The organism is Azotobacter armeniacus, from assembly GCF_054779355.1.
The window spans coordinates 1-89556 of record NZ_BAAGYK010000021.1; the positions used below are offsets into that span (position 1 = coordinate 1).

Annotated in this window: 69 protein-coding genes and 3 pseudogenes; 45 read left to right on the forward strand and 27 right to left on the reverse strand. The window is 62.3% G+C overall.

Going from position 1 to position 89556, the window contains the following annotated elements; genetic code table 11:
• The 13 genes and pseudogenes from ACYVD0_RS05105 to ACYVD0_RS05165 form a co-directional block, all read right to left on the reverse strand.
• A pseudogene (locus ACYVD0_RS05105) lies at positions 1–782 on the reverse strand (glycosyltransferase family 1 protein); the annotation flags it as partial.
• Positions 783–857: 75 nt separating this feature from the next.
• Entirely contained in the window at positions 858–2084 is a 1227-nt protein-coding gene (locus ACYVD0_RS05110; RefSeq protein ID WP_460425801.1) for a hypothetical protein, read from the reverse strand.
• A 172-nt stretch (positions 2085–2256) separates the two neighbouring features.
• A complete protein-coding gene (locus tag ACYVD0_RS05115) occupies positions 2257–3255 on the reverse strand; it encodes an outer membrane lipoprotein-sorting protein (protein ID WP_460425802.1) in 999 nt (332 codons plus the stop codon).
• Positions 3256–3295: 40 nt separating this feature from the next.
• Entirely contained in the window at positions 3296–4546 is a 1251-nt protein-coding gene (locus ACYVD0_RS05120; protein ID WP_460425803.1) for an ABC transporter permease, read from the reverse strand.
• Positions 4543–5295, reverse strand: coding sequence for an ABC transporter ATP-binding protein (locus ACYVD0_RS05125; RefSeq protein WP_460425804.1), 753 nt, complete (start codon positions 5293–5295; stop codon positions 4543–4545). Before ACYVD0_RS05125 ends, ACYVD0_RS05120 begins: the two co-directional genes overlap by 4 nt.
• A gap of 110 nt (positions 5296–5405) precedes the next feature.
• A complete protein-coding gene (locus tag ACYVD0_RS05130) occupies positions 5406–7064 on the reverse strand; it encodes a polyketide synthase dehydratase domain-containing protein (RefSeq protein WP_460425805.1) in 1659 nt (552 codons plus the stop codon).
• Between the two features lie 221 nt (positions 7065–7285).
• Positions 7286–8515, reverse strand: coding sequence for a beta-ketoacyl-[acyl-carrier-protein] synthase family protein (locus ACYVD0_RS05135; protein ID WP_460425806.1), 1230 nt, complete (start codon positions 8513–8515; stop codon positions 7286–7288).
• Positions 8512–9726, reverse strand: coding sequence for a beta-ketoacyl-[acyl-carrier-protein] synthase family protein (locus tag ACYVD0_RS05140; protein WP_460425807.1), 1215 nt, complete (start codon positions 9724–9726; stop codon positions 8512–8514). The genes ACYVD0_RS05135 and ACYVD0_RS05140 overlap by 4 nt, the downstream gene beginning before the upstream one ends.
• A 75-nt stretch (positions 9727–9801) precedes the next feature.
• Positions 9802–17388: an SDR family NAD(P)-dependent oxidoreductase gene (locus ACYVD0_RS05145; RefSeq protein ID WP_460425808.1), complete on the reverse strand. Its 7587-nt coding sequence runs from the start codon at positions 17386–17388 to the stop codon at positions 9802–9804.
• A gap of 1285 nt (positions 17389–18673) precedes the next feature.
• Positions 18674–20926 (reverse strand): Orn/Lys/Arg family decarboxylase, encoded by a 2253-nt coding sequence (locus tag ACYVD0_RS05150; protein WP_460425809.1) that lies wholly within the window; start codon positions 20924–20926, stop codon positions 18674–18676.
• A gap of 83 nt (positions 20927–21009) precedes the next feature.
• On the reverse strand, positions 21010–21744 hold the full coding sequence (gene dnaQ, locus ACYVD0_RS05155) for a DNA polymerase III subunit epsilon (RefSeq protein ID WP_460425810.1): 735 nt from the start codon (positions 21742–21744) through the stop codon (positions 21010–21012).
• Between the two features lie 27 nt (positions 21745–21771).
• Positions 21772–22230, reverse strand: coding sequence for a ribonuclease H family protein (rnhA, locus tag ACYVD0_RS05160; protein ID WP_460425811.1), 459 nt, complete (start codon positions 22228–22230; stop codon positions 21772–21774).
• On the reverse strand, positions 22231–22992 hold the full coding sequence (locus ACYVD0_RS05165; protein WP_460425812.1) for a class I SAM-dependent methyltransferase: 762 nt from the start codon (positions 22990–22992) through the stop codon (positions 22231–22233).
• 211 nt (positions 22993–23203) lie between these two features.
• On the opposite strand from ACYVD0_RS05165, the gene gloB reads away from it, so the two are divergent.
• The 9 genes from gloB (at position 23204) to ACYVD0_RS05210 (ending at position 35245) form a co-directional block, all read left to right on the forward strand.
• Positions 23204–23980, forward strand: a complete 777-nt coding sequence (gloB, locus tag ACYVD0_RS05170; RefSeq protein WP_460425813.1) for a hydroxyacylglutathione hydrolase — start codon at positions 23204–23206, stop codon at positions 23978–23980.
• A gap of 97 nt (positions 23981–24077) precedes the next feature.
• Positions 24078–25403 (forward strand): transglycosylase SLT domain-containing protein, encoded by a 1326-nt coding sequence (locus ACYVD0_RS05175; protein ID WP_460425814.1) that lies wholly within the window; start codon positions 24078–24080, stop codon positions 25401–25403.
• Between the two features lie 156 nt (positions 25404–25559).
• Positions 25560–27389 (forward strand): extracellular solute-binding protein, encoded by a 1830-nt coding sequence (locus ACYVD0_RS05180; RefSeq protein WP_460425815.1) that lies wholly within the window; start codon positions 25560–25562, stop codon positions 27387–27389.
• Entirely contained in the window at positions 27386–29221 is a 1836-nt protein-coding gene (locus tag ACYVD0_RS05185) for an extracellular solute-binding protein (protein WP_460425816.1), read from the forward strand. The genes ACYVD0_RS05180 and ACYVD0_RS05185 overlap by 4 nt, the downstream gene beginning before the upstream one ends.
• Before the next feature lie 2 nt (positions 29222–29223).
• Positions 29224–30309 (forward strand): microcin C ABC transporter permease YejB, encoded by a 1086-nt coding sequence (locus ACYVD0_RS05190; protein ID WP_460425817.1) that lies wholly within the window; start codon positions 29224–29226, stop codon positions 30307–30309.
• Positions 30310–30311: 2 nt separating this feature from the next.
• Positions 30312–31331, forward strand: a complete 1020-nt coding sequence (locus tag ACYVD0_RS05195) for an ABC transporter permease (RefSeq protein WP_460425818.1) — start codon at positions 30312–30314, stop codon at positions 31329–31331.
• Position 31332: 1 nt separating this feature from the next.
• Positions 31333–32946: an ABC transporter ATP-binding protein gene (locus ACYVD0_RS05200; protein ID WP_460425819.1), complete on the forward strand. Its 1614-nt coding sequence runs from the start codon at positions 31333–31335 to the stop codon at positions 32944–32946.
• A gap of 19 nt (positions 32947–32965) precedes the next feature.
• Entirely contained in the window at positions 32966–33760 is a 795-nt protein-coding gene (gene fabI / locus ACYVD0_RS05205; protein ID WP_460425820.1) for an enoyl-ACP reductase FabI, read from the forward strand.
• Between the two features lie 126 nt (positions 33761–33886).
• A complete protein-coding gene (locus ACYVD0_RS05210) occupies positions 33887–35245 on the forward strand; it encodes a uracil-xanthine permease family protein (protein ID WP_460425821.1) in 1359 nt (452 codons plus the stop codon).
• Between the two features lie 14 nt (positions 35246–35259).
• Here the strand turns inward: ACYVD0_RS05210 and ACYVD0_RS05215 are convergent, their stop codons facing one another.
• From ACYVD0_RS05215 to sdhC, 11 genes are all read right to left on the reverse strand, one after another.
• Positions 35260–36192 carry a DMT family transporter gene (locus ACYVD0_RS05215; RefSeq protein ID WP_460425822.1) on the reverse strand — a complete coding sequence of 311 codons (933 nt, stop codon included), beginning with the start codon at positions 36190–36192 and terminating at the stop codon, positions 35260–35262.
• 24 nt (positions 36193–36216) lie between these two features.
• Positions 36217–36948: a DUF599 domain-containing protein gene (locus ACYVD0_RS05220; RefSeq protein WP_460425823.1), complete on the reverse strand. Its 732-nt coding sequence runs from the start codon at positions 36946–36948 to the stop codon at positions 36217–36219.
• 113 nt (positions 36949–37061) lie between these two features.
• Positions 37062–37949 (reverse strand): succinate--CoA ligase subunit alpha, encoded by an 888-nt coding sequence (gene sucD, locus ACYVD0_RS05225; protein WP_460425824.1) that lies wholly within the window; start codon positions 37947–37949, stop codon positions 37062–37064.
• Positions 37946–39115, reverse strand: coding sequence for a succinate--CoA ligase subunit beta (sucC, locus tag ACYVD0_RS05230; RefSeq protein ID WP_460425825.1), 1170 nt, complete (start codon positions 39113–39115; stop codon positions 37946–37948). The genes sucD and sucC overlap by 4 nt, the downstream gene beginning before the upstream one ends.
• 174 nt (positions 39116–39289) lie before the next feature.
• Positions 39290–40723, reverse strand: coding sequence for a dihydrolipoyl dehydrogenase (gene lpdA / locus ACYVD0_RS05235; protein WP_460425826.1), 1434 nt, complete (start codon positions 40721–40723; stop codon positions 39290–39292).
• 85 nt (positions 40724–40808) lie between these two features.
• Positions 40809–42017 carry a 2-oxoglutarate dehydrogenase complex dihydrolipoyllysine-residue succinyltransferase gene (gene sucB / locus ACYVD0_RS05240; RefSeq protein ID WP_460425827.1) on the reverse strand — a complete coding sequence of 403 codons (1209 nt, stop codon included), beginning with the start codon at positions 42015–42017 and terminating at the stop codon, positions 40809–40811.
• A 42-nt stretch (positions 42018–42059) separates the two neighbouring features.
• Positions 42060–44900 carry a 2-oxoglutarate dehydrogenase E1 component gene (locus tag ACYVD0_RS05245; RefSeq protein ID WP_460425828.1) on the reverse strand — a complete coding sequence of 947 codons (2841 nt, stop codon included), beginning with the start codon at positions 44898–44900 and terminating at the stop codon, positions 42060–42062.
• A gap of 242 nt (positions 44901–45142) precedes the next feature.
• Positions 45143–45862: a succinate dehydrogenase iron-sulfur subunit gene (locus tag ACYVD0_RS05250; protein WP_460425829.1), complete on the reverse strand. Its 720-nt coding sequence runs from the start codon at positions 45860–45862 to the stop codon at positions 45143–45145.
• Between the two features lie 11 nt (positions 45863–45873).
• Positions 45874–47646: a succinate dehydrogenase flavoprotein subunit gene (gene sdhA, locus ACYVD0_RS05255; RefSeq protein WP_460425830.1), complete on the reverse strand. Its 1773-nt coding sequence runs from the start codon at positions 47644–47646 to the stop codon at positions 45874–45876.
• 3 nt (positions 47647–47649) lie between these two features.
• Positions 47650–48018: a succinate dehydrogenase, hydrophobic membrane anchor protein gene (gene sdhD, locus ACYVD0_RS05260; RefSeq protein WP_460425831.1), complete on the reverse strand. Its 369-nt coding sequence runs from the start codon at positions 48016–48018 to the stop codon at positions 47650–47652.
• Complete coding sequence (sdhC, locus tag ACYVD0_RS05265; RefSeq protein ID WP_460425832.1) at positions 48012–48395, reverse strand: succinate dehydrogenase, cytochrome b556 subunit; 384 nt, start codon at positions 48393–48395, stop codon at positions 48012–48014. Before sdhC ends, sdhD begins: the two co-directional genes overlap by 7 nt.
• Positions 48396–48756: 361 nt before the next feature.
• On the opposite strand from sdhC, the gene gltA reads away from it, so the two are divergent.
• A complete protein-coding gene (gene gltA, locus ACYVD0_RS05270; protein ID WP_460425833.1) occupies positions 48757–50040 on the forward strand; it encodes a type II citrate synthase in 1284 nt (427 codons plus the stop codon).
• 101 nt (positions 50041–50141) lie between these two features.
• Here gltA and ACYVD0_RS05275 read toward each other — a convergent pair whose 3' ends face one another.
• Positions 50142–50393 carry a CxxCxxCC domain-containing protein gene (locus tag ACYVD0_RS05275; protein ID WP_460425868.1) on the reverse strand — a complete coding sequence of 84 codons (252 nt, stop codon included), beginning with the start codon at positions 50391–50393 and terminating at the stop codon, positions 50142–50144.
• A 148-nt stretch (positions 50394–50541) separates the two neighbouring features.
• Between ACYVD0_RS05275 and ACYVD0_RS05280 the strand changes: the two are divergent.
• From ACYVD0_RS05280 to ACYVD0_RS05295, 4 genes and pseudogenes are all read left to right on the forward strand, one after another.
• Positions 50542–50883, forward strand: a pseudogene (locus ACYVD0_RS05280) (DMT family protein).
• Positions 50884–51021: 138 nt separating this feature from the next.
• Positions 51022–51579 (forward strand): 3'-5' exonuclease, encoded by a 558-nt coding sequence (locus tag ACYVD0_RS05285; protein WP_460425834.1) that lies wholly within the window; start codon positions 51022–51024, stop codon positions 51577–51579.
• A 60-nt stretch (positions 51580–51639) separates the two neighbouring features.
• Positions 51640–51921, forward strand: coding sequence for a pyrimidine/purine nucleoside phosphorylase (gene ppnP, locus ACYVD0_RS05290; RefSeq protein WP_460425835.1), 282 nt, complete (start codon positions 51640–51642; stop codon positions 51919–51921).
• A gap of 228 nt (positions 51922–52149) precedes the next feature.
• Positions 52150–52353, forward strand: coding sequence for a PA1571 family protein (locus ACYVD0_RS05295; RefSeq protein WP_460425836.1), 204 nt, complete (start codon positions 52150–52152; stop codon positions 52351–52353).
• 3 nt (positions 52354–52356) lie between these two features.
• Here the strand turns inward: ACYVD0_RS05295 and pdxB are convergent, their stop codons facing one another.
• Complete coding sequence (gene pdxB / locus ACYVD0_RS05300) at positions 52357–53499, reverse strand: 4-phosphoerythronate dehydrogenase (RefSeq protein ID WP_460425837.1); 1143 nt, start codon at positions 53497–53499, stop codon at positions 52357–52359.
• 147 nt (positions 53500–53646) lie between these two features.
• Between pdxB and ACYVD0_RS05305 the strand changes: the two are divergent.
• A pseudogene (locus tag ACYVD0_RS05305) lies at positions 53647–55080 on the forward strand (MATE family efflux transporter).
• A 502-nt stretch (positions 55081–55582) separates the two neighbouring features.
• Here the strand turns inward: ACYVD0_RS05305 and ACYVD0_RS05310 are convergent.
• Positions 55583–55882 (reverse strand): hypothetical protein, encoded by a 300-nt coding sequence (locus tag ACYVD0_RS05310; RefSeq protein ID WP_460425838.1) that lies wholly within the window; start codon positions 55880–55882, stop codon positions 55583–55585.
• 125 nt (positions 55883–56007) lie between these two features.
• Here ACYVD0_RS05310 and ACYVD0_RS05315 point away from each other — a divergent pair, with 125 nt between their 5' ends.
• From ACYVD0_RS05315 to ACYVD0_RS05460, 30 genes are all read left to right on the forward strand, one after another.
• Positions 56008–56454: a low molecular weight protein-tyrosine-phosphatase gene (locus ACYVD0_RS05315; RefSeq protein WP_460425869.1), complete on the forward strand. Its 447-nt coding sequence runs from the start codon at positions 56008–56010 to the stop codon at positions 56452–56454.
• Between the two features lie 29 nt (positions 56455–56483).
• Positions 56484–58688, forward strand: coding sequence for a P-loop NTPase family protein (locus tag ACYVD0_RS05320; RefSeq protein WP_460425839.1), 2205 nt, complete (start codon positions 56484–56486; stop codon positions 58686–58688).
• A 70-nt stretch (positions 58689–58758) separates the two neighbouring features.
• On the forward strand, positions 58759–60036 hold the full coding sequence (tviB, locus tag ACYVD0_RS05325) for a nucleotide sugar dehydrogenase (RefSeq protein ID WP_460425840.1): 1278 nt from the start codon (positions 58759–58761) through the stop codon (positions 60034–60036).
• Positions 60033–61136, forward strand: a complete 1104-nt coding sequence (locus ACYVD0_RS05330; RefSeq protein ID WP_460425841.1) for an SDR family oxidoreductase — start codon at positions 60033–60035, stop codon at positions 61134–61136. Before tviB ends, ACYVD0_RS05330 begins: the two co-directional genes overlap by 4 nt.
• Before the next feature lie 55 nt (positions 61137–61191).
• Positions 61192–62976 carry an ABC transporter ATP-binding protein gene (locus tag ACYVD0_RS05335; protein WP_460425842.1) on the forward strand — a complete coding sequence of 595 codons (1785 nt, stop codon included), beginning with the start codon at positions 61192–61194 and terminating at the stop codon, positions 62974–62976.
• A 144-nt stretch (positions 62977–63120) separates the two neighbouring features.
• On the forward strand, positions 63121–64101 hold the full coding sequence (locus ACYVD0_RS05340; protein WP_460425843.1) for a phosphoribosyltransferase family protein: 981 nt from the start codon (positions 63121–63123) through the stop codon (positions 64099–64101).
• A 110-nt stretch (positions 64102–64211) separates the two neighbouring features.
• Entirely contained in the window at positions 64212–65180 is a 969-nt protein-coding gene (locus ACYVD0_RS05345) for an ATP-grasp fold amidoligase family protein (RefSeq protein WP_460425844.1), read from the forward strand.
• Between the two features lie 32 nt (positions 65181–65212).
• Entirely contained in the window at positions 65213–66535 is a 1323-nt protein-coding gene (locus tag ACYVD0_RS05350) for a UDP-glucose dehydrogenase family protein (protein WP_460425845.1), read from the forward strand.
• Positions 66536–67480, forward strand: coding sequence for a glycosyltransferase family 2 protein (locus ACYVD0_RS05355; protein WP_460425846.1), 945 nt, complete (start codon positions 66536–66538; stop codon positions 67478–67480).
• An 82-nt stretch (positions 67481–67562) separates the two neighbouring features.
• On the forward strand, positions 67563–68540 hold the full coding sequence (locus ACYVD0_RS05360; protein WP_460425847.1) for a glycosyltransferase family 2 protein: 978 nt from the start codon (positions 67563–67565) through the stop codon (positions 68538–68540).
• The gene (locus ACYVD0_RS05365; RefSeq protein ID WP_460425848.1) at positions 68537–69679 is read left to right on the forward strand and encodes a glycosyltransferase family protein; all 1143 of its coding nucleotides are present in this window, start codon (positions 68537–68539) and stop codon (positions 69677–69679) included. Before ACYVD0_RS05360 ends, ACYVD0_RS05365 begins: the two co-directional genes overlap by 4 nt.
• Positions 69648–70778 (forward strand): glycosyltransferase family protein, encoded by a 1131-nt coding sequence (locus ACYVD0_RS05370; protein WP_460425849.1) that lies wholly within the window; start codon positions 69648–69650, stop codon positions 70776–70778. The genes ACYVD0_RS05365 and ACYVD0_RS05370 overlap by 32 nt, the downstream gene beginning before the upstream one ends.
• A complete protein-coding gene (locus tag ACYVD0_RS05375) occupies positions 70775–72004 on the forward strand; it encodes a glycosyltransferase (RefSeq protein WP_460425850.1) in 1230 nt (409 codons plus the stop codon). Before ACYVD0_RS05370 ends, ACYVD0_RS05375 begins: the two co-directional genes overlap by 4 nt.
• Positions 72001–73086, forward strand: a complete 1086-nt coding sequence (locus ACYVD0_RS05380) for a glycosyltransferase family 4 protein (RefSeq protein ID WP_460425851.1) — start codon at positions 72001–72003, stop codon at positions 73084–73086. Before ACYVD0_RS05375 ends, ACYVD0_RS05380 begins: the two co-directional genes overlap by 4 nt.
• Before the next feature lie 17 nt (positions 73087–73103).
• Positions 73104–74330 carry a hypothetical protein gene (locus ACYVD0_RS05385; RefSeq protein WP_460425852.1) on the forward strand — a complete coding sequence of 409 codons (1227 nt, stop codon included), beginning with the start codon at positions 73104–73106 and terminating at the stop codon, positions 74328–74330.
• Positions 74327–75451, forward strand: coding sequence for a glycosyltransferase family 4 protein (locus tag ACYVD0_RS05390; RefSeq protein ID WP_460425853.1), 1125 nt, complete (start codon positions 74327–74329; stop codon positions 75449–75451). Before ACYVD0_RS05385 ends, ACYVD0_RS05390 begins: the two co-directional genes overlap by 4 nt.
• Positions 75451–76047, forward strand: a complete 597-nt coding sequence (locus ACYVD0_RS05395; RefSeq protein ID WP_460425854.1) for a sugar transferase — start codon at positions 75451–75453, stop codon at positions 76045–76047. Before ACYVD0_RS05390 ends, ACYVD0_RS05395 begins: the two co-directional genes overlap by 1 nt.
• Positions 76044–76661 carry an acetyltransferase gene (locus tag ACYVD0_RS05400; protein WP_460425855.1) on the forward strand — a complete coding sequence of 206 codons (618 nt, stop codon included), beginning with the start codon at positions 76044–76046 and terminating at the stop codon, positions 76659–76661. Before ACYVD0_RS05395 ends, ACYVD0_RS05400 begins: the two co-directional genes overlap by 4 nt.
• 201 nt (positions 76662–76862) lie before the next feature.
• Positions 76863–78038, forward strand: coding sequence for a DegT/DnrJ/EryC1/StrS family aminotransferase (locus ACYVD0_RS05405; protein WP_460425856.1), 1176 nt, complete (start codon positions 76863–76865; stop codon positions 78036–78038).
• Positions 78039–78109: 71 nt separating this feature from the next.
• The gene (locus tag ACYVD0_RS05410) at positions 78110–79090 is read left to right on the forward strand and encodes a glycosyltransferase family protein (RefSeq protein ID WP_460425857.1); all 981 of its coding nucleotides are present in this window, start codon (positions 78110–78112) and stop codon (positions 79088–79090) included.
• Between the two features lie 45 nt (positions 79091–79135).
• A complete protein-coding gene (locus ACYVD0_RS05415; RefSeq protein WP_460425858.1) occupies positions 79136–80263 on the forward strand; it encodes an FAD-dependent oxidoreductase in 1128 nt (375 codons plus the stop codon).
• 231 nt (positions 80264–80494) lie between these two features.
• Positions 80495–81289 carry an NAD-dependent epimerase/dehydratase family protein gene (locus tag ACYVD0_RS05420; protein WP_460425859.1) on the forward strand — a complete coding sequence of 265 codons (795 nt, stop codon included), beginning with the start codon at positions 80495–80497 and terminating at the stop codon, positions 81287–81289.
• On the forward strand, positions 81286–82122 hold the full coding sequence (locus tag ACYVD0_RS05425; protein ID WP_460425860.1) for a sugar phosphate isomerase/epimerase family protein: 837 nt from the start codon (positions 81286–81288) through the stop codon (positions 82120–82122). Before ACYVD0_RS05420 ends, ACYVD0_RS05425 begins: the two co-directional genes overlap by 4 nt.
• Positions 82119–82475 carry a DMT family transporter gene (locus ACYVD0_RS05430; RefSeq protein WP_460425861.1) on the forward strand — a complete coding sequence of 119 codons (357 nt, stop codon included), beginning with the start codon at positions 82119–82121 and terminating at the stop codon, positions 82473–82475. The genes ACYVD0_RS05425 and ACYVD0_RS05430 overlap by 4 nt, the downstream gene beginning before the upstream one ends.
• A 154-nt stretch (positions 82476–82629) precedes the next feature.
• Positions 82630–84639, forward strand: coding sequence for a hypothetical protein (locus ACYVD0_RS05435; protein WP_460425862.1), 2010 nt, complete (start codon positions 82630–82632; stop codon positions 84637–84639).
• Positions 84640–84697: 58 nt separating this feature from the next.
• On the forward strand, positions 84698–84925 hold the full coding sequence (locus ACYVD0_RS05440) for a hypothetical protein (RefSeq protein ID WP_460425863.1): 228 nt from the start codon (positions 84698–84700) through the stop codon (positions 84923–84925).
• A 56-nt stretch (positions 84926–84981) separates the two neighbouring features.
• Positions 84982–85800, forward strand: coding sequence for a glycosyltransferase family 2 protein (locus tag ACYVD0_RS05445; RefSeq protein WP_460425864.1), 819 nt, complete (start codon positions 84982–84984; stop codon positions 85798–85800).
• 224 nt (positions 85801–86024) lie between these two features.
• Positions 86025–88106, forward strand: coding sequence for a polysaccharide biosynthesis protein (locus tag ACYVD0_RS05450; protein WP_460425865.1), 2082 nt, complete (start codon positions 86025–86027; stop codon positions 88104–88106).
• Positions 88107–88298: 192 nt separating this feature from the next.
• A complete protein-coding gene (locus ACYVD0_RS05455) occupies positions 88299–89189 on the forward strand; it encodes a glycosyltransferase family protein (RefSeq protein ID WP_460425866.1) in 891 nt (296 codons plus the stop codon).
• Between the two features lie 87 nt (positions 89190–89276).
• Positions 89277–89556: glycosyltransferase family 2 protein (locus ACYVD0_RS05460; protein ID WP_460425867.1), on the forward strand; the 280-nt coding region annotated here is incomplete at its 3' end.

Sequence of the window (89556 nt, forward strand, 5' to 3'; positions counted from 1 at the left end):
AGGAAGGTGACGATGGGGATGTCCTTCCGCAGCCCGGGGAAGAGGCCCTCGAGCAGCGCCCGCGGCGGTCTGCCGGACGGGGCGGGAAGTTCGATACCGGGGTAAACCACGCTCATGCGCTCCCGCGGAACGTCCAGCTCGTCGGCGATTCGCTCGAGGTAGTCGTGGCTGGTCTGCAGAGCCGGCCAGCGCGACCCGGCAACGGCCTCGTTGAGGCGTCTGCGGTAAGTCTCGAACAGGCCGCCCCGCCGCGCATAGCCGGCGAACTCCTCGTCCCCCTGGAAGGTCAGCGAGTAGTCGAACTCGAGCCCTCCCTGACGCTTCGCCGCCAGGGCGAGCATGCCGATGGAGGCGAAGCTCATCATCAGGTGGGTAACCCCGTCCCTGGCGATGAAGCCGCGCAGCCGCCGGACCAGGCCGGCATCGGCATCCGGCGTCGCATGCAGCGAACAGATGAGGTGGGTGAGCATGCGGTCGACGAAGCCGTTGAAGAGGGTCTGGGTCATGCGCACTCGCAGCGGCAAGGGCTGCAGGAAGGCGGCCGAGCCGACCACCCGGTCCATGAACTCCGAGGGCCGGCGGAACTGGTAGCGCGTGCCGTGGCACAACAGTCGCTGCTCGATGCCGGGATCGGCGAACGAGGGACTCCACTCCATCATCCAGTAGACCACCACCCTGTAACCGCGTCGGTGGAGGGTGTTGGCGAGGGTCAGGTCGCGAATCGTGGAGCCCAGGTAGGAACCACTGCCAATGGTGACGAATGCAAAAGTCGGCTTGCTCATGTTGCCTCCGGTCCTTGGAGATGGCTGGGGCGTCCCCTGCTGGGTCACGCCCCACTTCTCTTGCTTAGTGAACGCTCAGAAGGTATAGCTAACGCCGGTAAACACCGAGTAGCGCAACAACGTCCCGAACTCGTCGTCGTCGCCGCCGGTGAATATATTTCCAGTGAAATAGGCTTGGACGTGGTCGGTCACGTCGTACTCGAGAATACCGGTGAAACGCTGGGACTCGTCGTCGAGGTTCCTCAGGTAACGCACGTTGTACTCGAGATCCCGGATCGACGTGGTGTCGGTGAACTGAATCATCGCGTAGCTCTGCCGGTAGAGAACGCTCCGGCTGTTCACCTGACCGGTCTGGAAGCACTCGATCATGGCCTCGTCGTCGCAGCGATTGTTGTCGCGCAGGTACTCGATGTTGACCGTCGGGCCGATCTCGAGGGTGTAGGACGCGCCGACCTGGTAGCCGCTCTTGCCCTCGTGCTCGACGTTGCCTTCGGTATAGAGCAGCAGCGCATCCGAGGCGTTCCAGCCGGCGAAGAAGCCGGTCTGGTGCTGGTCGCTCTCGCGGTAGGAGTGAATGATCGAGGCATAGCCGGAGGAGCCGGTGTAGTCGAGCTTGAGCGCGTAGATCTTCTCGAACTCGTCTTCATCCGACAGCCGACCATCGCTGAACCTGGGCTGCCCCGAGGTCAGGCTGTCGATGTCGTCCGAGCGGCCCGGGCCGTAATTGGCGATCGCCGAGACCGTCCAGGCTTCGCTGGGGATCCAGATCGCCCGGTAGTAGTCCAGGCCTGGCACCTCGACCCGCGGGTTGTTGCGTCCGTTGTCGCGGGTGAAGGGGTTGGACAGCGAGAGGATGACCGACGGCCCCCACTGCAGGTTCTCCCGCCCAAAGGACAGGGTCAGCTCGTCGATGGGCCGGTAACGCACCCAGCCCTCGGTGAGGAACAGCTCCGAGCTGTCGTGGTCGTCGCCATCGCGCGGGCCGTCCTCCCATTTCTCCCAGATCGCCTCGAAACGCGGCTTGAGGGCGAACTCCCAGTTGCGGAAGTTCAGGTTCAGGTCCGCCCGCGGGTTGAGCACCCACTGATAGCGCGGTATCTCGGCGGCGTTGTCGGGATTGAGGGTCGATTCCTCCGTCTCCTGGAAGAGGGTGTAGGCCATGAGGTTGATGCGTGAGTAGAAGCCGCTTGCCAGCTCATCGGCCAGACTCATCTGCTCCTCGCCCAGCTCGGGAAGCTCGGCCGCCCCCGCCTGGATTGCCATGCCTGCCAGAGGAAATACCAGTCCCAAACGATGCGCCATCCTTGTCATCTCTTTCATCCGTGTCATATCTGAAGTTGTCCATACTGCGCTGACTACCATGAACGGGTTGTTGAGCCCCAAAAAACCAGTATGGAACGCTCCGCCTTGCAGAGGCAATGCCGAGCTTGCCATCCGTGACGTGCCTGTCATGCCGGAGTGCTCCATACCAGGCTCACTTCATGAACAGATTGAGATTGAAGACGAAGTCCGGCAGCGGCGCGAGTTTTGGCTTGCTCATGCTCAGGGTGGTGATGTCGCCGCTCATCAGCTCCTCGTAGATCGCTATCTCGGAGATGAAGGGCCGTGCCTCCCCATCGATCGTCACCGTGCTGCCGTACGACATGTTGGCCGACTTGAAGCGCTTGCCGGACAGCGTGTAGTAGTCCGCTTTCACCCCCACCAGGCGCTGCTTGTCCACCCAGTAGATGATCCGGTCGTAGGTGGTCTTCGAATTGCGTGCCTTCAGGTCGAAGACATAGCAGTCCGTACCCTCCACAGTTTCGTCAGGCAGACGGGTCGCGTCGTAGTCTTCGGCGTAGTTGGTCGAGGCGACGTCACCGTAGGAAGCCTGGCCCATCAGTTTCTGGCGCAGTGAGATGGGGATCGGTTTGCTCAGGCCCGGCTTGTGGAACCACATATTGTTGTCGAGCATGAGCAGCTTCTGCCCCTTGGATTTCGGCGGCGCTATGTTGAGCCCCGAGATGTTGAAACCGCGCGCTTTGATGTCGTAGAGCGTGCTGTCGGTACGGCCCTTCTCATTGGCTTCGATCTCCACGTTCCAGGAGATGCCCTGCAGGTTGCCGCGCGACTCGTCCGCCCGCTTGAGAATCTGGTAGGAATCCTCGTCAGAGCTGGCGACCGGCCTCTGCTCGGTAACCTTGGCCACCTGCGGCAGCGCCTTGGCCTCGGGCTCGGTGCGCATCGGCGCGCTCGCCGCGGGGGGCGGGCTCGCGGCCTGGGGGGCCGCCTTCGACTCCACCGGCGCCGACCGGGAAGCGCTCGCCCGCTCGGCCGGCTTGTGGTCATCGTCGCGGCCGAACAGCCAGCTGAAGAACGAGCCCCCGCGGCCTTCGTCGCTAGCCCTCGCGGACGGCTCGGTGTTCTCCGCGACGGCCAAGGTACTGACCAACAGCGCCAGACCGAATGCAGAAATGCAGGAAAGTCCTTTCATCGCTCAAATCTCCGTCGGTTCAAAAACCCTGTCCCAGCGGTTACACATGTCCCAGGGCACTGACGATCTCCATCCGCGCCGCCTTGCGTGCCGGAAGGCTCGCCGCCAGCAGGGAAAGCACCATCAGGGCCAGCAGGCTCCAGAGCATTTCCTGGGGCACCAGGTAGACCTCCAGCGGAACGCGCAGGCTGATCTGCGGCGGAATCCAGGTCGGTTTCAGAATGGCAACGCCCACCCATATGGAGAGGGTGAGAGCCACGCCGACCAGCGAGCCGATCAAGCCGAGCAGCATGCTTTCTAGGGCGAACAGGCCGACGATGCCGCGGCGTTTCACACCCAGGGCACGCAGCGTGCCGATCTCCCGGGTGCGCTCCATGATCGCCATGCCCACGGTATTGACCACGCTCATCACTACGATGGTGAAGACGATCAAGAAGGCGAACAGGAAGATCACATCGAACATGCTCTTGACCTTGGTATAGAAGGTCGACAGCTCGCTCCAGGTCTTGATCTCCACATCCAGGCCGCGGGCGACCAGCTCGTTCTGCAGGGTCGTGCGCATCGGTCCCGTGATCAGGCCGTCATTGAGCAGGACGTTGACCCGGTCGACGCTGGTGGTGTCGTAGAGGCTCTGGGCGAACTCCAGGCTGACCAGCATCAGCTTGTCCTCCAGCGCCTCGACCGGCGAGTTGAAGGTCTGCAGCATCTGGCCATCGAGGGCGTTGATCTGCCCGCTCACGGTCGGCGCCATCACCACCACGGTGTCGCCCTGCTTGAACCTGAGCTGGTCGGCCAGCCCCTGGCTCATGCCCAGGCCGTTGGGGTTGTCGTCGGTCATGGGCTCGCCGTCGAACAACTGCATATTGCCCACTCTGGTCCGCGAGCGTTCGCGGATGACATCGACCTCGGAGGACACCCGTCCGCTGGCGAGGAAGATGGTCGACACCTCGCCGTTGCTGACCAAGCCGGAAATATTCAGCTCGGGGGTGGAAACGCGGATCTCCGGATGGGCCTGCAAGACCTCGTCGATCACCCGGACATCCTCCTCGTTGAGCAGGTAGCGCGTCGGGTCGAGCTTGCCCTCGTCGAGGAAGCCCTTCTTGAAGATCGACATGTGGCCGTTGCCCTGGATGTAGATGTAGGACTCCTCCAGGCTGGTGAAGATATAGGCGGTGAAACCGCCCAAGGCGTTGACCGCGGCGAAACCGAGCCCGATCGCAATTACGGTGAACAGCGAGCGGCGGCCGTTGCGGAATAAGTTGCGCGTGGCGAGCTTGAACCAGGTGATCATGAGCGGCCCCTTGCAATGTGGGTCTGTGCGGCCACGCACGCCGGCTGGGTGTCGCTGTCGATCTCGCCGTCCTGCATCAGGACGCGGCGCTTGACGCTTTCCAGCAGGCGCTGGTCGTGGGTGGAGAAGACGAAGGCGGTGCCGTAGCTGGCGTTGATGTTCAGCATCAGCTCGATGATCCGCCGAGCGTTGCCCGAGTCGAGGTTGGCGGTAGGCTCGTCGGCGATTACCAGAGCCGGGTCGGTGACCAGCGCCCGGGCGATGGCGACCCGCTGCTGCTGGCCGCCGGAGAGCTTGGCCGGGCGATGGGTGACGAGCTTCTCGAGGCCCACCTCGGTCAGTTGCTCCAGCGCTCGCTGCCGGGCGACCGAGGACGAGGCGCCGGCGATCTGCAGCGGCAGCATGACGTTCTCCAATGCCGAGAGTACCGGCACCAGGTTGAAGTTCTGGAAGACAAAGCCGATGTTTCGGTTGCGTAACTCGCTGCGGGCGTTGTCCGACAGAGCGTTGGCCTCTTGGCCGTTGATCAGCACGGTACCGGAGGTGGGCGAGTCGAGCATTCCGATGAGGTTGCACAGGGTCGACTTGCCGGACCCCGACGGCCCCCAGATCGCGACGAACTCGCGCGCCTGGATGATGATGTCGATGCCCTTGAGAGCGATCACCGGGTTCTCGCCGATCTCGTAGTGCTTGGTAGCCCGTCGCAGCTCGACGAGCGGGGCCGTTCCGATCGAGGTAATGGTATTCATGGTCGGATGTTTCCTATGCGTCCCATGCTTGAAATCTCCAGCAATCCGCGAAACCTGGCCGCAGCCGGGCCGCGGCGCCTGCCGCAGCAGCCCGGACGCTGCGTCGGTTATCAGCCGGATGCCCCCACTCTATCGACAGCTGCGTAGGCGATGACGAAATCCCCGTCGCGAACGCTGTACACACCGATCAGCCAATCACTGTCCTGGACCTGGATGATGAAGCTCCCGCCGTCGTCGATGGCGATCGCCTCGAAGCGTTGTAGGGCGCCGTCCACGCCGGTGCCCATCAACTTGCCGGCGGCTTCCTTGGCAGACCACAGGCGGGTGATCCACTCGTCCCGCGCTGTGTCGTCCGCAGCCAGATCGTTCAGCAGCTCGCGCTCGCCGGCCGTGCTGAAACTCCCGAGGAAGCCGGCATCGCGCGGGCGGATCTGCTCGATGTCGATGCCCACCGGCTGCTCGCCGGCGAGTGCCACCGCCCTGTCCTCGCAATGCGCAATGCTGATCTTCGGCAGCCGCGCATAGCCATCCAGCGCCACCACCAGAGGCTGACCAGCCGCGTCGCTGTCGATGGCGAAGGCCGCAGGGTGCAGCATGCCCGGCAGCTCGCTGCGCGCGGCAAGCCAGGCGCGAACCGCGTCCTTCGCCGCCACCCGGCCGAGTTGCCACTGCTGCTGACGCGGCGGAACGCCGGCCTTGGCTTCGAAAGCTGGCATCTCGTCCATGTGCAGGTAGTGGCGCGCCAAAAGCAGAGCGTCGAAACCGCTGATATCCGCTTTCGTGACCATGCAGCACAGTGCTCCCGGCGCCAGCGAGGGTAGCTCGAGGGTATGGCTCAGCAGGTGCTGCGTCGGCTGGCGACGGAAATCGACCAGATGCTGGGGATAGTGAAACTTCCACTTGCCCCAGCCCTTGATCCGCATCCAGACGGCACCGGCATCATCCTGAACCTCAACGTCGGCATAGAGTGTCTTGGCCTCATTGCGAGTGATCTCGATACGGCATAGTGCTCGCGTACCCACCGGCGGGGTCGGCCGGTAAAGCTCGAGCTTGCTGAAACCAATGGGAAAAACGAAGCGATCGTTCTGCATCGCCCAGACGCCAATCACTTGCCCAACGCAATCGAGCAGAGCCGGATCGATCAGTAGTTGAGGCTGACGCACCGACTGGAACAGATCGGCGGGAGATCTCACCAACAGATTCGCCAGCGCGCCCTGATCCGCTACCACTATGTCGCCAGTCAAACACTGGAAACGCGGCCCGTGGAACATGAAGCGCTCCCGGTAGAAGTCCTCGCCAGTCATTGGCAGGCGGTAAGGATTGCTGAACTCCGTAAAATCAACGTCGAGATCGACCTGGTAGGTCGGTGCAAACAACACAGTCGCGGTGATCGACGGCATATTCTGCCCGGCGGGCTGAATCCCCACTGCGATGCGCCAGATCTGGCGTTCAACATCTCTATCCTGCACATGCGCGTTGATGGTCAGGACGAGGCTCGCGCTATCCGCCAGCTCGATCCAGCGCGTCGCCCTGACGGCCTCGAAGCCGGTCAGCCCCAATCCAGGCGCCAGGCATGCCGCCACCTCGGCCATCACTTCCAAGCTCATGGTCATCGGTAGTACCGGCATGCAGGCGGACATCGGCTTTATGCCGGCTGCATTGACGAAAGCGTGGTCGGCAAGATAGAGATCCTCCGCCAAGCTCAGCGTGCGCTGTACGATGATCGACTCGTTAGGCGCGTAGGCCAGCACCTGACCGATGAAGGGCATGCTGCCCTCCTCCAGAGGCTCGCAGGCAGGTTCCTGCTCGACCGCCAGTGCTACGGCAGAGCGCTGTGACGGTGAGGGCTCCGGTGCGGCGACGAGCGCCGTATCTTCCTCTGCACACTCCTGAGTCCTGAGCTCCTCGCGGGACTCCGCCTCGTAGACTCGGGGAATCAGAGGCACCTCGCTGTCGACATCAAGGACCAAAGGGGAAAGTATATTGCTGCTCATATCTTCTCCAGTACCAGTCCGGTTAGGGTCAACCCCGGCCCGAAGCCGAGGCATACGATACGAGTGCCGACAATGACCTCTTCCAGATGCTGCATGAGAATGTACGGAATCGTGGAAGAAGACATGTTGCCGTGCTCGAGGAAAACACTCTGGCTGATCGCCACCTGGTCGTCGGACAGGCCAAGCTCGTCCTGGACATGCTCGACGATCTTCGGCCCGCCCGGATGGACGGCGAAACTCAGGGCCTCCTTGTCCCGCTCGAAGTCCATGCCGGCACGCCGAAGCAGGTCTACCGTGAAGGTTTTGACATACCGTTTGATGATCGCCGGCACCAAGGGCGACAGACTGATCTTGATCTGATACGGGCCCGGCACTCCCTGCATGCCGTCGAACGAATTCGGCAGCAGGTGCTCGTTCATCGCCAGGATCCGCAGGCCGCGCAGTCCTTGCCGAAACAGCTCCTCCTCGGAATAGACCGAATACTTGATCAGCCCGTCGGAGAACAGGGTCGCCGAGATGATGTTGTCCGCCCGCCATTCGGTGATGTTGTGGTGCGCGGACATCAGCTCGGTATGCACGATGTCCACCCGATCCTTGGTCGGAGTGACGCCACAGCGCGAGGAGGCGAGAAAGCCGTGGGCCATCTTGATGGCCGGGAAGGCTCCGTAGCAGCCCATGTTGTAGCTGTGGGTCACCGTGGTCTCGAACCATTTCCGCTTCGCCACCACGTGCTCGACGGGACTCGGCGACAGATAGCCCGTGCAGGTCACATGGATGAGATCGTCGGGCGCCGGGGCGTCGGCCGCATACATCTGCTCGACCCCCTGCTCGACGACCTTGGCATAGCTCTCATGGCGCATCCGGAGGTCCGCTCCACGCGGATCATTCTTGACATCGAACAGCCGCAGGTGAGCCTGGTCGGGCTCCGGATCGACGACATCGAAGTTGCCATCGCCGAAACGGATGTCGGTCAGCTTCGGAAAGTAGACCAGCTGCCGCTGCTTGATCTGCGAAGGCGACAGGGCGTACTTGTCGAACTTCTCCTTTACCGTCTTGTAGACCTCGAGAAAGCCTTCCTCGTCGCTGATGTTGTTGCTCAGGCAGTGGGCCTTGGCGAAGCCATAGGCGGTCAGTTCGAGGGCGATCCGCTGAGGGATCGGCTGGGCCAGCTGGACCGGCGTGAAGCCGGTCAAGACTGCACCATTGGGATAGACTGTATCGTTCATATCTTCTCCAGCACCATTCCGGTGACAGTCAGTCCGGGACCGAAACCCAGGCACACGACGCGCGTGCCGACATCCACCTCTTCGAGGATCTGCTTGAGGATGTGGGGAACCGTGGCGGAGGACATATTGCCGTTCTCCAGGAACACGCTCTTGCTGATCACCACCTGCTCGTCGGCAAGCCCCAGATCTTCCTGGATGTGCTCGACGATCTTCGGCCCGCCCGGATGGATGGCGAAGGTCAGTTCTTTCTTCTCCCGCTCGAAATCGATGCCAGCCCGTTCCAGCAGCGATATTACGAAGGACCGAACATGACGCTTGATGACCACCGGCACCATGGGCGTCAAAGTCATATGGAACTGGTGCGAGCCCGGCACCCAGGTCATGTCGTCGGCAGAGTCGGGCAGCAGGTGCTCGTTAATCGCCAGGACCCTCAGGCCGTGCCGGCCCCGCCGGCGCAGTTCCTCTTCGGTATAGACCGAATACTTGATCAGCCCATCCGCAAACAGTGTCATGGTGATGATGTTTTCCGCCCGCGTATCGGCGATGTTGTTGTGCGCCGACAGCAGCTCGGTATGCACGATGTCTACCCGCCCCTTGGGCGGGGTAAGGCCGCAATGCGACGAGGCGAGAAAGCCGTGGGCCATCTTGATTGCGGGGAAGGCGCCATAGCAGCCCATGTGGTAGCTGTGGGTCACCGTGGTCTCGAACCATTCCCGCTTCGCCGCCATGCGCTCGACCGGACTCGGCGCCAGATAACCCGAACAGGTGACGTGGATGAGATCGTCGGGCGCCGTGGCGGTGTCCTCGAACATCCGCTCGAGTGCCTGGTCGACGACCTTGGCGAAACTCTCATGACGGGTCTGGAGACCCGCCCCCCGCGGGTCGCTCGCGGTGTCATGCAGCCGCAGGTAAGCCTGCTCGGGTTCGGCGATTTTGAACTCGCCGTCGAAGACGGTGATATCGCTGACCTTCGGGAAGAAGATCAGCTGGCGGCGCTTGATCTGCTGGGCCGACAGGGCGTACTTGTTGAACTTCTCCTTCATCGTCATGTAGACCTGGCGGAAACCGTCCTTGTCGGTGATCTTGTTGTTGAGGCAATAGGCCTGGGCAAATCCGTAGGCGGACAACTCGAGCGTGAAGCTCTGGGGCACGGGCTTGACAAGCTGTACGGGGGTGAAGTCACTTAGAACTGCATTATTAGGATTGCTCATGATATTTCCTCCTTGATTGAGCAGTGCCTCGACTACGATCCCGCGCGCAAACGCGCGGGAAAGATCAAGCCATGGCTATCCTGCCTCGGCTTGGAACTGCCGAACCGGATCATGCCGCTTGCGCGGCTGCATTTGCTCTGCGAGCTGCTCTAGGCTCGCAGTGATTACCAGCTCCGTTTCGCCAGTATTGCCCCGCCGAATCTGCTCCAGGCAGTGACGGGTACCGATCGCCAACGGGATGGGGTAGATGTCTCGCTCGGCATAGAACTTGAGGAGCTGGTCGTTCACCATGCCGGACTTCCAGGGGCCCCAATCGATCGCCAGTGCATGCACGCCAGGCCAGGCGTGGCTCAGACTGTCGGCAAGCTTGTTCAGCACCTCGTTGGCCGCGCTGTAGTCGCTCTGCCCCGCATTGCCGAAGCGGCCCGCGATGGAGGAGAAGAACAGCACGAACCTGAGCGTTTCAGGGCGCAGCTTGCGCGCCAGGACCTGGGCGCCGATGACCTTGGTGTCGTAGACGGCGGCGAACGACTCCGGCGTCTTGTCGCGGATCAGCTTGTCGTCGATGACCCCGGCGCCGTGCAGAACGCCATCGATGCGCCCCCACTTCGCGTAGATCTCATCGATCAAGCGGCCGAAGGCATCACCGTCGCGCACATCCACGGCGTGGTATTCGACCTCGGCTCCCGTCGCCCGCAGTCTGTCGAGATTGTCGCGGATCTCGCGATCCTTGAGCAGGCGCTTGAACACCCGGTCTACCTCGGCCGGCTTCAGCTTGGCACCTCTTTCGCCGCGCAACTTGCCGATCAGCACTTGCTTCAACTTCGCCGGATCGGTGATGTCACGGGTCTCCCCGGCCTCCTCGCCCGGCAATGGACTGCGCCCTACCAGCACCAGCCGCGGGCGATACTCCGCGCCCAGGACGCTGCCGATCTCGGCGGTGATCCCGCCGGCACCACCGGTGATCAGCACCACGGCGCCGTCGTCCAGAGCCGGCAGACCTGCCGCGGGCGAAGCCGCCTGCAACTCGAGCGCCAGCTGCCAGCGACCTTCGCCGCTGTAGCCGACCTCCAGCACCGGTGTCTGCCCGGCCCACTCGCTCAGCACCCGCTCGACCACCTCGTCTGCCTTCAGATCGGGGGATACGTCGATGCACTTGACGTGCGCATCGTCACCCCACTCCCGCGCCGCTGACTTGGCGACGCCGAGGGTACCGGCACACTCGACGGGCAGTTCGCGGGACTTCACCAGTCCAAAGCGGCCGTCTAAGGCAGTGACGTTGATCAGCCACCCCGCCCCCCCATGGGCAGCGGCCTTGAGGTCCTGGTCTAAGACCTTGCACAGCAGAAACAGCACCTTGGCCGGGGCGACTGGCTCGCCCTCCCCGGCCGAAGCGCAGGGCACGCCGAGCAGGCTGATGACCGTCCCGACCGGCGCCCCCGCCTCCCCGAGCAGGCCATGCAGCGCCTTCGCCGACTCCAGGGAGCTTGGATCGAACTCGAAACGTCCATCGCCCAGAACACGGCTTTCCTTGCCCGGAATGACCTGCCTCACTTGGTGCCCGCCCTGGCCGAGGGTGGTGCGGAAGGCCGCGGCCAGTTCCGAGTCCGGCCCGACCAGCAGCACCGGCAGGCCGGCTGCGGGTTGCTGTCCGCCCGTCGCGCCCAGCGGCGCGGCGACTGCCTTGACGGTGTAGCAATGCACGACTTCTTCCGGCGCTACTTCAATTGCAGACTCCGCTGTCTCAGCCGGCGATGCCGACAGCGGAGTCACTGCTTTTTTTGAGCTCAGGACTCCTGCCGGAACAGCGACGGCGTCATGCAGCTTGTCGTACCAGGCGATCAGCTCGTTGAGCGTCTTCAGCCCGGTGAGCTCCTCGAACACCGTCTCCTCGTCGCGCCCATCCATAAGGTTGTGGCGCTCCTTGAGTTGGCTCAGGACCTCGATGCGCTTGATCGAATCGATGCCGAGGTCAGCCTCCATGTGAACATCCAGGTCGAGCATGTCCTCGGGATAACCGGTGCGCTCCGACACGGCACGCAGCAGATCGGCCTTGAAGACCTCGGTGGGTGCCAGACCTGCAGCGCCATTATTGGCCTTGGCTGCCGGAGCCGCAGCCGGCGCCGCTACAGCCGCTACCGGCTTGGCCACCTCGACTGGATTGTGCCCGTTATGCTCGACTGCGGGAGCGGCCTGCGGCGCGCGCCCGACCGGCAGGCCTGCGGTATGCAGCGACAGCACTTGGGCCGGCAGCACCGGAGCCTGTGGCGACGGCGCCTGCGGCAGCGGCACTTGCGCTACCGCCTGTAACGGGGCGAGCGGCTCGGCAAGGCTTGACAGATCGGCTCCCGCAAGGCCGCTCTGGAAATCGAGGAAACGGCGCAGCGTTTCCTGCTGGTCGCGTTGCAGCGCGATGAACTGAGTGATGACTTCCTGGACTTGAGTCACGTGCAACAGTGATGGAGCCTCCATCCCTGCCGGGACCCCCCCTGCGTACAGCGTGTTGTCGTTTGCCATGCTGAACCTCCGTTGTGGTGCGTGGCGATTGATAGTGACCGGCGTTACCGCTGGTCGGGGAGAGCTGAGATGTAAAACGGTCGAGGCGGTTGTAGCCGCTTGTACGTTGGGCCCCAGGATCTCCACGGATGCGACGCTGGCCGCGATCGCCGGCACTGTCGGCTCGGTCGTCCCCTTGGCCGGAGCCGCAGGGCGGCTTTCGGCCGGTGCGTTCCATGGCTTGGCGCGACCGCCATTGACGCGCCAGATCAGCGGACCCGGCAGTGCTTTGGCGCGAGCACGGGCGAGCACCTCCGCCACTGCCAATGCTTCATAGCCACGCCCCTTGAACCAGTGGCCGAAGTTCACCGGCACGCCAATGGTGAACAGTTGGGTGAACAGATGGGCGAGTTGCACCCAGCCGCCGCGCCCCGGTGCCTCGATGGCGAGCGCCGTATGTGGTCGGCCAGCCAGGATCCGGTCGACCAGCCCAGTCAGCACCAGGCCCGGGCCGGCTTCGATGAAGATGCGCGCGCCGGCTTCATACAACTGGTTGATCTCCTTGACGAAGCGCACCGGCTCGGTCATGTGCTCGACCAGCAGGGCGCGCATGGCCTCGGGCTCCTCCGGATAGGCGCCGCCGGTAGTGTTGCTGAACACCGGCACCTGGCCGGGCTTGAGCTCTATTTTCGCCAGTTCGGCAGCCAGTCCATCGCGCGCACTGGCCATCGCCGGCGAGTGGAAGGCGGCACTGACCGGCAGCACCTTGACTCTCAGCGACTCGTTGCCCAGCACCTTGGCCGCTGCCTCGATGGCCTCCACCGAGCCGGCGACGATGGTCTGATCGGCGGCATTGAGGTTGGCCAGGGTGACGTTCAGGCCATGCTGCTCGATCAGGGCGCGGACGCGGGCTTCGTCGGCGTCGATCGCCGCCATAGCCCCGGGATTGCGCTGGCCGGCCTCGCCGGCGAGCCGGCCGCGGATTTCCGACAGGCGGATGAAATCGTCCAGCCCAATCACCCCGGCCGCATGCAGGGCGACGTACTCGCCATAGCTGTGCCCGGCGACGAAGTCCGGCTTGAGACCGTAGTCGCCCAGCACTCTGAACGCGGCGAGATCGACCACACCCAGCGCCGGCTGAGCGACCCGGGTCGCGTTCAGCGCGCTCTGCTGGGCCGCGCGGGCTTCATCGCTGAATACCGGCACCGGGTAGATGTAGCGGGACAGGGGTTGCTCCATCTTGTCGGCGAGCAGCGCGTCGGCATGTTCGAACAGCCCATGCAGTTCAGGCCGGGAGGACGCCAGATCGGCCAGCATGTTGATCCGCTGCGAACCCTGGCCGGGGAAGAGGAAACAGACGCCATCCGGGCTTGCCGCTCCCTCGCGAAAGAACACCCCCTGCGGGTACTTCACTTCGGTCTCGCGGCCCTGCAGCACCCTCAATGCGAGCTCCAGCTTGGCCTTGAGATCTTCTGCCGAACTCGCGACAAGAGCCAGGCGGCAGTTGCATGCGCCATTGTCGAGCCGCGCTGCGCCTTGCTCCAGGTGCAGTGCATAGGCCAGTTGGGCGACATCGACATGCTTGGGATGCTCCAGCGCGCTCAGCAGGCGTTGCACTTCCTCCGCGATCTTTGCCCGGTCGTGCCCCCAGAAGCTGAACGGTTCGGCATCGCGTGGACATAGGTCGACGGCATCGCTGTCACGATAGGCTCCAGCATATTCCTCCAGCACCACATGGAAGTTGGTACCGCCGAAGCCGAAGGCGCTGACCCCGGCGCGCCGTGGGTGGCTCTTGCCGGTATTCAGCCAGGGGCGGACCTCGGTGTTGATGAAAAATGGCGAGCGGGCGAAGTCGACACGCGAGTTCGGCACCTCGACGCCGATGGTCGGCGGCAACACATGGTGCCTGAGCGCCAGCGCCGTCTTCATCATCGCCGCCAGCCCGGCAGTAACCTTGGTATGGCCGATCATCGACTTCACCGAGCCCACCGCGCAGGACTGGGTGGCCATGGCGGTCTTGCCGAAAGCAAGATTGAGCGATTCGATTTCTGATTTGTCGCCCACGGCGGTGCCGGTGCCGTGCGCCTCGATCAGCCCCACGCTGGCCGGATCGACCTCGGCATCCTCGTAGGCGCGCTGCAGCGCGGTGACTTGTCCTTGGGGATGGGGCGCGGTGAGGCTGCGGTTGCGGCCGTCGCTGGACGAGCCTATCCCCTTGATCACCGCGTAGATGCGATCACCATCGCGCTCGGCATCGCCCAGACGTTTGAGCACCAGCGCCGCCACGCCTTCACCTAGGGCGATGCCGTCGGCACTATCGTCGAACGGCCGACAACGGCCGCGTGGCGATAGGGCGTGAGTCTGGGAGAAACACAAGAAACCGATGGCATTGTTGGAGACGTCAATGGAGCCGATCAGCGCGACGTCGGCGTCCTGGCTGCGCAATTGGCGGATACCCACATCGAGTGCCGCCAGCGATGAAGCACAAGCCGCATCCACGGTAAAATTGGTTCCGCGCAGATCGAAGCGATTGGCTACCCGGCCGGCGGTAACGTTGTCGAGGACACCGGGAAAGGAGTCCTCGGTCCATTTGGGCAGTTCGTGCTCGTAGAGCGCGTCCATGACCTGCTTATAGGCCGACTCCGGCAGCCCCGGCACCTTGGGCAGGTAGTGGTTGAGCAGACCACGGAAGATGTAGTCGCAGCCGAGGTCGTTCATGCCGCCCGATGCGAAAATGGTTGCAGTGCGTTCGCGCGGAAATGGATGCCGATCAAAGCCGGCATCGGCCAGCGCCTGGCGTACCACGTCCAGGGCAATCAATTGCACCGGCTCGATCGATCTCAGACTGGCCGGCGGAATGCCATAGAGCGACGGATCGAACTGGATGTCGTCGACGAAGCCGCCCCACTTTGAATACGACTTGTCAGGAGTGCCGCGACGTGGGTCGAAGAAATCCTCCGGGCGCCAGCGCTCCTCACTCACTTCGCGGATCGCATCGACCCGGTGGAGGATATTCTGCCAATAGGTGCGCAGATCACCGGCGCCGGGCAGCAGGCTGGCCATGCCGACGATGGCGATGTCGCTTTCCGCAGCCACGCGCTTGGCCACGCGCTTGCGCGGCAGGCGCTTGTCGACCCGGGCCAGCACCCCGCCGCAGCCCACCGACACCGCACTGTGCAGCTCTGCGATGCTCAGCGTCCGGGAACGCAGGCGGGCGACCTCGCCGAGCATGTACATGCCCTCACGGCGCTGGGCGTCGAGGGAAATATGCATGTAGCGGGAGGTGCCTGACGAACGGTCGGGGTTCTGGGTGACTCCCTTGGAGGCCATGCGCAGACGGCCGATATTGAACAGCTCCAACACCTTGAGCACCTTCTCCGGCGCCTCCAGGGCGAGCAGCATGTCGCGGCGGGTTCGGTTGAACTCCTCGCAGAAGGGCGTCACCGCGCAGCGGGTGTACATGCCCTTGCCGGATTGCAGCAGGGTGGTTTCCTTGCAGGCGATGGCCTGGGACTGGAACTCCGGCATGATCGCGCCGCTGCTGACGATCTCGTTGGTGAAGAGGTAGGCGGTGCCCATGATCACGCCGATCTTCATGCCGCGGGCGACCAGCGGCGCCGCCAGAGCGGAGACCATCGCCGCCGACAGCTCGTCGTGGATGCCGCCGGCGAACAGGACCTGGATCGACTCGGGATCGGCGATCTCGACCGAGCTCAGGGTCTCGATGGCCGACTCCCAGAGGATGAAGCTGCTCAAGGGTCCGGTATGGCCGCCGCACTCGCCGCCCTCGAAGATGAACTTGCGCGCGCCGTCCTTGATGAAGCCCTTGAGCAGCCCGGGCGACGGCACGTGCAGGTAGGTGCTGATGCCGATGGCCTCCAGCTCGCGGGCCTGGCCGGGACGCCCACCGGCGATCAGCGCGAACGGCGGCTTGACCTCGCGGATCACCTCGAGCTGGGCCTGGCGCAGTTCCAGCGGCATGAAGCCGAGGATGCCGACCCCCCAGGGCTGGTCGCCGAGCCGTTCCTTGGTCTTGGTCAGCAGGGTCTGCACCTGATCCTGGCGCATCACCGACAGGGCGATGAACGGCAGACCACCGCCATCGGCCACGGCCTTGGCGAAGCCGTCCACGTCGCTGACCCGGGTCATCGGGCCCTGGACGATCGGATAGCGGGTGCCGTGCTGCTGCGCCAGCGGGGACTCCGGGCCCAGCGCCTTCTGCGAGCGGGCCTCGCGCAGGGCCTGTTCGGTGCATTCCGAAACCGCAGCGAGGATGCGCCCGACGGTGCCGTGGCGGCGCGCCAGGGCGGCGGCCAGGGCGATGTCCTCGCCCATCGGCAGCAGTGGGGAATCCGCCTGCGCGAGGGACTGGAGCAGCAGCGCCTCCCAGGGCTCGCCCTTGATCACCGCCTGTTCAAGTTCGTCGAGCCGTTCGCGGGCACCGCGGCCGAACAGGCGGAACGCGCGCTGCTCCGGGCCGATCAGCATGGTTTCGCTGCCATCCAGCGCGGCCCAGGCGCGGGCCTGCGGAGTGCCGATGAAGGGGCTTTCGTCGGCCAGCCAGAGCTGCTCGCAGAGCACCACGCCGGAGGCTCCGGCGAGCACCGCGGCTGCCGCGGTGTGGGTGCCCATGCCGCCCTGCACCCAGTAGGGGATGTTGATCCGACCGTGCAATTCCTGAAGGAGGATGAAACTCGAATGGCGGCTGACCCAGCCGCCGGACTCATGCCCCTTGAGGATCAGTCCGTCGCAGCCAGAAGCCTCGGCAGCCAGCGCCGAGGGCAGATCCCAGACCTCGACGAAAATCTTGCGGGCCAGGCGTTTGATCTTCTTCTTCAGCGCGGCCAGCTCCTTGGGCTGCATCCCGGTAAACACCAGATCGTCCGGCTTGAGTCCGGTGAGCACCAGGATCGGCACGCGCTGTGGGATGAATTCGGCAAGTTGCTCGAGAGCGCGCTGGGCGGAGCCGAGCGTATCCCAGCGTATGCCCCACTGGGCGTGCGGGCCGGCGCTGGCGGCCAGGCCCTCGATGGCCGCCCTGGTGGTTTCCGGATTATTGTTGTAGAAGCCCAGGTCGAGGATTCCAATGTCCCCTGCACGACAGGCAGCGATCGCAATTCTGGAGTCGAGATACCCTGCGGGTGTTATTGCAATATGACTAGCCATTTGATCATCCTGCTCTCAAAAAGCTGCACTTTCGGCGCAAGCTTTTGTTCCTTTTCGAGCTGCATCACAAACAGAGCTCACGTTCGACTGGCATGGCCCCACCCAACTACTACGGAAAGCCGGAAATGCCATTCAATTGGCATCGCCCTGAAGACCTGCTGAGCGATCACTGAAGGGTGACATTTACGTCTCTCTCCTGCAGGAAGCCGCTCATGGCCATCGGGCCTGCCCCATCAACATGCTTGCTTTTCACACTACCGACGAAACAAAGCGTAATCTGAATCGCCGGTAATTCATTCGGACAGAATGGGAAAGTGAATCCTGAATCCAAATCAAATTTACACAAACCCGCAGAATCATTACGCCACTACTGCATATCGGACAACGCAAAACTGAATACACTCATTTTTGCAGGACAGCAAATTACAGAGGAGAAATTGGATTACTGGAAAGCCTGTCAAATACATCATGACGCAGATCGCAAGCTCTGGCGAATGAGTATTGAAGCTGGACAAGGCCGATACTGATATTGACATCAATGCAAACCATGTAATCAATGGCCCAGTTTTAAAAAATTATCTTATTGATTTTTATTGTGTTTTTTAAAAGCAACACAATCAACAAAAATAGCCAACAAAAATTGTACGAACATATGAAATCAGCACATAAAAAAACATGAACATATGCATTCCCAACAAGCGTCACCAAAGCTATCGCTTTCAGCAGAATAACCAGCATTTTCAGTAAATCTTATTGTGCAACGCAACACCACGCAGAAAACTAATGGAATGATCCACGCCATGACAATGACGCCAACAAACCGTCACCAACATGCCAAACAGCCATCACTCAAAATTACCAGCAACTCATATATCAATTAACAGAACAACTCCAACGAGCTTCCTCGAGCAGTCAAAAAGCACCAATAAACTTCCTTCCAGCATCCAGACAGAAACTTTCAACCACTCCGCCACAAAACAAATCAAAATGCCATTAGCTTGTTTTTCAAGCATTTTTCAGTTCACTCGGGAAACAGTTGTGCGGTCGACTCCACAGATCTCGCTCAGCGTTTCTGCGGGGACATAGCCGAAACGACAGCGGGCACATTGATGGCGCTTCAGCTATATCCGATGATTCGGACAAGTCCTGATAATGGATATGTATAGGGCCGGGCAAATATCGAAGAGCATTGCCGGAGCACATAGCGCAATCCCGTCACAAAGGCTCGCGCCAGCCGCTTCGAAGCTGTCTGCGGCAGCGCGGCCGCGGACGCTGGAGGGATGACTCAGCGCAGGCAGTCGACCGTGTAGACCCGCCCTTGCGGGCCATCCTCGCGCTGCAGGCCATGCACGTCCAGGTCGAACCCCGGGAAGCGCGCATCGAAGGAGCGCGTGGAGTGCAGGTAATCGACGATCGCCCGGGTGGTCGGGGTGAAGCGCTCGCCTGGCATGATCAAGGGGATGCCCGGCGGATAAGGCACCAGCATCACCGCCGCGATGCGCCCTTCAAGGCGCTCGATGGGCACCGCCTCGACCTCACCGCGCACCAGCTTGTCGTAGGCGTCTGCGGGCTTGAGGGCAACCTCCGGCAGCAGGCTGTACATGTGCTTGAGCGCCTTGGCCCGGGCACTTTCCCGGTTGAAGCAGTGCAGTTGGTCGCACAAATCACGCAGCCCCATGCCGGCATAGCGGGTGCCGCCAGCCTGGGCGATGGACGGCAGGGACTGGCCCAGGGGCTGATTGGCGTCGTAGCAGCGCTTGAACTCCAGCAGCTCGGTCAGCAGGGTGCTCCACTTGCCCTTGGTGATGCCCATGGAGAACAGCACCAGGAAGGAATACAGGCCGGTCTTTTCCACCACCAGGCCTCGCTCCCAGAGGAACCGACCGACCACCGCCGCCGGGATGCCCTGCCGGGCAGGCTGGCCGGCGGCATTCAGCCCCGGCGTCACCAGGGTGACCTTGATCGGATCGAGCAGCACATAATCCTCGGGCAGGGCGCCGAAGCCATGCCAGTCGGCCGCCGGGGTCAGCAGCCAGTCGGCAGCAGCGCCCTGCTCACCGGCCGCGCCGAGCGGCGGCTGCCAGATGTCGAACCACCAGTCGTCCGCCGCCAGGCTCTGACGCAGGTTGGCCAGGGCGCGGCGGAAGCTGAGCGCCTCGTCGAAGGTTTCCTGGATCAGCGAGCGCCCGGCCGGCCCCTCCATCATCGCCGAGGCCACGTCCAGCGAGGCGAGGATGCCGTACTGCGGCGAGGTGGATGTGTGCATCATGAAGGCTTCGTTGAAGCGGTCGCGGTCCAGCGGACGGCGGCCGCCGTCCTGCACGTGGATCATCGAAGCCTGGCTGAAGGCCGCCAGCAGCTTGTGGGTGGAGTGGGTGCTGAACACCAGCGGACTGTCCGCCAAGCGCGTGGTGCCCATGCCATAGCGTCCGGCATAGAACTCATGGAAGGCGGCGTAGGCGAACCAGGCCTCGTCGAAGTGCAGCACCTCGACGGCATCGCCCAGGGTCTGCTTGATCAGCTCGGCGTTGTAGCAGAGGCCGTCGTAGGTGGAGTTGGTTACTACCGCAAGCTTCACCCTGGGTTCGCGACCGCGGGCCAGGGGATTGGCGGCGATCTTCGCGGCGATCGACTCGCGGCTGAATTCGCCAAGCGGAATCGGCCCGATGATGCCCAGCTCGTTGCGTTCCGGCACCAGATAGAGGGGAATGGCCCCGGTCATGACGATCGCATGGACGATCGACTTGTGGCAGTTACGATCGACCAGCACCAGGTCGTCGCGGGCAACCATGGAGTGCCAGACGATCTTGTTGGCGGTCGAGGTGCCATTGATCACGAAAAAAGTATGATCGGCGCCGAAATTACGCGCCGCCCTCGCCTCTGCGGCAGCCAGTGGACCGGTGTGGTCGAGCAGCGAGCCGAGCTCCGGCACCGATACCGAGAGGTCTGAACGCAGGGTGTTCTCGCCGAAGAACTGGTGGAAGGCCTGGCCCACCGGACTCTTGCGGTAGGCCACACCGCCGCCGTGGCCGGGGGTATGCCAGGAGTAGTTGGACTGCAGGGTGTGTTCGACCAGCGCGCTGAAGAAGGGCGGCAGCAGCCCGGCCAGGTAGTTGCGGGCGGCGCGGGCGACCTGGCGGGCGAGGAAGGGCACGGTGTCCTCGAACAGATAGAGGATGCCGCGCAGTTGGTTGAGGTCGGCCATCGCCTCGGCCGGTGCGTTCTCGATGGTGACCTGCTCGCCGAGGGCGAAGATCGGCAGCTGCGGCGCGCGCGAGCGGGCGATGCGGATCAGCTCGAGCATGTCCTGCAGCAGGCGCTGGTTCTCCCCCGCCCCCTCGGCGGCGACCAGGATGCAGGCCAGGCCGTGGTGGGTCGAGGCGACGATGCGCCCCTCGCTGGAAGTGGCGGTGGAGAGGATGCTGAAGCCGCCCTGCTCCAGCTCCCCGGCAATCGCCCGCACGCGCTCGCCGGCGATGCTGTCGGCCTTGATGTCGCGATGAACGATGAGAATCGGGAAGTTGAGGTCTTTGTACACGATTCGTATCCTGAGGGAGTTTGCCCTCAGGATAAGCCAGAGCGCCGGCCCAAGCTGCCGGCTCCGCACGCCGGAAGCCTCGGCTATTGCTGTTGCGCCTGCTCCACCTGGATCCACAGCGCCGGGCCGCCGGCGGCCTTCTCGATCGCCGCCAGCCGCTCGCCATGGGCAGCCAGCTCCTGCTCGTTGGCACGGATCACCCGGGTGCGCGGGCGGTCCTGCGGCAACCGGCGGATCGCCGAAGCCTGGGCCCGCCCACCGTCCTCGCTGCCCTCGCCAGCCAGCGACAGGTGCGTCTGCCCGCCAGTCATGGCCAGCCAGACGTCGGCGAGGATCTCGGCGTCGAGCAGGGCGCCGTGCAGGTCGCGGTTGGAGTTGTCGACGTCGTAGCGCTTGCACAGGGCGTCGAGGCTGTTGCGCTGGCCAGGGTGGCGCTCGCGGGCCATCAGCAGGGTGTCGAGCACCGAGCAGTGAGCGCTGATGTCGGCACGCTCCGCCAGCCCCAGCAGGGCGAATTCGTTGTCGATGAAGCCGATGTCGAACGCCGCGTTGTGAATGATCAGCTGGGCGCCCTTGATGAACTCGAAGAACTCCTCGGCGACGTCGGCGAAGCGCGGCTTGTCGGTGAGGAATTCGTTGGTGATGCCGTGCACCGCGATGGCGCCTTCGTCCACCTCGCGGTCCGGCTGCAGATAGACGTGAAAATGCCGCCCCGTGAGACGGCGGCCGAGCAGTTCGACACAACCGATCTCGATGATCCGGTGGCCGTCGGTCACCGGCATGCCGGTGGTTTCGGTATCCAGTACGACGCTGCGCATGTTCTGTCGGTGCCTTTACAGGGGGGTCTAGACGCTGTGTTTTCTCTGCGCACGGGCGGCGGCGGCGCCGCGGTTGGCCAACTGGTCGGCACGCTCGTTGCCGGGATGCCCGGTATGCCCGCGCACCCAGCTCCAGCTGACCTGGTGGCGGCCGACCTGCTCGTCGAGCTGCTGCCAGAGATCAGCGTTCTTCACCGGCTGGCGTGCGGCGGTCTTCCAGCCACGCTTCTTCCAGTTCGGCAACCACTCCTGAATGCCGCGCATCACGTACTCGGAGTCGGTGGTCAGCAGCACCTCGCAGGGCCGCTTGAGCTCGGCCAGCGCGCGGATGGCCGCGGTCAGCTCCATGCGGTTGTTGGTGGTTTCCGCCTCGCCGCCCCAGAGCTCGCGCTCGACGCCCCGGCAGACCAGCAGCGCGCCCCAGCCCCCGGGACCGGGGTTACCCTTGCAGGCACCATCGGTATAGATTTCGACCTTGTCGCTCACTCAAGCCCCATGTTTCGACGCGCGCCGGCTGACCTTCACCACCGGCAGCGGCAGCAGCTTGCCGATGGGCTCCCGGCGACTCTGCGGCAGCGGCCGCAGGCCGACCACCAGCTTGCGCACCACCAGCAGGTAGAAGCCGCCGCCCGGCATCTGCCAGGACTCGCCCCAGGATTCCAGGCGCGCGGTGCGGGATTGCCAGACGCTGGATGAAAGCGGCGGACGATAGCATCCAAAGCGGCGTTTCTCCAGTGCGAAGCCGAGCAGCGCCAGCCAGTCCCCCACCCGGCTGGAGCCAATGCAGCGGGCCTGGCGCAGGACATCGCTGGCGAAATGGCGGCGCAGTCCCCAGAGGCTGCGCGGATTGATGCCGACCACCAGCAGGTGACCGCCGGGGCGTACGCTGCGTGCCGCCTCGCGCAGCAGCGCATGGGGCGACAGGCTGAAGTCCAGGGCATGCTGCAGCACCACCACATCGGCGGCGTGCTCGGCCAGCGGCCAGGCCTGTTCCTCGCAGATGATCTGCACCCCCGGCAAGGGCGCCCCCAGGCGCACGCAGCAACGGATCTGCCCCGCCCCCTCGAATTCGCCTGGCGGACCGTAGTGCACCAGATAGCCACCGAAGAAGCGCGCCAGCTCCTCCCTGAGCAGACGCCGCTCCTCCTGCAGCATCTGCTGTCCCAAGGGCGTGGCGAACCAGTCGCGGGCGTCGCTCATCAGCGACAGCCACCGGGAATCGACGTGGGCAAAGGCTTGGTCGGTCATGAGGGCTCCCTGCGTGCAGACGCTCGGTCTAAGATAAAACAAACCCTTTTAAGTTTAGCGGCCGCCAGCGTCAACACGCTCTCGGCGAACGGCAACGCCGGAGCCTGGAAGGCAGCCGAGATCCCTTCGGCCCATTAATGGACAGATTCAACAGGAGAATGCGGGAACCGCTCGGCAACGCCACTGCGCCGGGACCTCTCGCGAACACAGCATGGTACGAATCGACGCACTCCCCGCCTTCCAGGACAACTACATCTGGCTGCTGCAGAATCCTGCCACCCGGCGCATTGCCGTGGTCGACCCCGGCGATGCCGCCCCGGTGCTCGCCTGGCTGGGCGCGAACCCTGGCTGGCAGCTCGCCGACATCCTGATCACCCATCACCACGCCGACCACATCGGCGGCGTGGAACCTCTCAAGCAGGCCAGCGGGGCCCGGGTGCTCGGCCCCGACGACGAACGCATCCCGGCACGGGATCTTACATTGCGCGACGGCGAAGAGGTCGAGGTCCTCGGCTGCGCCTTCAGGATTCTCGAGGTACCGGGTCACACCCGCAGCCACATCGCTTACTTCCACGATGCCGCGCAGCCCTGGCTGTTCTGCGGCGATACCCTGTTCGCCGCCGGCTGCGGGCGCCTCTTCGAGGGCACACCGAGCCAGATGCACCAATCGCTGCGCCGCCTGGCCGGGCTGCCCGAGGCGACGCTGGTGTTCTGCGCCCATGAATACACCCTGGGCAACCTGCGTTTCGCCCAGGCCGTGGAGCCGGACAACCCCGCCATCGCCCGGCGCCTGGCCGAGGTGAGCGCCTGGCGCGCCGCAGGGCGCAGCAGCCTGCCGTCGAACATGGCCTTGGAACAGGAAACCAACCCCTTCCTGCGCACCGGGAAAACATCCATTAAAGAAACTATTGCCCGCCGCAGCGCCCAGGCAGAATTTGACCCAGATCAAGTTTTCGCCGAATTGCGGGCATGGAAGGACAATTTCTAGATAGCAGCCTACAGTTTGAATGTCCCCGATGGGTTGACCCCCCTTTGGGGGGCTTCCTAGAATCGGCCCAATTTTTTGCCCGGACCTCCACCCGCCCATGTCAAAGTCACTTTCTGAGAGTGTTGCCCTAGGCGTGTTGCCGAGGCACAGCCAGCTCCTCATCATCTTCCTGGCTACAGCCTTGGCCGGCTGTCAAAGCACCAACCAGCGCAACGATGCCGACTATGCGCCCACGGCTACAAAGCCCAAGCGCGAAACCCAGTGGCTGGACCAGGCTGTCACCCCGCAGCCCGCGGACATCTGGACACGCATGCGCGAAGGCTTCGCGCTGCAGAGCGAGATCGGCGTCAACCCGCGTATCGAGCGCCAGCGCCTGTGGTTCGTCAGCAACCCGGCGCATATCGACAAGGTCAGCGAGCGCGGCGCACTCTACATCCACTACATCGTCGAGCGTCTGGAAGAGCGCGGGATGCCGCTGGAGCTGGCCCTGCTGCCGGTCATCGAGAGCGCCTACAACCCCCTCGCCTATTCCCGCGCTCACGCGGTGGGTCTGTGGCAGTTCATCCCCTCCACCGGTCGCGACTACAACCTGCACCAGACCCACTGGTACGACGGCCGACGCGACATCACCGCCTCGACCGAGGCGGCGATCGAATACCTCTCCCGGCTCCACAAGATGTTCGACGGCGACTGGCTGCTCGCCCTGGCCTCCTACAATGCCGGCGAGGGCACGGTCAGCCGGGCCATGGCGCGCAACCGCCGGCTCGGCCTGCCCACCGACTACTGGAACCTGCGCCTGCCCAGGGAAACCCAGGACTACGTGCCCAGGCTGCTGGCCCTGTCCCAGGTGATCGGGACACCCGAAGCCTACAGCATCACCCTGAGCCCGATCGCCAACGAACCCTATTTCGAGCGGGTGGAGATCAGCCGGAGCATGAAGCTGTCGCGCCTCGCCGAAATGGCCGGCATCGACAAGGGGGAATTGATCCAGCTGAACCCGGCCTACAAGCGCGGCATCACCCTGGATGGCCCTCAGTACCTGCTGGTGCCGACCGAAAATGCCGAGCGGCTGCAGCTCAATCTGGGACGCACCCCCGAGCAATTGGCCGAATGGCGGAAACAGCGCCTGACCGCAAGCCTGGGCACTGCCCGCCCGAGAAGGCCGGAGCTGCACCGGACCTTCACCCTGCAACAGGCCACCACGCCGCCAAGCGCACGGATGCTGGCCCTGGAGGAAGAGCCGCGCCGAACGCCGGCCAAGAAGCGCAAGTCGGTGACCTACTACAAGGTGCGCAAGGGCGATTCACTCCATCGCATCGCCCAGCGCTTCCAGATCGACGCCAAGACGCTGCAGCGCTGGAACGCCCTGAACAGTCGGACCATCCGCCCGGGGCAGACGCTGACCCTCTTCCTGGCGAACTAACAGCATTCAGCAACGTCAGGCCGCGAAGGTCGATGGGCTTAGCGGCCCCGCGAATGCGCGGAAGCCTCGGGATACGAGCTTTTTCCAAGACTGACAAGCTGTTACTGTAAGCGACCTGAATCTCCAGAAGTCGCCATAGATCGGACCCTCCCACCGATGCGTCCCCTCTGCCTGCTATTGCTCAGTCTGCTCGCGAGTGCACCGGCGTGTGCGCGCATCACCGAAAGCCATGGCTACGCCCAGTTCGGTGCGCTCAAGTATCCCGCCCATTTCAGCCACTTCGACTGGGTCAACCCCGAGGCCCCCAAGGGCGGCTCGCTGCGCCTGATGGCACTCGGTACCTTCGACACCCTGAATCCCTACAGCTTCAAGGGCACCAGCCCATCGGCGACGGCCAACTTCCTCCAGCACGGCATCACCGAGCTGAACGCGCCGCTGATGGCTGGCTCGGGAGTGTATGACCCCTCCGGAGACGAACCCGCCTCCAGCTACGGCCTGATCGCCAGGACCATCGAGTACAATGAAAGCCACAGCTGGGTGGTATTCAATCTGCGCAAATCGGCCCGCTTCCATGATGGCAAGCCGATCACCGCCCAAGATGTGGCCTTCTCCTATCGCCTGCTCAGCCAGGAGGGGCATCCCCAGTACCGCACCGAGTTGCGCGAGGTGCAGCGGGTCGACATCCTCGGGCGCCACCGCATCCGCTTCGTCCTAAAACATTCGGGCAATCCGCTGCTGATCCTGCGCCTCGGCGAGCTGCCGGTGCTCCCCCGCCACTACTGGAAAGGCCGCAACTTCAAGGCCACCACCTTCGAGCCGCCGCTGGGCAGCGGCCCCTATCGCATCGTCCAGGTGCAGCCCGGTCGCCGCCTGGTGTTCGAGCGGGTGAAGAACTGGTGGGGCGCAAAGCTGCCGATCAACCGCGGCAAGTACAACTTCGACCGAGTCGAGGTGGACTTCTACCGCGACAGCGGGGTCGCCTTCGAGGCGTTCAAGGCCGGGCAGTTCGACTTTTACATCGAGCACCAAGCGAAGAACTGGGCCAGCGGCTATCGCTTTCCCGCCGTGATGGCAGGCCAAGTGATCCGCGCCGAGATCCCGCACCGGATTCCGACCCAGACCCAGGCGTTGTTCATGAACACCCGGCGCAGTGCGTTCGCCGACCTCAGGGTGCGCGAGGCCCTGGGGCTGATGTTCGATTTCGAATGGACCAATCGCACCCTGTTCTACGGCGCCTATCGGCGTGCCGAGAGCTACTACCCGAACAGCGAGTTTTCCGCCACCGGCAAGCCCGAAGGCGAGGAATGGCTGCTGCTTTCCAGGCACCGCCAGCAACTGCCCGAGCGCCTGTTCCGCGAGCCCTTCCCGATGCCGCGGACCGACGGCCGCGGCATCCCGCGCGACACCCTGCGCCGCGCTCTCGCCCTGCTCGCTGGTGCCGGCTGGAAACTCTCCGGCCAGCATCTGGTCGACGCCCGGGGCCAGCCGCTGCGCTTCGAGATCCTGCTGGTCAACCCCAGCCTCGAGCGCATCCTCCAGCCCTACAGCGAAAACCTCGCCAGCCTCGGTATCGAGGTACAGCTGCGCACCGTGGATCGCGCCCAGTACAAGCAGCGGCTGGACCACTTCGACTATGACATGATCCTGCTGACCCTACCGCAGACCCACAGCCCCGGCCTGGAGCAGTGGCTGTACTTCCACTCCAGCCAGGCCGGCGTGAAGGGCGGCAAGAACTACGCGGGCATCGCCAACCCGGTGATCGACAGCCTGCTGGAAAGCCTGCTGGCGGCGCGGACCCGGGAACAGCAGGTCGCCGCCACCCGCGCGCTGGATCGCGTCCTGCTCTGGCAGCACTACAGCATCCCGAACTGGTACATCAATCATCACCGCCTGGCGTACCGCAACCGGTTCGCCTTCGTCACCACGCCCCCCTACACCCTGGGCCTGCGTGCCTGGTGGCTGAAGTCCACGGAGAACGACCGATGATGCGCCCACTGCGCTCCCTTCTGCTCGCGGCCAGCGGCAGCCTGCTGCTCGGCCTGACCGGCCTGACCCAGGCCGCGTCGCAACACGCCCTGACCCTCTACGACGAGGCGCCGAAATACCCCGACGGCTTCTCGCACTTCGACTACGTCAACCCGGCCGCACCCAAGGGCAGCACCTTGCGCCAGGCCGGCTTCGGCAGTTTCGACAGCCTCAACCCCTTCATCAACAAGGGTGTCGCCGCCGACGAGATCGGCCTGCTCTACGACACCCTGACTCGCCACAGCCTGGACGAGCCCTTCACCGAATACGGCCTGCTCGCCGAGAAGATCGAGAAGGCCCCGGACAACAGCTGGGTGCGCTTCTATCTGCGCCCCGAGGCACGCTTCCATGACGGCCATCCGGTGACCGCCGAGGACGTGGTGTTCAGCTTCGACACCTTGATGAAGGACGGCGCCCCGCTGTATCGCGCCTACTACGCCGACGTCAGCCAGGCGGTCGCCGAGGACGAGCGCCGGGTGCGCTTCGACTTCCTCCATGCCGGCAACCGCGAACTGCCGCTGATCCTCGGCCAGTTGGCGGTGCTGCCCAAGCACTGGTGGGCCGGCCGCGACTTTACCAAGTCCGGCCTGGAGCCGCCGCTGGGCAGCGGCCCCTACCGGGTGGCCGACGTCCAGCCCGGACGCAGCATCCGCTACGAGCGGGTCAAGGACTGGTGGGGCAAGGACCTGCCGGTCAACCGCGGCTTCTACAATTTCGACGCGATACAGGTCGACTACTACCGCGACAATACTGTCGCCCTGGAAGCCCTCAAGGCCGGGCAGTTCGACTACTGGCTGGAAACCAGCGCGAAGAACTGGGCGACCGCCTACGACACCCCGGCAGTCAAAAACGGCCAACTGATCAAGGAAGAGATCACCAACAACAACCCGGCCGGCATGCAGGGCTTCATCTTCAACATCCGCAGGCCGCTGTTCCAGGACCGCCGGGTACGCGAGGCCCTGGGCCTGCTGTTCGACTTCGAGTGGACCAACCGCCAGCTGTTCAACGGCGCCTATACCCGCACCCGCAGCTACTTCGACAACTCCGAGCTGGCCTCCCGCAGCCTGCCCGATGCGGCCGAGCTGAAGATCCTCGAACCGCTGCGCGAACAGATTCCGCCGGAGGTCTTCGCCAGCGAGTTTCAGCTGCCGGTCAGCGACGCCAGCGGCATCGTCCGCGACCAGCAGCGGCGCGCCTACCAGCTGCTGCAGGAGGCCGGCTGGCGGGTCGAGGGCGACCGCATGCTGGATGCCAAGGGTCAGCCAGTGCGCATCGAGTTCCTCCTCGCCCAGGCCGAGTTCGAGCGCATCCTGCTGCCCTACAAGCGCAACCTGGCCGATCTCGGCATCGACCTGGAAATCCGCCGGGTGGACATCTCCCAGTACATCAACCGCCTGCGCTCGCGCGATTTCGACATGATGGTCGGCGGCTTCGGCCAGTCCAACTCGCCCGGCAACGAACAGCGCGAATACTGGCACTCGGTCAGTGCCGACAACCCGGGCAGCCGCAACTTCATCGGCCTCAAGGACCCGGCCATCGACCGCCTGGTCGACGCCCTGATCCAGGCCGACACCCGCGACAGCCTGATCAGCCACACCCGGGCGCTGGATCGGGTCCTGCTGTGGGGCCACTACGTGGTCCCCAACTGGCACATCAAGACCTGGCGGGTGGCCTACTGGAATCGCCTCGGCCACCCGACGGTGACCCCGCTCTACGACATCGGCCTGTATACCTGGTGGAGCAAACCCGAGGCTGTCGCCACTCCGGGCGCCCCGACGGGCACGGAGCACTGAGGATGTTCGCCTATATCCTGCGCCGCCTGCTGCTGATCGTGCCGACCCTGTTCGGCATCCTGCTGCTCAACTTCGTCATCATCCAGGCCGCCCCCGGCGGCCCGGTGGAACAGGCCATCGCCAAGCTGGAAGGCTTCGAGGCCGCCGCCGGCGGCGCCACCGGACGCATCGCCGGCGGCGGCGGCGAGGTCTCCGCGGCAGGCTCCAGCTATCGCGGCGCCCAGGGCCTGGACCCGGATCTGATCGCCGAGATCGAGCGCATGTACGGCTTCGACAAGCCGGCCCACGAGCGCTTCTGGCTGATGCTGAACAACTACCTGCACTTCGACTTCGGCGAGAGCTTCTTCCGCGACGCCACGGTCGTCGACCTGATCCTCGAGAAGATGCCGGTGTCGATCTCCCTCGGGCTGTGGAGCACCCTGATCATGTATTTGGTGTCCATTCCCTTAGGGATAGCCAAGGCGGTCCGCCACGGCAGCATCTTCGACGTCTGGACCAGCTCGGCGATCATCGTCGGCTACGCAATTCCTGCCTTCCTGTTCGCCATCCTGCTGATCGTGCTGTTCGCCGGTGGAAGCTACTTCGACTGGTTCCCGCTGCGTGGGTTGACCTCGAACAATTTCGACGAGCTCAGTCTGGGTGGCAAGATCCTCGACTACTTCTGGCACCTGGCCCTGCCGGTGACCGCGCTGGTGATCGGCAACTTCGCCACCCTCACCCTGCTGACCAAGAACAGCTTCCTCGACGAGATCAACAAGCAGTACGTGGTCACCGCCCGCGCCAAGGGCCTGTCGAAGAGCCGCGTGCTCTACGGACACGTCTTCCGCAATGCCATGCTGATCGTCATCGCCGGCTTCCCGTCGGCCTTCATCGGCCTGTTCTTCACCGGTTCGCTCTTGATCGAGGTGATCTTCTCCCTCGACGGCCTCGGCCTGCTGAGCTTCGAGGCAGCGATCAACCGCGACTATCCGGTGGTGTTCGGCACTCTTTTCATCTTTACCTTGCTGGGACTGGTCGTGAAACTGATCGGCGATCTCACCTATACCCTGGTCGATCCGCGCATCGACTTCGAAAGCCGGGAGAGCTGAAAATGCAGCTGACTCCCCTCAACCGCCGCCGGCTGGAACTCTTCAAAGCGCACCGGCGTGGCTGGTGGTCGCTCTGGCTGTTCCTCGTGCTATTCGTCGCGAGCCTCGGCGCCGAGCTGGTCTCCAACGACAAACCGCTGGTGGTGCGCTACGACGGCGGCTGGTACTTCCCGGTGTTCAAGCGCTACCCGGAAACCACCTTCGGCGGCGAATTCCCCCTGAGCACCAACTACAAGAGCCCCTACATCCAGAGTCTGATCACGGAAAAGGATGGCTGGATGCTCTGGCCGCCGATCCCCTTCAGCTATTCGAGCATCAACTATGACCTGACCGTCCCGGCGCCGGCGCCGCCGTCGCGGGTCAACTGGCTGGGCACCGACGATCAGGGCCGCGACGTGCTCGCCCGGGTGATCTACGGTTTCCGCATCTCAGTGCTGTTCGCCATCACCCTGACCCTGCTCAGCTCGCTCATCGGGGTCGTCGTCGGCGCCCTGCAGGGCTTCCACGGCGGCTGGGTCGACCTGCTCGGCCAGCGCTTCCTGGAAGTCTGGTCCGGCCTGCCGGTGCTCTACCTGCTGATCATCCTGGCCAGTTTCGTCCAGCCGAACTTCTGGTGGCTCCTGGGCATCATGCTGCTGTTCTCCTGGATGAGCCTGGTCGATGTGGTGCGCGCCGAGTTCCTGCGCGGCCGCAACCTGGAGTACGTGCGTGCCGCCCGCGCCCTGGGCATGGGCAACGGCGCCATCATGTACCGCCACATCCTGCCCAACGCCATGGTCTCGACCATGACCTTCATGCCCTTCATCCTCACCGGCGCCATCGGCACCCTCACCGCCCTGGATTTCCTCGGCTTCGGCCTGCCACCCGGTGCGCCGTCCCTCGGCGAACTGGTCGCCCAGGGCAAGGCCAACCTGCAGGCGCCCTGGCTGGGAATCACCGCCTTCGTGGTGCTGGCGCTGATGCTCAGCCTGCTGGTGTTCATCGGTGAGGCGGCGCGCGATGCCTTCGACCCGAGGAAGTGAAATGAACGATTCGCAGAACCTCATCGAGATACGCGACCTGGCGGTCGAGTTCGTCGGCGGCGATCGGACACAGCGCGTGGTGGAAGGCGTCAGCTTCGACATCCGCCGGGGCGAGACCCTGGCCCTGGTCGGCGAGAGCGGCTCCGGCAAGTCGGTCACCGCCCACTCCATCCTGCGCCTTTTGCCCTACCCGCTGGCCCGCCACCCGGCCGGCAGCATCCGCTACGCCGGGCAGGATCTGCTGCAGCTCGACGAACGCAAGCTGCGCGGCATCCGTGGCAATCGCATCGCCATGGTCTTCCAGGAGCCGATGACCTCGTTGAACCCACTGCACAACATCGAGAAGCAGATCAACGAAGTCCTTGCCCTGCACAAGGGCCTGCGCGGCGCGGCCGCCACCGCCCGCACCCTGGAACTGCTCGAGCTGGTCGGCATTCCCGAACCGCACAAGCGCCTCAAGGCCTACCCCCACGAACTCTCCGGCGGCCAGCGACAGAGGGTGATGATCGCCATGGCCCTGGCCAACGAGCCGGAACTCTTGATTGCCGATGAGCCGACCACGGCGCTGGACGTCACCGTGCAGCTGAAGATCCTCGAACTGCTCAAGGACCTGCAGGCACGGCTGGGGATGGCGCTGCTGCTGATCACCCACGACCTCAACCTGGTGCGGCGCACCGCCCAACGGGTCTGTGTCATGCGCGGCGGCAGCATCGTCGAACAGGCCAGCTGCGAGGAAATCTTCCATGCGCCCAGGCACCCCTATACTCAGGAACTGCTCGGCGCGGAACCCAGCGGCGAACCGGTGGACAATCCGGTCGGCGAGCCACTGCTGGAGGTCGAGGATCTGCGTGTCTGGTTCCCGATCAAGAAGGGCCTGCTGCGCCGTACCGTCGACCATGTGAAGGCGGTGGACGGCATCGGCTTCACCCTGCGCCAGGGACAGACTCTGGGCATCGTCGGCGAAAGCGGATCCGGCAAATCCACCCTCGGCCTGGCGATCCTGCGTCTGCTCGGCAGCCAGGGCTCGATCCGCTTCCGCGGCCAGACACTGAACGGCCTGTCGCAGCGCGAGATCCGCCCCCTGCGGCGGGAGATGCAGGTGGTTTTCCAGGACCCATTCGGCAGTCTCAGCCCGCGCATGTCGGTGGGCCAGATCGTCGGCGAGGGCTTGCGGATCCATGGCCCGGGAACGCCGGCCGAGCAGGAGCAGGCGATCATCGAGGCGCTCCGCGAGGTCGGCCTGGACCCGGAAACCCGTCACCGCTATCCCCACGAGTTTTCTGGCGGGCAACGGCAACGAATCGCCATCGCCCGGGCGCTGGTACTGAAGCCGGCGCTGATCCTGCTGGACGAGCCCACCTCGGCGCTCGACCGCACGGTACAGCGCCAGGTGGTGGAGCTGTTGCGCTCGCTGCAGCGCAAGTACGACCTGACCTACCTGTTCATCAGCCATGATCTGGCGGTGGTCAAGGCGCTCAGCCACCAGCTGATGGTGGTCAGGCAGGGGCAGGTGGTCGAACAGGGGCCGGCGCGGGACATCTTCGCTGACCCGCAACATATTTATACTCGGCAGTTGCTGGAAGCCGCCTTTCTGGCTCCAGGCAGCGCCGATTAACTAGAAGAGGAACTGATCCATGGGATTTCTCGCCGGTAAGCGCGTACTGATCGTCGGCGTCGCCAGCAAATTGTCCATCGCCTCAGGCATCGCCGCCGCGATGCATCGTGAAGGCGCCGAATTGGCCTTTACCTATCAGAACGACAAGCTCAAGGGCCGCGTCGAGGAGTTCGCCGCCGGCTGGGGCTCCGGCCCCGAGCTGTGCTTTCCCTGCGACGTGGTCAACGACGAGGATATCGCCAAGGTCTTCGCGGAACTGGGCAAGAAGTGGGACGGCCTGGACTGCATCGTCCACTCGGTCGGCTTCGCCCCGGGCGATCAGTTGAACGGCGATTTCACCGAAGTCACCACCCGCGAGGGCTTCAAGATCGCCCACGACATCAGCGCCTACAGCTTCGTCGCCCTGGCCAAGGCCGGCCGCGAGATGATGCAGGGCCGCAACGGCAGCCTGCTGACCCTGTCCTACCTGGGCGCCGAGCGCACCATGCCCAACTACAACGTAATGGGCATGGCCAAGGCCAGCCTGGAGGCCGGCGTGCGCTACCTGGCCGCCAGCCTCGGCCCGGAAGGCACCCGCGTCAACTGCATCTCCGCCGGCCCGATCCGCACCCTCGCCGCCTCCGGCATCGCCAGCTTCCGCAAGATGCTTGCCGCCAACGAGCGCCAGACCCCCCTGCGCCGCAACGTGACCATCGAAGAGGTCGGTAATGCCGGTGCCTTCCTCTGCTCCGACCTGGCCTCGGGCATCAGCGGCGAAATCCTCTATGTCGACGGCGGCTTCAACACCACCGCCATGGGACCTCTGGAAGACTGAGTCGCCCGCCCGGGAGACTGGCGGTCCAGTTGGCCGCTGAAGACAATGCCCGTATCTTCCGATGCGGGCATTGTCGTTTCTGCGCCCGTCTCAACGCATCCCCTTTCGCCCGAGGTCGATACCGCCATGCAGGAACAATCCCCCGCCGAACTGATCTACGGTCTGGATGACCGTCCTGCTCCTCTCCCGGCTCTCTTCGCCGCCCTGCAGCACATCCTCGCCAGCTTCGTCGGGGTGATCACCCCGCCGCTGGTGATCGGCGCGGTGCTTGGTCTGGGCGAACAGCTGCCCTACCTGATCAGCATGGCGCTGCTGGTTTCCGGCATCGGCACCTTCCTCCAGGCCTGGCGGCCGCTGGGCATCGGCGCCGGGATGATCTGCCTGCAGGGCACCAGCTTCACCTTTCTCGGTGCGGTACTTGCCGCCGGCCTGCTGGCCAAGAACCGCGGCGGCGGTCCGCAGGAGATTCTCGCGCTGATCTTCGGTGTATGCTTCCTCGGTGCCTTCGTGCAGATCGTCCTCAGCCGCTTCATCGGCCAGCTGCGCCGGGTGATCAGCCCGCTGACCACCGGCATCGTCATCACCCTGATCGGCGTCAGCCTGATCAAGGTCGGTATCACCGATATCGGTGGCGGCTTCGGCGCCGCGGACTTCGGCGCGCCGGGCAATCTCGCGCTGGGCGGGCTGGTAATGCTGGCGATCGTCCTGCTCAACCGCTCGCGGCGGCCCTGGGTGCGCCTGTCGGCGATTATCGTCGCCCTCGCCCTCGGCAGCCTGACAGCCTGGCTCTCCGGCCTGCTCGTGCCGCAGCCACTGCCCGAGCTGCCGCCGTTCAGCCTGCCGCAGCCCTTCCGCTATGGTTTCGATTTCGCCTGGGCGGCCTTCGTGCCGGTGGCGCTGGTCTACCTGATCAGCACCATCGAGACAGTCGGCGACCTCACCGCCAACTGCCTGCTGTCGCGCCAGCCGATCTCCGGCCCGGCCTACCTGGGCCGGCTCAAGGGCGGCGTACTCGGCGACGGCGTCAGCTGCCTGATCGCCGCCAGCCTCGGCGCCTTTCCCAATACCACCTTCGCGCAGAACAATGGGGTGATCCAGATGACCGGCGTGGCCAGCCGCCATGTCGGCCTGTACATCGGCGCCCTCCTCTTCGCCCTCGGTCTGGTCCCGGCGCTCGGCGCGCTGCTGCAGCAGATTCCCAAGCCGGTGCTGGGCGGCGCCACCCTGATCATGTTCGGCAGCGTCGCCGCCGCCGGCATCCGCATCCTCGCCCGAAGCGCCCTGGGCCGCCGCGACATGCTGATCATCGCCGCCGCCCTCGGCGTCGGCCTGGGCATCGCCGCGCAACCGCAGCTGCTGCAGCAGTTGCCCGAGACCGTGCGCAACCTGTTCGACTCGGCGATCACCGCCGGTGGCCTGACGGCAGTCCTCCTCGACCTGCTGCTGCCGCGCGAAGCACCGCTCGAGGAGATCGCGCAACCCTGAGCGTGACAGCCCGGTCAGGAGCGGGATTCGCCCGCGGGCAGTGCCGCCCCCTTGGCCACCGCTGGGCGGCGCATGGTCAGCGCGATACCCGCGAATACCAAGGTGATGCCGGCGAGGTGATAGAGCTGCGGGCGCTCGCCCAGCAGCAGCGCCGAGAGGATGGTGCCGAACACCGGCATGAGGTGGATGAACAGCGAGCCCCGCGCCGGCCCGATGGCCGCGATGCCCGCGTTGTAGCAGAGAAAGCCCAGGAAGGCCGCTACCACGCCCGCGTAGAGAATGCCGCCGACGGACTGCGCATTGAGCACGATCGAGCGCCCCGCCACGATCTCCCAGGCGTAGGCCGGCGCCTGGGCCAGCAGACCGATGGCGATGCATGCCGCGAGCAGCAGCATCGGGTGCACGCCCTGCGGCCGCCATTGCAGCCCCACGGTGTATAGCCCCCAGGACAGTACCGCCGCGAGCATCCACAGATCGCCAATGTTCAGGCTGAGCGCCAGCAGGGTGTCGAGACTGCCCTGGGCCACCAGAATCAGCACCCCAGCCAGCGAGATGGCCATGCCAAGGGCTTCCTGGCGGCTGAGGCGCTTGCCGAAGAGCAGGAAGGCCAGGGTGATGGTCGCCACGGGGATGAAGGAGTTGAGCAGGATGGCGCTGGTCGCCGTCGTGTACTGCAGGGCGATATAGGAGAAGGTGTTGTAGCAGCCGACACCCAGCACCCCGAGCAGGAGTACCGCCCGCCAGCCTGCACGCACTGCCGGCCACTGGCTCCTCAGATGTGGCAGGGCGAGCGGCAGGACCAGCAGGAAGGCGGTGGACCAGCGCCAGAACGCCAGCCCCACCGGTGGCAGGTCGGCACGCAGCCCGCGCCCCATGACCAGGTTCCCCGACCAGAACAGCGACGCCAGGGTGAGCAGCAGATAGGGGTTGGCCAGCAGTCGTTTCATCGGGGCATCCGCTTGGAGGGGGGATTACTTCTCTTCCTTCAGGGGCACCATCGGCGGAGTCGGCGTGTAGACCATCACTTCCAGCACCTCGGAATGGAACTCCCGGTGATAGAGCACCATGACCACGCCTGCCGTGACCAACATGAACACCCAGGGGTTGATGAACCAGGCCAGCATGGCCAGGCCGAAATAGTAGGCGCGCAGGCCCAGATTGAACTGGTTGGCCGCCAGCGAGATGACTCGCGCGACACGCTCGGCGAAGGCCTTGCGCTCCTGCTCGGTGACATGCCGCTCCCCCACCATGGGTGCGGCGCCGACCAGCACTGCGGCGAAATTGTACTGGCGCATGCACCAGCTGAAGGTGAAGAAGGCATAGACAAACACCACGCACAGGCCGAGCAGCTTGATTTCCGACAGTTCGCGGGTGGCCACCTGGACGAAGGGCAGCTCGGCCAGCAGAGAAACCGCCCGCTCGGAAGAGCCCAGCACGGCGAGAATGCCGGCGAGGATGATCAGCGTGCTGGAGGCGAAGAAGGAGGCGCTGCGCTCCAGGCTGCCGATCACGCTGGCATCGGCGATGCGGCTGTCGCGCAGCAGCAGACGGCGCATCCAGTCCTCCCGGTAAAGGTGCATGATGCTGGCGAGACAGGGAGTATCACGCCCCTTCCAGGTCGCATAGCGGGTATAACCGCCCCAGCAGAGCGCGAACCAGATGACGGCGAATAGATGGGGCAGATAGCTTTCGGCGCTGAACATCAGTACTCCTTGTCGAGCTGCAGCAACGCGAGAAGCCCGTCACTTTACCCAGACAACGAAAAAATGCCAGTCGGCGACCGACTGGCATTTCCCGGCAAGAAGCTTCGGCAACTTCAGGACTGCTTCATTTCCCAGCCGGACAGCTCGGCCAAGGCCTTGCCGATATCCGCCAGGGAACGCACGGTCTTCACCCCCGCATCCTGCAGGGCGGCGAACTTCTCGTCCGCGGTGCCCTTGCCGCCGGAGATGATCGCGCCGGCATGCCCCATGCGCTTGCCCGCCGGCGCAGTAACGCCGGCAATGTAGGAAACCACCGGCTTGGTGACGTTCGCCTTGATGTAGGCCGCCGCTTCCTCCTCGGCGCTGCCGCCGATCTCGCCGATCATTACGATGGCTTCGGTCTGCGGATCGTCCTGGAACAGCTTGAGGATATCGATGAAGCTGGAGCCCGGGATCGGGTCGCCGCCGATGCCCACGCAGGTGGACTGGCCAAAGCCTGCGTCAGTGGTCTGCTTCACCGCCTCGTAGGTCAGAGTGCCCGACCGAGAAACGATGCCGACCTTGCCCGGCTGGTGGATGTTGCCCGGCTGGATGCCGATCTTGCACTCGCCGGGGGTGATCACACCCGGGCAGTTGGGACCGATTAGCCGCACGTCCAACTCGTCACACTTGAGCTTGACCTGCAACATGTCGAGGGTCGGCATGCCCTCGGTGATACAGACGATCAGCCGGATGCCGGCGAAAGCTGCCTCGAGGATGGAATCCTTGCAGAACGGTGCAGGCACATAGATCACCGAGGCATCGGCACCCGTAGCCTCTACGGCCTCCCTGACCGTGTTGAACACCGGCAGACCGAGATGGGTAGTGCCGCCCTTGCCCGGGGTCACGCCGCCGACCATTTGGGTGCCATAGGCCATGGCCTGCTCACTATGGAAGGTCCCCTGACTGCCGGTGAATCCCTGGCAGATGACCTTGGTATCCTTGTTGATCAGGATGCTCATGGGTTGCCCTCCGCCGCCTTGACCACCTGCACTGCCGCATCGGTCAGGCTGCTGGCCGCAATGATGTTCAGACCGCTCCGGGCCAGTATCTCGGCACCCAGCTCGGCGTTGTTGCCTTCCAGGCGGACGACCACCGGAACCTTGACGTCAACCTCCCGGACCGCGCCTATGATGCCCTCGGCAATCATGTCGCAGCGCACGATGCCGCCAAAGATGTTGACCAGCACGGCCTTTACGTTGGCATCAGAGAGAATGATCTTGAACGCCTCGGTCACCCGCTCCTTGGTCGCACCGCCGCCGACGTCGAGGAAGTTGGCCGGCTTGCCGCCATGGAGATTGACGATGTCCATGGTACCCATGGCCAGGCCGGCGCCGTTGACCATGCAGCCGATGTTGCCCTCGAGGGCCACGTAGTTCAGCTCCCACTTCGCCGCATGCACCTCGCGGGGATCGTCCTGGGACGGGTCATGCATGGCGCGCAGCCTGGGTTGGCGGAACAGGGCGTTGCTGTCGAGATTGACCTTGGCGTCCAGGCAAAGGAGATTGCCGTCCTTCTGGACCACCAGCGGGTTCACCTCCACCAGGGCCAAATCGTGCTCCTGGAACAGCCTGGCCAGACCGATGAAGATGTGGGTGAACTGCTTGAGTTGGTCCCCCTGGAGGCCCAGTTGGAATGCCAGCTCACGGGCCTGGAACGGCTGGGCGCCGAGCAGGGGATCGATGGTGACCTTGAGGATTTTCTCGGGCGTGTCATGGGCGACCTTTTCGATGTTCACCCCACCCTCGGTCGAGGCCATGAAGACGACACGGCGGCTGGAGCGATCCACCACCACCCCCAGATAAAGCTCTCGCTCGATCTCAGAGCATGCCTCGACCAGGATCTTGCTGACCGGCTGACCCGCGGCATCGGTCTGATAGGTCACCAGTCGCTTGCCCAGCCACCTGACGGCGAAGTCCTTCACCTCCTCCCTGGTCTTGACAAGACTGACACCACCGGCCTTGCCCCGCCCCCCGGCATGCACCTGGGCCTTCACGACCCAAGTACTGCCACCAATCTTGTCGCAAGCCTCTGCCGCAGCCTCGGGGGTATCGACGGCAAAGCCTCTGGATACGGGTAAACCGTATTCGGCAAAAAGCTGCTTGCCCTGATATTCATGGAGATTCATGTTTTGTTTACCGTTCTAGTTTTATGAGCTGTCCTTGCGCAACATGGCGCCTGGCCCATGCTGCCACGGTAACGATGAGCGTTACCATACCAGCAAAAACGGCGCGGCAGACGCTCCACGCAGCTGGAAAGAGCTGCAGCGGATTGTCTGCCGCATGGTGTTGCTTTTTATTAATTACTTTTTGCGGTTGGCAATGTGAATTGCATGACCGCTGACCGCCAGTGCGGCCTCATGCAGCGCCTCGGACAGGGCCGGGTGCGCAAAGACCATCATGCCCAGATCTTCGGCGCTGGTGCCGAACTCCATGGCGATGGCACCCTGCTGAACCAGCTCGGCAGCACTCGGGCCAATCACGTGGACACCCAGCACGCGGTCGGTCTTGGCATCGGCGATGACCTTGACGAAGCCGGCGGTATCGTTAGCAGCCATGGCACGACCACTGGCGGCGAACGGGAAGACGCCGACATTGATGGCCACGCCTTCGGCCTTCAGAGCCTGCTCGGTCTTGCCCACACCAGCGATTTCCGGGTGGGTGTAGATGACCGCAGGAATCAGGTCGTAGTTCATCTGGGCCTTGTGGCCGGCGATGCGCTCGGCAACCATCACGCCCTCTTCCGAAGCCTTGTGGGCCAGCATCGCGCCGCGTACCACGTCGCCGATGGCATAGACGCCCGGCACGCTGGTGGCGCAGTAGTCATCGACATAGATGAAGCCCCGCTCGTCCATGGTCACGCCGCTGTCAGCTGCCAGCAGATCGGTAGTCACCGGACGACGGCCAACCGCGACAATCAGCTTGTCGAAGGTCTGCGACTTCTCACCCTCGGCATCGGTGAACTTGACAGTGACCTGCTTGCCCTTGACCTCGGTGCCGGTGACACGGGCGCCCAGCAGGATCTTCAGACCCTGCTTGGTGAGGATCTTCTGGGCTTCCTTGGCAACCTGCTCGTCGACAGCCGGGAGGAACTTGTCCATGGCTTCGAGCACGGTCACTTCGCTACCCAGGCGAGCCCAGACCGAACCCAGCTCCAGACCGATCACGCCCGCGCCGATCACGCCGAGCGTGCCCGGAGCGCTCTGGAAGTCCAGAGCACCGGTGGAGTCGACAATGACTTCCTGATCAACCGGGGCCGGCGGGATTTCCACAGGTTTGGAACCGGAGGCGAGAATGACGTTCTCGGCCTCGAGCACCTGGGTGCTGCCATCGGCGGCGGTAACCTCGACCTTCTTGCCGGCCAGCAGCTTGCCGTGACCTTCGAACAGGGTGGCGCCATTGGCCTTGATCAGCGAGGAAACCCCACCGGTGAGATTCCTGACGATCTGATCCTTGCGGGCAATCATGGTCGGCACATCGATGGCCACTTCGCCGGTGCTGATGCCGTGGAGCTTGAAGCTCTCGTGTGCCTCGTGGAATTTGTAGGAGCTGTCCAGCAGGGCCTTGGAAGGAATGCAGCCCACGTTCAGGCAGGTGCCGCCCAGTGCGGTCTTGCCTTCCTTGCCCTTGTACTTCTCGATCACAGCGGTCTTGAGGCCGAGTTGGGCAGCCTTGATGGCGGCCACGTAGCCGCCGGGGCCTGCACCAATCACAATCACGTCGAACTTCTGGCTCATAGCATATTCTCTTCTTTAAAACGGCTTAAAGCCGCCGGCACAGGTCTCCATCGAGAGCCTGTGCCGGCAAGCTTACGATCTCAGATCAGATATCCAGCAGCAGGCGAGCCGGGTCTTCCAGGAGATCCTTCATGGTCACCAAGAAGGTAACGGCTTCCTTGCCATCAATCAAACGGTGATCGTAGGACAGGGCGAGGTACATCATCGGCAGGACGACCACTTGGCCGTTGACGGCCATCGGGCGCTCCTGAATCTTGTGCATGCCGAGGATGGCGGTCTGCGGCGGGTTAACGATCGGGGTCGACAGCAGGGAACCGAACACACCACCGTTGGAGATGGTGAAGGTACCGCCGGTCATTTCCTCGATGGTCAGCTTGCCGGCCTTGGCCTTCTTGCCGAAGTCGTTGATGCTACCTTCGATTTCCGCCAGGCTCATGAACTCGGCGTTGCGCAGGACCGGCACCACCAGGCCACGATCGCTGGACACGGCCACGCCGATATCCTGATAGCCGTGATAGACGATGTCGTTACCGTCGATGGAGGCGTTGACGCCCGGCTGGCGCTTCAGGGCCTCGACAGCAGCCTTGACGAAGAAGGACATGAAGCCCAGACGCACGCCGTTGTGGGTCTTCTCGAACAGGTCCTTGTACTTGGAGCGCAGTTCCATGACCGGCTTCATGTTGACTTCGTTGAAGGTAGTCAGCATGGCCATGGAGGACTGGGCCTCGACCAGGCGCTCGGCAACCTTGGCACGCAGACGGGTCATCGGCACGCGCTTCTCGACGCGATCGCCGGCAGCGAACAGCGGAGCGGCAGTGGCGGCAGCGGGCGGCTGGCCGGCAGGTGCGGGCTTCTTGGCTTCCACGGCAGCGACCACGTCTTCCTTGGTCACGCGACCGCCCTTGCCGGTACCGCTGACGCTGTCCGGAGTGATGGCGTTTTCCTCGGCGATCTTGCGGGCAGCCGGGGACAGGATCGGCGCTTCGGCAGCGGCCGGAGCGGCGGCAGCCGGAGCAGCAGCGGCCGGAGCCGGAGCCGGAGCGGCAGCGGCAGCGCCGCCTTCGGTCAGCTTGCCGAGCAGCTCGCCGCTGAGCACGGTGTCGCCTTCGTTCTTGACGATCTCGGCAATCACGCCATCCGCTTCAGCAAGTACTTCCATCACGACCTTGTCGGTCTCGATGTCGACGATCAGCTCGTCACGCTTGACAGCTTCGCCGGGCTTCTTGTGCCAGGTAGCGACGGTGCCGTCCGCGATCGATTCCGGGAAAGTCGGGGCTTTGATATCGATAGCCATTATCTAGAGTTCCTATTGATTCGTTGCTTCTGCGAGAAGGCGTTAAACAGTGAAAGCATCCTGCATCAGTTTTTCCTGCTGCTCGGCATGCATCGATGCGTAGCCGCAGGCCGGAGCGGCCGAGGCTTCGCGACCGGCATACTGAAGGAACAGGCCCTTCTGCTGATGCGCGCTCGCGACACGGCGCATGTGATGCTGGCTGCAGTACCAGGCACCCTGGTTCATCGGCTCTTCCTGGCACCAGACCACGTGCTTGAGCTTGGTGTACTGCGCCATGATCGCGGCCAGGTCTTCTTCCGGGAACGGATAGAGCTGCTCGATGCGGATGATAGCAATGTCCTCGCGACCTTCGGCGCGACGCTTCTCCAGCAGATCGTAGTAGACTTTGCCGCTGCACATGACCAGACGCTCGACCTTCTTCGGATCGATCGGATCGATCTCGTCGATCACGGTCTGGAAGGAACCTTGGGCCAGCTCTTCCAGAGTCGAGATGGCCAGTTTATGGCGCAACAGAGACTTCGGAGTCAGGGCAACCAGCGGCTTGCGCAGCGGGCGGATCACCTGACGGCGCAGCATGTGGAAAACCTGCGCCGGGGTGGTCGGCACGCAAACCTGGATGTTCTGCTCGGCGCACAGCTGCAGATAACGCTCCAGACGCGCGGAGGAGTGCTCCGGACCCTGCCCTTCGTAGCCGTGCGGCAGCAGCATGGTCAGGCCGCACAGACGACCCCACTTGTGCTCGCCGCTGGTGATGAACTGGTCGATCACCACCTGGGCACCGTTGGCGAAATCACCGAACTGGGCTTCCCAGATCACCAGCGCATTCGGCGTGGTGGTGGCATAGCCGTATTCGAAGGCCAGAACCGCTTCCTCGGAGAGGAAGGAGTCGTATAGGTCGAAGTTGGGCTGACCCTCGAACAGGTGCTGCAGCGCGATGTAGCGGCTGGCGTCCTTCTGATGGTGCAGCGCAGCATGACGATGCGAGAAGGTACCGCGCCCGACGTCCTGGCCAGTGATGCGCACCTGATGGCCTTCCTTCAGCAGGGTCGCGTAGGCCATGGTTTCGGCGAACCCCCAGTTGATCGGCATGGCGCCGACGCCCATGCGGCCGCGATCCTCGAGGATCTTGGCCACCTGGCGCTGGACCACGAAACCCTCCGGAAGCTGCAGCATCTTGGCGTTCAGCTCCTGCAGGGTCTTCAGATCGAAGCTGGTGTCGTGACGGGCAGTCCAGGCGTGGCCCAGGTACGGGGTCCAGTCGACGAACAGCTCGGTGTTGGGCTCCTTGACCAGGCTCTTGACCACGTGCTGGCCGTTATCGAGCGCAGTACGGTAATCGTCGATCTTGGCCTGGACCTGCTCGGAGCTCTGGGCGCCGGACTGCACCAGGGCATCGGCGTACAGCTCGCGGACGGTGCGCTGCTTGGCGATCTTCTGGTACATCAGCGGCTGGGTGCCGCTCGGCTCGTCGGCCTCATTGTGGCCGCGACGACGGTAGCAGACCAGGTCGATGACTACATCGCGCTTGAACTGCATGCGGTAGTCGACGGCCAGCTGGGTCACGAACAGCACGGCCTCCGGATCGTCGCCGTTGACGTGCAGGATCGGAGCCTGAATCATCTTCGCCGGATCGGTGCAGTACTCGGTGGAGCGGGTGTCGATCGGGTCGCTGGTGGTGAAACCGACCTGATTGTTGATCACGATGCGGATGGTACCGCCAGTCTTGAAACCGCGAATCTGCGACATCTGCAAGGTTTCCATCACCACGCCCTGGCCGGCGAAGGCCGAGTCGCCGTGGATGGACACTGGAACCACCTTGTTGCCGTTGATGTCCTTGCGGCGATCCTGGCGAGCACGCACCGAACCCTCGGCTACCGGGGAGACGATTTCCAGGTGGGACGGGTTGAACGCCAGAGCCAGGTGAACTTCACCGCCGGGGGTCATCACGTTGGAGGAGAAACCCTGGTGGTATTTGACGTCACCGGAGCCCAGTTCAATCTTGTTCTTGCCTTCGAACTCGTCGAACAGATCGCGGGGGTTCTTGCCGAAGGTATTGACCAGAACGTTCAGACGGCCGCGGTGGGCCATACCGATGACGACTTCCTGGGTGTCGTAGGAGCCACTGCGCTGAATGATTTCATCCAGCATCGGGATCAGGCTTTCGCCACCCTCGAGGCCGAAGCGCTTGGTACCCGGATACTTGGTGCCCAGGTATTTTTCCAGACCTTCTGCTGCAGTCAGGCGCTCGAGCAGATGGCTCTTGACCTCCCCGGAGAACACCGGGCGACCACGCACGCTTTCCAGACGCTGGGCGAACCAATTGCGCTGCTCGGAATCGACGATATGGGTGAACTCAGCACCGATAGTGCGGCAATATGTCTCCTGCAATGCCTGCAGAATTTCGCGTAGGGTTGCCTCTTCCTTACCAATGTAGAGCTCGCCGGTACGGAAGATAGTATCCAGATCGGCGTTGGTCAGCCCGTAATGGGTGATCGACAGGTCGGAAGGCACGGTGCGTTGCCACAGACCGAGCGGGTCCAGTTGCGCGGCCTGGTGGCCGCGCAAGCGATAGGCCTGGATCAGACGCAGGACTTCAACCTGCTTCCTCTCGTGTTCTGTGCTTACGCTGGAAGTTGCGACCGGCTGCGCGCGACGCTGGTTTTTCGCCAGGAGGACGAACTGGTCACGGACCGGAGCGTGCGGAACATCGGTAGAAACACCAGCGTCGGCGGGCATTTTTTCGAAGTAGTTGCGCCACTCTTCGGGCACAGCGTTGGGGTCGTGCAGGTAGAGCTCGTAGAGCTCTTCCACATAGGCAGCATTTCCACCGGAAAGGTGGGCACTGCTCCACATGCGCTGCATAACGCTATCTTGATCTTGCATGCTTGGTCACCCTTGTAAGGGGATACCATCGGCGCGAGCCACACATGGTCATTCCAAAGTCATGGAGCAGCGACTTTGGTAAAGCCACTACGGATCCCACAGATAGCCCGGACGCTTGCCCGGAGGCCCCTGCTAGTCAAATTCTTTATAGGAGCGCGGCTTCATGAGCTGCGAATCCAGCTTTGACTGCGGCGCCAGGATCACTCCTGGCGCCGCAGGTATACAGTGTTGCCAAGAACTAATCAGGTGCCGCTACGCAGCAGCATGTTGCGCACGTGACCGATGGCCTTGGTCGGATTCAGGCCTTTCGGGCAGACATACACGCAGTTCATGATGCCGCGGCAACGGAATACGCTGAAGGGGTCATCCATGGCAGCCAGACGCTCCTGGGTCTTGGTATCGCGGCTGTCGGCCAGGAAGCGGTAGGCCTGCAGCAATGCAGCCGGACCGAGGAACTTGTCCGGATTCCACCAGAAGGACGGGCAGGAGGTCGAGCAGCAAGCGCACAGAATGCACTCGTAGAGACCGTCCAGCTTCTCGCGCTCTTCCGGGCTCTGCAGACGCTCGATGGCCGGGGCGGGAGTATTGTTCTGCAGGTAGGGCTGCACCTTCTCGTACTGCTTGTAGAAGATGCTCATGTCCACGACCAGGTCGCGAATGATCGGCAGGCCGGGCAGCGGGCGGACCACCAGCTTGCCGTCGGTCAGCACGCTGGACAGCGGGGTGATGCAGGCCAGGCCATTCTTGCCATTCATGTTCATGCCGTCGGAACCGCAGACACCTTCACGGCAGGAGCGACGGTAGGAGAAGCTGCCGTCACGCTCCTTGATCAGGGCCAGGACATCGAGAACCATCAGGTCCTTACCGTCGATGTCGACGTTCAGATTCTGCATGTAGGGAGCAGAGTCCTGCTCCGGGTTGTAGCGATAAACGCTAACTTGCAATGTCTTGGGCAGCGACATATCGATAACCCTTAATAAGTACGCACTTTGGGTTCAAACACCGGAACGGTCTTCGGCGCGAAGTTGACAGCACGCTTGGTCACGCGCTTCTCACCCGGGAAGTACAGGGTGTGGCACAGCCAATCCTTGTCGTCGCGCTCCTCGAAGTCCTCACGGGCATGAGCACCACGGGATTCCTTGCGGGTTTCCGCAGCGATTGCGGTGGCCTCGGCCACTTCGAGCAGGTTCTGCAGCTCGAGAGCCTCGATGCGGGCGGTATTGAACGCCTGGCTCTTGTCGTTGATCTTGACCTGAGCGATACGGTCACGCAGCTCAGCTAGCTGAGCGATGCCCTTCTGCATGTATTCGCCGGTACGGAACACGCCGAAATAGTTCTGCATGCAGTTCTGCAGCTCTTTGCGCAGGGGAGCGACTTCTTCGCCAGTGCTGCGCTCGTTCACGCCGGACAGGCGCTTGAGCGAGGCCTCGAGGTCGGAGTCGGAAGCACCGCGGTGTTCGATGCCTTCCTTGAGCGCCTTCTCCAGATGCAGACCGGCAGCACGGCCGAACACAACCAGATCGAGTAGCGAGTTACCGCCCAGGCGGTTGGCACCGTGTACGGATACGCATGCCACTTCGCCCACGGCAAACAGGCCTTCGATGATCTTGTCGTTGCCGCTGGTATCCTGAGTGATGGCCTGGCCATGGATGTTGGTGGCCACTCCACCCATCATGTAGTGGCAGGTCGGCACAACCGGAACCGGAGCAGTCACCGGGTCGACATGGGCGAAGGTCTTGGACAGTTCGCAGATGCCGGGCAGACGGGTGTGCAGCACTTCCTCGCCGAGGTGGTCGAGCTTCAGCAGCACGTGGTCGCCATCCGGACCACAACCATTGCCGGCGATGATTTCCTTGACCATGGAGCGCGCAACCACGTCGCGGCCAGCCAGATCCTTGGCGTTCGGGGCGTAACGCTCCATGAAACGCTCGCCGTGCTTGTTGATCAGGTAGCCACCCTCGCCGCGGCAACCCTCGGTCACCAGCACACCGGCACCGGCGATGCCGGTCGGGTGGAACTGCCACATCTCGATGTCCTGCACCGGTACGCCGGCACGCAGGGCCATGCCCACGCCATCACCGGTGTTGATCAGGGCGTTGGTGGTCGAGGCGTAGATACGACCGGCACCACCGGTGGCCAGAACCACGGCCTTGCAGCGAATGTAGACGGTTTCGCCGGTCTCGATGCAGATGGCGATGACGCCAACAACGGCACCGTCCTGGTTCTTCACCAGATCAACCGCATACCACTCGTTGAGGAATGTGGTGTTGCTCTTCAGGTTGCCCTGATAGAGGGTGTGCAGCAACGCGTGGCCGGTACGGTCGGCAGCAGCGCAGGTACGGGCAGCCTGGCCGCCGTTGCCATAGTCCTTGGACTGGCCACCGAACGGGCGCTGATAGATGCGACCGGTTTCGGTACGGGAGAACGGCAGCCCCATGTGCTCGAGCTCGAATACGGCTTCGGGGCCGACCGAGCACATGTATTCGATGGCGTCCTGGTCACCGATGTAGTCGGAGCCCTTGACGGTGTCGTACATGTGCCAGCGCCAATCGTCGTTCGGGTCGGCCGAAGCGATGGCGCAGGTGATGCCGCCCTGTGCGGAAACAGTGTGCGAACGGGTCGGAAATACCTTGGTGACTACTGCAGTCTTATGACCGCCCTGAGCCAGCTGCAGGGCAGCACGCATGCCAGCACCACCACCGCCGACGATAATTGCGTCGAAGGAAAGCGTACGAATGTTAGCCATGGATCAGATACCCCAAAGAATCTGCACACCCCAGACGAAAAATGCGAACATGGCGATGCCACACGCGGCCTGGAAAAGAAAACGCACGACGGTCGCCAGCTTGCCCAGCGCCATCGGAGTCAGGTAGTCGGTCGAGATGGTCCACATGCCGACCCAGGCATGCACGCTCAGCGCGACAAGAGCCAGCAGGCTGAAGACCCGCATGCCGGTGGAGGAGTACAGACCATGCCAGTCGGCGTAGGTCAGATCCGAACTGAAGAACAGGTAACCCAGCAGAAAGAGGGTGTATGCCGCGAGGATGACCGCGGAGACGCGCTGAGCCATCCAGTCGAAAAGACCCGATCGCGAGAAATTCGTGACATTAGTTACCATATCCAAATCCCCGACAGCAGGATCAGCGCCACCGAAACGCCGATAACGATTTTCGAGCCCATGGTGCCGCCTTCCAGCGTTTCACCGATGCCCATATCCATGATCAGATGGCGCACGCCGGCCACCAGGTGGTACAGCAACGCAGACACCAAGCCCCACGCCACCAGCTTGACCAGCGGACTGGCCAGATACCCTTTCACCTGCTCGAAGCCTTCCTCCGACGATAGAGACTTGTCGAGCCAGGACAGCAGCACGACAATGCCCAGGAAGAGGACGACACCAGAGATACGGTGAAGAATGGACGTGTAAGCAGTGACAGGAAGTTTGATTGTCCTAAGGTCTAGGTTTACAGGTCGTTGGCTTTTCACGGCTTTCATTCACTGTGAGAGCCCTGGCGAGCAGGGCGAAGTTGTTGGGATGTGCACTGGTCAGGTACCCACCACCCAGAGAGCGGCAACCTCCAGAATCCGCGGCTCTAAGAGCCCCTGGCGGTCGGTTGCCGAGTATAGACAGTTAGGGTACTAATGACAACGCAGGCACCCTCAACAAAGTAGTGATTGCACGATGGCCACTAATCACGTAAATAGTTGCTTTTGTGCGTGCAATCCGTTCTGAAACGAACGCTCCACTACTACTTTGGTGCAGATTGCTTTTGGAACCTACCACCCTATAGTGAAGCGGGCCCTGCGTGGGGCCAGCTGATGATACCTAGCAGAAAGCTCAAAGAGGAGGCCACCCATGGCTGACAAAAAAGCGCAGTTGATCATCGGGGACAACAAGCCCGTTGAACTGCCCGTCTTGACCGGTACCGTCGGTCCCGATGTGATTGATGTACGGGGACTGACCTCAACGGGCCATTTCACCTTCGATCCTGGCTTTATGTCTACCGCTTCCTGCGAGTCGAAGATTTCCTATATCGACGGCGATAATGGCATCCTGCTGCACCGCGGTTATCCGATCGAGCAACTGGCAGAAAAATCCGATTACCTGGAAACTTGTTATCTGCTGTTGAACGGCGAACTGCCGGATGCCGATCAGAAAGAAAAGTTTGTCAGCAATGTCAAGAACCACACCATGGTTCATGAGCAACTGAAGAACTTCCTCAACGGTTTCCGTCGCGATGCTCACCCGATGGCTGTCATGTGTGGTGTTGTCGGAGCCCTCTCCGCCTTTTATCACGACTCGCTGGACATCAAAAATCCGCAACATCGCGAAATCTCCGCAATTCGCCTGGTAGCCAAGATGCCGACTCTGGCTGCCATGGTCTACAAGTATTCCCTCGGCCAACCGATGATGTATCCGCGTAACGATCTGGACTACGCGGAAAACTTCCTGCACATGATGTTCAACACTCCGTGTGAAGTGAAGCCGATCAGCCCGGTAGTCGCCAAGGCCATGGATCGCATCTTCATCCTGCATGCGGACCATGAGCAGAACGCCTCCACCTCCACCGTTCGCCTGGCCGGCTCCTCGGGTGCCAACCCGTTCGCCTGTATCGCTGCCGGCATCGCGGCCCTGTGGGGCCCGGCGCACGGCGGCGCCAACGAGGCCGTGCTGACCATGCTCGACGAGATCGGCGATGTATCCAACATCGAGAAGTTCGTGGCCAAAGCCAAGGACAAGGACGATCCGTTCAAGCTGATGGGCTTCGGCCATCGTGTCTACAAGAACTTCGACCCGCGCGCCAAGGTCATGAAGCAGACCTGCGACGAAGTGCTGTCCGAACTGGGCATCAACGATCCCCAGCTGGAGCTGGCCATGAGGCTGGAAGAAATCGCCCGCAACGACCCCTATTTCGTCGAGCGGAACCTGTATCCGAACGTCGACTTCTACTCGGGCATCATCCTCAAGGCCATCGGCATCCCGACCAGCATGTTCACCGCGATCTTTGCCCTCGCACGTACCGTCGGCTGGATCTCCCACTGGAAGGAAATGCTCTCCGGCCCGTACAAGATTGGCCGTCCGCGCCAGCTGTACACTGGTTACGAAAAGCGCGACTTCGTTTCGGTGGAAAAGCGCTAATCGCTTTATCCCGGCAGAAAAAGGCTGCGTTTACGCAGCCTTTTTTATTTATTGCTTAATTATTGGCCACTCCTCAAGGGCCATCATCGCTCGATACCTCTTCAGCCCGTTACGCCCTCCAACCACTCGATCGACTGCAATGCCTCTTCCCGGCTACTGCCGCAGACAGCCGAATCCGCACCGAAGGCTGCGCACACTGCCGGCCGCTCAGGCCTTTCGAACAAAGCGCACAGATTGTCCACGGAAAGGTGCAGACAACGCTCGCCCGCTGGCTTGCCCTGCGGCATGCCCAGGATCGGCGAACTGATGGAGGGCGCAATGCAACAGGCACCGCAGCCCGCGCGACATTTCATGGTCGAACCTCGCAATGAGAGCAACGTCCAGGGAAGGTCAAGTATCCTGCGCCGTGCCTGACGAATCGGCAAGCCCGGCCCGCACGACGCTATCTCCTACCTCAGATCACTTCAACTGCTCATTCCTCTCCCGGAGCCACTTCCCACCATGCCAATCTGGCTGCAAACCGCTGTACTGCTCAGCCTTTCGAACATATTCATGACCTTTGCCTGGTACGGCCATCTGCGCGCCCTGAACAGCAAGCCCTAGGCCATGGCCGCGCTCATCAGCTGGGGAATCGCCTTGTTCGAGTACTTGATCATGGTCCCGGCCAACCGCATCGGCTACACCGAACTTACGGTGGGCCAGATGAAGATCATGCAGGAAGTGATCACCCTGATGGTCTTCGTCCCCTTCAGTGTGCTGTTCATGAACCAGCCCCTCAAACTCGACTACCTCTGGGCCGGACTCTGCCTGCTTGGTGCAGTGTATTTCATCTTTCGCAGCTGATGAGCCTTGCTGCCATGCAGCTTGCACACGGCCCCCTCATCTCCTCGGGTTCAGGTACGGGCACGGGAAGGGTTTACACTGAACCACTATAGCCGGTAGCGAGGCAGGTTGCCCCAGCACGGAGCCCAGGAGTTGCCGATGGACAAGTGGTTGGTGATCGATCTGGAAGGCACAACGGATGAGGGGGGCTGGCCGGTGGAAATCATGGAAATCGTCGAAATCGGCGCCAGTCTGGTGGACCGAGACGGCCATGAACTGAATCACTTCAAGCGCTTCGTGCGCCCGTTACGTCGCCCCTGCCTGACTACCTTCTGCCGCGAGCTCACCCACATCATCCAGGCCGATATCGATTCCGCTGCCCTGCTGCCCTGTGTCTGGGGCCAGTTCGAGCACTGGCTCGCCCCCCATCGCCCACGCCTGGCGGGCTGGGCAAGCTGGGGCGACTATGACCGTCGGCAGCTGGAGCAGGAATGGCGCCGCTATGGCCTGACCAGCAGCCTGGCGACGATTCCCCATATCAACCTGAAACAGCGTTTCGCCGATACTCGCCAGCTGAAGCGTGCGGTCGGTCTGAAGACCGCCCTGCAGCTCGCCGGCATGAGCTTTCAAGGTCAGCCGCACCGGGCCCTGGAAGATGCCCGCAACACAGCCCGCCTACTGCCGCTGACTGCCCCACCCGACGCTCAAAGCGGGTGACGCGGCAAAACGCCTTATGCATACTTGCGGGCCTTTTTCACCCCCTCTTGAGGATTCAGCATGTTCAAGGTCAACGAGTACTTCGACGGCACCGTCAAATCCATCGCCTTCAGCATGAGCCAGGGCCCTGCCACCATCGGCGTGATGGCGGCAGGCGAATACGAATTCGGCACCAGCCAGATGGAGATCATGCACGTGATCGCCGGCGCCCTGACCGTGAAGCTGCCGGGCAGCGAGCAGTGGGAAACCTTCCAGGGCGGCAGCCAGTTCACCGTTCCGGCCAACAGCAAGTTTCAGCTGAAAGTCGCTACAGATACCGCCTATCTCTGCGAATACCGCTGACCGGAACGCCCTCTGGAGCACCTGCCTGTGGTCCAGGGGGCGAACAGGACCGCGCCACCGGCCCGCTTCCCCCCCAACCTCCCCGCCCACAGCCAAGCCTGCAAACCCTCAGACCTTTCCCCACCCCAGCTGGCACGGGCAGCTGGCTGGATCCGCTGTCATCGTTGACTCATGCCCGCCGACTAAACTAAAGATTGCAGCTCATCAGCGGATGGGAGACCGATCATCATGAGCCCGCACAAGCACAGCCCCCAGCGTCACTCCATTCTGCCACGGTCCCGCCAGCACAGCGGCGGCGCCATCATCGATGCCCACGGCCGGGAAATTCCCATCACCGAAGGCATGATCCAGAAGTCCTGCCGCATCCTCGACAGGGTCTGGGTACCGGCTCCACGCCAGTCCCCCACCAGTTCCACTGAAAGGGATGACTGACGCTTAGACCGGCAAGGCCCCCAGCGCCTGTACCATCTGCCGCAACAGCGGAGCCTCGCCGGCCAGCCTCACGCGCAATCCATCGACCTCCCGGCGCAGTGGATAGTGCTTGCGCAGGGCGTCGAAGGCACTGCGCCGAGCCTGCTCGTCGCTATCCAGGCTGCGGCGGAAATCGGCGTCGTCGCGACGCGGGTCGTACACGGCTCGGCACAGCATCGCCAGCGCCCAGGCCGGGTCGGCGCCGACATCCAGCCCCAGTTCGTAAAGCCAGGGCTGCGGCAGCAGCTTGTCCAGCTGCACCCTCGGCGGCACGCCCAGATACTCGCAGAAGGCCTGGTAGGCCTGCGCCGTGCCGCGCAGCTTGCCATCCAGGCTGTAACCGGCAATGTGCGGCGTGGCGATATGGCAGAGCCCGGCCAGGTCGACATCCACCTGCGGCTCGCCTTCCCAGACGTCCAGTACCGCCTGCAGGTCCGCGCGGGCTGCGAGTATCTCGAGCAGCGCCCGGTTGTCCACCACTGCACCGCGACTGGTGTTGATCAGCCAACTACCCGGCCGGAGCTGCGCCAGCTGCTCGCAGCCGAGCAGGTGCCAGGTCGGTTGTGCTCCCTCACGGGTCAGAGGCGTGTGCACGCTCAGCACGTCGCACTCGCGCAGCAGGGTCGGCAGATCGACAAAATCACCACCCTCGACCGCCTGGCGCAGCGGGTCGCACACCAGCACGCGCCAACCCAGCCCGCGCAGCACCTCGACCAGCCGCCCGCCGACCTGTCCGGCACCGATCACCCCGTAACAGCGGGAAGCCAGGTCGACGCCCTGCCGCTCGGCCAGACTCAGCAGACTGCCCAGCACGTAATCGACCACACCACGGGCATTGCAACCCGGCGCACTGGCCCAGGCGATCCCCCGCTGGCGGAAATAGTCGAGGTCCAGATGGTCCGTGCCGATGGTGCAGGTGCCGACGAAACGCACCCGGCTGCCCTCCAGCAAACTGGCATCAACTCGGGTGACCGAGCGCACCAGCAGCACCTCGGCATCCTCCAGCACGCCACGCTCGATGGAGCGCCCGGGCAGCTGGCGGATCTCGCCGAAGGCGGAAAAGAAGGCATCGATCAGGGGAATGTTTTCGTCGGCGAGGATTCGCATGGCGGGCTCCTTTCAAGGCCGCTCATTCTAGGCGCACCGCCAGGCAGAGGGCGACCGGCTGCGGGCAAATCCGGGGCATCACGCATTTCCCCCAGCCCCCTCAGGGCGTAGACTACCCGCCCTTCCACCCCCCAGCGAATACCGGACATGCCACGCGAACCGCGCCTGCAGCGGCTGCGCCGCGAACTGCGTGCCCTCGCCAGCCTCGCTCTACCGATCATCGTCGCGCAACTGGCGCATATCGCCATGGGCTTCGTCGATACCCTGATGGCCGGCCGGGTCGGCCCCGCCGATCTCGCCGCGGTCGCCCTCGGCAATTCGTTCTGGGTGCCCACTTACCTGCTAACCACCGGCATCCTGCTGGCCACCACCTCCAAGGTCGCGCACCTTTACGGTGCCAACCAGCAGCCGGAAATCGGCCCGCTGGTCCGCCAGGCGCTCTGGCTGGCCCTGGCGGCTGGCAGCAGCGCCGCCCTGCTGCTGTGAAACGTCGAGCCCATGCTGCATCTGATGCAAGTCGAAACCGCCCTGATCGAGCCGACTATGGGCTACCTGCGCGCGGTCGCCTGCGGCATCCCGGCCATAGCCCTGTACCACGTGCTGCGCTGCTTCAGCGATGGCCTCGGCCATACCCGACCGAGCATGCTGATCGGCATCGCCGGCCTGTTGCTGAACATTCCTGCCAACTATGTCTTCATCCACGGCAAATTCGGCCTGCCGGCCATGGGCGGGGCCGGCTGCGGCTGGGCGACTGCCTTGGTAATGATCTTCATGCTGCAAGCCATGCTCTTCTGGGTGAAGCGGGCGCCCTGCTACCAGCCAAGCCGGCTGCTCGACCGCTTCGATCGACCACACTGGCCAGTCATCCGCCGTCTGCTGGGCATTGGACTGCCGATCGGCGTGGCAGTGTTCGCCGAGGCGAGCATTTTCTCAGTGATCGCCCTGCTGATCGGCGGCCTTGGCGCCAAAGTGGTCGCCGGGCACCAGATCGCCCTCAACTTCTCTGGCCTGGTGTTCATGGTCCCCTACTCCCTGGGCATGGCGGTCACCGTCCGCGTCGGCCACGCACTGGGCCGTGGCAGCCCGTGCAACGCCCGCTTCAGCGCCGGCGCCGGAATGGCCACCGCGCTGGGCTTCGCCGCCCTGGCGGCCGGCGCCATGCTGCTGCTGCGCGAGGACATCCCGCACATCTACAGCACTGACCCAACAGTGATCGCCATTGCCAGCGGCCTACTCCTCTATTCAGCGCTCTTTCAGTTCTCCGACGCCATCCAGGTGACCGCTGCCGGCGCCCTGCGCGGCTACCAGGACACCCGCGCGATCATGCTGATCACCCTGCTCGCCTACTGGGGAATCGGTTTGCCGATCGGCTATTGCCTCGGTCTCGGTGACTGGCTCGGCGAACCCAGCGGCCCGCGCGGACTCTGGCAGGGCATGGTAATCGGCCTGAGCTGCGCCGCCCTCCTGCTAGGCGCACGCCTGGCTCGCAGTGCACGCAGACACATTCATATGCCCGGGCTCGAATTGAGCACTTCCCCGCATTCTCCTCCTGCCCAGTGTCGCGCGAGGTCTCCCGCTTGAACCGGGCTCTTGCGAAATCAAGCAAAGCCTGATCGGTCAAGGCTGCTGCGCAGCAAATAGCTGAAACTGATCCACCAAGAAGTTCCTGCTCGCCGGCAAGCCGGTTCGCCAGGAAATGCGCCTGATGGCCGAAGAGCGAAACGTCCAGCCACCTCCCCCGAACTTACCATGGTTGGCCATTACTCTTGTTTGAGCCTTGCACCGCTTTCCAACGCACTTTCCCAACTAATGGTCGAATTCGAGATTTAAGCGAAACACTTCCTGTTGCCAGCGAGACGAGAGCGAAGCCATCTACGGAGTGATGAAGCGGTGTTAAGTCAGTATCCAGAAGAAAGTTCCAGTCAACTCAACTAAGCGGCTTTAACGTGACGGCGGTGTTTTTACTCCAATCCGAAAATGACCGCTTATCGGCTGATAGCCAACCAAGACAGTCTGGTGACAGCCATGAACTACACTTTGCCACTTCCAAGTGGATATTCCACTGCGACTCAACAAAGCAATATTAATTTGCTATCAAACATAAAATAGGAATAACCATAGCAAAAAGATAAATATAAAAATAATCCATGAAGTACCCTGCTGATGTTTGCACGGTGGATTGAATGCCGAGCAAGAGTTCCGGCCATGACAATACTCGTAGAACCGAACGCAAACCTGAACGGAGCGGCGCGCAGGTATCTGCACGTCCCGACATAACCGCCCATTCGTCCTCAGGAGCTGACGCAAAATCCTGGGGCGGTAGCGTACCCGCAAGAGAATAGGGAAACCGCTTACTTATAAGACTTTGGAATTCTTCCGCCACGCTTGCCTCAAGAAGTTTCGATGTTCTTTTGACTGGCAAATATGCTCCAGACTTCCATTACAGCGCCAGCAATTGCTTGCGCTTATTGTTCAAACCCAAGCGCCAAATTTTTTGGAGCATATAAAGTGCTCGAACGGATATTGTTCGTCTGCATCGGCAACATATGCCGCAGTCCCTGTGCCCAGACATTGATGAAAGAAGCGCTTTCCTGCGGCAACAGGACCATGAAGATCGACTCTGCCGGTCTGGCGGCACGGGTCGGCTTGCCGATGGAACCTACTGTCCGCGCGGTACTTCTCGAACACCAGCATCGGCCTTCCGAGCACAGGGCCTGCCAACTGGACCGCACCATGTTGCAACAGGCCAACCTGGTGCTGGCCATGGAGCGCCGTCATATCGACGACATATACCAAATCGTCCCCGAAGCGCGCGGCAAGACCTTCCTGCTGGGCAAGTGGCAGGACGAGCTGGAAATACAGGACCCGTTCCGCCGGGACTGGACGGCCTTCGAACAGGCCTATCGACAAATTCGCACGGCCGTTGAGGCATGGGCCATGCGTCTGGGCCATTGACTGTCAGAACTCCTTCAGGGAAACAACCCATGTACCCCACCTCCGTCTCCAACCAGCAAGATCACGATGATGCCGGCATCGACCTGCGCAAACTGCTCGGAGTCCTGCTCGACCACAAATGGCCGATCATCGGCGTGACCGCCCTGTTCTGCCTGGGCGGCGCCCTCTACGGGATGTTCGCCACGCCCATCTATCGCACCAGTGCCCTTGTCCAGATCGAGAAGAAGAGCGGTACCGTCCCTGGATTGGAAATGGGCGACTTCAACCAAGCGTCCAGCGCCAGAACGGAAATCGAACTGATCCGTTCGCGCACTGTGATCGGCCAGGCGGTCGACAACCTGCACCTCGATGTTCGGGCTACCCCCCAGCGCTTTCCGCTATTCGGTGACTACCTCGCCCGCCGTCATCGTGCTCCGGGTCTGGCGGAGCCGTTCCTCGGCCTGGGGGAATACGCCTGGGGCGGCGAGAAGGTCGATGTCTTCCGCTTCGACGTAGACCCGCAATGGGCCGGCAAGACCCTCCGACTGACGGCCGGAGATAATGGCGCCTTCACCCTGCAGGACAGCGCCGGCAAGCCGCTGCTCCAGGGGCGGGTCGGCGAAGCCATCGATCAGCATGGCATCCGCCTGCAGATCCGCGAACTGCAGGCGCGACCGGGCACTCGCTTCAGCCTGAGAAAAGTGAGCCGGCTGAGCACTATCCGCACCTACCGGGGTGCGCTGCAGCTCACCGAACTGGGTACCGACACCGGCCTGATCACCGTGGCCATGAACCATCCCGATCCCCAGCATGCCAGCCGGGTGGTAGACGAAATCGGCCGCCTGTTCGTTCACCAGAATGTCGAGCGCATGTCGGCCGAAGCCGACGGCAGCCTGGAATTCCTCCGCGGCCAGCTGCCGGAGGTGCGGCGCGACCTGGAAAAGGCCGAAGGGGCGCTGAACGGCTACCGCAAGAGCCACGGCTCCGTCGACATCAGCATGGAAACCAGCACCGTACTCAACCAGGCCGTGGGACTGGAGACCCGCATCTCCGAGCTGAAAATGCAGCAGGCCGAGCTCGACCGCCGGTTCACCCCCGAGCATCCGGCCTACAAGACCCTGCTGATGCAAATCCATGGCCTGACCCAGCGCAAGAACGAGATCGCCAGGAGGGTGCAGGGCCTGCCGGAAACCCAGCAGGAGCTCCTGCGGCTGTCGCGGGATGTCCAGGTCGGCACCGCGATCTACACCCAGCTGCTGAACAAGGCCCAGGAACTCGACCTGGTCCGCGCCGGCACCGTCGGCAACGTGCGCATCGTGGACCAGGCGGTCATCGAAGGCGGTCTGGTCGCCCCGAACAAGTCTCTTATCCTATTGGTCGCCACGCTGGTCGGGGCGCTGCTGGCGATCGGCTTCGTGCTGCTGCGCAAGCTGCTCAATCCTGGCCTGGAAAGCCCGGAAGCCGTCGAACAGCTGGGGCTGCCGGTGTACGCTGCGGTGCCCTTCAGCGAGCACCAGTCCAAGCAGCATCGTCGCCGGGCAGCCACCAGCGGCCCTGGCCAGACATCTCCGCTGCTCACCCTCAGCCACCCGAACGACCCGGCGGTCGAGTCCCTGCGCAGCCTGCGGACCAGCCTGCACTTCATCATGCTGGGAGCGCAGGACAACCGCCTGATGATTTCCGGTCCCGGCCCACAGGCGGGCAAGAGCTTCGTCTGCGCCAATCTGGCTGCCGTCGTTGCCCAGACCGGCAAGCGCGTGCTGCTGATCGACGTGGACATGCGCAAGGGTCACCTGCACACGCTGCTGGGCATGCAGGCCGACAAGGGGCTGTCCGATCTCCTGGCCGAGCGCTGCGACCTCGCCGAAGTGGTCCGTCCGACCCCGCTCGAGGGCCTGTTCCTGCTGGCGAGGGGACAGATTCCGCCGAATCCCTCCGAACTGCTGATGCATCCCAACTTCACGGCCGTCCTCGAGCAGGCCAGCGCGAACCACGATCTGGTCATTCTCGATACCCCGCCCCTGCTGGCTGTCACAGATGCCGCCATCGTCGGCCGGCTGGCAGCCACCAACCTGATCGTGGCCCGCTTCGGAGTGAGCTCCGCCCGCGAAATCGAACTGGCCGTCAGACGCTTCGCACAGAACGGCATCGAGATCAAGGGCACCATTCTCAACGGACTGGAAAAGCGTGCCGCCGCCTATGGCTATGGCCATGCCGCCTACTACCACTACGAATACAAGTCGAACAACGCCTGAGCACAGCCGTCCACTCGAGCCGGTATCGGATCGAGAACCCTCCCCCAGCCGAATCGCTACGGGCATCGCCATGCACAACCTGGAAGAGCTGAAACTCGCCATCATCGGGCTCGGCTACGTCGGCCTGCCGCTCGCAGTCGAATTCGGCAAGCACCGGCCGGTCGTCGGCTTCGACATCAACTGCTCGCGCATCGCCGCCCTCGAGGCCGGACACGACCGGACCCTGGAGGTCGATGACCACGAGCTGAAGGAGGCCCGCCAGCTCCGCTACAGTGCCAACATCGCCAGCCTGGCCGATTGCAATTTCTACATCGTCACGGTGCCAACGCCGATCGACTCCCACAAGAAGCCCGACCTGGCGCCATTGATCCGGGCCTCGGAAACCATCGGCCAGGTACTGAAGAAGGACGACATCGTCGTCTACGAGTCCACCGTCTACCCCGGCGCCACCGAGGAAGGCTGCGTGCCCGTGCTGGAAAGGGTTTCCGGCCTGGCCTTCAACCGGGATTTCTACGCCGGCTACAGCCCCGAACGGATCAACCCCGGCGACAAGGAACACCGCATCACCGGCATCCGGAAGATCACCTCCGGCTCCACCCCCGAGGTGGCCGAGCTGGTCGATGCGCTCTATCGGGAAATCATCACCGCCGGCACCTACAAGGCGGGCAGTATCCGGATCGCCGAAGCGGCCAAGGTCATCGAGAACACCCAGCGCGACCTCAACATCGCCCTGATCAACGAACTGGCGGTGATCTTCAACCGCATGGGTATCGACACCGAAGCGGTCCTCCAGGCGGCCGGCACCAAATGGAATTTCCTGCCGTTCCGCCCCGGCCTGGTCGGCGGCCACTGCATCGGCGTCGACCCCTACTACCTGACCCACAAGGCCGAGGCCATCGGCTACCACCCGGAGATCATTCTCGCCGGCCGGCGCCTGAACGACGGCATGGGCAGCTACGTGGTGTCCCAACTGATCAAGGCCATGCTCAAGCGGCGCATCCAGGTCGACGGCGCCCGCACCCTGGTCATGGGCCTGACCTTCAAGGAGAACTGCCCGGACCTGCGCAACACACGCGTCGTCGACATCATCCAGGAGCTGCGCCAGTACAACATCTCGGTCGATGTCTACGATCCCTGGGCCAGCGCCGAGGAGGCCCAGCAGGCATATGACATCACGCCGCTTTCCGCCCCCCAGGCCAACACCTATGACGGCATCATCCTCGCCGTCGCCCACAACCAATTCCGCAGCATGGGCGCGCCGAGCATCCGCCGGCTCGGCAAACCCGATCATGTCCTCTACGACCTCAAGTACCTGCTCAAACCCGACGAAGCGGACCTGCGCCTATGACACGCTATCAACGCCTGCTCCTCGACCTGCCGCAAGCGCCTGGAACCTGGCTGGTCACTGGAGTGGCCGGCTTCATCGGCTCCAATCTGCTGGAAACCCTGCTCGGACTCGACCAGTGGGTGGTGGGCCTGGACAACTTCGCCACCGGCCACCTGTGCAACCTGGAAGAGGTCCGCACGCGGGTGTCCCCGCAACGCTGGGCCAACTTCCAGCTCATCCGTGGCGACATCCGCAACCTGCATGATTGCCGCCAGGCCCTGACCTTCGTGGCAGTCACCGCGGGACGGCAGCCCCGCCCGGTCGAGCACGTTCTTCACCAGGCGGCCCTCGGCTCCGTGCCGCGCTCGCTGGAGGACCCCATCGCCACCAACGCCAGCAATGTCGACGGCTTCCTCAACATACTGGTGGCTGCCCGCGACGCCGGAGTCAAGAGCTTCACCTACGCCGCCAGCAGTGCCACCTACGGCGATCACCCCGGCCTGCCCAAGGTCGAGGACAGCATCGGCAAGCCGCTCTCCCCCTACGCCGTGACCAAGTACGTCAACGAGCTGTACGCCGACACCTTCGCCCGCAACTACGGCCTGCCCAGCATCGGTTTGCGCTATTTCAACGTCTTCGGCAAACACCAGGACCCCGAGGGCGCCTATGCCGCGGTGATCCCGAAATGGACCACGGCAATGCTCCGCGGCGAGGAGGTGTTCATCAACGGCGATGGCACCACCAGTCGCGACTTCTGCTTCGTCGACAACGCCGTGCAGGCCAACCTGCTCGCCGCCTGCGCCGACGGCGAGGCACGCAATCAGGTCTATAACATCGCCGTCGGCGAGCGCACCAACCTCGACCAGCTGTTCGAGACGCTCAGGCACAGCCTGGCAGGACACGGTGTGCACTATGCCAGGGAGCCGCGCTACCGCGATTTCCGTCCCGGGGACGTGCGCCACTCCCTGGCGGACATCGGCAAGGCACGGCACCTGCTGGGCTACGTCCCGCAATACGATCTCCAGGCCGGCATCGCCCAAGCCATGCCCTGGTACATCGCCCAGATCAGGGCGCCAGCGCCCGCTTCATCCCGAACGCACACGAAGCCTGTCGCGCGATAAGCGCAGATGCCGTCTTCCCAGCAACCTGCCGCTGATCACCTAGCCGAGCCTTGCCATGCACGATACCCCCCCTTCACTGAGCCGCATCCTCAGAGGTCTCCACGCCCATCTGTCCAGGCGCCGGCGCCTCCAACTGCTTGGCCTGATCCTGCTCATGCTGATCGGCACCCTGGCCGAACTGGCGACCTTTGGCGCCGTGCTTCCCTTCCTCACGCTCTTGGCCAGCCCGGAGAAAACTCTGGAATATCCGCTGTTGCAGCAGCTGTTCAACCTGCTCGGCTGGCGAAACGAGAGCATCCTGCTCCCTACCACCGTGCTATTCGGGTCGATAGTTGTGGTCGCTGCCCTGATCCGCCTCACGCTGACCTGGGCCAGCAATAAGACTACCTACGGGATCGGCTATGACTTGGGGGTCGAAGTCTATCGACGCACCCTGCTCCAGCCCTACCGCTATCATGTGGCGCGCAATACCAGCCAGATCATCGCCGGCATGGGCAAAGTCCAGAGCGTGGTCAGCGGTCTGCTCATGCCATTGATCAACATCCTGATCTCCGTCCTCCTGGCCTCGTCGATTCTTTTCGCCCTGATCCTGATCGACCCAGCGATCGCCTTCGCTGCCAGCACGGTGTTCAGCCTGCTGTATCTGCTGATCACCCTCGGCACCCGACACAAGCTGCGAAAAAACGGCCGGATCATCTCCCAGGCGCACAATGTCCGCATACAGGCCATTCAGGAAGGACTCGGCGGCATCCGCGATGTCCTGATCGATGGATCCCAGGCGCTTTATGTCAAACGCTTCCGCAAGGTCGATGCCGACCTGCGCAAGGCCCAGGTGACCAATTCCTTTCTCGGTGCCGCGCCTCGTTACCTGATCGAGGCCATCACCATGCTCTCCATCGGCGTGCTGGCCTATGGCCTCAGCCAGCGCGAGGGCGGCCTGGCCGCGGCCATCCCGGTACTGGGCGCCCTGGCGATCGGCGCACAGCGCCTGCTGCCACAAATGCAACAGATTTATCAAAGCTGGGCGACCATGATGGGAAGTCGAGGCAATATCGAGGATGTGATAGATCTGCTCGAACAGCCTATCCCACCCGAGTATCTGAGACGGGACCCTCCACGGCCGATACCCTTCGAACGGAGCATCGAACTGCGGGACATTTGCTTCCGCTATGCCGCCGAGGGCCAGGAAGTGCTCAGGCATCTGAGCCTGGAAATCGCCAAGGGCAGCCGCGTCGGCTTCATCGGCAGGACCGGCAGTGGCAAGAGCACCACCCTGGATCTGCTCATGGGCCTGCTGGAACCCACCAGCGGCAGCATCCTCATCGACGGCATCGCCCTGACCCCGGCCAATCGGCGCGACTGGCAGGCCCATATCGCCCATGTACCGCAGAGTATCTACCTGGCCGATGCCTCGATCGCCGAAAACATCGCCTTCGGCGTCGAGCGGCGCAACCTGGACTGGCATCGCCTGCACGAGGCTGCCCGCAAGGCACATATCGCCGAGTTCATCGAAAGCCTGGCGGAACAATACGAGACGTCGATCGGCGAGCGCGGCGTGCGCCTGTCCGGCGGCCAGCGCCAGCGCATCGGCATCGCCCGCGCCCTCTACAAGCAAGCCGACGTACTGATCTTCGACGAAGCCACCAGCGCCCTCGACGACCGCACCGAAAACTCGGTGATGGAAGCCATCCGCGCGCTGGGCCCGGAACTGACCGTGCTGATGATCGCCCACCGCACATCGACACTGAGCGATTGCGACTGCATCTATGAGCTTGCAAGTGGCCGCCTGTTGCGCGCGGGAAACCATGGCCAGATTCTTTGCCCGCCGATCGGTTCCTGACTGCCTTTCAGATACTCGTTCCCGAGGCTTCAGAAGTTCTGACGCGCCTGGATTCCCGTCTGTGCGAGAACGCAGGGAGAAGACCTTTTCAGTCCCCTCATGAAACCCCAAGGGAAGCACATTCAGTGCAAAGTGAGTATTTGTATGAAATTCATATCCTATGCCGACCTCAGCGAAGACATCAAAAAAAATATTTACAAGTTGCACGGCAAGGAAATTGACTTGGTAGTAGGAATTCCCAGAAGCGGAATGATCCCTGCCTACATGATTGCCTTATATCTGAACGTAAACTGCATTGACTTTGTTTCGTTCTGCAAGAACGAAACACCTGCCAATGGCCGAACGAGAAAAATCAGCAAACCACTCGCCAACGCATGGGATGCGAAGAAAATCCTCTTGGTGGACGACAGCATCATGTCAGGCAGATCCATGCAGTCAGTCGTCGAGCAACTGCCGGGCGAGTTCATGGAAAAAGTCATTAAACTGGCCGTCTATTCCACTTCGGCAGCTCCCAAAGAGGTGGATATTTACTTTAAATATGTCGCCTGGCCACGTGTCTTCGAGTGGAACATTTATCATCACGGTATACTGAGTCGCTCATGTGTCGGTATCGATGGCGTTCTGTGCGTGTACCCAATGGGAGACCAAAATAATGACGAAGCAAAATACAGGGACTTCCTGCTAAACGCCCAACCTTTGATTCTACCATCAGGCAAGATCCACTCCCTCATTACCAGCCGATTGGAAAAATATAGAAAAGAAACCGAAATCTGGCTAAAAAAACACAACATCGTATACGAGCATTTAATCATGCTCAACCTGCCAAGCCAAAAAGTTCGCCACCGACTTAACTCGCATGCCACGCACAAAGCCGAATATTACAACAAATCGAAGCTGGATTTTTTCCTGGAGAGCGACCCCGATCAAGCGCTCGACATAGCGAAAGCAACAGGCAAGCCAGTATTTTGCGTTGAAAACAATAAAATATATCAGGCAGGCGCTTTGGAAGCCTTTCATACAAATCCTTCGCCCCAGGTTTTGCGAAACATATTGAAGCGACTGAAGCAGTCAATACCAATTCCCTTGAAGAGACGACTGCAGAAGCTGAGTGCAACACGGTCATAGGCAATCGCATAAATGAACGCTAAGCAGGCCGCCCGCGGCATCAGCAACTGCAAGTAGATGCATGCCGATTGACCATGTCAAAGACCCACATATGACTTGAACGATAGAAAATGCCAAACATCAAATCGTCGCTCAGGAAAAGGCTCCCTCTCAAGGTTCTCACTTTTCACAGGAAAGCCCAGAAACTGCTGGATCGGATACTTCCCGAACCGCTCTTCTATCAGCGGCGGTATTTCATACTGCATGGGAGATTCTGCAACTTCAAAAGGCCCGAGCGCTATTCCGAAAAGATATTTCACAGGATGCGCTATCCCGCTCCAATATTTTCCATCCTGGCCGACAAGGTCCGTGCCAGAGAATACATAGAAAGAATAGTAGGCGCCCAGTATCTGGTGCCCTGCCATCTTATCTGCGACAGGGTGACGGCAGAAATTCTCGACACGCTGCCCGACAGCTTCATAATGAAAGCCAATCACAGTGCAGGCCAAATCCGGATAATCACTGACAAATCCCGAGCCGACCTGGAGGGTCTGGCCCGAACCGCCAATGCTTGGCTAAAGAAGGACTTTTCCAGGCTGGCCCGGGAAAAGCATTATGGTGGCATCCAGCCGAAAATCATCTTCGAAAAAGCCCTGCTCTCCAACGGCAAACCCCCGGACGATTACAAGTTCAATGTATTCAACGGCGAGCCAGGCAGCCCACCTTATATTTTCATACAAGTCATGCAAGGACGTTTCGAAAAACTGACACAGAACCTGTTTCTCGAAGACTGGTCCATCGCCCCTTTCAATCGCATCAAAAAGGAACCCAGTGGCGACCCGCTTCTATTCACTATCCCCAAAGAACTGCCGGAAATGCTCGACATTGCGAAAAGGCTGGCGGCCCCCTTCGGTTATTTGCGGGTAGACCTTTATCGTCATGACGGAAAAATATATGTTGGCGAGCTGACTATCACTCCGGCTGGCGGAGGTTGTAGATTCATTCCACCTGAATGGGATCGCATACTAGGCCGTAAATTCGGCTGGCCCGAGAATCCGCCGCCGGCCTGGCCAACTGGCAAACCCTGCAACCTATCGTAATTCAAAAGCCGAAACGATGCTGAGGATCAGTTATGAAAGTCACCGTATTCGGAATAGGCTACGTCGGGCTGGTGCAAAGTGCAGTTCTTGCGGAAGTTGGTCACGATGTATTGTGCGTCGATATCGACGAGGAAAAGATCGAAAGCCTCAGCCAGGGCCATATCCCCCTGTACGAGCCGGGGCTGGAAACGCTGGTCAGGGAAAACCATGCCGCAGGCCGTCTCAACTTCACCACCGATGCCGCCACGGGCGTCAAGCGCGGCGAAGTGCAGTTCATCGCCGTGGGCACGCCTGCCAACGAAGACGGCTCCGCCGACTTGAGGTACGTGCTAGCCGTGGCAGAAACCATCGCCGAGCACATGGAGCGCCACCAGGTCATCGTCGACAAATCCACCGTCCCGGTGGGCACCGCCGACCGGGTCGTCTCCTGCGTCGCCGAAACCCTTGCCCGTCGGGGGCGCGAGGACCTGACCTTCGAGGTGGTTTCCAACCCCGAATTCCTCAAAGAAGGTTCGGCCGTCGCCGACTGCATGCGCCCCGACCGCATCGTCATTGGCACCAGCAGCCGTGCTGCCGAAGAGGTGATGCGCGAGCTATATGCACCCTTCAATCGCAACCATGAAAAGATCATCATCATGGATGCGCACAGCGCCGAGCTGACCAAATATGCCGCCAACTGCATGCTGGCAACCAAGATCAGCTTCATGAACGAAATGGCCAGCCTGGCGGAAATGCTCGGCGCGGATATCGAACTGGTCCGCCGCGGCATCGGTTCCGACCCGCGCATCGGCTACGACTTCATCTATGCCGGCGCCGGTTATGGCGGCTCCTGCTTTCCCAAGGACGTGCAGGCGCTGATCCGCACCGCCGAATGCATCGACTTCGACGCCAAGCTGCTGAAGGCCGTGGCGCAGCGCAACAAAGAGCAGAAGACCAGCTTGTTCAAGAAGATCGGCCATCACTTCGAAGGCGCCCTGCAGGGCAGGACCTTCGCCATCTGGGGACTGAGCTTCAAGCCCAGGACCGACGACATGCGCGAAGCCCCCAGCCGCACCCTGATGGAATCACTATGGGCCGCTGGCGCCCGGGTGCAAGCCTACGATCCGGAAGCCATGGAAGAGGCCCAGCGCCTGTATGGCAACCGCACCGATCTGACCCTGTGCGGGACCAAGGAAGCCGCACTGAAAGATGCCGACGCCCTGGTGATCGTCACCGACTGGCAGGCCTTCAAAGCCCCGGATTTCGAGTTCATCAAGCAGCAACTCAGGCAGCCCCTGATCTTCGACGGGCGCAATCTGTTCGAGCCAGGACGTCTGCAGAAAAAAGGAATTACCTATTACTCGATAGGACGCTGAGTGGCGAAAACGTCACTCGCCAAGGTACAAGGCATGCGCTCGAGTCCGCTGGTCAGTATTTATATTCCTACTCGCAATAGAGTCGAAAAGCTCGAGCGAGCCTTGAGGTCGGTACTTGGCCAGACCTACGAAAACCACGAAATATTAATTTGTGACGATGGCTCCACGGATGAAACCTCCGAATGGGTTTCGAAACTGGCCCAAGGCAATGAAAAGATACGTTATTTAAGAAATCCTGTCCCGCTCGGCGCCTGCAATGCACGCAACCTGGGAATATTCGCCGCTCGCGGTGAATTCATTACTGGGCTGGACGATGATGATGAATTCACTCCCGACCGCCTTGAGCGTCTGCTCCATATCTGGGATGACAAATACGCTTTTGTTTGTAGCAATTTCTGTAGTAAGAGGCCTGACCAGCAAGCCAAAGTATATTATTCATCGGAAGAGTGCATATTTACTCTCCAGCAACTGCTCCTCAAGAATGTGGCCTCCAATCAAGTACTGACCAGAGCGGACCGACTGCAGAGCATCGGAGGCTTCAGGGAAGGCGTCAGGCGCTTACAGGACTGGGATACCTGGCTGCGGCTTTGCAGCAAATATGGCGGGAAGATTTACCGGGAACGAACCCCTCTTTACATCATGCATCACGACCATGAAGCGGGGACACCGCGAGTATCCCGAAACATCACCATCGACATTGCCCTCGAAGAACTGTGCGAAAGGAATAAAGATATATACGATGAGAAGTCCAGCTTCCTTCTGACCTCCCATGCCAGACTGCTCAGGAAAGAATTTTCTCTGAGAGACATGTGGAAAAACACTCTCTACAAGAAAAGCACCATCCCCATACGTGCCTATGCATGGCAGCACATGAGCAAGTTCCAAAACAGAGTGAGGCCCATTCTGCATCAGACACTGCAAAGCCTGGGACTCAAACCAAAGTAATCGGTAATAGCTAAAACAGCCTCGACCACACCAACAATCCTCTCGCTCTTGATTGTCCCCTTGTTGACGAGGAAACCCAGCCATGAAAATTTCCATTGCCATGGCCACTTACAATGGAGCATGTCACCTGGCAGAGCAACTCGACAGCTTCATCCGCCAGACCCGCCAGCCCGACGAGCTGGTGGTCTGCGACGACTGCTCGACCGATGCGACCACCGATATCCTGCGCAGCTTCCAGAGACAGGCGCCCTTTCCCGTGCGCCTTTATCAGAATGAAAGAAATCTGGGCTTCATCAGGAATTTCGAGAAGGCACTCTCACTCTGCAGCGGAGATATCCTGTTTCTGAGCGACCAGGATGATGCCTGGTTCGAGAACAAGCTCGAAATCATCGAGCAGGCATTTTCAACGCATCCCGAAAAGATGGTTGTGCTCAACGACCTGGAAATCACTACGGAAAACCTGCAGCCAACCGGTCGTAGCAAACTGGGAAATATCCGCGATCTAGGTTTTGGCGATGCCTATTTCATCATTGGCTGCTGCACGGCGATCAGAAGAAGCTGGCTTGAAATTGCATTGCCGATTCCCGACGTAATCGGGCATCACCATATACCGCATGACATATGGATCAACAAGCTTGCCGACCTTCTCGGGCTCAGACTGATCATCGAGCGCCCGCTGCAGTTTTACAGAAGGCACGGCAACAACGCATCGAACAGCCCCTTCAACAGCACCGACAAGACATCCAGACTGAAGATGTTGGCGAGCTACGGTCTGCAGGACGCACGCGGGGGCTGGATGACGCAGATCGCCCACACGGGCCTGTACCTGAACAGGCTCGAGGAAAGCCGAGCGCAACTGCAGGCCCTGGGTGCCGACGAACGACTGGAACAAGCGATAGCCCGTCTACGGAACCGGCTTCCGGCGCTCGAACGGCGCTTGGCGATCGCTGCACGCCCACGCTGGTGCCGCCCCCCCGAACTACTCCGTTTCTGGCTGTCGGGCGGTTACCAGAATTTCGCCGGCTGGAAAAGCGCGCTCAAGGATATGGTCCGGCCATGACGCTCACCGTCACCTCCCGACCGTCGGTCATCCACCTGCTCACCTCGCTGAACTATGGCGGCGTGGAAAAACGCATGGAAATCCTGGCCGAACAGCCCGAGGCTGAAATGCAGCACCTCTTCTGCGCCATCGGCGACGGGGGCGCCGCGGAGCGTCACCTGAAAACCCTCGGCGTCCCGGTCCACTGCCTGCATCAGCCGGTGAGAATTCCCAGCCAGGCCGCCATCCTCGCGCTCTTCCGGCTGTTCAGGCAGCTGCGACCGATGGTGGTGCACTGCCATGGCGCCGAGGCCAATTTCCATGGCCTGATCGCGGCCAGGCTGGCCGGCGTGCCCGTGCGGATCGGCGAGGAGATCGGCATCCCGAGCCACAGCGGCCGGGCCCGCTGGATGTTCCGCCAGCTTTATCGGACGGCCCACTGCGTCATCGGCATGTCGAGCGCAGTAACCGGCTGGCTGGTCGAAAACGGCGAGGTACCACCCGCCAAGGCGGTACGGGTCTACAACCCGGTCAAGCTGCCAGTCGAACGCAGCGGGCAGGCAGCGACGCAGGGAGCACTGCGTGTCGGCTTCGTCGGCCGCCTCGAAGCCGTCAAGAACCCCCTGGCGCTGGTCGAGGCCACCGACCTGCTGCTGACCCACGGAGTTCCCGTGGAGCTCTGGCTGATCGGCGAAGGTCGCGAGCGTGAACGTCTCGAAGCCGCCATCCGTGCGAAGGAGCTGGACGAATGCGTGCACCTGCTGGGCTACCAGCCGGCCCCCGACACATACGTTCGTCAGTGCCATGTCTATGTCCAGCCCTCCCTGTCCGAAGGCTTCTCCATTGCCCTGGTCGAGGCCATGGGCTGCGGGGTTCCCGTCATCGCGACAGCGGTGGGCAGTGCCCCGGAGATCGTCGACCCCGGCAACACCGGCTGGCTGCTGCCGGAAGCCAGCCCGGCCGCCATCGCCGCGGCGCTCGAAGAGGCTTGGCGGCTCGATCCGGAACGGCTCCGTACCATGGGCCAGCGGGCCCGGAACGCGGTCGAGGGACGCTTCGAGCCCGCCCACTACAGGGAGCGGCTGGAAACCCTGTATCAACAATTCGCCAGACAGGCCAACAGCAGACATGGACAAGATACGGATTCTCCACTGCCTTGAGACGGTCGGCTCCGGCGGCGTCGAGCAGAGACGCCTGACCCTGGCACGGCAGCTGGACGGCACGCGCTACGAGCAGTCGCTCGTCTGCACCCAAGCCATGGGGGCGCTGCCGGCACGCTTCGCCGAGGCGGGCTGTCCGCTGCATATCGTCGGGGTGCTCCGCGGCGTGCTGGACCGCGAGCCGTACCGGCAGGCCCTGCGTGTGGTGCGCGAGTTCCGCCCGCACATCATCCATGGCGCAGTGTTCGAGGGCGTGTCCCTGGCCACTGTCACCGGGTGGCTCTGCCATGTGCCGGTGATCATCGGAGAGGAGACTTCCGACCCGGTCAACCGCCGCTGGCGCGGTCACCTACTGCTCCGTCTACTGGGTGCCCTGAGCCACCAGATGGTGGCGGTGTCCCCCGCCGTCGAGAACTATCTGCTGAAGCGCATCCGCCTTCCGCGGAGCAAGGTCACCCTGATCAACAACGGCGTGGTCGAGATGCTCCCGCCCGGACCCGAGCAGATTGGCGCGCTGCGCGAGAAGTTCGACCTGACGCCAGAACACTTCGTGATCGGCACCGTCGGCCGGCTGCACGATCACCACAAGCGCGTCAGCGACCTGATCCGGGCGCTGGCCACTCTCCTCCCAGCCTGCCCCGAGGCCCGCCTGCTCATTGTCGGCAAAGGGCCGGACGAAGGCGCGCTACGCGAACTCGCCGACACGCTCGGGGTCGCCGCCCAGGTGCGCTTCGTCGGCTACCAGCCGGAGCCGCAGTCTTGCTACGCCCTCATGGATGTCTTTGCCCTGGCCTCGGCCATGGAGGCCTTCGGCCTGGTGCTGGTCGAGGCGATGTACGCCGGACTACCGGTGGTAGCGACGCGGGTAGGCGGCATCCCCAGCATTGTCGACGACGGCGGGAGCGGCCTGCTGGTTTCGCCCGGCCAGCCGCAGACGCTCGCCGAGGCCATCCTGGGCCTGCGGCGCGACCCCGCCCGGCGCCAGGCCATGGGCCGGGCCGGTCAGGCCCTCGCCACGGCCAGGTTCGGTGCGGAACGCTACGTCCGCGAAGTCGACAGTCTCTACCAGCGTCTCGCCGCGCAGCGCATCGGCCTATGAACATCCTCTTCGTCACCTGGGACGGCCCGCAGGTCACCTACCTGGAAAGCCTGTTCCTGCCGATCTTCCAGCGGCTGGCCGGCGCCGGGCTGCACTTCCACATCCTGCAGTTCACCTGGGGCGACGCCCCGCTCATCGAGCAGCGCCGCCAGGCCTGTCGGCAGGCCGGGCTCGCCTACCGGGCGCAGCGGATCTGGCGCCGGCCCCGAGCCCTGGGCGGCCTGCTGACGGCGCTCGACGGCGCCCGGCTGATCCGCCGGGCGATCGGCGAACAGCGTATCGACGCGGTCATGCCGCGCAGCACGCTGCCGGCCCTGGCCACTCTGCTGGCGCTGCGCGGCAGCGCACTGCCGATGGTCTTCGATGCCGACGGCCTGCCCCTGGACGAGCGGGTCGAGTTCGCCGGTCAGTCGCCGGCCAGCCTGGTCCAGCACCTGCTCCGCGATGTCGAGGCCCAGGCCGTGCGCCAGGCCGAGCGCGTACTGACCCGCTCGCAGCAGGCGGTGGAAATCCTGTTGGCGCGGGTCGGCTCCGGCACCTCGCCCGGCAAGTTCCATGTGGTCAGCAACGGCCGCGACACCGAACGCTTCAGCCCGGGGGACGCTGCCTCGCGCCTGCGGATGCGCGAGCAGTTGGGGCTGGCCGCGGATGCGCCGCTGCTGGTCTACGCCGGCTCGCTCGGCCCCCAGTACTGCCTGGAAGAAATGTTCCGCCTGTTCAGCCTGATCCGGCAGATCCGCGCCGATGCCCACTTCCTCGTCCTGACCGGCTCGCCGGAGGTGCTGCAGCCCGCCCTGGACCGGTTCGCCGCGCTGGCTCCGGCGGTTTCCACCCTGAGTGTGCCGGGGCATGCGGTTCCCGGCTACCTGGCCTGTGCCGACCTGGGCCTGGCGCTGCGCCGGAGCAGCTTTTCCATGCACGGCGTGGCGCCCATCAAGCTCGGCGAGTACCTGCTCTGCGGCCTGCCGGTGCTGGCCAGCGTTGGCATCGGCGACACCGATGCCGTCGCCGGCAGCGCGGGACGGCTGCTGTCCGGGCTGGACGACACCGAGCTGGCCCGGGCGGCCCGCTGGTTCTGCGACGAGGTCCTGCCGCACCGGGAGACCTTGCGCGAGCACTGCCGGAACACGGGCGTCCGCCATTTTTCCCTGGAAGCCTGCGCCGACGCCTATGCGGCGGCCCTGGTACCCCTGTCCGGCGGCCAGCCCCACGGAGAGCCGACATGAAGATCCTCCTGCTCACCCGCTACCCGCGCACGGGCGCCAGCAGCCGGCTGCGCACCCTACAGTACCTGCCCCACCTGCAGGCCGCCGGACACGAGGTCCGGGTGCAGACTCTGTTCGACGAAGCCTACCTGGAAAGCCTCTACCGCCGGGGCAGACATTCGCCGGGCAGAACCGCCGCTCTCTATCTGCGCCGCCTGGCCGCGCTTGGCAAAGCCGGCGACTACGACCTGCTGTGGATCGAGAAGGAGCTCTTCCCCTATCTCCCCGCCTGGGTCGAACGCCAGCTCGGCACGCCCTGGGTCGTCGACTATGACGACGCCGTGTTCCACAACTACGACCTGGCGAAGAACCCCCTGGTCCGCCGGCTGCTGGGCGGCAAGATCGATGCGGTCATGCACAGCGCCAGCGGTGTGATCGCCGGCAACCACTACCTGGCCGCCCGCGCCCGGGCCGCCGGCGCAGCCCGGGTGACGGTCATACCCACCGTGGTGGACCACAGCCGCTACCAGCCGCGGCTCGTGGCGCCGACCGCGCATCCGGTCATCGGCTGGATCGGTTCGCCTTCCACCCAGAAATACCTGCTGGACATCCGCGAGGCCCTGCAGCAGGCCTGCCGCCGCCATGGCGCACGCTTGCTGCTGGTGGGGGCCACAGCGGAAATCCTGAGTTGCCTGCCCGGCATCGAGGTGCAGCTCGAGCCCTGGAGCGAGGACAGCGAGGCGGCACTGATCCGGCGGATGGACATCGGCATCATGCCCCTGCCCGACGGGCCCTGGGAGCGCGGCAAGTGCGGCTACAAGCTGATCCAGTACATGGCCTGCGACGTGCCGCTGGTGGCCTCGCCAACCGACGCCAACCGGGAAATCGTGCAGCACAGCGGGGCCGGCCTGCTGGCCGGTTCCCGCGACGAATGGAGCGACGCCCTTTCCCGGCTGCTGACCTCAGCATCCGAGCGGAAACGGATGGGCCGGGCCGGGCGACAGGCCGTGGAAAACCGCTACTCCCTCCAGCAGCAACTGCCGGTGCTGCTGGAAACCCTGGCCGCGGCGCTCCCCGCCACCCGCAAGGCCCTGGCCCATTAATCCCCGGAGGGATACCCATGGCACTGGTCTCCTCCACCTGGCACGTCATCGGCGCCATCCTGGTCTTTCTCGCCGGAGCGCTCCTCATCACCTGGGCCAGACACTATTTCAAGACCAGCACCAGCCGCAGCCTGGCTCTCTATAGCTGGCACACGCTGTTCTGCCTGGTCTATGCCTGGTACACCCTGACCTATGGCGGCGATGCGATCGGCTACTACCTCACAGCCCAGGGTAGTGCGCGCGAATTCCAGGTTGGCACCTATGGGGTCCTTTTCCTGACCCGCCTGCTGATCGAGGGGCTGGGGCTGTCCCTGCTCGGCATCTTCCTGGTCTATAACATCTTCGGCGGCCTCGGCCTGCTGGCCTTCGACGCCAGTCTGCGCGCCGTCACCCAGGGCAAATCGCGCACGCTCCGCCGGCTGGCCATCCTCATCGTGTTCCTGCCCTCGGTGAGCTTCTGGTCCTCAGGCATCGGCAAGGACGCCCTGTCCTTCCTCGCCACCGGCTTCGCCCTGTGGGCGGCGCTGGACCTGCAGCGGCGCATCCCCCTGATCGGAATCGCCATCGCCACCATGCTGCTGGTCCGCCCGCACATGGCGGGCATGCTGATCATGGGGCTGAGCCTGGCCCTGCTGCTGCAACCCGGTGCCTCCGTGCTCAGGAGGGTGCTGCTGGGCGGTGTCGCCGTCGCCGTGGCCGCAGCCCTGGTGCCCTTCGGGCTGGAGTATGCCGGGGTGAAAGGCACCGATGCCGAATCGCTAATGAACTACGTGGAAGGTCGCCAGGAGCGGAACATGCAGGGCGGCGGCGCGGTGGACATCTCCTCCATGAGCCTGCCCATGCAGCTGTTCACCTACCTGTTCCGCCCGTTGCCGTTCGAGGCGCACAACCTTTTCGCTCTGGCCGCCGCCCTCGACAATGTGATTTTGCTCTATCTGTTCGTCATGGGCGGACGAGCCATGCTGCGCCGCCCCGCCGGCCGGCGATACTCGGAAAACCGCATCTTTCTCTGGAGCTATGCCCTGATCGCCTGGCTGGTGCTGGCCATGACCACGGCCAACCTGGGCATCGCCCTGCGCCAGAAATGGATGTTCGCACCCATGCTGATCCTCCTGTTCCTCTCGGCGATCGGCACAGCGCGCCCGCAGCCGCACCCGACGAACCCCCCGCTGACGCCGGTCATGAGGATCTACCAACGCTACGGCATCCGACCCGGACACCCCGGGCAAAGGCACAAGCCATGATCTTCCTGCTCGTCGCTGGCTTCGCCGATTCGCTCCTGGCATTTCGCGGCCCGCTGCTGGAGGCCTTGCTCGCCCGTGGCCTGGAGGTGCACGTGGCGGCGCCGCAACTGGCGCCGGGATGCCCCCTGCGCCGGAGCCTGGAGGAGCGCGGCCTGCGGGTGCACGACATTCCGCTATGGCGCACCGGCATGAACCCGCTGCAGGACTGCGCCACCCTGCTGCATCTCTGGCGGCTGAAGCGGCGCATCCGGCCGACCCATGTCCTCGGCTACACCGCCAAGCCGGTGATCTACGGCTCGCTGGCGGCCGCGCTGGCCGGAGTGCCGCAACGTTTCGCGCTGATCACCGGGCTGGGCTACGCCTTCCTCGGCGAGGCGCAGGAGCGTGGCTACCGTGGCCTGCTGCACGCCCTGGTGCCGCGCCTCTACGCACTGGCCCTGCGCCGTACCCACAAGGTGTTCTTCCAGAACCCGGACGACCAGGCCCTGTTCCAAGTGCAGGGCATCCTCGACCCGGCGACCCCCTCCTGCGTGGTCAACGGCTCCGGCGTAGACCTGACCGAATATCCCGTCGCGCCCGTGTCGGCAAGGCCGCACTTCCTGCTGATCGCCCGGCTGCTGGGCGACAAGGGCGTACGCGAATATGCCGCGGCGGCGCGACGGGTGAAAAACCGCTGTCCTGCGGCGATCTTCGCGCTGGTCGGCTGGATCGACGACAACCCCGACGCCATCGGCCAGGCAGAGCTGGACGCCTGGGTGGCCGACGGCACGCTGCGTTACCTCGGCCGCCTGGACGACGTGCGTCCGGCGATCGCCGCCTGCAGCGTGTACGTTCTGCCCTCTTACCGCGAGGGAACGCCGCGCACAGTGCTGGAAGCGATGGCCATGGGCCGCGCGGTGATCACCACCGACGCCCCCGGCTGTCGAGAGACGGTGGTGGACGGCGACAACGGCTTTCGCGTGCCGGTGAAGGCGGTAGACGAACTGGCCCGCGCCATGCAGCGCTTCATCGAGGAGCCGGCCCTGGCCATACGCATGGGGGCCCGCTCGCGGCAGTTGGCCGAGGAGAAATACGACGTGCAGCGGATCAATGCCCTGCTGCTGCAGGAGATGGGACTCTGATGCCCAAGCGTCTGCTCGACATCTTCGCCGCCGCCGGCGGGCTGCTGCTGCTCGCCCCGGCCTTCCTGGTGCTGGCCTGGCTGGTCAGCCGGCGGATCGGCGCACCGGTGCTGTTTCGCCAGACGCGTCCTGGCCTGCACGGCCGGCCGTTCGAGCTGCTCAAGTTCCGCAGCATGCGCGAGGCGCTGGACGGCAACGGCCATCCGCTGCCCGACGCCGAGCGCCTGACGCCGTTCGGCAACTTCCTGCGTGCAACCAGCCTAGATGAGTTGCCGGAGCTGTGGAATGTCCTTCGGGGCGACATGAGCCTGGTCGGCCCGCGCCCCCTACTGATGGAGTATCTGCCGCTCTACACCCCGGAACAGGCCCGCCGCCACGCGGTCCGCCCCGGCATCACCGGCTGGGCGCAGGTCAACGGCCGCAATGCCCTAAGCTGGGAGGAGAAGTTCCGTCTGGATGTCTGGTATGTGGACCACCGCTCGTTTCGCCTCGACCTGCAGATCCTCCTGCTGACCCTGAAGCGGGTGCTGGCGCGCGAGGGGATCAATGCCGAGGGCGAGGCAACCATGGCCAGGTTCACTGGGAGCAAGTCATGAAAAGACTGGCCATTCTCGGCGCCAGCGGTCACGGCAAGGTGGTGGCGGATGCCGCCGAGCGCTGCGGCTGGCGCTCGGTGGTGTTCTTCGACGATGCCTGGCCGAAGCGCCAGCACAACGGCCCCTGGCTGGTGATCGGCAATAGCGCAGTGCTGTTCGACACCCTGGCCGCTTTCGACGGGGTGCTGGTGGCGATCGGTGACAACCGCATCCGCCAGGACAAGCTGCGGCGCCTGCGCGATGCCGGGGCGCCGCTGACGACCCTGATCCACCCGGCGGCGACAGTCAGCCCCCATGCGCGGCTCGGCGCCGGCTCGGTGGTCTTCGCCGGCGCAGTGCTGAACGTCGGCGCCCAGGTGGGCCTGGGCGCCATTCTCAACACCGGCTGCAGCGTCGATCACGACTGCCGGCTGGGCGAGGCGGTGCATGTCAGTCCCGGCGCGCGCCTGGCCGGCGGCGTGCAGCTGGGTGACCTGAGCTGGATCGGCATCGGCGCCAGCGTGCGCCAGTCGCTGCGTCTCGGCCGGCGCGTGATGGTCGGCGCTGGAGCGGCGGTGGTGGCCGACGTGCCGGACGGCACCACGGTGGTCGGTATCCCGGCCCGTCCGGTCTGAACGCAAGTTTCCCCAGGGCAATCGCGCTCTATGGAAATCCAGGTAGTGCGGCAGGCGGGTTATCGTAAAACGGACTCGTGGGAGTCGCCTTGGCCACGCCGGGCGGGTCAGCCTGGTCATAGCAGCCAAGGCCGCTCCCACAAGGGTGGTGCGCCACCGAGCCTGTCGATATGGCGCGATTGCCCTGGAGGGTTTTCGACGATGCAGGACAGCCCCTTCTCCCCCTGGCCCAGCTTCACCGAGGAAGAGGCCGACGCCGTGCGCGCGGTGCTCCTCTCCAACCGGGTCAACTACTGGACCGGTCAGGAATGCCACGAATTCGAGCAGGAGTTCGCCGCCTGGACCGGCTGCGCCCATGCCGTCGCCCTGGCCAACGGCACCGTGGCCCTGGATGTGGCGCTCAGGGCCCTGGGCATCGGCCCGGGCGACGAGGTGGTGGTGACGCCGCGCACCTTCTTCGCCTCGGCCTCCAGCATCGTCAATGCCGGCGCCGTACCGCTGTTCGCCGAGGTCGACCGCGACTCGCAGAACATCACCGCCGAGAGCATCCGCGCGGTGCTGACGCCACGCACCCGGGCGCTGCTCTGCGTGCACCTGGCCGGCTGGCCCTGCGACCTGCAGCCGATCATGGCGCTGGCCGAAGCCTATGGCCTCAAGGTGATCGAGGACTGCGCCCAGGCCCACGGCGCGCACTACCGGGGCCGTTCTGTCGGCAGCATCGGGCATGTCGGCGCCTGGTCGTTCTGCCAGGACAAGATCATCAGCACTGGTGGCGAGGGCGGCATGGTCACTACCAACGATCGGGCGCTGTGGTCGAAGATGTGGTCGCTCAAGGATCACGGCAAGAGCTGGGAGGCGGTCTACTCGCGCCGCCATACGCCGGGCTTTCGCTGGCTGCACGAAAGTTTCGGCGGCAACGGGCGAATGATGGAAATCCAGGCGGCGCTCGGCCGCATCCAGCTGCGCCGCATGCCCGACTGGCATGCCCGGCGGCTGGCCAACGCCGAACGCATCTGGAGCAACGCACGGCGCCTGCCGGGTCTGCGCGTGCCGAAACTGCCGGCGGACATCGAGCATGCCGCCTACAAGTGCTACCTGTTCGTCGAGCCGCGGCAGCTGAAAACCGGCTGGGACCGCGAGCGCATCCTCGGCGAGATCGTCGCGCGCGGGGTCCCCTGCTTCTCCGGCAGCTGCGCCGAGGTATACCGGGAGCGGGCCTTCGACGGCACCGGCTGGCACCCGGCCGAACGTCTGCCGGTAGCCCGCGAGCTGGGCGAGACCAGCCTGATGTTCCTCGTCCATCCCACGCTGAGCACCGCAGAGATCGAGCGGACCTGCACAGTGCTGGGCGCGGTGATGGACGAAGCGGCCCGCTGAGCCAGTCGGCGTCACAACGGGCCGGCTCCGCGCCTGCGGCCTGTCATCCAAGTACTGGAGGGTTTCGAGCGATGTTTTTCCCTGTCTTCCTGACTGTGGTTTTCGTCATGCGCAACCAGGCGCAGTGCCTGGAAAAGCTGCTGACGGACACAGCCGATGAAGTCGCCGCGATCACCAGCGATTATGAGCTGGTCATCATCGATAACGCCTCCCATGACGACAGCATGGCGGTCCTCCAGCGGCTCACCGGCGAAAATGGACTGGCCAACTTGCAAGTCTATGTCCTGAACAAGGAGGTGGACGCGGATACCGCATCCTGGGTCGGCCTGGAGAATGCCCTGGGTGACTATATCGCCGTCATCGATCCGTTGAGCGACGACATCAGCTTTCTGCCGGCCATGCTCGAGCGTGCGGTAAACGGCGCCGAGGTGGTCTTCGCCAGCAATCAGCAGAAGCCCGAACAGGGCCTGGCCTATCGGATGGCCTACGCGGTCTTCAACACCCTCTACCGCTGGTTCAACGGCATCCACCTGGCCAGGGAGGCACCCCAGTACCGCATCCTCAGCAAGCGAGTCGTCAACTTCATCCTTCAGCATCCACAGCCCGCCGTCACCTACCGCCATCTTCCCGCCAGCGGAGGGTTCACACGCGCCAATCTCAGCTACAGCGCGCCACCCAAGGGGCAGGCCAGCAAGCATCTGTTCGACAGCATCGACCGGGGCATGCGGCTACTGGTTTCGACAACGCATGCACCCATGCGTCTGGTGACCTCGCTTTCCCTGTTCGGGGCCATCGCCAATCTCTTGTACTCCCTCTATGTGATCGCAGTCGGCCTTTTGAAGGCCGACATCGCTCCCGGCTGGATCAGCGTCTCGCTCCAGCAATCCGGCATGTTTTTCCTGATTTCCCTCGTCCTGCTGGTATTGGGCGAGTACATCCTGACCATGGCCAGCCTGTCGAATGAAGGCCCTCTCTTTTGTGTAAGCCAGGAGTTCACCAGTGTCCGCATGGTGCGGCGTGAGAGGCTGAATGTCGAAGAAACGGTGTCGTAGTCGATGAAAGACGCCAGGCCCCACTGATATCGAGCAAGCCTTTCGATGCCCACTTCAGCTCCAGATCAAGATGCCATTGTGATCGGTGGCGGGTTCTATGGGTCCGTCATTGCCATTTACCTGGCCAGGCAGCGTGGGCTCAAACGCATTGCCCTGATCGAGCGTGAGCCAGCACTGTTCATGCGCGCCTCTTATAACAATCAGGCCCGGGTGCATAACGGCTATCACTATCCACGCAGCTTCACGACCGCCTATCGTAGCCGGGTCAATCTGCCCAGGTTCGTTCGCCAATGGCCGGACGCGGTGAAGCAGGACTTCGTCAAGCTCTATGCGATCGCTCGTCATAACTCGAAAGTCACCGCCAGACAGTTCGAGCGCTTCTGCCGGGAGATCGGTGCCACGATCCAGCCGGCAGCCCCGACCCTGCGGGCGCTGTTCGAACCTCACCTGATCGAGGACGTATTCCTGGTCGAGGAATACGCTTTCGACGCAACCCGGCTGGCCAGTTGGGCCGAGCGCGAACTGGAGGCCTGCGGCGTGCAGATCCGTTATGAGACGCGGGTTACCGAAATATTGAGAGGTATGGACAGCAGTCTCCGCGTAGCCACAGAAACGAACCGGGCGGCCCGGGAACTCATCTCCTGCCGCTATGTATTCAATTGCACCTATAGCGGGCTCAACCAGTTCAAGGGCGATTTTCCGGGGACCCAAACCGGCCTCAAACAGGAAATCACGGAAATTGCCTTGATGCAGATGCCCTCCTCTCTGCAAGGGCTGGGCATCACGGTAATGGACGGGCCTTTCTTCTCGATGATGCCCTTTCCCTCGCGCGACCTGCATACCCTTAGCCATGTCCGCTACACCCCGCATTCGTATTGGATCGATAAACCAGGAATCGATCCTTACCAGAAACTTGGACAGTACGACCATGAAACCCGGGTCGATCGCATGCGCAGGGATGTGGGGCGATATATACCCGCCGTGTTCGAAGCCAGCCATGTCGACTCTCTATTCGAGGTCAAGACCGTATTGATCAAGAATGAAAGCGATGATGGACGGCCCATCCTTTTCGAACAGCACCGCGAGTTGCCGGGTTGTTATTCCGTGCTGGGCGGAAAGATAGACAATATCTACGACGCACTCGACAGGCTCGATGAACATGAGATTATTTAACAGGTTTACGCCCGGCTCTTTTTTGGATAGAGCGACGATAGCCTTGCGTTATTGAATTATAACCATGCACTTCACCCTGCTGGATTCTTGCCTTTTTCGTAATAGCGACTCCCGATCTTAAAGACCGCCTCCTGCTTCGGGATTCCTTCTTGAAATACCTGAACACACGCACCTGCAAAGTTCTGCCACTCTTTTCGGACAAGCGCATTGAAATAGTGAAGGCCTACTGCAATGACTAATGCACTGATCGGCTTTTCCGGATTCGTCGGCTCCACACTGATGGTCCAGACCTCATTCGACTCCCGTTACCGCTCGACAAACATCCGGGATATCGAGGGCCAAACCTTCGATAGCATTGTTTGCGCTGGCGCTTCTGCTCAGAAATGGATCGCCAACAGGGACCCGGAAACGGATCGGCGAAATATCCAGGACCTGATTGCCCCTCTGGAAACCGTGCGCTGCCGCAGGTTTGTCCTGATCAGCACCGTCGACGTGTTCAAAACACCTTCAGGCATTGACGAGGACAGCCCCGTCGACGAGTCGGGCCTGCATCCCTATGGCCTGCACCGCCGCCGGCTCGAGCAATTCGTCGAGCATCACTTCCCCGAGCATCTGATCGTCCGCCTGCCGGGACTCGTAGGTCCCCGCCTGCGCAAGAACGTTGTCTTCGACCTCTTGAATGACAACAACCTCCAGTCGGTCGATAGCCGCAGCGTTTTTCAGTTCTATCCGATGGTCAATCTCTGGTACGACATCGAAACCGCGCTTGCTGCCGGTTTGGAGTTGCTTCATCTCACCGCAGAACCGCTCAGCGTGGCGGAGGTTGCACGGCAAGGCTTCGGCACACCTTTCGACAATCCTTTGGCCAGCCCTCCGGCGACCTACGATATGCAGACTCGCCATGCGCGGATTTTCGGCAGCACCGGCCGTTACCAGTACAGCGCGCGTGAAAGCCTGCAGGCCATCAGGACTTATGCACAGTCCGAGCCGCCCACCCACGAGTCCGGCGCGGAGCCGAAGGCATGAGACTGGCCATTTCCAACATCGCCTGGGACCGCGACGAAGACCCAGCAATCGCCAGGCTGCTGCAACACCGGGGAATCGATGCGATCGATGTCGCCCCCGGCAAGTACTTCCCCGAGCCCGGCAAGACAACCGACCAGGATGTTACCCGCGTCAGACAGTGGTGGTCCGAACGCGGCATCGAGATTACCGGCATGCAGGCGCTGTTGTTCGGCACCCGGGGCCTGAACCTTTTCGGCCCGCCGGAGGCTCGCAAGGCGATGCTGCGCCATCTCGCTGCCGTGTGCCGCATCGGTGCGGGTCTTGGAGCCCGGCGACTGGTGTTCGGCTCACCGAAGAACCGGGACCGCGGCGGGTTGAGCGACCAGGCAGTCATCGACCTGGCGATTCCGTTCTTCCGGCAATTGGGCGAGATCGCCCAGGCCGAGGGCGTGACGATCTGCCTCGAGCCCAACCCCACCCGCTATGGCGCGAATTTCCTGATTACCAGTGCTGAAACCGCGCAGTTGGTGAGGCTGCTCGCCCACCCGGCCGTGCGGATGCAACTGGATACGGGGGCTCTCACCATCAACGGCGAAGATCCCCAGACGGTGCTGCAGGACTGCGCGGACCTGATCGGGCATGTTCACGCCAGTGAGCCCGACCTGCTGCCGCTGGGCGACGGAGGAGCCGACCATCCACGGTTGGCGGACGCCCTGGAGCGGACCCTGCCCGGCCATGTGGTGACCATCGAGATGCGGGCGACCCAGGATGAAGCGCACGCAGCCTCGATCGAGCGCGCCCTGAATATAGCGATTCGCCATTACCGTGACCATGGGAGTGCACTCAGGCCATGAAGTGGCTCATTCTGATACTCGGTATCGTCGCCAATGCTTCCGCCAGCGTTCTGGTCAAGATGGCCATGATGCCTCCGCGAAAATTCCCCTCCTTCGAGGATCCCCTGGCGGCCTTGCACAATTGGCCATTCTGGCTGGGCTTGGGACTTTATGGGGCTACCTTCCTGCTCTACGCCGCAGCCCTGGTCCGCCTCCCCCTGAATGTTGCGCATCCAATCCTGACCGCGGGAGCCGTGGCGACCGTTGCCCTGTTGTCGTTGCTGATCTTCCGTGAGGCTTTCCACTGGACGACAGGGGCCGGGATCATGCTGGTCATCGCAGGTGTGGCGCTAATCACGGCGCGCGTGGTCTGAAAAGGCCGCCAGCGGATCGCTGCCCGGCGCCTTGTTATGAGCTCCACATGAAAGATGCCCTCATGCGAGCGCATATCCCGCGGCTCCTGATAAAGCCATATGCCATTATTCATTCAACTGCACCCGTAGTGGGTGGTCATCGAAAAGCTGAACGATGAGCGAATCCAAATTGGTGTTCGACTTTTCCAGATGGCTGGCAATAGGCGCTATCCTGTCTTTCATTCTATGGTCAGTTGCTTATTCCATGACCGCAGCAATCAATGTACCAACATCTCATTTGGATGGTGCATTCCAAACAGCTAGCGGTCTATTCCGAATTGATTCCGGCCACATTCCAGGAAAAGACTTTTTACCATACCTTGGCGTTGGGTCTCTTCTCGCGCTATATCCCGCTTTCAAATTATTTGGCTCGCATCTTTCCGCCAGCGTTTTCTCCTCGCAATTCATGACGTTAATGCTAGGAGGGCTATCGGTATCACTGATATGGCACTTAATCTTTCGGCCAAAATCATTTTTCACTTCTCTCGCGGCAGGTTCTGTTTTTTTTGCCACACCAATATGGATTGCGACTTGCTTTTCATTTTCTCTACCCCAGCCACTTAGCTTTTCCGCTTACCCAGGAATATCATTGCGACCAATCAGAGCTGTCGCACCGTACCTGATGGCACTTATTTATTATTTCTTGATTTTAAATATCAAATCAGAAAAATTAAAATTTACCTTGAGCGGAATAACTACAGGGACTGCTTTATTGTGGTCGAACGACTTTGCAATTCCGTCCGCCGGATTGTTCGCGCTCCTTATTGCCTCAAACGCCATCACAAAAAAACAATTCAAACTGAAAAATGCACTGCTTTATTCTTCCTCTGCACTCTTGTCATGGATAATCTTTCTCGAACTAATAAGTCTTGGTCATTCACTGGCCTTGCTGAAATACAATTTTCTTGATGTGGCAAAAGATCAATGGTGGTTCTTTGGGCCCTATGGCGAATCAACTCGTATTTTTAGCCCACACCAAATTTATAGACTCATCTCCAAAGGAAATATACTTCCTCTCACCATTATAGTGCTAACCACTGTCGTCGCCATAAAAACCAAGCGAATCGAGCACATGCTAATTGCATGGATTGGTGCTGTTTTATTGGCTGGCGGTATTCTGGCATCGGTTGGCGGTCATCTTGGCGACTATTATTTTCGAGGATTTTGTTTTTGGGGGCTGGCGACGTCAGTTTTCACAATTTTAAGACTGGCCTATCTCAGAACAGAGCGAAAATTCAAATCAATTAATCAATCATTGAGGAGCATTGAGCTTTCCGCTGTATTTATTTCTTTTTTAATCTCTTTTTCAATTGCCACACATGCATGGTGGTCCTATAGATCCAGTCTTGCTGCAGCAAAAAATGACGCTAATCGTTTTTACGTGTCCGAACTTGGAGGGTACCTTGGCTCAGAGTGGCGAGACTATATCAACCTGGTCAGAAAAACAAATACGAAGCATGTGATAGAGGAGTACTGGGGATTATGGAGTGCCACGCGCAAGATTTTTCCTGCCTGGCCTGTCGACGCCGTTATCCATGCTCTTGGCCGCACAAGAAAAGTGGCAATAGAAAAACTTAAAGATGCGGAAGTCATTATCTCGACCCGGAGCTCAAAATCTCGAGAATGGCAGCCTTGGAGTGTTAGTCAAAACTTTTGGTTCTACGATGAATTATTGAGTAACTGGACCCCGCATAAAATGTCGCCAACCACTATCGTCTGGAGAAAAAACGATCAACTCCGCTTACACAAAAGCATCGAGTGCCGCCCTGGACATGACGGTCGCTCTTTGGTTCTAAGCAGCACAGATCCTGGTTTTTACAGAGTAGAGATGGAATATGTCTTTCACGAAAAGGGAAGGCATCTTTTGATGGCCAGGAATGATTTGTCATTTGGTGCCGATGCGGGTGGCCGTGTCTCAATTGATCCTGAAGGGAATAAGGCTAAATTTCCAGTCTACATTTTCCGAGCTGAAGAAGCTGTATTGGATATCTCTGTCGCTGGAAACGGTGAGCATGACCTAAGTATAAATAAATGTATTTCCAGCAAAATAGAACCAATTAGCAATGAGGTGCTCCATGTGCCGGACCCAATCAATAGTAATTTAATTTTGAAAGACGAAAAGTAGAAATTTTAATAAAGCACCGGTGAAGTAATGCATAATTTTTTATGCCGAAAACCATTTTTTGCTGAAAGATGTCAACCAGATCGACGTGTGTCTTGAGCGATGGCGATTTACGCAAGATAACGCATATAACTCTTCATCCAGCCAGGACATCTGCTTTTTCCATCCCCGCTATGCAACCCTGGTGTTTTCGCTGCCGTTCGGGCTTTTCGCGGTCGGCTTCATTGCCAGGCTGTTCGACTCCCAGCATCGGTTGAAAAATAATGCACACGCCCTTACCCCTTCCTGATGTCGACGCTCGCGCCGAGCAGGCTTCCCCAAGCCTTTTCATTGAAAGAAATGACGATGACTTCCGATAACTCAGCTGCTGCCCGCAGCAATTGGCAAGTTCCCGCCTTTGAAACGCCCTTATGGCTCGGCCGACGCCATCCCTGGTGCGTCGTGATCCCCGTCATCGATGAAGGCGCCAGAATCCAGAACCTGCTTTCCAGAATGGCCGTGCTCGACATCACCGCTGTTGCCGACCTGCTGATCGTGGATGGCGGCAGTACCGACGGCTCTCTGGAACTGGAAGTCCTGCAACAGCAAGGCGTGCGCGGACTGCTGGTCAAGACCGGCCCTGGCAAGCTGAGCGCCCAGCTTCGCTGTGCCTATGCTTTCGCCCTCGACCAGGGCTATGGCGGCATTATCACCATCGACGGCAACGACAAGGATGACCCGGAAGCGATACCCCGCTTCGTCGAGGCCCTGAAACAAGGAGTTGATTTCATTCAGGCTTCCCGGTTCATCCCAGGCGGGGGTGCAGAGAACACGCCCCGGTCGCGATATTTCGCCATCCGCCTCCTGCATGCGCCACTGCTCAGCCTGTTTTCCGGGTTCCGATGGACCGATACCACCCAAGGCTTCCGTGCCTACAGTCGGAAAATGCTGCTCGACCCCCGGATCGCCCCGTTTCGCGATGTCTTCATGAGCTACGAACTGCTCGCCTATCTTTCCTGCCGCGTGCCCAGGCTGGGCTATCACTGTATCGAACTACCGACCGTCAGGCGCTACCCGAAAGATGAAGTGCCGACCAAGATCGGCGCATTCAAGGGCAACCTCTCGCTGCTGCTGGTGCTGTTGCGGGCATGTGCCGGGAAATACGACGCCGGACAGAACGGCTAGGGCCAGGCACAGTGCACCACCTCGGAAAAAACCGGTTCGCACCGGATAATCCGCGTCAACTTCCTCGGCCACTCCGGCCCTCTCAGGCCCATTTCCCCCTACAAGACCAATGGCCGGCCCCTGTCACTCATCCAGGACTGTGTCACGTACTCAGGGACAGAACACTACCTTCGTATTCCTGCCCTTATCGGCGGATGTCATGTCTTAATGGAGTCCATCGTCCGATGAAATCGCAGCTCAAGGAACCTTCTCAACCCATTCGCCAGCGCCTGCTCAACCTGTCCCATGGCCAAAAGCGACTCATACAGGTCAGCGTGGACGTCCTGCTCGTCTGGCTGGCACTCTGGCTGGCGTTCTACATCCGCCTGGAGGACATGAGCCTCATCCAGCCCTTCGGCGGCCATGCCTGGCTGTTCCTCTCCGCACCCGCCGTCGCCCTGCCGATCTTCGTGCGCCTGGGCATGTACCGCGCGGTCATGCGCTATCTGGGCAACGAGGCCCTGCTGACCATCGCCAAGGCGGTCACCCTGTCGGCGCTGCTGCTGGGTCTGGTCGTCATCCTCCATGGCAAATCAATGCTGCTGATTCCCCGCTCGATGATCTTCAACTACTGGGGCCTGAGCCTGCTGCTGATCGGCGGCCTGCGTATCGCCATGCGCCAGTACTTCACCGGCGACTGGTTCAACCTGCGCGACCTGTCCTTCCGCCGCCACGATGACTGCCTGCCCAGGGTAGCCATCTACGGCGCGGGCTCGGCCGGCAACCAGCTCGCCCATGCGCTGCTCATGGGCAATGCTCTGCGCCCAGTGGCCTTCATCGACAACGACCCACACCTTGCCGGCCGGGTGATCGCCGGCCTGCCGGTCTATGCCCCCGAGCAGCTGCAGCGCATGCTGAAGGAAACCGATGCCGCGGAGATTGTCCTGGCGATACCCTCCGCCAGCCGCAGCCGCCGCCGCGAGATTCTCGAGATGCTGCAGGTTCACCCGATGCCGGTACGCTCGATGCCCAGCATCGCCAAGCTGGCCTGCGGCCGCTTCACAGTGGACGACCTGCAGGAAGTGGACGTCGCCGACCTGCTCGGCCGCGATGCGGTACCCCCCCAGCCCGAACTGCAGGAGCGCTGTATTCGCGACCAAGTGGTAATGGTGACCGGCGCCGGCGGCTCGATCGGATCGGAGCTGTGCCGGCAGATCCTCGTCAACGGGCCGGCCACGTTGATCCTCTTCGATCACTCGGAATACAACCTGTACAGCATCCAGGGCGAACTGGAGCAGCGGATTCTCCAGGACGGCCTGGCGCTGCGCCTGGTGCCCGTCCTCGGCTCGGTCCGCCATGGCAGTCGCCTGCTCGACACGCTGCGCCACTGGGAAGTGGATACGCTCTACCACGCCGCGGCCTACAAGCATGTGCCGCTGGTCGAACTCAACGCCAGCGAGGGTGTGCTCAACAACACCTTCGGCACCCTGCGCACCGCCCAGGCGGCGGTGCGCGCCGGGGTACGCAACTTCGTGCTGATCTCCACCGACAAGGCGGTGCGCCCCACCAACGTGATGGGCGGCAGCAAGCGCCTGGCCGAGATGGTGCTGCAGGCCTTCTCCGGCGAGCGCGAGGTGGAACTGTTTGACGAGCCTGGCCTGCCGCCGCAGCCCAACCGCACCCGCTTCACCATGGTCCGCTTCGGCAACGTGCTGGGCTCGTCCGGCTCGGTGATCCCGCTGTTCCGCGAGCAGATCCGCCGCGGCGGGCCGATCACCGTCACCCACCCGGAGATCACCCGCTATTTCATGACCATCCCCGAAGCGGCGCAACTGGTGATCCAGGCCGGCGCCATGGGCGAAGGCGGCGACGTCTTCGTGCTGGACATGGGCGAGCCGGTGAAGATCCGCGAGCTGGCGGAAAAGATGGTGTGCCTGTCCGGCCTTTCACTGCGCACGAAAAACACTCCGGACGGCGACATCGAGATCCGCTTCATCGGTCTGCGGCCGGGCGAGAAGCTCTACGAGGAACTGCTGATCGGCGCCGGCGCGACGCCGACCAGCCACAGCCGGATCATGCGCGCCCACGAGGAGCACCTGCCCTGGCAAGAGCTGAAACCACGCCTGGAGGCGCTGGTCGAGGCGCTAGACGCCGACGACTTTCCGCGCATCCGCGAGCTGCTGCAGCGCACCGTCAGCGGCTACCGACCGAGCCCGGAGATCCTCGAACGGCACCCGCAGGAACAGTCGGCCAGTTGTCACACAGTCCCAGCCTGGATCCACCTCGTCGTCCCGCAGGACGCCCGACCCAACAGCGAAAACCCCTGATGATTCTTTGATCTTGCCCAGCAGTCGTGGACAGGGTTCAAGCAGTCATTTGGGCCTCGAAGGCTTCTGGGCTACAGGTGCCGTCGCCTGGAAGCGGCGACAGTCTTGCGCTTGCAGAGCAGTCCTGTTTGGCGCAGGTCGACGATTGTTTTCGTCGACCGCAGAGATGCAAGCCCCTAAGGAAAGCCTTATATGGACGCCTCCCGGAAAGGCTTCCCTACTGATTGGAAGAGAGCACTAAAGCATATGAGCAACATTACCGTAAATATTACAACCACACATAACAGATTAGACCTGTGCTCACAAACCGTATGGTCACTTTTAAACCAGTCGGTCCCTCCCGAAAAAATAGTGATCTGGGTTTCGAAAGAGGCATACCTCATAGATAAAGGGGTAGACAAAGCGCCGGACTGGATGCTGGATCTGAATAAAATAAAAAAAATAATAGAGTTTAGATGGACAGCCAATACCGGCCCCTATAGAAAGCTATTCCCTGCCCTTGTCGAGGCAACTAAAGATCAGGTTATCGTCTACGCTGACGATGATACGATTTACAAAGAAAACTGGCTTAACCTGTTAGTCACCAAATTTCGGGAGCACAATGAAGAAAAAATCGTGGCCTCACGCGTCAGAATCAGCAAGCGAAACATCTTTGGCCGTCACAAGACTTATATGCTTTGGCCTATATCGCAAAAAGAAATCGAGCTTGATAGCGATTATTTGATCACTGGCGTAGGTGGAGTGATTCTTAAAAAGAAGCATATCAAAGAAAAACTCTTGAACAACCAGGACTACTTGAAAATCTGTCCGAAAAGCGATGATTTATGGATAAGCGAAATAATCGCCCGGTCCAAAACTCCTGTTTTGACATGCCCAGAGGCAATGCGTGAAATTCTCTTTATTCAACATGAGCACGGTTTGGAAAAACAAAACACCTTGGTCTCGAAGAACCTTCTTGGCAAGGCTTTGAATAAGGCAAAGGTAAAAACTCTCGGCCAACTGGGAGTTTCAGTTTGCAATAATGACGAGTCATTCAAAAGGATTAAGCGATATTTTGAAGAAGCCGACAAGGCTTCTCTGTGAACTGCGCGAAACAACGATATGACTCAACATTCAGCCAAACAGTCGCCCCTACCTCTCTCATTCACTTACCCAACCAAGGAAGACATCATGAACCCAGAGAAAGTCAGCATAATCATACCCGTCTACAATGTTGAGCCCTATCTTGCACAATGCCTGGACTCAGCCATCCACCAGGATTATGACAATATAGAAATCATCGCAATCAACGATGGATCCACCGATGCAAGCCTGTCAATACTTGAGGAATTTCGCACCAAGCACAAAAACATAATAATTAAAAACATAGAAAATCAAGGAGTATCAGTCGCCAGAAACACGGGGCTTGAAATCGCAACTGGCGAATATATTTCATTCCTGGACAGCGATG

Bases quoted from the DNA above. Each gene is read 5' to 3' on its own strand.
- ACYVD0_RS05190 (WP_460425817.1), top strand. From the start codon at position 29,224: ATGTTCGCCTATATCCTGCGCCGCCTGCTGCTGATCGTGCCGACCCTG.
- ACYVD0_RS05435 (WP_460425862.1), top strand. From the start codon at position 82,630: ATGAGCGAATCCAAATTGGTGTTCGACTTTTCCAGATGGCTGGCAATA.
- sucC (WP_460425825.1), bottom strand. From the start codon at position 39,115: ATGAATCTCCATGAATATCAGGGCAAGCAGCTTTTTGCCGAATACGGT.
- sdhD (WP_460425831.1), bottom strand. From the start codon at position 48,018: ATGGTAACTAATGTCACGAATTTCTCGCGATCGGGTCTTTTCGACTGG.
- lpdA (WP_460425826.1), bottom strand. From the start codon at position 40,723: ATGAGCCAGAAGTTCGACGTGATTGTGATTGGTGCAGGCCCCGGCGGC.
- ACYVD0_RS05115 (WP_460425802.1), bottom strand. From the start codon at position 3,255: ATGAAAGGACTTTCCTGCATTTCTGCATTCGGTCTGGCGCTGTTGGTC.
- sucD (WP_460425824.1), bottom strand. From the start codon at position 37,949: ATGAGCATCCTGATCAACAAGGATACCAAGGTCATCTGCCAGGGATTC.
- ACYVD0_RS05210 (WP_460425821.1), top strand. From the start codon at position 33,887: ATGCAGGAACAATCCCCCGCCGAACTGATCTACGGTCTGGATGACCGT.
- ACYVD0_RS05445 (WP_460425864.1), top strand. From the start codon at position 84,982: ATGACTTCCGATAACTCAGCTGCTGCCCGCAGCAATTGGCAAGTTCCC.
- ACYVD0_RS05140 (WP_460425807.1), bottom strand. From the start codon at position 9,726: ATGAGCAATCCTAATAATGCAGTTCTAAGTGACTTCACCCCCGTACAG.
- ACYVD0_RS05405 (WP_460425856.1), top strand. From the start codon at position 76,863: ATGCAGGACAGCCCCTTCTCCCCCTGGCCCAGCTTCACCGAGGAAGAG.
- ACYVD0_RS05340 (WP_460425843.1), top strand. From the start codon at position 63,121: ATGAAATTCATATCCTATGCCGACCTCAGCGAAGACATCAAAAAAAAT.
- sucB (WP_460425827.1), bottom strand. From the start codon at position 42,017: ATGGCTATCGATATCAAAGCCCCGACTTTCCCGGAATCGATCGCGGAC.
- ACYVD0_RS05200 (WP_460425819.1), top strand. From the start codon at position 31,333: ATGAACGATTCGCAGAACCTCATCGAGATACGCGACCTGGCGGTCGAG.
- ACYVD0_RS05250 (WP_460425829.1), bottom strand. From the start codon at position 45,862: ATGTCGCTGCCCAAGACATTGCAAGTTAGCGTTTATCGCTACAACCCG.
- pdxB (WP_460425837.1), bottom strand. From the start codon at position 53,499: ATGCGAATCCTCGCCGACGAAAACATTCCCCTGATCGATGCCTTCTTT.
- ACYVD0_RS05285 (WP_460425834.1), top strand. From the start codon at position 51,022: ATGGACAAGTGGTTGGTGATCGATCTGGAAGGCACAACGGATGAGGGG.
- ACYVD0_RS05330 (WP_460425841.1), top strand. From the start codon at position 60,033: ATGACACGCTATCAACGCCTGCTCCTCGACCTGCCGCAAGCGCCTGGA.
- gloB (WP_460425813.1), top strand. From the start codon at position 23,204: ATGGTACGAATCGACGCACTCCCCGCCTTCCAGGACAACTACATCTGG.
- ACYVD0_RS05335 (WP_460425842.1), top strand. From the start codon at position 61,192: ATGCACGATACCCCCCCTTCACTGAGCCGCATCCTCAGAGGTCTCCAC.
- ACYVD0_RS05455 (WP_460425866.1), top strand. From the start codon at position 88,299: ATGGACGCCTCCCGGAAAGGCTTCCCTACTGATTGGAAGAGAGCACTA.
- ACYVD0_RS05360 (WP_460425847.1), top strand. From the start codon at position 67,563: ATGAAAATTTCCATTGCCATGGCCACTTACAATGGAGCATGTCACCTG.
- ACYVD0_RS05110 (WP_460425801.1), bottom strand. From the start codon at position 2,084: ATGGCGCATCGTTTGGGACTGGTATTTCCTCTGGCAGGCATGGCAATC.
- sdhC (WP_460425832.1), bottom strand. From the start codon at position 48,395: ATGAAAGCCGTGAAAAGCCAACGACCTGTAAACCTAGACCTTAGGACA.
- ACYVD0_RS05195 (WP_460425818.1), top strand. From the start codon at position 30,312: ATGCAGCTGACTCCCCTCAACCGCCGCCGGCTGGAACTCTTCAAAGCG.
- ACYVD0_RS05385 (WP_460425852.1), top strand. From the start codon at position 73,104: ATGGCACTGGTCTCCTCCACCTGGCACGTCATCGGCGCCATCCTGGTC.
- ACYVD0_RS05135 (WP_460425806.1), bottom strand. From the start codon at position 8,515: ATGAACGATACAGTCTATCCCAATGGTGCAGTCTTGACCGGCTTCACG.
- ACYVD0_RS05370 (WP_460425849.1), top strand. From the start codon at position 69,648: ATGGACAAGATACGGATTCTCCACTGCCTTGAGACGGTCGGCTCCGGC.
- ppnP (WP_460425835.1), top strand. From the start codon at position 51,640: ATGTTCAAGGTCAACGAGTACTTCGACGGCACCGTCAAATCCATCGCC.
- ACYVD0_RS05410 (WP_460425857.1), top strand. From the start codon at position 78,110: ATGTTTTTCCCTGTCTTCCTGACTGTGGTTTTCGTCATGCGCAACCAG.
- sdhA (WP_460425830.1), bottom strand. From the start codon at position 47,646: ATGGCTAACATTCGTACGCTTTCCTTCGACGCAATTATCGTCGGCGGT.
- ACYVD0_RS05180 (WP_460425815.1), top strand. From the start codon at position 25,560: ATGCGTCCCCTCTGCCTGCTATTGCTCAGTCTGCTCGCGAGTGCACCG.
- ACYVD0_RS05175 (WP_460425814.1), top strand. From the start codon at position 24,078: ATGTCAAAGTCACTTTCTGAGAGTGTTGCCCTAGGCGTGTTGCCGAGG.
- ACYVD0_RS05215 (WP_460425822.1), bottom strand. From the start codon at position 36,192: ATGAAACGACTGCTGGCCAACCCCTATCTGCTGCTCACCCTGGCGTCG.
- ACYVD0_RS05425 (WP_460425860.1), top strand. From the start codon at position 81,286: ATGAGACTGGCCATTTCCAACATCGCCTGGGACCGCGACGAAGACCCA.
- ACYVD0_RS05400 (WP_460425855.1), top strand. From the start codon at position 76,044: ATGAAAAGACTGGCCATTCTCGGCGCCAGCGGTCACGGCAAGGTGGTG.
- ACYVD0_RS05275 (WP_460425868.1), bottom strand. From the start codon at position 50,393: ATGAAATGTCGCGCGGGCTGCGGTGCCTGTTGCATTGCGCCCTCCATC.
- ACYVD0_RS05125 (WP_460425804.1), bottom strand. From the start codon at position 5,295: ATGAATACCATTACCTCGATCGGAACGGCCCCGCTCGTCGAGCTGCGA.
- ACYVD0_RS05395 (WP_460425854.1), top strand. From the start codon at position 75,451: ATGCCCAAGCGTCTGCTCGACATCTTCGCCGCCGCCGGCGGGCTGCTG.
- ACYVD0_RS05220 (WP_460425823.1), bottom strand. From the start codon at position 36,948: ATGTTCAGCGCCGAAAGCTATCTGCCCCATCTATTCGCCGTCATCTGG.
- ACYVD0_RS05415 (WP_460425858.1), top strand. From the start codon at position 79,136: ATGCCCACTTCAGCTCCAGATCAAGATGCCATTGTGATCGGTGGCGGG.
- ACYVD0_RS05365 (WP_460425848.1), top strand. From the start codon at position 68,537: ATGACGCTCACCGTCACCTCCCGACCGTCGGTCATCCACCTGCTCACC.
- ACYVD0_RS05130 (WP_460425805.1), bottom strand. From the start codon at position 7,064: ATGCCCTTCATCGGTCAGGTGCTGGCCTACGCGCCTAACGAGTCGATC.
- tviB (WP_460425840.1), top strand. From the start codon at position 58,759: ATGCACAACCTGGAAGAGCTGAAACTCGCCATCATCGGGCTCGGCTAC.
- ACYVD0_RS05245 (WP_460425828.1), bottom strand. From the start codon at position 44,900: ATGCAAGATCAAGATAGCGTTATGCAGCGCATGTGGAGCAGTGCCCAC.
- ACYVD0_RS05390 (WP_460425853.1), top strand. From the start codon at position 74,327: ATGATCTTCCTGCTCGTCGCTGGCTTCGCCGATTCGCTCCTGGCATTT.
- ACYVD0_RS05430 (WP_460425861.1), top strand. From the start codon at position 82,119: ATGAAGTGGCTCATTCTGATACTCGGTATCGTCGCCAATGCTTCCGCC.
- ACYVD0_RS05295 (WP_460425836.1), top strand. From the start codon at position 52,150: ATGAGCCCGCACAAGCACAGCCCCCAGCGTCACTCCATTCTGCCACGG.
- ACYVD0_RS05165 (WP_460425812.1), bottom strand. From the start codon at position 22,992: ATGACCGACCAAGCCTTTGCCCACGTCGATTCCCGGTGGCTGTCGCTG.
- ACYVD0_RS05120 (WP_460425803.1), bottom strand. From the start codon at position 4,546: ATGATCACCTGGTTCAAGCTCGCCACGCGCAACTTATTCCGCAACGGC.
- dnaQ (WP_460425810.1), bottom strand. From the start codon at position 21,744: ATGCGCAGCGTCGTACTGGATACCGAAACCACCGGCATGCCGGTGACC.
- ACYVD0_RS05420 (WP_460425859.1), top strand. From the start codon at position 80,495: ATGACTAATGCACTGATCGGCTTTTCCGGATTCGTCGGCTCCACACTG.
- ACYVD0_RS05380 (WP_460425851.1), top strand. From the start codon at position 72,001: ATGAAGATCCTCCTGCTCACCCGCTACCCGCGCACGGGCGCCAGCAGC.
- ACYVD0_RS05450 (WP_460425865.1), top strand. From the start codon at position 86,025: ATGAAATCGCAGCTCAAGGAACCTTCTCAACCCATTCGCCAGCGCCTG.
- ACYVD0_RS05375 (WP_460425850.1), top strand. From the start codon at position 70,775: ATGAACATCCTCTTCGTCACCTGGGACGGCCCGCAGGTCACCTACCTG.
- gltA (WP_460425833.1), top strand. From the start codon at position 48,757: ATGGCTGACAAAAAAGCGCAGTTGATCATCGGGGACAACAAGCCCGTT.
- ACYVD0_RS05320 (WP_460425839.1), top strand. From the start codon at position 56,484: ATGTACCCCACCTCCGTCTCCAACCAGCAAGATCACGATGATGCCGGC.
- ACYVD0_RS05350 (WP_460425845.1), top strand. From the start codon at position 65,213: ATGAAAGTCACCGTATTCGGAATAGGCTACGTCGGGCTGGTGCAAAGT.
- fabI (WP_460425820.1), top strand. From the start codon at position 32,966: ATGGGATTTCTCGCCGGTAAGCGCGTACTGATCGTCGGCGTCGCCAGC.
- ACYVD0_RS05345 (WP_460425844.1), top strand. From the start codon at position 64,212: ATGCCAAACATCAAATCGTCGCTCAGGAAAAGGCTCCCTCTCAAGGTT.
- ACYVD0_RS05145 (WP_460425808.1), bottom strand. From the start codon at position 17,388: ATGGCTAGTCATATTGCAATAACACCCGCAGGGTATCTCGACTCCAGA.
- ACYVD0_RS05185 (WP_460425816.1), top strand. From the start codon at position 27,386: ATGATGCGCCCACTGCGCTCCCTTCTGCTCGCGGCCAGCGGCAGCCTG.